This is a genomic window from Methanoculleus nereidis (genome assembly GCF_032944295.1).
Taxonomy (GTDB): domain Archaea; phylum Halobacteriota; class Methanomicrobia; order Methanomicrobiales; family Methanoculleaceae; genus Methanoculleus; species Methanoculleus nereidis.
Genome location: NZ_JABFFQ010000006.1, coordinates 53,946 through 159,399, shown reverse-complemented (window position 1 = coordinate 159,399; position 105,454 = coordinate 53,946). Strand labels below are relative to the sequence as shown.

94 protein-coding genes and 3 tRNA genes (1 of these 97 running past the window's edge) are annotated in these 105,454 nt (G+C 60.7%); 44 read left to right on the top strand and 53 right to left on the bottom strand.

What is annotated here, in order from left to right:
- Window positions 1-123 precede the first annotated feature (123 nt).
- A complete protein-coding gene (locus HL657_RS09205) occupies window positions 124-1,584 on the bottom strand; it encodes a sensor histidine kinase (RefSeq protein WP_317296525.1) in 1,461 nt (486 codons plus the stop codon).
- Window positions 1,585-1,982: 398 nt separating this feature from the next.
- Between HL657_RS09205 and HL657_RS09200 the strand changes: the two genes are divergently transcribed.
- Window positions 1,983-2,687: a DUF432 domain-containing protein gene (locus HL657_RS09200; RefSeq protein WP_317296524.1), complete on the top strand. Its 705-nt coding sequence runs from the start codon at window positions 1,983-1,985 to the stop codon at window positions 2,685-2,687.
- Entirely contained in the window at window positions 2,684-3,535 is an 852-nt protein-coding gene (locus tag HL657_RS09195; protein WP_317296523.1) for a mechanosensitive ion channel family protein, read from the top strand. Before HL657_RS09200 ends, HL657_RS09195 begins: the two co-directional genes overlap by 4 nt.
- A 6-nt stretch (window positions 3,536-3,541) precedes the next feature.
- Here HL657_RS09195 and HL657_RS09190 read toward each other — a convergent pair whose 3' ends face one another.
- From HL657_RS09190 to HL657_RS09170, 5 genes are all read right to left on the bottom strand, one after another.
- On the bottom strand, window positions 3,542-4,207 hold the full coding sequence (locus HL657_RS09190) for an MBL fold metallo-hydrolase (RefSeq protein WP_317296522.1): 666 nt from the start codon (window positions 4,205-4,207) through the stop codon (window positions 3,542-3,544).
- 127 nt (window positions 4,208-4,334) lie between these two features.
- Entirely contained in the window at window positions 4,335-5,072 is a 738-nt protein-coding gene (locus HL657_RS09185) for an SIMPL domain-containing protein (RefSeq protein ID WP_317296521.1), read from the bottom strand.
- A 119-nt stretch (window positions 5,073-5,191) separates the two neighbouring features.
- Entirely contained in the window at window positions 5,192-5,872 is a 681-nt protein-coding gene (locus HL657_RS09180; RefSeq protein WP_317296520.1) for a potassium channel family protein, read from the bottom strand.
- Entirely contained in the window at window positions 5,869-7,158 is a 1,290-nt protein-coding gene (locus tag HL657_RS09175; protein ID WP_317296519.1) for a serine/threonine-protein kinase, read from the bottom strand. The genes HL657_RS09180 and HL657_RS09175 overlap by 4 nt, the downstream gene beginning before the upstream one ends.
- Window positions 7,148-7,948 (bottom strand): FHA domain-containing protein, encoded by an 801-nt coding sequence (locus tag HL657_RS09170; RefSeq protein ID WP_317296518.1) that lies wholly within the window; start codon window positions 7,946-7,948, stop codon window positions 7,148-7,150. The genes HL657_RS09175 and HL657_RS09170 overlap by 11 nt, the downstream gene beginning before the upstream one ends.
- A 207-nt stretch (window positions 7,949-8,155) precedes the next feature.
- Here HL657_RS09170 and HL657_RS09165 point away from each other — a divergent pair, with 207 nt between their 5' ends.
- Together HL657_RS09165 and HL657_RS09160 are read left to right on the top strand one after the other, a co-directional pair.
- Entirely contained in the window at window positions 8,156-8,440 is a 285-nt protein-coding gene (locus tag HL657_RS09165; protein WP_317296517.1) for a hypothetical protein, read from the top strand.
- A 90-nt stretch (window positions 8,441-8,530) separates the two neighbouring features.
- Window positions 8,531-8,797 (top strand): hypothetical protein, encoded by a 267-nt coding sequence (locus HL657_RS09160; RefSeq protein WP_317296516.1) that lies wholly within the window; start codon window positions 8,531-8,533, stop codon window positions 8,795-8,797.
- Window positions 8,798-8,803: 6 nt separating this feature from the next.
- Here HL657_RS09160 and HL657_RS09155 read toward each other — a convergent pair whose 3' ends face one another.
- The 3 genes from HL657_RS09155 to HL657_RS09145 form a co-directional block, all read right to left on the bottom strand.
- Window positions 8,804-9,250 (bottom strand): hypothetical protein, encoded by a 447-nt coding sequence (locus HL657_RS09155; protein WP_317296515.1) that lies wholly within the window; start codon window positions 9,248-9,250, stop codon window positions 8,804-8,806.
- Between the two features lie 89 nt (window positions 9,251-9,339).
- Complete coding sequence (locus HL657_RS09150; protein ID WP_317296514.1) at window positions 9,340-10,929, bottom strand: aldehyde dehydrogenase family protein; 1,590 nt, start codon at window positions 10,927-10,929, stop codon at window positions 9,340-9,342.
- Between the two features lie 4 nt (window positions 10,930-10,933).
- Window positions 10,934-11,491, bottom strand: coding sequence for an aminotransferase class III-fold pyridoxal phosphate-dependent enzyme (locus HL657_RS09145; protein WP_317296513.1), 558 nt, complete (start codon window positions 11,489-11,491; stop codon window positions 10,934-10,936).
- A gap of 94 nt (window positions 11,492-11,585) precedes the next feature.
- Between HL657_RS09145 and HL657_RS09140 the strand changes: the two genes are divergently transcribed.
- Window positions 11,586-13,325 carry an ATP-dependent DNA ligase gene (locus HL657_RS09140; RefSeq protein WP_317296512.1) on the top strand — a complete coding sequence of 580 codons (1,740 nt, stop codon included), beginning with the start codon at window positions 11,586-11,588 and terminating at the stop codon, window positions 13,323-13,325.
- 2 nt (window positions 13,326-13,327) lie between these two features.
- Window positions 13,328-15,058, top strand: coding sequence for a DNA polymerase/3'-5' exonuclease PolX (polX, locus tag HL657_RS09135; RefSeq protein WP_317296511.1), 1,731 nt, complete (start codon window positions 13,328-13,330; stop codon window positions 15,056-15,058).
- 3 nt (window positions 15,059-15,061) lie between these two features.
- On the opposite strand, the gene HL657_RS09130 is transcribed toward polX, so the two are convergent.
- Entirely contained in the window at window positions 15,062-15,517 is a 456-nt protein-coding gene (locus HL657_RS09130) for an FKBP-type peptidyl-prolyl cis-trans isomerase (RefSeq protein ID WP_317296510.1), read from the bottom strand.
- Between the two features lie 147 nt (window positions 15,518-15,664).
- The gene (locus tag HL657_RS09125) at window positions 15,665-16,306 is read right to left on the bottom strand and encodes an FkbM family methyltransferase (RefSeq protein WP_317296509.1); all 642 of its coding nucleotides are present in this window, start codon (window positions 16,304-16,306) and stop codon (window positions 15,665-15,667) included.
- 320 nt (window positions 16,307-16,626) lie between these two features.
- Here HL657_RS09125 and HL657_RS09120 point away from each other — a divergent pair, with 320 nt between their 5' ends.
- Window positions 16,627-17,886 carry a glycosyltransferase gene (locus HL657_RS09120; protein WP_317296508.1) on the top strand — a complete coding sequence of 420 codons (1,260 nt, stop codon included), beginning with the start codon at window positions 16,627-16,629 and terminating at the stop codon, window positions 17,884-17,886.
- A gap of 578 nt (window positions 17,887-18,464) precedes the next feature.
- Here HL657_RS09120 and HL657_RS09115 read toward each other — a convergent pair.
- The gene (locus tag HL657_RS09115; RefSeq protein WP_317296507.1) at window positions 18,465-20,063 is read right to left on the bottom strand and encodes a DEAD/DEAH box helicase; all 1,599 of its coding nucleotides are present in this window, start codon (window positions 20,061-20,063) and stop codon (window positions 18,465-18,467) included.
- 102 nt (window positions 20,064-20,165) lie between these two features.
- Between HL657_RS09115 and HL657_RS09110 the strand changes: the two genes are divergently transcribed.
- Window positions 20,166-20,900, top strand: coding sequence for a uracil-DNA glycosylase family protein (locus tag HL657_RS09110; RefSeq protein ID WP_317296506.1), 735 nt, complete (start codon window positions 20,166-20,168; stop codon window positions 20,898-20,900).
- 8 nt (window positions 20,901-20,908) lie between these two features.
- On the opposite strand, the gene HL657_RS09105 is transcribed toward HL657_RS09110, so the two are convergent.
- From HL657_RS09105 to HL657_RS09090, 4 genes are all read right to left on the bottom strand, one after another.
- Window positions 20,909-21,589: an Hsp20/alpha crystallin family protein gene (locus HL657_RS09105; RefSeq protein WP_317296505.1), complete on the bottom strand. Its 681-nt coding sequence runs from the start codon at window positions 21,587-21,589 to the stop codon at window positions 20,909-20,911.
- 106 nt (window positions 21,590-21,695) lie between these two features.
- Window positions 21,696-22,250, bottom strand: a complete 555-nt coding sequence (locus tag HL657_RS09100; protein WP_317296504.1) for a GNAT family N-acetyltransferase — start codon at window positions 22,248-22,250, stop codon at window positions 21,696-21,698.
- Between the two features lie 41 nt (window positions 22,251-22,291).
- A complete protein-coding gene (locus HL657_RS09095; protein WP_317296503.1) occupies window positions 22,292-22,684 on the bottom strand; it encodes a hypothetical protein in 393 nt (130 codons plus the stop codon).
- 145 nt (window positions 22,685-22,829) lie between these two features.
- Window positions 22,830-23,588 carry a winged helix-turn-helix transcriptional regulator gene (locus HL657_RS09090; protein WP_317296502.1) on the bottom strand — a complete coding sequence of 253 codons (759 nt, stop codon included), beginning with the start codon at window positions 23,586-23,588 and terminating at the stop codon, window positions 22,830-22,832.
- A gap of 239 nt (window positions 23,589-23,827) precedes the next feature.
- On the opposite strand from HL657_RS09090, the gene HL657_RS09085 reads away from it, so the two are divergent.
- From HL657_RS09085 to ilvB, 7 genes are all read left to right on the top strand, one after another.
- Window positions 23,828-24,553 carry a hypothetical protein gene (locus tag HL657_RS09085; RefSeq protein ID WP_317296501.1) on the top strand — a complete coding sequence of 242 codons (726 nt, stop codon included), beginning with the start codon at window positions 23,828-23,830 and terminating at the stop codon, window positions 24,551-24,553.
- Between the two features lie 126 nt (window positions 24,554-24,679).
- Window positions 24,680-26,305 carry a hypothetical protein gene (locus HL657_RS09080; protein WP_317296500.1) on the top strand — a complete coding sequence of 542 codons (1,626 nt, stop codon included), beginning with the start codon at window positions 24,680-24,682 and terminating at the stop codon, window positions 26,303-26,305.
- Entirely contained in the window at window positions 26,302-26,844 is a 543-nt protein-coding gene (locus HL657_RS09075) for a hypothetical protein (protein WP_317296499.1), read from the top strand. Before HL657_RS09080 ends, HL657_RS09075 begins: the two co-directional genes overlap by 4 nt.
- A complete protein-coding gene (locus HL657_RS09070; RefSeq protein WP_317296498.1) occupies window positions 26,841-27,932 on the top strand; it encodes an outer membrane lipoprotein-sorting protein in 1,092 nt (363 codons plus the stop codon). The genes HL657_RS09075 and HL657_RS09070 overlap by 4 nt, the downstream gene beginning before the upstream one ends.
- Window positions 27,933-28,169: 237 nt before the next feature.
- The gene (locus tag HL657_RS09065; protein WP_317296497.1) at window positions 28,170-29,048 is read left to right on the top strand and encodes a DUF3307 domain-containing protein; all 879 of its coding nucleotides are present in this window, start codon (window positions 28,170-28,172) and stop codon (window positions 29,046-29,048) included.
- 178 nt (window positions 29,049-29,226) lie between these two features.
- The gene (locus HL657_RS09060) at window positions 29,227-29,910 is read left to right on the top strand and encodes a hypothetical protein (RefSeq protein WP_317296496.1); all 684 of its coding nucleotides are present in this window, start codon (window positions 29,227-29,229) and stop codon (window positions 29,908-29,910) included.
- 431 nt (window positions 29,911-30,341) lie between these two features.
- Complete coding sequence (ilvB, locus tag HL657_RS09055; protein WP_317296527.1) at window positions 30,342-32,003, top strand: biosynthetic-type acetolactate synthase large subunit; 1,662 nt, start codon at window positions 30,342-30,344, stop codon at window positions 32,001-32,003.
- 174 nt (window positions 32,004-32,177) lie between these two features.
- Here ilvB and HL657_RS09050 read toward each other — a convergent pair whose 3' ends face one another.
- Window positions 32,178-32,459: an SHOCT domain-containing protein gene (locus HL657_RS09050; RefSeq protein ID WP_317296495.1), complete on the bottom strand. Its 282-nt coding sequence runs from the start codon at window positions 32,457-32,459 to the stop codon at window positions 32,178-32,180.
- Window positions 32,460-32,496: 37 nt separating this feature from the next.
- Here HL657_RS09050 and HL657_RS09045 point away from each other — a divergent pair, with 37 nt between their 5' ends.
- From HL657_RS09045 to HL657_RS09035, 3 genes are all read left to right on the top strand, one after another.
- Window positions 32,497-32,646 carry a hypothetical protein gene (locus HL657_RS09045; RefSeq protein ID WP_317296494.1) on the top strand — a complete coding sequence of 50 codons (150 nt, stop codon included), beginning with the start codon at window positions 32,497-32,499 and terminating at the stop codon, window positions 32,644-32,646.
- 268 nt (window positions 32,647-32,914) lie between these two features.
- On the top strand, window positions 32,915-33,817 hold the full coding sequence (locus tag HL657_RS09040) for an HdeD family acid-resistance protein (RefSeq protein WP_317296493.1): 903 nt from the start codon (window positions 32,915-32,917) through the stop codon (window positions 33,815-33,817).
- 371 nt (window positions 33,818-34,188) lie between these two features.
- Complete coding sequence (locus tag HL657_RS09035; protein ID WP_317296492.1) at window positions 34,189-38,391, top strand: PAS domain S-box protein; 4,203 nt, start codon at window positions 34,189-34,191, stop codon at window positions 38,389-38,391.
- 72 nt (window positions 38,392-38,463) lie between these two features.
- Here HL657_RS09035 and HL657_RS09030 read toward each other — a convergent pair whose 3' ends face one another.
- Window positions 38,464-41,511 carry a PAS domain S-box protein gene (locus HL657_RS09030; RefSeq protein ID WP_317296491.1) on the bottom strand — a complete coding sequence of 1,016 codons (3,048 nt, stop codon included), beginning with the start codon at window positions 41,509-41,511 and terminating at the stop codon, window positions 38,464-38,466.
- 1,212 nt (window positions 41,512-42,723) lie between these two features.
- On the opposite strand from HL657_RS09030, the gene HL657_RS09025 reads away from it, so the two are divergent.
- Together HL657_RS09025 and HL657_RS09020 are read left to right on the top strand one after the other, a co-directional pair.
- The gene (locus tag HL657_RS09025; RefSeq protein WP_317296490.1) at window positions 42,724-43,344 is read left to right on the top strand and encodes a sensor histidine kinase; all 621 of its coding nucleotides are present in this window, start codon (window positions 42,724-42,726) and stop codon (window positions 43,342-43,344) included.
- 169 nt (window positions 43,345-43,513) lie between these two features.
- Window positions 43,514-46,945 (top strand): UvrD-helicase domain-containing protein, encoded by a 3,432-nt coding sequence (locus HL657_RS09020; protein ID WP_317296489.1) that lies wholly within the window; start codon window positions 43,514-43,516, stop codon window positions 46,943-46,945.
- A gap of 211 nt (window positions 46,946-47,156) precedes the next feature.
- Here the strand turns inward: HL657_RS09020 and HL657_RS09015 are convergent, their stop codons facing one another.
- From HL657_RS09015 to HL657_RS09005, 3 genes are all read right to left on the bottom strand, one after another.
- On the bottom strand, window positions 47,157-47,492 hold the full coding sequence (locus tag HL657_RS09015; protein WP_317296488.1) for a DUF3467 domain-containing protein: 336 nt from the start codon (window positions 47,490-47,492) through the stop codon (window positions 47,157-47,159).
- Between the two features lie 2 nt (window positions 47,493-47,494).
- Window positions 47,495-47,995 (bottom strand): hypothetical protein, encoded by a 501-nt coding sequence (locus tag HL657_RS09010; protein WP_317296487.1) that lies wholly within the window; start codon window positions 47,993-47,995, stop codon window positions 47,495-47,497.
- Between the two features lie 107 nt (window positions 47,996-48,102).
- On the bottom strand, window positions 48,103-48,249 hold the full coding sequence (locus HL657_RS09005; protein WP_317296486.1) for a hypothetical protein: 147 nt from the start codon (window positions 48,247-48,249) through the stop codon (window positions 48,103-48,105).
- Between the two features lie 993 nt (window positions 48,250-49,242).
- Between HL657_RS09005 and HL657_RS09000 the strand changes: the two genes are divergently transcribed.
- The 4 genes from HL657_RS09000 to HL657_RS08985 all read left to right on the top strand — a co-directional run bounded on the left by HL657_RS09000 (window position 49,243) and on the right by HL657_RS08985 (window position 55,530).
- Window positions 49,243-49,824, top strand: coding sequence for a GrpB family protein (locus tag HL657_RS09000; RefSeq protein ID WP_317296485.1), 582 nt, complete (start codon window positions 49,243-49,245; stop codon window positions 49,822-49,824).
- 540 nt (window positions 49,825-50,364) lie between these two features.
- A complete protein-coding gene (locus HL657_RS08995; protein WP_317296484.1) occupies window positions 50,365-51,309 on the top strand; it encodes a DNA adenine methylase in 945 nt (314 codons plus the stop codon).
- Window positions 51,309-52,619 (top strand): type II restriction enzyme, encoded by a 1,311-nt coding sequence (locus HL657_RS08990; RefSeq protein WP_317296483.1) that lies wholly within the window; start codon window positions 51,309-51,311, stop codon window positions 52,617-52,619. Before HL657_RS08995 ends, HL657_RS08990 begins: the two co-directional genes overlap by 1 nt.
- A 463-nt stretch (window positions 52,620-53,082) precedes the next feature.
- Complete coding sequence (locus HL657_RS08985; RefSeq protein ID WP_317296482.1) at window positions 53,083-55,530, top strand: AAA family ATPase; 2,448 nt, start codon at window positions 53,083-53,085, stop codon at window positions 55,528-55,530.
- A gap of 427 nt (window positions 55,531-55,957) precedes the next feature.
- On the opposite strand, the gene HL657_RS08980 is transcribed toward HL657_RS08985, so the two are convergent.
- The 7 genes from HL657_RS08980 to cfbA form a co-directional block, all read right to left on the bottom strand.
- Window positions 55,958-56,030: transfer RNA gene (locus HL657_RS08980), tRNA-Glu, on the bottom strand.
- A 152-nt stretch (window positions 56,031-56,182) separates the two neighbouring features.
- Entirely contained in the window at window positions 56,183-57,376 is a 1,194-nt protein-coding gene (locus HL657_RS08975; protein WP_317296481.1) for a nitrogenase component 1, read from the bottom strand.
- 128 nt (window positions 57,377-57,504) lie between these two features.
- On the bottom strand, window positions 57,505-58,374 hold the full coding sequence (ilvE, locus tag HL657_RS08970) for a branched-chain-amino-acid transaminase (RefSeq protein WP_317296480.1): 870 nt from the start codon (window positions 58,372-58,374) through the stop codon (window positions 57,505-57,507).
- A gap of 132 nt (window positions 58,375-58,506) precedes the next feature.
- A complete protein-coding gene (cfbB, locus tag HL657_RS08965; protein WP_317296479.1) occupies window positions 58,507-59,871 on the bottom strand; it encodes a Ni-sirohydrochlorin a,c-diamide synthase in 1,365 nt (454 codons plus the stop codon).
- Window positions 59,868-60,932 carry a Ni-sirohydrochlorin a,c-diamide reductive cyclase catalytic subunit gene (cfbD, locus tag HL657_RS08960; protein ID WP_317296478.1) on the bottom strand — a complete coding sequence of 355 codons (1,065 nt, stop codon included), beginning with the start codon at window positions 60,930-60,932 and terminating at the stop codon, window positions 59,868-59,870. Before cfbD ends, cfbB begins: the two co-directional genes overlap by 4 nt.
- A gap of 2 nt (window positions 60,933-60,934) precedes the next feature.
- Window positions 60,935-62,077, bottom strand: a complete 1,143-nt coding sequence (cfbE, locus tag HL657_RS08955) for a coenzyme F430 synthase (protein ID WP_317296477.1) — start codon at window positions 62,075-62,077, stop codon at window positions 60,935-60,937.
- Between the two features lie 17 nt (window positions 62,078-62,094).
- Entirely contained in the window at window positions 62,095-62,502 is a 408-nt protein-coding gene (gene cfbA / locus HL657_RS08950; protein ID WP_317296476.1) for a sirohydrochlorin nickelochelatase, read from the bottom strand.
- A 75-nt stretch (window positions 62,503-62,577) separates the two neighbouring features.
- On the opposite strand from cfbA, the gene HL657_RS08945 reads away from it, so the two are divergent.
- The 8 genes from HL657_RS08945 (at window position 62,578) to HL657_RS08910 (ending at window position 67,757) form a co-directional block, all read left to right on the top strand.
- Window positions 62,578-63,060: a PDDEXK family nuclease gene (locus HL657_RS08945; RefSeq protein ID WP_317296475.1), complete on the top strand. Its 483-nt coding sequence runs from the start codon at window positions 62,578-62,580 to the stop codon at window positions 63,058-63,060.
- Window positions 63,061-63,070: 10 nt separating this feature from the next.
- Window positions 63,071-64,210: a methanogenesis marker 9 domain-containing protein gene (locus tag HL657_RS08940; RefSeq protein ID WP_317296474.1), complete on the top strand. Its 1,140-nt coding sequence runs from the start codon at window positions 63,071-63,073 to the stop codon at window positions 64,208-64,210.
- Window positions 64,179-65,003, top strand: a complete 825-nt coding sequence (locus HL657_RS08935; RefSeq protein WP_317296473.1) for a triphosphoribosyl-dephospho-CoA synthase — start codon at window positions 64,179-64,181, stop codon at window positions 65,001-65,003. The genes HL657_RS08940 and HL657_RS08935 overlap by 32 nt, the downstream gene beginning before the upstream one ends.
- Entirely contained in the window at window positions 64,991-65,560 is a 570-nt protein-coding gene (locus tag HL657_RS08930; RefSeq protein WP_317296472.1) for a DUF447 domain-containing protein, read from the top strand. Before HL657_RS08935 ends, HL657_RS08930 begins: the two co-directional genes overlap by 13 nt.
- 159 nt (window positions 65,561-65,719) lie before the next feature.
- A complete protein-coding gene (locus HL657_RS08925) occupies window positions 65,720-66,160 on the top strand; it encodes a fasciclin domain-containing protein (protein WP_317296471.1) in 441 nt (146 codons plus the stop codon).
- Window positions 66,161-66,271: 111 nt separating this feature from the next.
- On the top strand, window positions 66,272-66,700 hold the full coding sequence (locus HL657_RS08920) for a fasciclin domain-containing protein (protein ID WP_317296470.1): 429 nt from the start codon (window positions 66,272-66,274) through the stop codon (window positions 66,698-66,700).
- Window positions 66,701-66,855: 155 nt separating this feature from the next.
- Window positions 66,856-67,281, top strand: coding sequence for a fasciclin domain-containing protein (locus HL657_RS08915; RefSeq protein ID WP_317296469.1), 426 nt, complete (start codon window positions 66,856-66,858; stop codon window positions 67,279-67,281).
- A 50-nt stretch (window positions 67,282-67,331) separates the two neighbouring features.
- A complete protein-coding gene (locus tag HL657_RS08910; protein WP_317296468.1) occupies window positions 67,332-67,757 on the top strand; it encodes a fasciclin domain-containing protein in 426 nt (141 codons plus the stop codon).
- A 5-nt stretch (window positions 67,758-67,762) separates the two neighbouring features.
- Here HL657_RS08910 and uvsE read toward each other — a convergent pair whose 3' ends face one another.
- The 10 genes from uvsE to HL657_RS08860 form a co-directional block, all read right to left on the bottom strand.
- Complete coding sequence (gene uvsE, locus HL657_RS08905) at window positions 67,763-68,668, bottom strand: UV DNA damage repair endonuclease UvsE (RefSeq protein WP_317296467.1); 906 nt, start codon at window positions 68,666-68,668, stop codon at window positions 67,763-67,765.
- 33 nt (window positions 68,669-68,701) lie between these two features.
- Window positions 68,702-69,586 (bottom strand): HhH-GPD family protein, encoded by an 885-nt coding sequence (locus tag HL657_RS08900; protein ID WP_317296466.1) that lies wholly within the window; start codon window positions 69,584-69,586, stop codon window positions 68,702-68,704.
- Window positions 69,587-70,045: 459 nt separating this feature from the next.
- Window positions 70,046-73,825: a bifunctional RecB family nuclease/DEAD/DEAH box helicase gene (locus HL657_RS08895; protein ID WP_317296465.1), complete on the bottom strand. Its 3,780-nt coding sequence runs from the start codon at window positions 73,823-73,825 to the stop codon at window positions 70,046-70,048.
- 161 nt (window positions 73,826-73,986) lie between these two features.
- The gene (locus HL657_RS08890) at window positions 73,987-74,403 is read right to left on the bottom strand and encodes a HEPN domain-containing protein (protein WP_317296464.1); all 417 of its coding nucleotides are present in this window, start codon (window positions 74,401-74,403) and stop codon (window positions 73,987-73,989) included.
- Window positions 74,390-74,950 (bottom strand): nucleotidyltransferase domain-containing protein, encoded by a 561-nt coding sequence (locus HL657_RS08885; RefSeq protein WP_317296463.1) that lies wholly within the window; start codon window positions 74,948-74,950, stop codon window positions 74,390-74,392. Before HL657_RS08885 ends, HL657_RS08890 begins: the two co-directional genes overlap by 14 nt.
- Before the next feature lie 68 nt (window positions 74,951-75,018).
- Window positions 75,019-75,612, bottom strand: a complete 594-nt coding sequence (locus HL657_RS08880) for a fasciclin domain-containing protein (RefSeq protein WP_317296462.1) — start codon at window positions 75,610-75,612, stop codon at window positions 75,019-75,021.
- 94 nt (window positions 75,613-75,706) lie between these two features.
- Window positions 75,707-77,164 (bottom strand): thioredoxin-like domain-containing protein, encoded by a 1,458-nt coding sequence (locus HL657_RS08875; protein WP_317296461.1) that lies wholly within the window; start codon window positions 77,162-77,164, stop codon window positions 75,707-75,709.
- A gap of 57 nt (window positions 77,165-77,221) precedes the next feature.
- Entirely contained in the window at window positions 77,222-78,127 is a 906-nt protein-coding gene (locus HL657_RS08870) for a hypothetical protein (RefSeq protein ID WP_317296460.1), read from the bottom strand.
- Between the two features lie 93 nt (window positions 78,128-78,220).
- Window positions 78,221-78,457 (bottom strand): hypothetical protein, encoded by a 237-nt coding sequence (locus tag HL657_RS08865; protein WP_317296459.1) that lies wholly within the window; start codon window positions 78,455-78,457, stop codon window positions 78,221-78,223.
- A 154-nt stretch (window positions 78,458-78,611) separates the two neighbouring features.
- Entirely contained in the window at window positions 78,612-79,442 is an 831-nt protein-coding gene (locus tag HL657_RS08860; protein ID WP_317296458.1) for a helix-turn-helix transcriptional regulator, read from the bottom strand.
- Window positions 79,443-79,570: 128 nt separating this feature from the next.
- Between HL657_RS08860 and HL657_RS08855 the strand changes: the two genes are divergently transcribed.
- From HL657_RS08855 to HL657_RS08835, 5 genes are all read left to right on the top strand, one after another.
- On the top strand, window positions 79,571-80,836 hold the full coding sequence (locus tag HL657_RS08855; protein WP_317296457.1) for an MBL fold metallo-hydrolase: 1,266 nt from the start codon (window positions 79,571-79,573) through the stop codon (window positions 80,834-80,836).
- A 2-nt stretch (window positions 80,837-80,838) separates the two neighbouring features.
- On the top strand, window positions 80,839-81,078 hold the full coding sequence (locus HL657_RS08850; protein ID WP_317296456.1) for a DUF3006 domain-containing protein: 240 nt from the start codon (window positions 80,839-80,841) through the stop codon (window positions 81,076-81,078).
- 73 nt (window positions 81,079-81,151) lie between these two features.
- On the top strand, window positions 81,152-82,234 hold the full coding sequence (locus tag HL657_RS08845; RefSeq protein ID WP_317296455.1) for an NAD(P)/FAD-dependent oxidoreductase: 1,083 nt from the start codon (window positions 81,152-81,154) through the stop codon (window positions 82,232-82,234).
- A 97-nt stretch (window positions 82,235-82,331) separates the two neighbouring features.
- Window positions 82,332-82,619 carry an ATP cone domain-containing protein gene (locus HL657_RS08840; RefSeq protein ID WP_317296454.1) on the top strand — a complete coding sequence of 96 codons (288 nt, stop codon included), beginning with the start codon at window positions 82,332-82,334 and terminating at the stop codon, window positions 82,617-82,619.
- A gap of 386 nt (window positions 82,620-83,005) precedes the next feature.
- Window positions 83,006-84,421, top strand: a complete 1,416-nt coding sequence (locus HL657_RS08835; protein WP_317296453.1) for an MATE family efflux transporter — start codon at window positions 83,006-83,008, stop codon at window positions 84,419-84,421.
- A gap of 5 nt (window positions 84,422-84,426) precedes the next feature.
- Here HL657_RS08835 and HL657_RS08830 read toward each other — a convergent pair whose 3' ends face one another.
- The 3 genes from HL657_RS08830 to HL657_RS08820 form a co-directional block, all read right to left on the bottom strand.
- Window positions 84,427-86,037, bottom strand: coding sequence for a sensor histidine kinase (locus HL657_RS08830; protein ID WP_317296452.1), 1,611 nt, complete (start codon window positions 86,035-86,037; stop codon window positions 84,427-84,429).
- Between the two features lie 254 nt (window positions 86,038-86,291).
- Window positions 86,292-87,740: a heterodisulfide reductase-related iron-sulfur binding cluster gene (locus HL657_RS08825; protein ID WP_317296451.1), complete on the bottom strand. Its 1,449-nt coding sequence runs from the start codon at window positions 87,738-87,740 to the stop codon at window positions 86,292-86,294.
- A 363-nt stretch (window positions 87,741-88,103) separates the two neighbouring features.
- Window positions 88,104-88,736, bottom strand: a complete 633-nt coding sequence (locus tag HL657_RS08820) for a superoxide dismutase (protein WP_317296450.1) — start codon at window positions 88,734-88,736, stop codon at window positions 88,104-88,106.
- Window positions 88,737-89,123: 387 nt separating this feature from the next.
- Here HL657_RS08820 and HL657_RS08815 point away from each other — a divergent pair, with 387 nt between their 5' ends.
- Window positions 89,124-90,674, top strand: coding sequence for a glycosyltransferase family 2 protein (locus HL657_RS08815; protein WP_317296449.1), 1,551 nt, complete (start codon window positions 89,124-89,126; stop codon window positions 90,672-90,674).
- A 68-nt stretch (window positions 90,675-90,742) separates the two neighbouring features.
- Here HL657_RS08815 and HL657_RS08810 read toward each other — a convergent pair whose 3' ends face one another.
- The 4 genes from HL657_RS08810 to HL657_RS08795 all read right to left on the bottom strand — a co-directional run bounded on the left by HL657_RS08810 (window position 90,743) and on the right by HL657_RS08795 (window position 95,158).
- Window positions 90,743-92,785 carry an acetate--CoA ligase family protein gene (locus tag HL657_RS08810; RefSeq protein ID WP_317296448.1) on the bottom strand — a complete coding sequence of 681 codons (2,043 nt, stop codon included), beginning with the start codon at window positions 92,783-92,785 and terminating at the stop codon, window positions 90,743-90,745.
- Between the two features lie 793 nt (window positions 92,786-93,578).
- Complete coding sequence (locus tag HL657_RS08805; protein ID WP_317296447.1) at window positions 93,579-93,815, bottom strand: hypothetical protein; 237 nt, start codon at window positions 93,813-93,815, stop codon at window positions 93,579-93,581.
- 1 nt (window position 93,816) lies between these two features.
- Complete coding sequence (locus HL657_RS08800; RefSeq protein WP_317296446.1) at window positions 93,817-95,025, bottom strand: Bcr/CflA family efflux MFS transporter; 1,209 nt, start codon at window positions 95,023-95,025, stop codon at window positions 93,817-93,819.
- Between the two features lie 58 nt (window positions 95,026-95,083).
- Window positions 95,084-95,158 (bottom strand) — tRNA-Glu (locus HL657_RS08795).
- Between the two features lie 188 nt (window positions 95,159-95,346).
- Here HL657_RS08795 and HL657_RS08790 point away from each other — a divergent pair.
- Entirely contained in the window at window positions 95,347-96,462 is a 1,116-nt protein-coding gene (locus HL657_RS08790; RefSeq protein ID WP_317296445.1) for an OBG GTPase family GTP-binding protein, read from the top strand.
- On the opposite strand, the gene HL657_RS08785 is transcribed toward HL657_RS08790, so the two are convergent.
- Entirely contained in the window at window positions 96,449-97,564 is a 1,116-nt protein-coding gene (locus HL657_RS08785; protein ID WP_317296444.1) for a tRNA (guanine(10)-N(2))-dimethyltransferase, read from the bottom strand. The genes HL657_RS08790 and HL657_RS08785 overlap by 14 nt on opposite strands.
- A gap of 69 nt (window positions 97,565-97,633) precedes the next feature.
- Between HL657_RS08785 and HL657_RS08780 the strand changes: the two genes are divergently transcribed.
- From HL657_RS08780 to HL657_RS08770, 3 genes are all read left to right on the top strand, one after another.
- Window positions 97,634-97,708: transfer RNA gene (locus tag HL657_RS08780), tRNA-Arg, on the top strand.
- 72 nt (window positions 97,709-97,780) lie between these two features.
- Window positions 97,781-98,620, top strand: coding sequence for a geranylgeranylglycerol-phosphate geranylgeranyltransferase (locus HL657_RS08775; RefSeq protein WP_317296443.1), 840 nt, complete (start codon window positions 97,781-97,783; stop codon window positions 98,618-98,620).
- Between the two features lie 230 nt (window positions 98,621-98,850).
- Window positions 98,851-99,198: a polymer-forming cytoskeletal protein gene (locus HL657_RS08770; RefSeq protein ID WP_317296442.1), complete on the top strand. Its 348-nt coding sequence runs from the start codon at window positions 98,851-98,853 to the stop codon at window positions 99,196-99,198.
- Here HL657_RS08770 and HL657_RS08765 read toward each other — a convergent pair.
- From HL657_RS08765 to HL657_RS08750, 4 genes are read right to left on the bottom strand one after another with little or no spacing between them, the layout of a single operon-like run.
- The gene (locus tag HL657_RS08765; protein ID WP_317296441.1) at window positions 99,163-99,867 is read right to left on the bottom strand and encodes a DUF116 domain-containing protein; all 705 of its coding nucleotides are present in this window, start codon (window positions 99,865-99,867) and stop codon (window positions 99,163-99,165) included. The two genes, HL657_RS08770 and HL657_RS08765, sit on opposite strands and share 36 nt — an antisense overlap.
- A 2-nt stretch (window positions 99,868-99,869) precedes the next feature.
- Complete coding sequence (gene mtnA / locus HL657_RS08760; RefSeq protein ID WP_317296440.1) at window positions 99,870-100,925, bottom strand: S-methyl-5-thioribose-1-phosphate isomerase; 1,056 nt, start codon at window positions 100,923-100,925, stop codon at window positions 99,870-99,872.
- Window positions 100,926-100,927: 2 nt separating this feature from the next.
- On the bottom strand, window positions 100,928-102,202 hold the full coding sequence (locus HL657_RS08755) for a CoB--CoM heterodisulfide reductase iron-sulfur subunit A family protein (protein WP_317296439.1): 1,275 nt from the start codon (window positions 102,200-102,202) through the stop codon (window positions 100,928-100,930).
- Entirely contained in the window at window positions 102,195-102,686 is a 492-nt protein-coding gene (locus tag HL657_RS08750) for a gamma carbonic anhydrase family protein (protein ID WP_317296438.1), read from the bottom strand. Before HL657_RS08750 ends, HL657_RS08755 begins: the two co-directional genes overlap by 8 nt.
- Before the next feature lie 234 nt (window positions 102,687-102,920).
- Between HL657_RS08750 and HL657_RS08745 the strand changes: the two genes are divergently transcribed.
- Entirely contained in the window at window positions 102,921-103,379 is a 459-nt protein-coding gene (locus tag HL657_RS08745) for a phosphopantetheine adenylyltransferase (protein ID WP_317296437.1), read from the top strand.
- Here HL657_RS08745 and pyrI read toward each other — a convergent pair.
- Entirely contained in the window at window positions 103,372-103,839 is a 468-nt protein-coding gene (gene pyrI / locus HL657_RS08740; protein WP_317296436.1) for an aspartate carbamoyltransferase regulatory subunit, read from the bottom strand. The genes HL657_RS08745 and pyrI overlap by 8 nt on opposite strands.
- On the bottom strand, window positions 103,836-104,732 hold the full coding sequence (pyrB, locus tag HL657_RS08735; RefSeq protein WP_317296435.1) for an aspartate carbamoyltransferase: 897 nt from the start codon (window positions 104,730-104,732) through the stop codon (window positions 103,836-103,838). Before pyrB ends, pyrI begins: the two co-directional genes overlap by 4 nt.
- 186 nt (window positions 104,733-104,918) lie before the next feature.
- On the opposite strand from pyrB, the gene HL657_RS08730 reads away from it, so the two are divergent.
- Complete coding sequence (locus HL657_RS08730; protein ID WP_317296434.1) at window positions 104,919-105,107, top strand: hypothetical protein; 189 nt, start codon at window positions 104,919-104,921, stop codon at window positions 105,105-105,107.
- Between the two features lie 3 nt (window positions 105,108-105,110).
- On the opposite strand, the gene HL657_RS08725 is transcribed toward HL657_RS08730, so the two are convergent.
- Window positions 105,111-105,454: the 3' end of a methyltransferase domain-containing protein gene (locus tag HL657_RS08725; protein WP_317296433.1), read on the bottom strand. Its footprint extends 382 nt past the window's final position; the window shows 344 of its 726 coding nt (coding positions 383-726); its start codon lies off the right edge, out of view — the gene reads right to left on this strand; it ends in the stop codon at window positions 105,111-105,113.

Below are 105,454 nucleotides of genomic sequence, written 5' to 3'. Positions count from 1 at the left end.
CCTGGAACCGAAGCCGAAATCAGGCCCAGAAAGGCGTGGATTGGCAGTTTACCACAACCGATGCGAGGAGGAAACTCAAGCGGCTCTACCCGATGATATTAGAGAATTAGGAGACAATGAGCACTAGCACTTCTGCAGGATCACCTTTATTGCAGCCCCTTCTTCCGGTTTCCCGGGCACCCGATCGGCCGCCCAGACGCGTCCGCCGTACTGGTTGACGAGGGTCTTGACGATGTGAAGCCCGAGCCCCCTGCTTCCGGATGCGGTTTTGCTCCCCTCGCGGCTGAAGCGGTCGAATATGTTGAGCTTTAAGTGATCCGGTATGCCGATGCCGGTGTCGGCGACGGTGAGCGTCACGGTATCCGCAGTCTCCATGACGGATATCTCGATCCGGACTTTCATGCCGCCAAACTTGATGCTGTTGCTGATCAGGTTGGATAAGATATGTTCGAGGAGGGGGTTTGCCCAGACGGTGTAACTCCCCGGCTCATACCGGATTTCGATGCCTGAATACCGCTGTATCTGGCCGCGGATGATGCTGTTGAGGTCGGTCGGCTCCAGGCGGATACGGTGCTTGTTGAGCGCGGTTAACAGTTCGACGTTCTTGATGACGTTGATCCCCTGTTCGACCGTATTTTTGACCCGTTGAGCGAGTTCCGCCTCCTCGCCGGAGAGCCGTTCCCGGAGCATCTCGATGATCGTTGCCGCGACCATGCTGGTGTTGTAGATGTCGGTGCCGAGCAGGTCGAGGTAGAGGCTGGAGAGCTGGCTGGTCCGTTCGCAGACGAGGTCCCTGGTGATATCACGGCCGACCCCGGTTGCGGCGACGGCCTTCCCGGAGGCGTTGTGCAGGGGGTGAATGGTGATCTGGAACGACCGCACCTCATCGCGCCATGAAAACGATCGGGTCTCTGAGACTGCCTCTCCTGTCTCGATGACCCAATGCGCAGCCCCGGCCAGAAAGTCCGCCTCCTCTGCCGGGAACAGGGCATGGGGAGTCTTGCCTGCGATCGTCTCCGGGTCTATTCCCTGATTCCGGGCACCGGTCCAGTAGAACTGGGTGAAGATGCCGTCGCGGTTGAGCGTGAATATCATGTCAGGGAGCGTTTTCGCCAGGATCTGCACCTGCTCTTCCGACGCCCCGCGAGAATCTTCGACCGTTCTCTCTTCCGGAGCATCACGGATGGTCTCGACGGCACCGATCTGCCTGCCGGTGGTGTCGTAGAGAGGAGCGGCCATACAGACAACCTCTCTGCCGGATGCCGGAGGGATGCACGACCTGGCGAGCAACTCTTCACCTTCATGGGACAGCAGACGATAATGGTCGTTCCCGGCATCGCTGTGAGTCAGGATGGAGTTCGCCAGTGTGGGGCATATCTCGCCGAACAATGCCTTCCCATGGATGTAATCGCCTTTTCCTACGATCTCCTCTGCAGAAACACCGGTATACCGTTCCATGCCGTCGTTCCAGACTACCACCCGCCCCTCGCAGTCGAGAACGAGTGCCGGTTGCTGGATGTGATCGAAGATACTCACGGGTATCTGGCTGCGATTCATGGACTCCCTGACTCTTTTCTGTTTCATCTTCACGCACATCACCCGGGAACAACTTCCATCCCCACAGAGCCGCGAGAGGGCCCCCTCACCCGGATCTCGGGGTGAGTCCTCTGTGCCGGCTGATACGGCGCCCCCTGGTTATTACCGTTTGGGACAAACGCGCTGGAAAAGTGTCTGGGACAGTCGCTTAAAAGGGTGTCCATATATCTTCTGCAAAATATACTGTCGAGCGAATTTATTATATATATGTTTTCAGATCGCTTCCCCTCAAATAAGCGCGATTTACCGCTATAGGTACATTTAATTTGAGCACCTGTATAAGTGACCGCTCATATCCGTCCTTCTGGATTGGGTACGGGAACGCGGAGCCGGTGGTTCACTTCTTTCGCGTAGGTTAATATTTGAGTATTTGCAGATCATAGTTGATGTTCGGGCGTTATAGGGGCACTTTTCGCCGTGAATGCGGCGATATTCTGGTGGAGGCGGAGACTGTCGACGGTCTCCTGACCTACCGGCGCAGGTGCGAAGGCCAGACGTTCGAGCGGATCCTGGTCTCGAATACGGGCGAGGTGGTCATCAATCCGGTCGAGCCGGTCAACCTCCCCAGGGAGATCACGGACTTCCTGCTGGTGGAGTTCTCCCCGATGATGATCGAGCCCGGTGCCTCCCGGACGGTTTACCTGAAGTTTCCCGTCGAGATCGGTGTTTTCGTGGAGTCTGCGCGGGATATCGAGGTGCTGGACGTCTTTGCTTTCGGCACCCAGAAGTACACGCTCTACGGTTCGCCGACGAACGGGGTCATCGCGCGCTGGTACCGGAGCGCGGTCTACCCTGAGATCCCTCAGGTCGATCCCTTCCGCGAGGGGGTGATGGAACTCTCCATCCAGAATACATGCCGTGAGTGGGTAGAGGTGTCCCGGGTTGTCTTTGAGAGTACCGATATGAAGATCTACTACGGTGACTTCGTGGCGGCCACCGCCACGATGAAACTTCTCACCAGGACTATGGCGGAGACGGATTTCGTCGACGCGCCGCTCCGGCCCGGGATGGTGAAGTCCGTCGAGCTGTATACGGCCCGCAAGATCCCGGCTATCGACCGCGGATACCTGATGGAGTGGGGTTTCTCATGACGTTCAACGTGACGGAGGTCCTGGAGATACCCATCGGCGTTGGCGATATCACCGTAGAGCGCCTCCTGTACTTCGTCTTTATTCTCGCGCTCGGCGTTGCAGTCGCGAAGGTCGTCTCGATAAACGTTCGACGAGCTCTCGCGGAACGGTTGCCCGTGAACGAGCGCGAACTGCTCGCGAAACTGGTCTACTACGGTATCATCGTCTGGGCGTTCGTCGTCGCTCTCCCGCAGCTCGAATTCGACCTCTCCGGTCTCCTGGTGGCCGGGGGAATCGCCGGTCTCGTCATCGGTTTTGCGAGCCAGAGTGTCGTCTCGAACCTGATCTCCGGGCTCTTCCTGATGTTCGAACACCCGATCCGGATCGGCGACAACATCAACGTCGCCGATGTCAGCGGGAGTGTCGAGGATATCCGTGTCCTCTCGACCGTCATCAAGACCTACGACGGGATCTACATCCGGATCCCGAACGAGAAGGTCTTCACCTCGAATATCACCAACTACGTCCATAACCCGGCCCGGAGGTTCACGTACGAGATCCGCATCCGGTATGCGGACGACGCCAATGCAGCGATCCGGATTGCGAAGGAGGTCATCGAGACCCACCCCTTCGCGCTCAAGAACCCGGCGCCGTCGGTCTTCGTCGATAACCTGGGGGACAACAGCGTCAACCTGACCGCCTACATCTGGGCGCCGGCCCGGAACTGGTGGGATGTCCGGACGGACCTTCTCTGGAAGATCAAAGTTGCGCTCGAAGAGAACGGCATCGAGATTCCCTTCCCGCAGCGCACCGTCCGGTTTGCGGACGGTCTCGAGGTGAAGGGGCGGCCTGGCGAAAAGAACGAATAACTTTTTTCAGCCTATCCTGTGCACCTTCCCGACGCCCCCCGGCCGGAAGGAGCCCGGGTAGCGCTCCTGGAGTTCCCCGATCTTATCGGTGCAGTGCGATGCCGAGATGTACTCCACTCCGGCAAGGGCGTCGATATCCTCGCCGGAGACGGTATGGAACCCGCCGATAACGCCCCAAACCGCGCCTTCCCGGGATACCCTCTCGACGATCCGGCCGATGTGGGGATGTGCGCACCCGGTGACGATCAGGTAGCCGTCCGGCACGGCGACCGCGAGCGACTGCTCCCGGATGCCGGTCCCGAGCGGGCCGGTCACGGCAATCCCGTCCGTGATCTCCGTCCATTCCCCGATAATCCGCGGTTCGGCATAACTCCGGATCAGGCCGAGCGTCTTCTCCGAGAAGGCGTCGTGGACAAATACTTTCATCGACGGACTTGCGGCAAGAACCGCTTCGAGGCCGCCGATATGATCCCAGTGGTCGTGGGAGAGCACCAGGTACCGGATACCTGCAGGGTCGATGCCGAGCACCTGCATGTTCGAGAGCAGCACGTCTCCTTTTGCTCCGGTATCAAAAAGCAGCCCCGCCTCCTCTATCAGGCAGGAGAACCCCCAGTCCGTCGTGAGCCCTTCCCGGCAGGGGATGTTGTTGTAGACTTCGGTTATCGTAAGCATGAGAGACTCCGGTATTCCGGTCTCTCTTTCCCGAAGATTATGCTTCCCGATGAGGCAGACCGGGAGATGATGGTCCGGGGTTCGGAGCGCCCCGGGTGTGCAGACGAAAAAGATGGTAGAGGTGTGGTTACGAGATGATGTACGAGATGGAGACGGTGGCGGTCACGTCGATCTCGCCGACCTCGAGGGGTGTCGGGGCCGCTCCGCCGGCTGCCTTCTCCATGCCCATGAGGCGGCTGTCGTAGACCAGCGGGATGTAGTTGTTCCCTACGTTGACTTCTTTGACGTCGACGATGGTCTTGCCGATGGCTGCGGCGACGGCATCAGCGTCGCCCCGTGCCTGCGCTACCGCGGCGGTCAGCGCCTGCGACCGGAACTCCTGCTGCCTTGCGTCGCTTAAGGTGAACGAGAACCGGTTGACCTTGTTTGCCCCGCTCTCGACCGCGAGGTCGATGATCTCGCCAGCGCGGTTCACGTCGTTTAACGTGACTTCGAGGGTGTTGATCACCCGGTAGTACTTGACCTTCGAAATTGTCAGGCCCCTGTTGTCGTTCTCAGTCACCGGGAAGATGTTGTAGGCGGCGGTCCTGATGTCCTTCTCCGGGATGCCGGCGTTCTTTAAGGCGTTGACCACGGCATCCATCCTCTCTGCGTTCTGCTGCTGTGCTGTCTTGACATCGGCGTTCTCGGTCTCGACGGCGAAGACGATGACGGCCTGGTCGGGCGTTGTCGTCACTTTGCCCGTCCCGGATACGTGGATCAGTTTGTCCCTGGATTCCTCCGGCAACTGTGCGGTGACGTTGCCAATCACCGCGGCGCAGAGGACCATCAGGGCGATCCCCAGAAGTGCTGCTTTTCCTCGCATTGGTATCAATCAACTCTTGATTTGGCAAAATAAATATCTTGCTTTAACAACGAGAATTTTCGTAGTTTTAATCGTGCAAATCATGAAAAGAGTGCTTTTACTCCATTTTCCGGATCCCCTTATTCCCGGCCGGTCCGGGGCATCCATCCTGCCGCCGCCACCAGGCGGGCGATCAGGACGGCGATGTAGAGTGTCCCGCTCACCATCTCGAGGACGGCAAGCGACCGGGCCTGGTCGGTGACCGGCGTGATGTCGCCGTAGCCGAGCGTCGTAAGCGTGACGAAACTGAAGTAGATGAACGTGGGAAAGGTGAAGGCACTCTCCCCCGACCCGGCCGAGAACGACCCGGGGCTGACGCTTTCGATGAGGCCGTAGGCGTTTGCCCATGTCAGGCCCATGAGCAGGTAGACGGATACCGCCCCGTAAATGGTGTCGGTGGTGATCTGGCGCTCCCTGAGCACCTGCAGAAGGCCGATGAGCGCGGTGAAGGCGTAGAAGAGGAGCGTGAATATGCTCTCGGCAGCGCCGAGTGCCGGATTCCCGGTGATGATGTGGAGCCAACCGAGGCCGAAGGCGGGGATCGCAAGGAGGCCGGCGATTGCGACCTGTCTTCGGCGGTTGCTCACGGCGTAGACCCCGGTGATCAGGACAAACGACGAGAACACCTTCAGGGCGGCCGAGCCGTTCGGCCCTGCACTCACGTACGGGTAGACGGCGAGCAGGAGGACAAGCGATGCGAGCAGATAGTGGAACCGCATCGCCCTGGCACGGGCGAGGTACCGGGCGAGAAGGCCTTTCACGTTCTTTCATCCCCTGCGCCGCCCATCACGGCCCTGATCGCATCGAGCACCTCTCCGGCGGACCGGTAGCGGTCTGCAGGGTCTTTTGCAAGGCACCGGAGGATGATCTGGTCGAGTCCTGCGAAGTCCGGGTTGATCTCCGACGGGGGGACGGGCTGCTTCTGAAGGATCGCTTCGGCCAGCCCGGCGAGGTTTTCGCGGGAAAATGGGGCTTTCCCCGTTGCCATTTCGTAGAAGACGGCACCGAGCTGGTAGATGTCGGTCCGTGCATCGGTCCGGCCGAACCGTTCCGGGGCGATCTGCTCCGGGGCCGCATACGCGAGGGTGAACCCGGTGATGCTGGTATCCCGGCTCGCCGCCAGCGTCGTGCTCATGCCCCAGTCGGTGATCTTCGGTGTCAGGTCGTCGGCGAGGAGGATGTTTCTCGGCTTGATGTCCCGGTGGATCACGCCCCGTTCGTGGGCGTAGGCAAGCCCGGCGGCAATGCCGGCAGCGATGCGGGCGGCGGTCTCCACCGGAAGGGGTTTTTCCAGCAGTTCCAGGGTTCGGGGCAGAAACTCCATCTCGACGAACGGCACCGGGAGGATGTTAACCGAGTAAACCGCCACGATGTTTTCGTGGGCAAGGTCTTCCCAGAACCGCATCTCCTTCATGAAGGTCTTTCCCGTTGCCTCGTCGTAGACGACCGGGATCTTCACCGCTACGGTTCGACGGTCATCGCGCCTGACCGCCGAGAAGACCTGCCCGAGCCCCCCTCTCCCGACGAAGGCGACCCGGTCGTAGCGCTCGGCAAGTTCGGGCGGAAATCCTGGCGGGCGGGAGAGCACGGTCCGGTGTGCACCGGAAAGGATGGTTGCGGCGGACCCTGTCTCCTCCTCGGGCGGTCTCTTCAGGTACCGGGCACCGAGCACGGTGGCGGCGACGATCAGGAGGAGGGCCAGGAGAGTGAACCCGACGAACCAGTCGGGGGCGGCCCCCTGCCTGCCCGGGTTGGGGTTGTTGCCGGCGGCGGCATCCGTTGTTGTCGCCTCCGGCGTCGCCACTGTTGGGGTGTCGGCAGGCGTAACGGTCTCTTCGGGCGATGGCAGAGGGGTTGGCGTCTCTTCCGGTGTATCCCTGCCCTTATTCTCGTTCGGTGCCTTGCTGGCGGACTCGATGCCCTGGGGAGAAGCGTTCGCGTGGTCTGGGGGTCCTCCCGCGCCTGAGACGGCGGGGCAGAGGATGGCGAAGAGCAGGGCGGTGATGAGGATCAGGGCGGCCGCACGTCCGGCCCGTTCAGGCGGCATCCGGTACCGGCACCCCCCCGGGGACAACGAAGACGAGGGTTGCCCCCTGCGCGCCTTTCGCGAGTTCGACGAGATCCCCATCGTGGAGTTCCCGCCGCGTGCCCCGGTCAAGCGGCGTGCCGTTCAGGAAGGTGCCCCCCGTGCTGCCGCAGTCTTCGACGACCCAGGCCCCGTCCCGGCGGCGGGTGAGCCGGGCGTGTGGCCTTGAGACACGGGTGACCGCCGCATACTCTTCGCTGAGGATGATCGCCTGCCCGGACCGGCCGGGTGCGTCCGGGTCTGCCCGCCCTATGTCGATGCTGTCGTGCCCGAGCGGGAAGACGTTGCCGTCCTCCGCCCCACCGAGGAGGATGACGACCGGGAGCTGCCCGGCAAACTCTCCCGAGAATGTCTCCCGGACACCGGCGAGTTTCTTTGCGAGCACGGCGTCCGTGAGTGTCAGTCTCAGGTTCGAGAAGAGCCCGAGGCTCCTCGTGATCGCCTCAAGCCCCCCGGGCACAAGCGAGTATTTCCAGACGGGGTGAATCCCTTTTGCGGTCGGGCGCGAGAGGCCGGCCTCTTTGCGCACGACCCCGATACTCAGCAATTTGTCGAGATGCTTCTTTGTGTTCTCGTAACTCGTCTCGATCTCGTACGAGATCTCCCGGACGTCTTTTGGTTTTCGTTCGATGACCTTCAGGATCTTCAAGCGTGTGCTGCTGCTCAGCACGTCCAGGTATTCGGAGAGTTCCTGCAGATCGTCGGTGTCGATATCGAGGATCAGCGTCCTTGAGTCATCGTCGTCAGTCATAGGCTTTCGTGCGGGACTCCGTTGCAGTATGTTTTCACGAGCTCGCTGATGAAGGTTATGCATATCATCAGCCGCCCGCCTTGCCGGCATGGCCCTGCGGCCACGATGCCCGGACTGTTACCCCCGGATGGCACCGTAAAATATGCGGTTACTATCCGGATCCGGCCCCGGATCATGTTTTATACGAGGTGGCCGATCGGGGGTGGCATGCTTGAAGAGATCGAGACCCTGCAGCAGCGGGCTGTGATGGTGGAGATCGAGGAGTTGATCCAGTCGACGCCCGACTATGCCGATATCCGTGACGCGCTCCGGTCGCTAAACTTCATACCGGAGCAGGACGATGCCGATGTCGCGATCTGGGTGCATCCTGCTCTCAGGATCTTCGTCCTCCTGCAGATGAACCTCGGGGGCGGATATGCGGGGTACAGAGTGGCCGCCTACGATGACCTGGAACGCCGCGAGGGAGAGTCCGCCGTATACAACGCCCGGTAGCGCTTTCCTCCGCGCAGTCCACGAAACCCCCTCTTCTCAACCGTCCGTGCCGGGTCAGGTTTATCTGGGCGTATGCGGTATGGTTCTCGCATGCCCAGACGAATAGAGATTAACCGGGAGGAGCAGGAGGCCATGAGGGCCCGGGTCCGGGAACTGATCGCCACAAACACCACCTACAACGGGATCCGTGCGGGCCTTGAGGGCCTCGGGTTCCGGGCGAAAGAGGATAAACCGGCCCTCGCTCTCTGGGAGAGCGGCGAACACGAACTCTTTGTCATGGTCCACATGGACCCGAAGACCGGCAGTCTGCAGGATTGCGAGGTAAAGACATTCGAGGAGACGGAAGGGTTTGAATAATCCCGCTCAATCCCGGCCCGGCGACGGATCGGCAAAGAGCGCGACGTATCCCCCGATGAGCGCGACAATGAAGACGAGTATGTAGACCGGAAGCGCAAACGCCCTCTCAAAGAGGGCAAAGACTTCGACGCCGGTGATCTCGCCGACGAGCAAGAAGAGCCGGAAGAGGAACATGACCAGGAATACGGCACCGACGGCGCCGAAGACCGGGCCCGGCAGGTTCAGGGGGGACGCAAGGGCGCCGAAGAGGTCGCCGATGAGGAAGATTGCCGATATCAGGATGAGGAGGCCTAGATTGGCGTTGAGGAACGCGACGATCTGGAGGAAGATAGGATACTGGACGTAGGTGCCCGAGAGGATGTTTAAGATAGCGAGCACGATCAGGAAGATAACAATCCCGATGATCCTTGAAATGAGCACTTCGCCTATCGATTCCTTCTTGCGCTCACCCATGCGATCCCTCCAATAGACGGAAGCGCACTCCATCCTTATGGAACTACCGGCGGCGGTCAGGTCCTTATCACAACGGTGGATGAGGATCCTCATCCACCGCCCGCTCGCTCCGTCACCTGCGTCTGCGCCTGCTCGCGGACGAACGAGAGGAGGTAGTATGGGCCTCCTACCCCCCTCCCGGTCGACCCGCTCGCCTTCCAGCCTCCGAAGGGCTGGGCGCCGGGCCAGGCCCCGGTCGTCGCTCCCCCGCGCCGGTTGGCGTAGACGACCCCGAACCGGATCCGGTCGAAGAAATATCCGATCTCTGCCGGGTCCTCCGTAAATATCCCGGCTGTCAGGCCGTAATCCGTCGCGTTCGCAAGATTGAGCGCCTCATCCAGGCTATTGAACGTGCCGACGGCGAGGATCGGGACGAAGAGTTCCTCCTTAAAGAGGGGGTGGCCGTGCGCAAGATCGGCGATGACCGTAGGCCTGACATAGACCCCCCGGCCGTATATACCGTCATCGAGCACCTCTCCGCCGGCAATGAGCCTGCCGCCGTCCCGGATCGCCTCCTCGACCGCCTTCTGGAAGGTCAACCGTGCGTCGTCGTCGATCAGGGGGCCGAACGCGGTCTCACGCCGCCGCGGGTCGCCGACCTCCATCCGGTCCGCCCGGTCGCGGAGCGCCTGCAAGAACCGTTCTGCAACCGAGGAATGGACGTAGACCCGGGAGGTGGCGCTGCACTTCTGTCCCGCAAACCCGAAGGCCGCCCGGGCCACGCCCTCGACCGCCTTCTCGATATCAGCGCTCGCGGTGACAATCGTCGGGTTCTTGCTCCCCAGCTCCGCCACCACCGGCTTACGATAGGGCTGCACCGTGGCGAACTGCTGCTCCAGCCACGTTCCCACCGCCTTTGAACCGGTGAACGCGATCCCGGCAACGTCCGGGTGGGCAACCACGACCTCGCCGAAGGGGTCCCCGTGTCCGGTCACCAGGTTGATCGCACCAGCAGGGACCCCGCCCTCCACGAAGAGCCGATAGAGGTTCACTCCCGAAAGCGGCGTCTTGCTCGTCGGTTTGAAGACAACTGTGTTCCCGGTGAGCAACGCCCCGGTGACCATGCCCGCGGCAAGCGCGACGGGGAAGTTGAACGGGGAGATGACCGCCCAGACACCGTGCGGGCGCATGACGCTCCGGACCTCCTCGCCGGGTGCCGGGGAGCGCATGGGAAATATGTAGCCGTTGTTCTGCTCATAGACCCTGCAGTAATACCGGAGCATATCGACCGCCTCGCTGACCTCCGCCAGCGCCTCGTAGCGGGTCTTTCCCGCCTCATAGGTCAGGAGGGCCGCGAGCAAAAAGAGCCGGTCCTCCATTGCGTCGGCCGTCTTCCTGACGATCGCGACCCGTTCCCGCCAGTCCCGGCAGCTCCAATCGCGGAACGCCTCGTTCGCCGCGGCGATACCCTTCCGGGCATGCTCCTCTCCCCCCTCGGGAAAGGTCCCGAGCAGGATGCCCGGGTCGATGGGAGACCTCGCCTCGAATTCCCGGGGAGCGGTGACCTCACGTCCGCCGATGTACATCGGATAGCGCTCCCCGAACTCCTGCTCGATCGCGAGCAGGGCGCCCTCATACTCGCCGTGAAAACTCTCATCGGTTTCGAGCGAAACATAGGTGACTTTTCCTGACTCCTGCATATCATCAATCTCCTTTTAGAACCTCTCCATGGCCCGGTCCTGTATATCGACATCCTCCATGATCAGGGGCGGGCTCGCCCGGATCACCGATTCTCCCGCGGGGAGGACGACGAAGGCACGCTTGAACGCGTGTCAGAGAATCGTCCCCCACCCGGCCTGTGTGGTACCGGGCGAGTTTCATCGCCGCCTCGACGCTCTCCGCTCCGGAGTTGGAGAAGTAAACCCGGTCGAGCCCTTCCGGGAGGAACCCGGCCAGTTCTTCGCCGCACTGTACGGGGCGTTCGGAGCAGAAGTCCCGGAACGCCCCGTGCGAGAGGTACTCTGCCTGATCTCTGATCGCGGAGACGACCTGCGGGTGGTCCCAGCCAACGTTCATCACGGCGATCCCGGGCGCAAAGTCCAGGTAGCGGTTGGCGTCGACATCCCGGAGGTTCACGCCGCTCGCCTTCTGGAGCACGAGGGGATACTGCCGCATGGTCGATGGGGAGATGATTGCCGCGTCCCGGTGGAGCACCTCGCGGGCTTTCTCGCCCGGAGGTTCGACCCGTATCAGGGGTTCCATGCACCTACCACATCGCCGCCGATGATAAATCCAACCCCGGGGACGCATACCGCAACGTTCAAGTAGCCCCCGGCAGTGAACAAACCGTGTAATCGTGAAATTTGCAACCCTCGCCTCCTGTTTCGAGAGGCTTGAGGCGACATCGTCCCGGAACGAGATGATCGCGCTTCTCGCCCGGCTGCTGGCCGGGGTGCCGCCGGACGAGATCGGGATCGTCTGCTACTTTGTGCTCGGGGAGATCGGGCCCGGGTACAGCGAGGTGAACCTGGGCATCGGGGACCGGACTGCGGCGGCAGCGATCGCCCTTGCGGCCGGCACCGACCCCGCGTCGGTCGAGGCGGCGGCACGGGAACTCGGCGATTACGGCGACGTCGCCACCCGGCTGATCGCGGCTCCGGGCGAAGAACCGCTCTCGGTTGCTGGCGTCCACCGGACCCTCTCCGAGATCGCCGGTGCGTCCGGCCCGGGTTCGGCCGACAGGAAGGTGAACCTCCTTGCCCGGCTGCTCGCCGCCGCCACGCCCCGACAACGGCGCTACATCTCGCGCCTCGCCGCCGGGGAGATGCGGCTCGGCGTCGGGGATATGACCCTACTCGATGCGCTGGCGGAGGCGTTCCTGGGCTCGAAAGCACAGCGCCCGCCCCTCGAGCACGCCTACAACGTATCCTCCGATATCGGCCGCGTGGCCCGGACGCTCCGGGTGGAGGGCCTTTTTGGGGTGCAGGCGATCACCGTTACCCTTCATAAGCCCATCCGGCCGATGCTCACCCAGCGGGTCGCCCGGATATCAGAGATCCTCGAGCGGATCGGCTCTCCCGTCGTCGCCGTCGAGGAGAAGTACGACGGCGAACGGATCCAGGCGCACAAGGACGGCGACGACGTCACTCTCTTCTCGCGGCGGCTGACCGACGTCACCCACCAGTATCCCGACATCGCCCGCCACGTCCGGCAGTCTGTCAGGGCTGATGCGGCGATCCTCGATGGCGAGGCGGTCGCGTTCGACCACGAGACCGGCACCTACCGGCCCTTCCAGACGCTGATGCGGCGGCGCCGGAAGCACCGTGTCAGTGAGGTCGCCGGCGAGATCCCCGCAACCTACCGGGCCTTCGACCTTCTCTACCTGAACGGCGAGTCCTATCTCTACCGGAGTTACCCCGAGCGACGGGCAAGGCTCGAGGAGGTCCTCGCCCGGGATAACTACATCTCTCCTGCCGACCGTATCGTAACGAGCGATACCGACGGGATCACGGCGTTCTATCTCTCCTGCATCGAGCGGGGGCTGGAAGGAGTCGTCTGCAAATCGTGCGCGGACGACTCGTTCTACCGGGCGGGGGCGCGCGAGTGGCAGTGGATCAAGTGGAAGAGCGATTATGCTCCCGGGATCTCCGATACGCTCGATCTGGTCATCGTCGGGGCCAACGCCGGTCGGGGGAAGCGGGCGGGGACCTATGGTTCGGTCCTCTGCGCCGCCTATAACCCCGAGGAGGACCTCTTTCAGACGGTCTGCGGCATGGGGACGGGGTTCTCAGACGTTGACCTCGCAGACCTGCCCCGTCGGCTTGCCGCGGCAAAGGTGGACCGGCAGCCGGTGCGGGTGATGGTGAACCCGCAGGCGGGGCCTGACTTCTGGTTCGCGCCGCGTCGTGTCGTCGAGGTTCTCGGGATCGAGATCACCGAGAGCCCGATCCATACCTGCAACTGGGACCCGGAGCGGCGGCGGGGACTCGCCCTCCGGTTCCCGCGGTTCGTACGGTGGCGGGACGAAAAAAGCCCGGAGCAGGCGACGACGGCCGCTGAGGTCGCGGCGATGTTTCGCCGGCAGCGTGAGGTGTGACGATGGAGACGCTTTTACGAGTGACAAACATTGAGGTCGCGGCAGTCCTCTACGAGGTCGCTGATCTCCTCGAGATCAAGGGTGTCCGGTTCAAGCCGCAGGCATACCGGCGGGCGGCGCAGGCGATCGAGACCCTGCCGGAGGATATCGCCGACGTTGCACGGGAAGGAGACCTCAACGCGATCCCGGGGGTGGGTAAGAGCATCGCCAAAAAGATCCGCGAGATCGTCGAGACCGGCAACCTCAGGTACCTTACCTCCCTCCGCGAAGAACTCCCGGAGGGCGTGCAGTACCTGACCCGGCTTGAGGGGATCGGGCCGAAGAAGGCGATCGCCCTCTCCCGGGATCTTGGCATCCGGACCGTCGACGACCTGGAGGCGGCTGCGAAGGCCGGCCGGATCCGCGACCTCCCCGGCTTTGCGGAGAAGACGGAAGCGAACATCCTCGCGAGCATCCAGGTGAGCCGGACGGCAAAAGAGCGCCGTCTCCTCGGCTACATCCTGCCCGTCGCCCGGGACATCGAGCGGCGGCTTGCAGCGCTTCCCACCGTCGGGCAGGTGAGTCTCGCCGGATCGATACGCCGGAGAAAAGAGACGATCGGGGACGTCGATATCCTCGCGACCTCTTCGCACCCGGAGGAGGTGATGGAGGTCTTTGCCACCCTCCCCGGGGTCGAGCGGGTCCTCGTCCGGGGGACGACGAAGACCTCGGTGGTGCTTTCGACCGGCATCCAGGTCGACCTCCGGGTGGTGGAGGACGAGCACTTCGGGGCTGCGCTCCAGTACTTCACGGGTTCAAAGGAGCATAACATTGCTCTGCGGAAGCTCGCGATCGCGAGGAACTGGCGGCTGAGCGAGTACGGTCTCGTGGACCTTGCAACCGGCCGGACGGTCGCGGGAAAAGACGAAGCGGGGATCTACCGAGCCCTCGGTCTTGCCTGGACCGAGCCGGAACTCCGGGAGGACCGGGGCGAGCTTGAGGCCGCCCGGACCGGGACCCTGCCCGACCTCGTCGGCTACGATGCGATCAGGGGGGATCTCCACGTCCACACCCGCTGGAGCGAGGGCGCCCATTCCATCGAGGAGATGGCGGAGGCGGCGCGGGCGCTCGGCTACGAGTACATCGCCATCTGCGACCACGCAGAGACGCTCCATATCGCCCACGGCCTCTCTCCCGGGCGCCTGGCCGACCAGGTGCGCGAGATCGAGCGGATCAACCGTCAAAGCGACGATTTCATCATCCTCTCCGGCACCGAGTGCAACATCGGCATGGACGGCAGGGTCGACCTCCCGGACAGCGTCCTCGCCGACCTCGACGTGGTGGTGGCGAGCGTCCACTCGGGGTTCAAGCAGTCCGAGGAAGAGATGACCGGACGGGTGCTCACGGCGATGCACAACGATCACGTCGACATCATCGGCCACCCGACGGGAAGGGTTCTCCTCTCCCGTGAGCCCTACCGGATAGATCTCGCCGCGGTCTTCGATGCCGCAGCAGCGCTCGGGGTCATGATGGAGATCAACGCGTTCCCGGGCAGGCTGGACCTCTCTGACGTCAACGCCCGCTGGGCCCGCGAGGTAGGCGTCCGGTTCTCGCTCGGTTCGGATGCGCATCGCCGGGAGAACCTCCGGTACATGGAGTTCGGCATCGCGACCGCCCGGCGGGGGTGGCTCTCGGCGGACGATATCGTCAACACCCGCCCGCTTTCGGAATTAAAAAAGTTACTGAGGTCTTAGGGATTACCCGGTTGCCTGCTCCTGCGCAGCGCCGACGATGTCCACGAGCCGGATCTCGAATGTCAGGGGCTGTCCGGCCAGCGGGTGGTTCGCGTCCAGGGTCACGGTCGATGCCGAGACGTCGCTGACGGTGACGATAGCCGCCCTGCCGTCTGGCTGCTGGACCTGGAGTTGCTGGCCCGGTTCGGGGCTGATATCCTCGGGGAACTGCTCCCGTTCCACCGTGAGCGTCATGTCCTCACGGTGGGGACCATATGCCTCTTCGGGGGGGATCGTGGCGGTTTTTGCCTCTCCCGGTTCCATGCCGATCACGGCCAGTTCGAACCCCGGGATGATCTGCCCGCTGCCGATGGTGAATTCCAACGGGGCTCGTTCTTCTGAACTGTCAAAGACCGTTCCATCTTCCAGTTTACCTGTGTAATGCACCTTGACGGTGTCGCCTTCCTTTGCCTGTACCATGCGATCTCACCACCCGGAGCGTTGTCGTGGGTTCCTATTTATGCATGCCGGTGGGTCGTGATCCGCCTGTTCTCAACGTATCTATGGGTATTTTTATCCAGTGGGGGTGACTCTCCTCTTCCCTGTCCCACGAAGGCTGCCGGAAGTTTACCCGCCGTTCTTCCGGACGGCGTGCAGTACTCCCAGCACGCCCCTCACATCGTAGCCGGGTTTCCGCTCGATCTCAAAATTGTAATGCTTCCCGATGTAATCGAGGAGCGCCCTGTTCATCGGCCCCCCGATCGGCGGCATGTGGAGTTCCATCTCGATGCGGCGCACCCCGTCGAGGTCTTCGGGCCGGATTGACCACTCCGCTCCCTCGCAGTCGCACTTCAGGAAGTCGCATCCCCCGACCATGGCGGCAAATTCCTCGAGGGTCCGGGTCGCCACGGTGAGTGTCCTCTCACCCCAGGTGATCCGAACCCTCTCCCCCGTACCGAGCGCACCGTCGACCACCGTAACTGCGGCGTTGTTTCTCCCGACATTCTCCCGGAGAGCCTCAGCAAGGACAGGTTCGACGGCCAGGACGTGCGGCGATCGCCGGGCGGCCCGGATGCAGAAAGCGCCCACATTGGCCCCGAGATCCAGGACAATATCGTCCGGCCGGATATCGTCGATGCGGTACTCGCCGACGACGTAGACGGCGTCTGCCCCCGGCGGCATCCTCCTGAAGGTTACGCCGTCGAAGGTGGTGAGCAGAGGCGTGGGCCCGGGTTCGCTGCCGCCGTTCCCGGTGTGGTTTCGATACATCGCACCGCATAATGGTAGGATTCCGGTTTATATGGGCGTTTCTCCCCGGGCTTTAGATGGTCCGTCACGTGAACGGAGCCCCCGCGCTCCCCCTGGATGCGCCACCCAGAGAGGTCAGAATTCTGTCACTTTATTAACCTTTTTCGTCTTGCACTTCATGGTATTGCGATTCGCAAATCCTTATTTGATACATATAAATTGCCTGATAGGTAAAAATCTGGATTAGAAGAATTATTTTTACATGCATATATTTATTAATTCGTGGGTACAGATGCTCTGTGTAGTAAGTCGCTACAGTGTCTCTGAGGGGGAGATTTGCAATGGCCTACATGGATGGAATAACCTGCATCTGCGACAACGGCCGGACGCTTGAGGACCACCGGCCCATCGTCGGCGACGATGTTATCTCTGAGATCTACCGCAAGGCAGTGGGACTTCAGGGGAAGCGGGTCCTTCACGTGAACTCGACGTACCAGAGCGGCGGCGTAGCGGAGATGATCCTCTCGCTGGTTCCGCTTATGAATGATGTCGGAATCAGGACGCAGTGGAACATCTTGAACGGCGAGGGTGATTTCTTCGCCATCACCAAGAACTTCCACAACGCGCTCCAGGGGCAGACGATCGCGTTCTCTGACACGGAGAAAGGGCTCTACCTTAAGACTAACGAGTGCTTCTCCGGGCAGATGAGGATCGACCACGACCTGGTGGTCATCCACGACCCTCAGCCCCTGCCCCTGATCCGGTTCTACCAGAAGACCCAGCCCTGGGTCTGGCGGTGCCATGTCGACCTCTCGAACCCGAACACGGACCTCTGGGAGTTCCTCAAGGACTTCGTCCTGGATTACGACCGGATGGTCATCTCGCACGAGGAATACCGGCGCCGCGGGATGGAGATGGAGCAGTGGATCTGCCGGCCGGCGATCGATCCCCTGTCGGAGAAGAACCGCGACCTCACTGAAGCGGAGATTGCTGCCCTCCTCGAGAAGTACGGCGTCCCGATCGACAAGCCGCTGATCACCCAGATCTCGCGGTTCGACAAGTGGAAAGACCCTGAGGGCGTCGTCGACGTCTTTGCCCGGGTCCGCGAGCACGTCGACTGCAGGCTGATCCTGTGCGGAAGCATGGCTCCCGATGACCCCGAGGGCTGGGCCATCTACCGGCGGGTTGAGGAGAAGGCCAGGGAGTTCATCGAGGCCGGCGACGTCATCCTGATCACCGCCGAGGACCACCTGCTGGTCAACGCCCTGCAGCGGGTCTCGTGCGTCATCCTTCAGAAGTCGCTCCGTGAGGGATTCGGCCTGACCGTCACCGAAGGGCTCTGGAAGGGGCGCCCGGTCATTGCATCCCGCGTGGGGGGCATTCCCCTCCAGATCGAGGACGGCGAGACCGGTTTCCTCCTCGAACCGACCGACACCGACGGGTTCGCCTGGAGGATTCGGCAGGTTCTCGAGAACCCGGAACTCGGGGAGCGCCTCGGGCGGGCCGGCAAAGAGCACGTCCGAAAGCACTTCCTGATCACCCGCCTCCTCTCCGACTACCTGGATATGCTGAACACGGAACTCACCGTTCAGAATACCTGAATGGCAGAACGTGCACAAAAAAAGAAAATATCCTCAATAACGATCGGCAGTCTGTGTGGAATTCCGGCTTTTCTGGAGGGGGGACGCTTCGGGTCGGGTTGCCCCGTCGCGTCCCCTGATGCAGGGCAGATAGCAGAGGTGGCTGGTCAAACCCGGGCAGGGAGTTTTGCAGCGCACCTTCTCACGGATATACTATCGTCAATATGCGGGTTACAGGGCAGATACTTCTCAATATTTTCGATGGCGATGAGACTCCGGAAGATTCAGAGATTGCATCTATACTAATTGACGCGACCACCCCCCGACGGTGAAGAATATGCACCAAGGTATATAGTCGTTTCTCCCGGCGGAGACCCGGGCCGCTACCCCGGCGAATCCCGCCGCACTCCCGGGTTGCCGTATGGCATTCCCGCTGGTTCGCACCCGGGGAAACCCCGATTTCTGCAAAAGTATTTTGAATTGGTGACTGTTTTGTTCTGCGGTCTTCCCGGCGTGATTCGCGTCTCCGGGCACGTTGTACCTGACCCGTAAGAATGGATCTTGAGAGCCGGCTTCACTCAATGCCAGCCCGTATGCCCTTACCGGTCGCCCGGCGCTCCGACGATCTCGATCGGCCGGGTCAGCCTGACCCTGGCGATGGTCTTTCCTTTCATTCCCTCGATGACCTGTTCCGCTGCATCGATGGGCACGTCGACGGTGGAGTAGGTGTCATAGATGTTGATCGCGCCGATGGCGCTGCCGGGAATCCCTGTCTCGCCCGCGAGCGCTCCGACGATATCCTTCGGCCTAATCTGGTGCTCTTTCCCGACCGGGATCCGCAGAAGCGCCTGCCCCTGGGCCGGCCTGATGTCCTGCGGGAGACCCTGGCCCCTGTCGGCAGGCCCGGTTCCGCCGAGTTCCAGTTTCAGGAGGGCGGCGGCAACCTCAAGCGAGGTGTAATCCTCGGATATGATCCGCTCAATGAGATTCACGTAACGCTCGAGGCTGCCCTCATCTATGGTCTGCTGCACCCGGTCGATGAGCTTGCGTGTCCGGCTCTCCTCGACGTCTCCCTGTGTCGGGAGCGGGATCCGGGCGATCTTAATCTTGGTGTAGTTCTGGATCGTCCGGAGTTTGAAGTACTCCTTCGGCCCCACGAACGTGACAGCCCGCCCGGTGCGTCCGGCCCGTGCCGTGCGGCCGATGCGGTGGATGTAATAGTCGATATCCTGCGGGACATCGTAGTTGATGACCAGGTCGACGTCCTCGACGTCGATACCCCGTGCGGCGACGTCGGTCGCGACCAGGATGTCGATGCTCCCTGCACGGAACTTCGCCATCACCCGGTCCCGCAGGGTCTGCTTCATGTCCCCGTGGAGGCCTTCGGCAAAGTAGCCGCGGGCCTGGAGGTGGGTGGTCAGGTCGTCGACACCCCTTTTGGTGTTCGAGAAGATCAGGGTCAGTTCCGGGTCGTACATATCGAGCAGCCGGGTGAGAATCTCGAGCCTGTCCCTGCTCCGCACCTCGAGGTAGAGCTGCTCGATCTGCGGGACGGTCACTTCCTTGCGTGCGACCGATATGAACTCGGGGTTCTTCTGGAACTTCTTCGAGATCTCGAGGATGGGTTTTGGCAGGGTGGCCGAGAAGAGGACCGTCTGGCGGTCCCGCGGGGTCTCGTCGAGGATCTTCTCGATGTCTTCCCGAAAGCCCATATCCAGCATCTGGTCGGCCTCATCGAGAACGGCCAGTTTCACCCCGGCAAACGAGAGGGTCCCGCGGTCGAGGTGATCGAGCACCCTCCCCGGGGTCCCGACGACGATCTGGACACCGCGTTGCAGTGCCCGGAACTGCCGGTCTATCGGCTGGCCACCGTAGATTGGGAGGATGTTGATGCCCCGGTGGTGTTTTGCCAGGCGGGCGAACTCCTCGGCGGTCTGGATGGCGAGTTCCCGGGTGGGAGAGAGGACGAGAATCTGCGTCTCCCGGCTCTCGGGGTCGACACGCTCGATCGCCGGAACGCCGAACGCTGCCGTCTTCCCGGTCCCGGTCTGGGCCTGACCGGTCACGTCGCGTCCGTCGAGTATCGTCGGTATCGTGCTGACCTGGATGGGCGTGGGTTCTTCAAAGCCCATATCTTCTATTGCCTGGAGCGTCTTTGGTGAGATATTGAATTCCTGGAAGGTGATATTGTTCTCCATTCACCACTTCTTGGTGTTGCTACCTCTTTATATGTCGCATTCCCCGCCGGGATCGGTCCGGCGCCCGGTAACGATATCCATGTTGCAGGCGAAGATACAGCGATGGATCTTCGGCATTCCCTGCCGGTGAGCGCCGCGGCGATGCGTAAGGCCTACCTCCGCTACGCGCACGAACGCCCGGATCTGTGCGGCATCCTCCTGCCCTCCCTCCTGCCCCACGACGCCTGCGATGCCGCATCCCGGAGACCTGGCAGCGTGACGGTGCTTTTCGTCGCCGAGTCCCCGCCCTGGGCCGCCGGACGGCGCGAGGTCGCGGAACCGGCCGACTGCCGGAGCCCCGGCTACCCCTACTTCTGGAACGACCACTACGACGCACCGTGCCGTCCCGGCGCCTCGCCCCTCTCCCGCGGGCTTGCGGAGAACCTCTTTTCGCTGCTCGGGCTCGATGGGGAATCGCGCCGGGAGAACCTGGAACTCTTCACCGCGGGGGGTTTCTTCCTCGTCGATACGGTCCGGTGCGTCTTTCGGAAGAACCGCAAGCCGGCCATCCCGGCAGATCTCATCCGAATGAGCGCCCGCGAGACCCTCGCCCCGGAGATCGCCGGCCTTGCACCTGAATACGTCGTCGCCCTCGGGAATACGGCGCTTTTGGGCCTTCGCCATACCGAGCCCTACGCAAGTGCTCTTTCCGGTGCCGGGACGATCACCGGGCTATCCCGGGAGGCGATCTTCGAGGAGAGCCGGCTTCTCTGTCTGCCGTATCCGGGCGGGCGCAACCGGCGTTACCTGGATACGATCGAGTCGGGGTTCGAGATCCTCCGGGATCTCACGGGATGACGCGCTTTTTACCCCGCGAGTTTTCTCTTCCCCTCCTCGTACAGCTCTTCCTTCTGCCTGCGGAGCCTTGCGGCCGTCTCCTTCTCCTCAGGGGTTCCCCGCTCCTCGAGTTCGATCCCCTTTGCTCGTTCCATCACGTCCCGGGAACGCAGGTACCCGGACGGCTCCACCGTTTCCCGTGCCTCCCGGTACTCTTCCTCCACCTGCTCTCTGTGCTGCTCCGCGGCCTGCCTGGCCTCTGCGCCCACCGGGATCTCTTTACCGCGAGCCTCGGCGACCTTCTTCAGCCGCACCTCAAGGACGCCGTTCTTGAACGTGGCGGTCGCCCCCTCGTCCCTGACGTCGGTGGGGAGGGAGACCGTCCGGGAGACCGCGCCGATCCTCCGCTCCCGCATGTGATACCCCGCCTGTCTCTCCTCTTTCGCCTCCTCCCGCCGGGCGGTGATCCTGAGCGTCCTCGGGTCGAGAAGCCGGACGGATACACCCTCTCTCGCCACCCCCGGGAGGTCGGCAACGACCACGACATCTGTATCGTGTTCCAGGACATCGACAACCGCACCGGCTCCGCCGGGCACCTGCTGTGCGGCTCCCGAGACGCGCTCCATCACCTCGCCAAACTGTTTCTGCATACTCCCAAGCATCTCGTCGAATTCGCTCCAGAGATCGCGCGACGACCTTCTCCATGCCATGGTTACCACTTCCTGCCTCACTCTTCTGTCAGTATCGGCAGGCTCACAGGGTGCGAGCACTTCATATATGTTCCTGTGCGGGACGGTGGCTACGCTCTCTCTACCTTCAGAGAGATGCGCCGGGCTTTTCCAGCACGTAGGCGACGGTTCCTTCTTCGAACCCTGCGCCGGCGGGGCCCTCGCCGGCACAGGTAAACCCGTTCTTCTCCAGCACCCGGATGGACCCGACGAGGTCCGGGTAGGTCGTCGCCACGATTCGCCGGATGCCGGGGAGGGCGAAGGCTGCGGCGACGATATGCCGCACCGCCTCGGTCGCATACCCCCGGCGCTGGAACTCCTCGAGCACCGAGTAGCCGATGAGCACCGTGCCGGGAACAGGCGCCGAGGCGGTCCCCCCGCTGCCGACGAGGACCCGGCTGCCTTCGGCTGAATCGTCCCGCACCCAGTACCAGGTGATGAAGAATGGGTCGGCGTTCTCCGCTGTCATCCTGATGAACTCCCCGAGTGTCTCTTCGTCGAGCAGCGGCGGCGGCCATGATCCCGGGACGGCGGCGGAGAGGAGGCGGGCGAGTTTTTGATGATCGTCCCGGTCGGCCTCAAGGATCTCGAGCGTGGCAGGGATCAGGTCGAGGCGGTCGGTGCGGATGTGGAAGGGGTTCATTTAGTTCACCTGGATGATTGGCCGATAACTTTACTACCTCATCATCGAGGCGCTCTGAAGGGTAGCCGGTCACTTCCCCGCTGGACCGCCTCGACCTCAAACCGGTGTCCGCATTTCGGGCATACGGCTTTGACGCCTGCCGTGCTTTCCCCGTTGATCCTGCAGTAAAGTTCCTGCAGATACGCGAGATCGGGTGCAAACAGGTTCTCGATGACCCGGGCATTGACACTCTCGATCCTGCCGAGTTTTGTCACCACCCGCGAGAGCAGGATGACGGTCAGGTATGCCGGGTTTGCCTGTACCCTCGGGTCTTTCATCGGGAGGATCTCGTCGGCAGCCGTGGCGAGGCGCATGACTCCCTCCCGGTGGAGGTTCCCGTCGGGATCGAGATACCCCCGGGGCAGCGCGAAAGGAAATTCCGTCTGGAATGGCATAATGTACCTTACTTTACCTGGATCCTTGTGAATCCTTCGTGCACGATTTCCCGTTGCTCGATTGCCCTCTCGTTCCCCTTAACGCTGAAGTCCGATAGATGCTCCTTATCCGTTCTGGATCTCTAGAGGTATCCGGGGCCTGCACTCAGGATCCCTGTCGCGGCGATCCATGGAGCCTGCTGCCCACCCGCTCCCCGACAAACGCCATCAACTCGCTGGATAGAGAATATCTGACGTCTCCTCTCTCCCGGAACACGATCCCGTCGTTCTTCAGCCGTCGCAGGTGCCATGAGACCGACGAGGCGGTGATCCCGAGCCGTTCCGCAAGCTCCCGCCGTGATGCCCCGGGGCTCTCCAGCAGGATGGCGAGGATCTCCCGCGTGTTCGGGTTTCTAAGGTGGATGAGCACCTTCTCTTCGAGAAGGGAATACTTCTGCCGGTTCTCGAAGTATCCCGTCCGTCCTCCGACGGTGCCGGTGGCGATCATCCCGAACTCCTGCAGTCTCCCGAGGTGGTACCTTAAGGTCCCCCGGTTTATCCCGAGGTCCTGAGCGAGGGTGCCGAGGCGGATGCCCGGGTGGGCGCGAACGTGGTCGTATATCGCCGTCCGGGTCTCGTGTTCGAGTGCGGCGCGTTTTGCAATCCGGCGGTAGCCGAAGAAGAGCCAGACGTTTAAGAGAAGCAGGATGTTGACGACGACCAGGAGTTCCGGGGAGGTTCCGATGAGCATACCGGATATCAGAACCTGGGGTGGGACCTGCCACCACTCGATGGGCGTCAGATCCTGTGGCGGGCGGTCGGGTACGTAGTCGCCGGCCGGCATGACCGTGTACCCGGCGGCCGCGCAGGAGGGGAGGGCAGAGAGAAGAATGATCAGGAGTACAACAGCCGTCCGGCGTCGCATACTACAGCAATCGGAGTGCGGAACCTTGACCTTTGCGTTTTGTCGGCGGCCTTTCCTGCCCGGCTTCAGGGAAACCGGGGCTCGCGAGTAGACGGTCGGCACAGAAATCGTATATAATCTCGCGTCCCAGCTCCCACTATGGTAGAGGAGCAACCGTCTGTAACAGGACGGCGGCAAATCGTCGCTGTCTCTATCAGCACGGCGGACGGCGGCTACCTCATTGCCAGGAGCGTCGCCGCATGAGAGACCGGTGGCTCGCGCTCGGCATTGTTATCGTGGTGGTCTTCGTCCTCTGGCGAGCCTCCTATGTCCCGCCCGGCTACGAGACGATACACTACGAGACCGTCCCCGTCCTCCCGGTGGAACAATACAATCCCCCGTTCATCGAGATCTGGGAGGCGATGGAAGAGCAGATCCCGTTCGATAACCGGACGGCGAAGTCGTCGCTGCTTGTCATGGATTTCGATGCGAACGGCTCGTTCACCTATATCCAGTTCGGTTTTTTTGCCGATATGGAGGATGAACCCTGGGTCCACTCCGCCTTTGTCCTTCAGAACGGGAGCACCTACCTCTCGTCCCAGCGGCTCGATTACCGCCCTCCCCACGCCCACCCGCTGGGAAACCTCGCCGCTGCCGATGACGTCCCGTTCGACGAGATCTCCTACGGCAAAAAGGGAATGAGCCTGAAGGTCTTCTACCACGAGCAGAACCGGACCTATGACGACACCTACAAAAACATCTACGCCGTCGAGAACGGCACTCTCCGGCCGCTGAAGTTCATCTCCTTTGCCACCACGGAGGTCTGGAACACCATCGAGATCTACCCGAGGGACCCGCCGGACGGAAACCGGACGCCGACCACCATCGACGAAGACCCCCGGGCGCTGATCATCTTTGCCCCGCGGGAGATCGCCCTGGCGGAGAGGGTTGTGTACAAAACGACTGCCGTCCCGGCAGGAGTTTGAGCACCGAAGGTGTGAGATGCGACTGCCGTCCCGGCCAGAGCAGGAGCACCGAAGGTGCGACAGAGACGATCGGCACAGAAAAGATATAAATCCCCCTCCCCAATCGCTCATTTAAGGAGTCGAGCGATGAGACGAAACTTTTTGGTTATCCTTTGCATTCTCGCCCTGATCTCGGTTGCAGCCCCGGCGGCTGCCGAAACTCCCCGCCCGGCCGAAAGCCCGGTGGAGGCCCCCGTCGACCGGCTTGAGATCGATGACGCGGTAAAGCAGGCGTCGCCCCACTACGTCATGCTCGTCGGAACCGATGACGAGCGGGAGAACCTGCTCGGCTACATCGACCGCTCCCCCCGCTCCGCCGAAGAGAAGGAGGCGATGAAGGAGTCCCTCTGCGAGATCTGGGAAAAATACCCGGTGGTGCACGAGACCGGGGGTGCGGTGACCCGGATCGCGTTCGACCCGGCGGCGGGGGAGAACCCGGTCCTGACCGATGAGGAAAACGCCGTCCTCGCTGATATCTCCCGGGCCATGGCGGAGGCGTTTGCCACCACGCCCACGGGCGCGCAAGCCACCTGGTACGACCTCTCCATCTGGCTGGTCAAGACGGACGGGCAGGGGAACGAGGCCTGGAACCGGACCTACCCCGGCGGGGATAGTGCGGACGTCGCGTCGGTGCTCCAGATGGATGATGGGGGATACCTGATTGCGGCAAACACAGGGTTCCGGGACGCCCTGCTGCTCAGGACGGACGCCGACGGCAACGAGGTCTGGAGGAAGACCTACGGCGGGCCGGACTGGGATACCGCGCGTGCCGTGGTCGTGACCGGTGATGGAAACTACGTCGTCGCCGGGAGCACCGGCTGGACGCCGGAGAAGGATACGCGGAGCGCCTGGCTCTTCAAGGTCGCGCCGGACGGCCGGGAGGTCTGGAGCCGGACATTTCCGGGGGACGGACTCTTCACGACGGTCGATCTGACCGGCGACGGCGGGTTCATCCTCGGCGGGAATACCGGGACCGATGATGCATGGCTGGTCAGGGTCGACCGGGAGGGATTCGAGAAGTGGAACCGGTTCATCGGCGGTAACGGTTCCGGGATCGTGGACAGCGTCATATCGACCCCGATCGACGGGGGCTACCTCGCCGCGGTGAGGAACCCCTGGGAAGCGGCACGTTCCGGGACCGCCGCGCCGGTTCGGGTGTTCAAGACCGATTCGACGGGGGAGGTTCTCTGGACGAAGACGCTTGATGAGATGGACGGCGGCACCGGCGCGGTTCTTCTCGAAGTGCCCGGCGGAGGTGCCGTCGGTTACCTCGTCGCCGGCGGGGCGTTCCGCCCTGAGAACGACCTCCCCGGCCCCTGCCTCATCAAGGTCGGCGGAGCCGGGAATGTCGCCTGGATCGTGACGCCGGAGATTCCCGGCGGCGCCCTGCTGGTCACGTCGGCGGTTGCACCGTCGCCGGGGCAGTATGCCTTCACCGGCACGGTCTACGCCGGCGGGCCGCACGACGGGTGGCTGGTGCTCCTGGACCATACGGGGAACGTTACCTCTTCGCATTCGTTCGGCGGCGATGCGACCGACGGTATCTCGGCCCTTGCTGCGACGGCCGACGGCGGCTATATCCTTGCCGGCACCACCCGGTCGTTCGGGGAGAACGGGTGGGCGGCGCCCGCCCGCGCCCCGGGATTCGGGGCTTTCGCGGCGACGGCCGCCTGCGGTATCGCGCTCCTGCGCCGTGGGGTGAGGCGGGGATGAAGACCGGCCCGCTCATCGCCGCGAGCGCGGTCTTCTTCTTCCTCTGGGGAGTCATGCCGGTGACGCTCGCATCCCATGGCTCCATCGGTACCGGGAGTGTGATCATCCTGCTCTCGCTCGTCTCGCTCGCCGGGTCGGTTCAGTTCCTGCGGGCGATGCGGCACGAGTCGCCCCGGTGGTTCTGGGGCATCCCGTTTGCGGCCGTCTGCACCGCTCTTGCGCTCTGGACGGGAATCACCCGGTGGGTCGTAACGGTTCCCGATATCGCGAACCATGTATTCCTATTCCTGCTTCCTCCGGCGGCAGCATTGTTCTTCTACTCTTTCCCGGATGACTGCCGGAACGGGGTGCGGATGCCGATCGCTATCTCCGCCCTTGTCAGCGTCCTGTCCCTCATCCTGGCCGCTAACGCGTTCTGCACCCTTGTTCCTGGGACACCTGTGCCGGGTTTCGTGGCGGTTGCCGCGGTCTTGTATACTCTCCTCCTCATGCCGCTCATCGGGCTGCTCCTTATCGTGACGGGGGTGGCCTGCCGATGAAGTATGTAGCAATCGGGATCCTCCTCGTCATCGCCTGCACCGCCGGGTGCCTCGGCACCGCCGCGGACCCGCCGTCGGCGGACGAGATCGCCGCCCGGTTCATCTCGGCGGAGGAGCAGGCGACGGACTTCTCCGCCACCGTAGCGATAACGGCCGGCTCCGAGAACGTCACCGTCAGGCTGTTCCAGAAAGACTCCGAGAACTACCGGCTGGAGTTCCTGAAACCCGCGGACCTCGCGGGGACGGTCGTCGTCTCGAACGGCACCCGGAAGTGGCGCTACGACCCGGCGACGCAGACGGCGCTGACGGTCGCGGGGCCGTATATTATGGCCGCCTTCTCCGGGCCGCCCTACCCCGGCTGGGCGGAGGAAGTCCGGGGATATGCCGAAATGGTCGTGGAGTCGCTTGCTGAGCAGAACGCTTCGTACCGGGGCAGCGAGACCATAGGCGGCCGGACCGCCTATATCCTTGAGGTCACGGATGACGCGAAACTCTTTGAGGCGCCCACCCGCTACCGGGAGGCGGTGTACCGCTACAGGGCATGGATCGACGGCGAAACCTGGCTCTTCCTCGGCCTGGAGATGTACGGCAAAGACGGGAACCTGATCCTCTCTGCCGAATACACCGATCCCTCGGCGAACACCGCGCTCCCGGATAACCTCTTCGCCTTCGACCCGCCGGCAGGCGTCGAGGTCCGGCCGATGCCGACGGCTGCGATCACGCCGCTCTTCTTATCGAGCATCGACGGCGCCCGGCGCTGTGGTGCGGAGATGCCGTCTTATCTCCCGGAGGGGTACGCCTTCGCTGACGGGGTACATCTCCCCGGCGGCTATACGGTGCTCCGGTTCACTGATGGCAGCAATGACCTGGAGGTAGATGAACGGCTGCACGACCCCTACCGGGAGGAAGCGGTGCTCGCCGGCACGCCCGAGCCGGTTCTCCTCGCCGACGGCCGGGAGGCCGAATACGTCTCCGCCGACGGGAAGGACCAGCTCCGCTGGCTTGACGCTGGATACTCGTACCGGATCACGGGCGGCATGCTCGGCAAAGATGAACTCGTACGGGTGGCGGAATCGGTGGGGGTATAGCGGTTCGGGGGACCCCGTGGAAATACTGGTGGTCTGCGGCACTCCCCGGGAATGACGAGCCCTTTCCGGCACTCACTTCCCGGCGCGTTCCTCATCATGAGCAACCGTCCCCTGGATTTCGGATGAATGGGTTTCCCGGGAGATTCAATAGTAATAACTTCTTAAATAAGTTCGTCTCCCTCCAGAACGAATGAAAGAAGTAGTGTAGGAGTTTAGAAGAATAATTACCCGACTCCAATGGAAATCTCCTACGGCATCGAACTGTTCCTGCGTCTATTTCTCGCATACCTGGTGGTGGAGTTTGTTCTGCGGCCCGCATCTCCGGCAAAGGATTGGTCCGGGAACGGCTGGCGTTCCGGGCGTCTGGCGTACCATGCTTTCACGGCCGGATTGCTGACGTTTCTCCTTGCCGGCCTCTGGAGCATCATAGTCGTCCTGAGATATCCGTCGTCTCTTCCGGGGCTTCTTCCCGGGTTCCAGGACGTCTTCCTGTACGCTTTTGTCCTTGTTGCGGCCGCGCACCTCGTCATCGACGGCGTGTTGCCCGGCCTGGTGACGGGCCTGCGAGAGAGGGCGAACCGTGGGGGAGATCCTGAAAAAGAATCCTTCCGGATGTTTTTTATTAATTTCGCGGCCCACACGGCGATCCTGTTCATCGTCCTGTTGCTGCTCTCGCTGGAAACCCCGGTCCCCTGCCCGTTCGGCAATCCTGTTGAGATGATCAGGATCTGGGTCGTCGTTATCGCATTCCTTCTGGTCCTCCGGCCCGGTGGGATGCTGGTCGGCAGCGTCATCCGGTCCTGGCGAAAGGATATGGATTCTTCGGAAGAGGACGGATTGGATCACGCCGGCCGTTTGATTGGATATGTCGAGCGGGTCCTGATCGTGACGTTCATCCTGGTGAACGAGTACACGGCGATCGGATTCCTCATAGCAGCAAAGGGGCTTTTCCGGATCAACGACACGAAGAGGTCGGAGTACATCATCGTGGGAACAATGATGAGCTTCGCGGTTGCGGTCCTTATCGGAGCGGCTGCCGGTTACCTGGTATGCCAGGGCGGGATTGAGCAGTTTATTCAGTATCTGTCGGAGTTCCTTCAACCATCCAGGATGTGAATTGTCCGGTCCAACCCTGGTCGTGGGGTCGCCGGGCGCGGATGCCTGTGCGCCATTATATGAGTAAATGCCCTCATGTTCATGAATTATAGGTATAATTGCTCATTTATTTTGAATATGAGGAAATATATTCATATAAGATCGCCGACAACGTTGAAGGAAAGACGGCGATGGCGCCATGACAAAGAGAAACGTTTACGCAGTCCTCACGGGGGATCTGGTCCGCTCCCGCGACATCAAAGATGCATACGGTGACGTGTGCATACGCCGCCTGAAGGATACGCTGGCAGAGATCGGGAAGGATTACACGGCGCCGTTCTCGATATTCCGCGGGGACAGTTTTCAGGGTGTCTCTTCAAACCCGGAGGAGGCGCTCGAGGATGCGGTCCTCCTGCGCCTCAAGCTCATCGCCGGGTTCAATCGCGACAACAGCGCTCTCCGGCTGGACGCACGGATTGCAGTCGGGATTGGAACCATCCGCTACCTGCCGGCTGACGGTTCGGCCGGCGAAGGGGATGGCGAGGCATTCCGGCTCTCCGGCCTCGAGCTGGATGCTATGAAGAAAGCCGGGCGCGGTATCATCGTAACAACCCCCTGGGAGGACCTCAACACGGCGCTGTCGATCTTCTGTGACGTCCTGGATAGGATGATCGACGGCTATACGAAGAGGCAGACCGAAGCCGTGATGCTGACGCTCGAGGGGCTCACACAGACGGAGATCGGGGACCGGATCGGCACCAGCCAGTCTGCGGTATCCTATCGCCTCAAGGGGACGGGTTACGATGTCATTTTGAAGATCATCGCATGGTATCGGTTGCAGGTCCGGGAACGGATCGAACACGCAAATGAGGCATACACCTGATTTGAGGTGCTACAGCCTGCAACTCTGGGCATGGGAGGTGCGATCGGAGCCTGGCTATTCAGCGGGACAGCGTGCCGGGGTGCCGGGGATTGCCTCCTTCCTCGCACCGGGCGGCATACGGCCGCAGGTACCGGCCGGCTCTCAATGTCAGAACCCTGACGGCATTTCAGCGCCTGCGGCCCCGCTCCAGATTCATTTATATCCCTGGAAAAACATACAGTCCGGTGTGGTGGACAACCATGACGGATCGTTTTGTACAGCCGCTGTATTACAGCGGAATGGATTTGTGAACAGTCTGACTCTGTTCCTGTGAAGTGTTCTAACGACAATTTCGCGGCTCTCTACACATTCCTGTCTTTTGGCTACGGACGTCTCCGGAGCGGTCTCGCCGGCTCGCCAGGACCCGGCATCATCTCCCGGGTGATCACATGCTGAAGACCGGTGCAGGCATCCTGCTTGACGGCCTCGGCGAGCAGGGGGTGACAACCATCTTTGGCTATCCCGGCGCCGCGGTCCTCCCCATCTACGACGAACTTGACGGTCCGGGAATCCGGCACGAACAGGCGGCGGCGCACGCGGCCGACGGCTACGCCCGTGCGAGCGGGAAGACCGGGGTCTGCCTCGCGACGTCCGGTCCGGGGGCCTGCAACCTCGTCACGGGCATCGCGACCGCGTACATGGACTCGGTGCCCATGGTTGCGCTGACCGGTCAGGTTCCGACGACGTCGCTCGGCAACGACGCCTTCCAGGAGGCGGACATCACCGGGATCACGGCTCCCGTCACCAGGCAGAACTACCTCGTCAAACGGACGGAGGACCTCGCCGGGATCGTTCGCGAAGCATTCTCCATCAGCCGGACGGGGAGGTGCGGGCCGGTCCTCGTCGACCTGCCGCGGGACGTTCTCGAAACCCGGATAGAGCATGACGGCCGGCACCCGGAACCGGCCGTACGAAAGGGTTGCCGCCCGATCCTCCGCGGACACCGGCGCCAGATCGAGAAAGCCGTCGCGGCACTGAGGGCGGCCGAACGGCTGGTCATCTACGCAGGCGGCGGGGTCGTGGCCTCGGAGGCCGCCGCGGAGGCCGTCGCGCTCGCGGAGACCCTGCTGATCCCGGTCACGACGACCCTGATGAGGCTCGGTCTCATCCCCGGCGACCACCCGCTCAACCTCGGTATACCCGGGATGCACGGGACCCGGTGCGCAAATACCGCGCTCACCGAGTGCGACCTCCTCTTCGCGGTCGGCGTGCGGTTCGATGACCGGGTGACGGGCCGGATCGAGACCTTCGCACCCGGTGCCGCCGTCGTGCATCTCGACATCGATCCGGCCGAGATCGGGAAGAACAAGCCGGTCGATATCCCCATCGTCGGCGACGCGAAGGCCGTGCTGGCGGAGATGCTCGGACTTCTGCAGAAGGGGAGGGAACGCGACGCCTGGCTTTCGAGGATCACGCGGGTGAAGGCGGGGCATCCCCTCCGCTGCCCGGAGGACAGCGGCCTCCGCCCGCAACGGATCGTCAGGGACCTCTGCTCGCTCCTGGACGGCGCCGGCATCATCGCAAGCGAGGTCGGCCAGAACCAGATGTGGACGGCGCAGCACTACTGTTTCCGGCGGCCCCGGTCGTGGATATCGTCGGGCGGGCTCGGGACGATGGGCTACGGCCTTCCGGCGGCGATGGGGGCGCACTTCGCCCGCCCGGACGAGCCGGTCTGTCTCGTCGCGGGGGACGGCAGTCTCCAGATGAACATCCAGGAACTCGGGACGATCGCCCAGTACGCCATCCCTATAAAGATCCTGGTCCTGAACAACCGGTACCTCGGGATGGTGCGCCAGTGGCAGGAGCTCTTCTACGACCGCCGGTATGCCTTCACCGACCTGCCTCCCATGGATTTCGTCGGGATTGCCCGGGCCTACGGCATCGAGGCCGAGACGGTCGAGGCCGGCGAGGATGTGAGGGGCGCGCTCTCGAACGCACTCGAGCACTCCGGCCCCTATCTCGTCGATTTCAGGATCGAGCGGGAGGAGAACGTCTTTCCCATGGTTCCCCCGGGGGCAGCGATCGACGCGATGATCGATCCTGGTGCGGGGTGAGGCCATCGCTCTTTTTTTCAGCGGCGGGTCCTGATGTGCCCATAGTCCTGCCGGAGTCACCGTGCAGACACTACGGTCCTGCAATTGCGGCGTGGCCTGAATTCTGCCGATAGACGGCTCCTTGCGTTGCGCCGGCCGGTTCGGGAGCCTCAAAGATGGTGGAGTCCGGCGTTCCTACCGGGCAAGGATCTTCTGCTTCTCCTGCTGGAACTCCTCCTCCGTCAGGCCCCCCATCTGCTTCAACTCCGCGAGTTCCCTGAGCTGGGCCATCTTCTCCTCCCGGGTTATGCCTGGCAGGGCCGGTGCGGGGGGTGCTGCCTGCTGCCCCTGCGCCACCTTCTTCATCTCTCTCTCCTGCATCTTCTTATCGACAGCGCGGGTAGTCACGGTGGCTGTTCCCGCGACCACCGCGGTACGGGCCACGGTGCCGATAAGGCCGGGTCTTCCGCCTCTCATGGTGCTACCTCCAGTGCTTCCTGCTCTTCGGGCCTCCATGCCAGCGCGGCATCCACCAACTCTTTCGGGATGGGTTCTCAGTATCGTCTTCGGGTTCCCCCTCCTCGCCCCCCCGCTGATGATCGTGACAACCTTCGCAGTCGTAGGAGGTATCGCGGCGATCATCCCGGCATTCCGGCTACGGTGACGGTAAGGGGCGATTGTCCGGGACCTCGTCTATTATCCCTATGTTCATCTGTGAACAGCAGGAGCGCTGCAGGGCAAGCGCTTCCACGAAAATGCGCTAAATTCATACCCGCCAGACGCGTTATTATTCATATCCATCTCCGATCGGGTTCTCCCGGCGGCAGATGCAGGAATTCGTTATAAATTGCCTGGCTGCCAATCCTGCACGGAGACAACCTGAGCCGTGTCGGAGAATTCTGAGGATGAAACAATCGTGAGGAGGAGAATAGTTGAGCACACTTGAGTCGTATCTCGATGCGCTGCACCAGGGGGTCTTTCAGGTCGTCGTCCCGAAGGCCCTGGTAACCGAGCCGCTCGAGCCGGACTGGAAACGCTCGCCCATCAACGTGCCGAGCGCTGGCACCATCGCGAGTTACCGGCGGGGACAGTACCATGCTCACGAGACGGTATCTGAGTACTGTGTCCACATGGACCGGTACGATCCCGAGAAGAACCCTCTCATGCACCTGATCGACGATGCCTCCCTGGTGCTCATGATCCACGAGACGATGGAGACCATCCTCGTAACGGCGAAAGATGCAACCCGGAAAGACCCTCTGCAGCGCCTTCTCGATCAGCATACGAGCTGGAGGCTCCGGATGGGTTTTGGAGCGGTCCTGTGGGCGATAGCCACGATCCTTCTCTTTCTGGCGATCTCTGATGTTACGCCCTTTTTCACCGTAATCCTGCCCTCCCTTGTTCTTTTTCTTGGCCTCCTCACGATTGTCAGGGGCATCCGGCAGAGGAAGAGGCAGGAGCATGCGAACAAGGACATAATCCGGGGAAGCCTCGTGGCAGGTGCAGGGATCGCTCTGTTTGTCTTCTGGAAGCTGTACCTCGTCCTCATCCTGCTGGTTCTCGTGATCTGGTTCTTTTCCAGCGCCGTTGTCACGCTGCTCCGGGCGTTTCGGGAGCGAGGGAATTTGCCGAACGGCTTCTGGTATACTTCCGGGCTGGGCGTAAGTTCGCTGGTTCTCGGGGTTCTCGCCGTTACCCTGCCAGAGGGGCTGGTCGATCTCCTCGTCTTCCTGCTCGCCGGGATCGTGTTCACGGCAGGTGCGTTTCTGGTTCTGGATGCGTATGGATTGAGGAATGCCGCCCGTCTGATGGAAGAGGGCGGCTTTGGCTCGTGACCCTCTCCTCCGGCAGGCGAGTCCCGGGGTGCTCCGCCGGAGTCCCGGTAAGGAGTGGCGGCATGTACATTCATACCTCCCTATGGTCGGGGATGCCGGAACAAGAACAGTTCTCTGCGGTTCGAATAGATCCACTTCAGTACCGGAGCGGAAGCCGCTCTCGATCGTCCTTCAGGCACAGCGCTCAAAATTCCATGAAATTTTGTCTGATACTCTAAATAAACTCGTGTAACTGTAATGAAATTATTATATAAGTGAATGCAGAAATACCTGCATTCGGCTTCTGGGCGGAATGCGGGGACTGGTACCGGGAGTTCTCCTGGTATATGCCATCCCGCGGGTCGACCAGAGGGTTGAGGGGAGAAACATTCTTGATATCGGTTCTGTACGTTGATGACGAGCCCGGTCTCCTTGAGCTGGCCCGCCTCTTTCTGGAAAGGGCAGGAGGATTCCAGATCGCAACCTCGACATCGGCACAGGATGCGCTGGCCAGCCCTGCAATCCGGTCGTATGATGCTATCATCTCTGACTATCAGATGCCGGGCATGGACGGGATCGCGTTTTTAAAGGTCGTCAGGGAGCAGTTCGGCGATCTCCCCTTTATCCTGTTCACCGGCAAAGGGCGCGAGGAGGTCGTGATCGAGGCCATCAACAACGGTGCTGACTTCTACGTGCAGAAAGGCGGGGACCCGAAGGCCCAGTTCGCCGAGCTCGCGCACAAGGTCCGGCAGGCGGTGAGGAGGAAGCGGGCGGAGATAACCCTCGCGGAGCAGGAACAGCGCTACTATGATCTCCAGAACGCGAGTGACCTGATTATGAGTGTGGCTCCCGACGGGCATTTTCTGTTTGTCAACAAAAAATGGCTGGACACGCTCGGGTACCAAAAGGACGACCTCGATAATCTCAGGATATTTGATATCATCCATGACGAGAGCCTGGAGCGCTTTAAGGAATACGTTTCCCGCGCACTCTCCGGTGAAAACGCAGGTATCATAGACGTGGTGTTCCGGACCCGTGGCGGGAGCAAGGTGTATGCCGAAGGCCTTGCCACAGGCAATACCTTGAACGGGAAACCGCAGTATATCCGTGCGATCTTCAAGGACATCACCGAACGCAAAGAACTGGAAGCGGCACTCGCTGAGAGCCACGATTTCCTCCAGCGGATTTATGCCTCTGCCCAGGGAGGGATCGTCATCATCGATGCTGAAACGCACGAGATCATCGATCTCAACCCCGCTGCAGCGAGGATGATAGGGGCTCCCGGAGAGCAGATCGCAGGCAAAATCTGCCACCAGTATATCTGCACGGCAGAATCGGGCAGGTGTCCGATAACGGATCTGCACCAGAATGTTGACAATGCCGAACACATGCTGCTGACCGCGGACGGAAGAATGGTCGATATCATTAAGCACGTCGTCCCGTTCAACTTCCACGGAAGGGAGTGCCTGCTGGAGACCTTTATCGACAACACAGAGCGGAAGAAGGCAGCGGACGAACTGCACGCGGCCTACGCGAAGGTCACTGCTGCCGAAGAAGAACTCCGCGAGAATTACGACCTCCTCTGCCGGCAGGAGCAGGCGTTGCGCGAGAGTACCGAGACGCTCCGGGCGGTCGTGGAGCAGTCAAACGAGGGTATCGTCATCACCGATCCGGCCGGAAAGATCCTGTATGCCAATCGCAGGGCGGCCGATATCGTTGAGAGCGCAACCGACCTGGATGCGGCAGGCGGGAGCAACGTGCTGGATTTTGTTGCACCTGACTTGCGGGAGCGTGCGATCGGCCTGTTCAGGGGGGATGTCCAGGAGTATGACCGGCGTCCGGCTGATTGCAGGATTGTCACCGCGGAAAATCGAGAGAAGTGGCTTGAGTGCGCCAGGAGGAGGATCTCGTTCAAAGGTTCGCCGGCCATGCTCATTTCGTTTCGGGACGTCACCGAACGCAGGCAGGCGGAGAAGAGGCTGCGTGACTCGGAGTATAAGTTTGCCACGCTTTTCAAGAGTAATCCGGTCCCGCTGACGCTGACGTCGGCAGCCGACGGTATATTTATCGATGTCAACGATGCATTTCTCCATAACTCCGGGTATACCCGGGCGGAAGTGATCGGAAAAACAGTAAAGGAACTGGGGCTATTTGCTGGTGGTGACGATCTCTCCCGGTTTGTCTCGACGCTCCAGGAGAAGCATTCCGTGCAGGGCATGGAACTGCAGTGCCGCAGCAAGGCCGGAGAGATCCGGACCTGCCGGTTCTCTTCGAGCACCATTCTGATCGACGACAGGCCGCACATCCTTTCGACGATCGAAGATATAACGGAACACAAACGAGCACAAGAGGCGATACGGGAGACTGGAGAGCGCTACCGCCTGATCCTGGAGAATGCAAGCGATGGCATACTGGTCAACGAACTCACGCCGCGGGGTCCGGGAAAGTTCATCGATGCCAATGAATCGGCCTGCCGGATCCTTGGCATGATCCGTGAGGAACTGCAGGGCGTAAGCCTCATCGATCTCGATACCCCGGAAATGCAAAAACGAGCCCCTGAACTTATTCAGAAACTCCTGCAAACCAAACGCGTAGTTTTCCAGACCGGTTACGTGGCAAAAGACAACCGTGAAAAGATCCTTGATGTGACTACCAGTCTCTTCGACCTCAACGGGCAGCCGACCATGCTGACGGTCGTCCGTGACGTCACTGAGATCAAGGCTGCGGAGTCGGCGCTGAACGCCCTCGTCGCCGGCATGGTGGGAGCGACCGGCAGGGAATCCCTGGATCGAATAACGGAGAGTATCAATACCTGGCTTGGGGCCGACTGCGTCATGATCGGTGAGATCACGCCGGACCATGAACGCGTCCGGGTGCTCTCCATGCTCCTCGACGGGGAGAAGATCCCGGAATACTCCTATCCTCTGAAAGGGACGCCCTGCGAAGATGCCGCCAAAAATGGGTTCTGTAACCATCCTGATAGTGCAGCCTGGCTCTTTCCGGAAAGCCCGGACCTTTGTGTCTCCGACATCCGCGGGTATGCCGGAACCGTGCTCCACAATCCGGAAGGGCAGGCCGTAGGGTTCCTTTGCATATTCAGCCGGACCCCGCTCGACCTGCCGCCTTCCGCCCGGGAGATCATCGATATCATCGCCGCCAAAGCGGCCGCCGAGATCGGGCGGCTGCATGCCCTTAGTGCCCTGTCGGAGAGCGAGGAGAAGTATCGGAACCTCGTCGAGAACAGCATCGATGCGGTCCTCTTTGCGGCCCCCGACGGAACGATCTTCTCTGCCAACCCCGAGGCCTGCCGGATCTTCGGGATGACCGAGGAGGAACTGCTCGGTGCGGGATGGGACGGTATCGTTGACTACACGGATCCGCGTCTTGCACCCGCCCTCGAGGAGCGGGCCCGCACCGGGCGGTTCAAAGGAGAACTCAGGTTCCGGCGGCGAGACGGGACTACCTTCCCCGCAGAGATATCGTCTGCGCTCTTTGCGGACAGAAACGGGTGCATCCGGGTGACGACGATCATCCGGGACGTCACCGAACGGGTGGCGGCCGCGGAGGCGTTGCGGCAGAGTGAGGAGCTGCTCGCGCTGGTTATGGACGGCGTCCCGACCCTCCTCTCATACCTGGACACGGAGTTGCGGTTTGTCTATATTAATAAAGCGCATGCGGTATGGTACGGGCGCACGAAAGACGAACTGATCGGGCGGAGTATCCGGGATCTGTTGCCGAAGGATGTGTTCCGGCGGGCTGCCTCAAAGTACGAGGCCGTTTTAGAGGGACAGGAGGTCGCCTTCGAGAGTCTCAACCGGGACCTTGACGGCCGGGAACATATCTTTGCGGTACACCTGGTTCCGCACATCCAGGACGGGAAGGTCATCGGCATCTTCTCGGCACTGCACGACATCACCCGGCGCAAGCGTGCGGAGGAGGCCCTCAAGCAGGCGAACAAGAAACTCAACCTCCTCTCGGGCATCACGCGGCATGACATCAACAACCAGCTCCAGATACTGGAGGGGTATCTCGAATTATTGCGCGAGAGAAACTCCGATCCCGTAAGTGACGACTACCTGTCCCGTATTTCTATAGCAAGCAGCCGGATCTCGTCGATGATCCAGTTCATGAAGGAGTACGAGGAGATCGGGGTGGGTCTTCCTGTCTGGCAGGGTATCCGGTCCCTCGTGGATGATGCGGGCCGGAGCGCCAGCCTCAGCCGGATCACCCTGGAGAACGCTATCCCTGCTGACCTGGAGGTCTTTGCCGATCCGCTCATCAGCAAGGTGTTCTTCAACCTGATTGACAACGCCCTGCGTTACGGGGGGAAGGCCACACGGGTCCGGTTCATGTCTGAGGTTCGAGATGGTAGTTGTATCATTGTCTGCGAGGATGATGGCGACGGTGTTCCGGTGAACGAGAAGGAGAAGATCTTCGCCCGGGGGGTCGGGAAGAACACGGGGTTCGGACTGTCTCTATCGCGTGAGATCCTTGACATCACCGGGATCGCGATCCGGGAGACCGGCGAGGCGGGCAGGGGTGCACGGTTCGAGATCGTAATACCGAAGGGGCAGTTCCGTGTCGATCCGGCATAGAAACTGCAGATAGGGAGCCGGCCTGGGGTCGTCGGCTTCTCTGCACCCGGCAGAGGCCCGGTGACCGTTCCCTCACGTGTAGTGCTTCTTCAGGAACGCCTTCACTTTCCTTGAGATCAGCCATCCCTGGTCGAGCCGGTCGATGATCGCGTTGATGACCCAGGCCTGCTCGATGATCTTTCTGTCGATATCCGTATCCCCTATCTCCGCAAGGCCGATGATGACGGTGAGGGGGTTGCGGATGGAGTCGTTCAGGACGGCAAGCTGCTCGATGTTCTCCTCGATCTGGAGGAAGGCTCCCTTTTTGAGGTTCTCCAGCTGCCGCCGCTCCGAGGTGTCGCGGGCGCTCGCGAGCACCAGTTGCCGGCCGTCGATCGTCACCAGGAATGCCGTTATCTCTACGGCGACCCGGGTGCTGTCCCTGCGGACGGAGAAAAACTCAGTCGGGCCGGCAGCGGTCCCGGCCGCGAGCCGGCCGAGCATCTCTTCCACCTTGAAGAATTCCTCCGGCGGGACGAATCCGGCTTCGACGATGCTCTTGCCGATGAACTCCTCCTTCTGGCCGCCCGCCAGCTGCTCAGCCGCCCGATTTGCGTCGATCAGGATCCCGTTTATGTCAGCAAGGAAGAAAGCGTCCGGGGCGCAATCGAAGAGGATCTTCAGGCGCTCCTCCGAGTTCTTCAACGCTTCGTCGGCCTGTTTCCGGTCGGTCACATCCACCAGGTTGCCGATGACCGCCGGCTGGCCCTCGAAGAGGAGGCGGGTTGCAAAATTCTCGAGGCATATGGTCCGCCCGTCCCGGTGTACTCCGCAGAACTCATAGTGCTCCGATTCGGTATCGCCGGAAAGGAGGGCCTGCAGCCGCCGATACATATCATCCCGATCATCCGGGGCGACCAGAGCGAGGTGTGTGCCGGGCTTGTGGAGCTCGTCGCGTGTGTAGCCGAAGATCTTGGCAAACCGCGGGTTGACGTATTTCAGACGATCGTCCTGAAACAGGTAGACTCCCACCGGCGAGTGCTCCACCGGGTTCCGGAAGACCTCTTCATTCATCGTCCGGAGGATGGCGGCGCCGATGATGCTTGCCGCGGCCTGGAGCGCGTCGATCTCCGCCGGCGACCAGGTGCGCTCCTTTCGGTTCTCGTCGAACCCGATGAAGCCCCACCACTGTTCATTGACGGAGATCGGGACGACCGCGATGGAGTGGACTCCCTGAGGCTCAAGATACGCCCGCTCGTCCGGGGGGAACGCCCGCACCGGCCCGACGATCACTCTCCCGGCTGCGAGTTCCTGGTGCCACCGGGGTATCTCCTTGTAGGGGACGTTCTGGAGATCCGGGTTGCCGATCTCGGCAGTGACGCCCTTCGCCGTCCACTCCCACCGCTGGCTGCAAACGAGTTCGCCGGTCGCAGGATCCGTGCCGTTCTCGAAGATATAGACTCTGCTGACGTCGGTGGCCCTGCCGAACCGTTCGAGAACCTCGCGCATCTGTCTCTTCCAGTCTGTTTCCTTGAGGAACCGGTCCGCCGCGAAGTTCACCGCGCTCATGATGGCATCGTGCCGGCGGAGAGCCTCGGATGCCTTCTTCCGCCCGGTGATATCCTCAAAGAGGTAGAGCCTCGCGAAGTACCGGTCGTCAGCGTCGCGGATCTGGGTGGAGAACCGCCTGGTATGCCGGCCGTCGGTGAACTCGAGCTCGTCCTCGAGCACCGAGCGGTCCTCTTCATCCTGGAGCGTTGCGCTGGACAGGGCAAGCACTCCCGCGTCCTCGATGAGCGGGGTGCAGAGGGGGATGATATCCCTGTTCTTGAGATTCCCTGCCCGCATCTCGTCTTCCAGGTGCGAGAGCCCCCACATCTCGCAGAATCTGCTGTTGAAGTAGAGGATGTCGTCGGTCCGGTTGTCGACGACGAGGTAGGCGATCGGGGAGGCCTGGGCCATCCGGGAGAGGAGGGCTTCGTTCCATCGGAGCCTCTCCTCCACCTGCCGCTCCCCGGTCACGTCGCGGCCGCACCCCACGGTCCCGATCATCCGGCCGTTCTCATCCCGGAACGGGGCCTTGATAACGTCGAGGAAGAGAAACTCTCCCCTGACGTTCCCGAACTCGTCGAACCGCGCCGCTTCGCCGCTCTCCATGACAATCGCGTCGGAGTCCCGGCAGATCTCACCGAAGGTATGCCATGCCGGGTCGTCGGGACGGCGACGGCGCTCGCGTTCGGCAAAGAAGAGGTCTGTTTTGCCCACCGGCTCGTCGGTGTCTGCCGCGTTCAGAAGTTTCTCGCAGAGGCCCCTGTTCGCGAAGAGATACCGCCGTTCCATATCTTTTGCCCAGATGAGGTCGGGGACGTTGTCGCACATCATCCGGACCAGGCGATAGAGGTCCCGGAACTGCTGGTTGGTCCGGGCGAGTTCGCCCTCCACGCTCTTCCTTTCGGTGATGTCTCGGAGGGTGACGAGGTTTCCTTCCTGTCCGTTGAAGGGCACCCTCGCACCAAGCCCCTCGACCCACTTCTCGTTTCCGTGAAGGTCCCGCATCAGGTAGTGGGCGAGGTAGCCGTCGTGCCCGGACTGCACGTTCGCGAGGTCCCTGGCGATGGCCTGCGCGTAATCGGGGTGGACGAACTCCATCGCGTTCCGGCCGATGAGATCGGCCGGTGAGGAGAGGCCGACGAGCGTTGCGGCTGCGGTGTTGGCATACAGGGCCGTGCCGTTCCAGTCGAGGATGAGGACGGCGTCGGGCATGGAGTTGAAGATCTGCAGGTGCTCTTCCTCTTCGCGGGGGCGAAAAGAGACAATGCAGGTGATGTCCGTGTTGGGGAAGGTGGATGCGGCAATCGTCACCGGGAGGAGTGTGCCGTCATGGCGGGCGAGAATGGCGGGATAGTCCGCGACGGCGTTCTGGCCGTCGAGCAGCCGGCAGAACCGGTCTCGTTCTGCCTCGTCAGGCCATATGCTGGAGAGCGTGAGAGAGGCGAGGTCCTCCGGCAGGTAGCCGAGCATGCCGGCGAAAGTCTCGGTGAGCCAGGAGATGCTGAATGTTTGCAGGTTGAAGGTGAATGTTCCTGCCGCTCTGTCCCGCCGGCATTCGGGCAGATCGGGCGTCCGGGTACCCTTGCTCATCGCATTCAAAAATCTATTTGGCTTCCTTCTTTATACTCATGCCTATTTTCGAATCGATAACTGATCGGGGTTTGGCCCGGACGTTGCGGGTTTCGAGCAGGGTGTTCCCCCTCCGGATTGCACGGCCCCCTCTCCGGGCGTGCTGGAGAGGGCGTATCCGTGGGTGCCTCCCTCTGCGGGGTACCATCGGAGTCAGGCGTTTAGAGGGTTCGTGGCTGATTGCATATGCCTGCCGTCGTTCGTCCATATGCGGGTGCCCCACGGAGACGATACTGCTCCGTTATGTCCCCACGGCGCATCCGGAGATCGCTGAGCCGGAAATCCGCTGCCATTTTGTTTCACGCCTGATTTGGTGAAACGGGTCATTTCAGCATCTCCTGTTGTTCAAAAGAGCATCATTTGATACGACTCAGCTGAAGTTTGGGGAACTGTTGCTTCGGGGCAGTTGGACGAAAGTATGTGGGGTATCAACCGCTCCCAATTGCTCAAAATTGTTTGTCGTTATATGTAATTGAGTCAATCGGGAAGCAATTTCAACCCCACATATATGTGTCCATCTCACCTATTTGAGGTTTGGCACCCCATTACGTGTGACAAATACGCCGAACTCTTTAGCACTTCGTTTTACTGACGGGAGGTATTTTAGTTTAATTATATTTGTGAATACAATATTTGCTCGGCTTTACTATATGAAAACTTTTAAATAGACTTGCCTCAATACGTTCTACCTGTCGTTATATGTAATTGGGTGGCTTGATGGGCCATTATAGATAATCGGATCGTACATTAACCCGCGCTTACAACAGCATCTCCAGATCCTGGACAGCCACATCTGTGATCCCGCTCATGTAGTGCATGGTGCATCAGGAATCACGTAGTTTACACACCACAAGCACGTGCGAAGCACACATCCATCACCAGATGCCATGGCTGGCTGACGCAGTCGAACTCTCCAGGCGACCGGCTCATCCCTGTCCCGATACGTATAGCAGCAGGAATATTCGACGTTTGCGAGGCGGTGAATATGATATGCAATGCTATGTAATTGGTGGGCTTCACGGTAATACCGGCTATGATACGTTCAAGGCACAGGTGAATGGCGAGCACCATGATGCTCAAACACCTCCCGTGCAGGGAGGGCCTTTTAGCAAGAGTGTGCCGAAGGGACGGCCGGCCGAAGATCTGGCGTGCACAACGAGAAAGATCAGGCTGATGCTGAGCATTGTCCGGCACGATATCCTGAACGCGATCTCGGTGATCCACGGCTACAACGATCTCCTTTCAGATCAGATGCCAAAAGATCCTGAGTTCCGGCGAAACTATACTAACATGATGAAGGCGATCAACTGCATCGAAACGCAGGTAAACTTCACCATGGATTATCTCGATGCCTGCGGCCCGCATTCGAACTGGTACAACCTTGAGTCTACTATACGGGATGCGCTATCCGGCTACGCAATCACCAACATTCTGATCTCGATCGATGTCGGCAACGCCGAGATCCTTGCCGATCCCCTGATGACGAAGGTCTTTGCGAACCTCATCGACAATGCAGTCCGGCATGGAGGCAACGTTACCGAGATCCGGATTACGTTCGCTGTGAGTGAGAACCATGGGCTCATCACCATCGAAGACGACGGTATCGGCGTTCCGCTGGAGGAGAAGGGCAGAATATTCTCACCGGGGTACGGCCGTAACACCGGGATGGGCCTTTACCTGACACGGATGATCCTTGCGACACTCGAGTTTTCGGTACAGGAAGCTGGCCGCGAAGGATATGGGGCCCGGTTTGAGATCCGGGTGCCACCCGGCCGCTACCGGATCGCAGGTTGATCGCTACGGCCGGCCCTCCCACCTCTCACACCTTCGATCCGGTTGATCCTGATCCGCAGCTCTCTACCTTTGGAGATCCATACAACCTTTCGTAACAGGGCATTTTGAAATCGGGTGTTTTATATGCAGTCAAAAAAGATACCCTTCCAATCAGGTGGCGATCCGTCGTATGGGGCTCCGAATTTTTCGAGGAAGGCGTGGGGAACACGGGCATGAGCACCGGCAGTTAAAAGAGATCGTTAAACTGCTCAGGGACGAGTACGAAGACGAAACGGTGTTTGTGCTCACCAATGTGCGGGTCCCTCACGGGGAGCTTGATTGTGTGGTGCTTGTTCCCGCCGGTCCGGTCATCCTCGAACTCAAGGCATACCGGGGGGAGATCACCGGTTCCGAGAACGGGTCCTGGGAGGTCAGGACCGCCGAAGGTGCGGTCGTCCCGCTCAAGAAGAACCTGTTTGAACAGCTCGAAAGAGAGCGGTTCAGTTTCCTCGACAAACTACTGCCGATCCGGGCAAAATGCTTTCCGGAGATTGATGAGAAGTACGTCCGAAGGGTGGGCGCCTGGGGCTATTTCGAGGCCGGGAGCAGGTATCCCGACGGCCAGATCAATGCCCCTGCTTACCCCTGGTTTGCTGTCGTTACCGCCGAGACCCTCCTTGAGAGGCTCAGGTTTCTCAACACCGGCTACACCCTTCTGCCGGTCGATATGGAGGCGATTGTCCTGGAACTCAGGCTGGAAGAGTACGACCTGGAGACCGACAGGGCAATTCCGGCCGAACAGCCCGTCAGTCCGGTTATACCGGTAACGACGGCGCCACCGCCCGCGAGACCCGCCCCCTCCCCGGTGCGGCTGCCCCGGCCGGCGCCTCCCCAACCGTGCATTGCAGGCCCGCTGCCGGAGGAGCTGGTTCTCGACAGCCCGAGACCCCTCTCACCGAGCCAGCGAGCAGCAGTCCGGTCCCGGAATGCCCGCATCCGGGTTATCGCAGGGGCCGGCGCCGGGAAGACCGAAACCCTGACCCGGAAGATCGTCCATCTCCTCCTCGTCGAGCAGGTTGACCCCGCCTCGATCGTCGCGTTCACCTTCACGAAGAAAGCGGCCCAGAGTATGAAGACCCGGATCTATGACCGGGTCGCGCATCTCGGCGGCGAGGAGGCGTGTTCCCGCCTGGGGGAGATGTATGTCGGGACGATCCACGCCTACTGCCTCTCGCTCCTGCGGGACTACTGCGGATACGGCAACTGGGGCGAGCTCGACGAGAACCAGGAGATGGCGTTTCTGCTCCGGGTCGGGTGGGACTGTCACTTCCCGGATGGGGGCAATTATCCCCGGAAGTGCGAGGCGTTTCTCCGAAATCTCAACGTCTTCTATGCGGAGATGCTCGACCGCTCCGTCCTCCGCGAGCAGGCTCCTGAATTCATCGCCTCCTTTGAAGTATACGAGGATGCTCTCGAACGCCACCGGCTTCTCACTTTTAACCGCATGATCCAGGTTGCCGTTGAAGAGCTGGAGCGTCATCCCGGGCTTGCGGCGAACATAAAATACCTCATCGTGGACGAGTACCAGGATATCAACCGGGCACAGGAGCGGCTGATACGGCTGCTCGGGAAGAATGCCCGGACCTTTGTCGTGGGCGATCCCCGGCAGACGATCTACCAGTGGCGCGGCTCCGATGAGCGCTGTTTTGAACAGTTCGCCGAAGGCCTGGATCCTGAAGAGGTCACGATCGCGGAGAACCGGCGGAGTGGAACGGTGATCCTTGACGTGGCAAACGCTGTGGCGGGGGGGTTCGTCGGCAGGTACGACCCCCTGACCGGGGTCCGGGATGTTCCCGGGGGTGCATACGTTGTCGGGTGCAGCTCCGATGTTGGTGAGGCTCAATGGATCGCCGACCAGATCGAGCGGTATGTCGATGCGGGGAAGTGCAGGTACAGCGATATCGGGATTCTCCTCCGCAGCGTCACCACTTCTGCACCGGTCTTCATCGATGAGTTCCGGAAACGGGGTATCCCTTTCGTCGTGGGAGGAAAGGTCGGGCTGTTCCGCCGGCCCGAGGTTTTGTGCGTCGCGAAGCTCTTCATGTGGGTCCCGAAAGGCGGCTACTTCCAGAAATCCCGGTATAACTTCAACGAACTCTACATCGATGACGACCTCCTCTATTCGGGGTGCCGGGACTGGAAGGCGGTGATTCCGGGGGGTATCCTTCCCGATGATCTGGTGGAGCGGCTCTCTCTGTGGAAGGCCGCGGCGGCGGATGAGGCCTACCCCGACCTCATCTCGATGTATTACGACCTCCTGAATACGCTTGGATACCAGCAGCTCAACCCCCAGGATCCTCACGATGCAATTGCGCTGGCGAACCTGGGCCGGTTTGCAAAACTCCTCACTGACTTTGAGTCGGTCAACCGGTTCGGGGGCGCACCGAGGGAGTGGGACCAGTTGCTTGCGTGGCTCTGTGAGTATATCAACGCATACGCAACCTCGGCCTACGACGAGCAGTCGCCCGACGATATCCGGGGTATCGAGGCGGTGCAGATCATGACCGTCCACCAGGCAAAAGGGCTTGAGTGGCCGGTGGTCTTTGTGCCGGCGCTTGTGGACGGCCGTTTTCCTTCGGGGATGGCAGGAAAACCACAGGAATGGCTCATCCCCCGGGAGCTCTTTGATGTGGAGAAGTACGAGGGGGACCTGGAGAGCGAACGGAAACTCTTCTACGTTGCGATAACCCGTGCAAAGGATCTCCTGGTCGCGAGTTGCTTTACGTCGCAGAACGGGAGACCGAAGGGGATGAGCGTGTTTGCGCAGGATTTCGCCGGCGCTGAGGAGGTGACGTTCCTCGGGGAGAGCGATGCGCTCCCGTTCCATGCCATCCCCGCCGTTGGGGAGGGGGATGAGCTCCAGACCTACACGGCCGGGGAGCTGATCACCTACGGCAAATGCCCTCACCTCTACCGCTTACGGCAGATCTGGGGCTATGAACCGCCGCTCTCGGACCTGATCGGGTATGGAAAGGCGCTCCACGCCTGTATGGGGGAGGCCGCAGCGATGATCCGGGACGGTGACAACCCGATCACCGCCGTCGCACGGGCGGTGGACCAGCATTTCTTCATGCCCTACGTGGACGGGGCGAGGCTCGAGAAACTCAAGGCGGACGCGAGAGCGAAACTCCTGAAGTTCAGCTCCGACCATACGGAGGACCTGAGGGGGATCCGGGAGGTGGAGGCAAGGGTTGAGTTCCCCATGGAGCACGCTACGGTCGCCGGGCGTGTCGACCTCGTCCTCCAGCAGGGCGATGGGCTTGAGGTGCGGGACTACAAGACCTCCGGCAAGGTCGTCACGCCCGACGAGGCTGCGTTGCAGATCCGGCTCTACGCGCTCGGTCTCCAGTCCTGCGGCAAGAAGGTGGGATCGGCGTCGCTCGCGTTCCTCCAGGACTCCTCGGTGGTCCCCGTCAACGTCGAGGCGGACCGGCTCGATGCCGCGAGAGCGACGGCCCAGAACTACATCCAGGGGATCAACAGCCGGGATTTCCCCGCAAAGCCGGGGCCGTTCTGCTCCCGGTGCGATTATGGGGTGATCTGCTGCTGGAAGGCGCGGTAGGGGGACATACACCCTGGGAAGATAATGTGCGCTGTTCTGCTCACTTCGCTATGTCGGCTATGGATGGCAGCCCGGTGCTGACGCTCAAGGCTCTCTGGCGGGTGTCTGCCCTTGGAGGCCGGGAGATCCCGTTGTAAACGCAATCGATCGGCAGCGCACAGGAACTCTACACAAGCCGGTCTTCTTGCTTCCGTTCAACTTCTGTTGAGGATCATCTCCTCTCCAGACCCCCGGGAACGTACTTCTCCATGCCTTCCTCGTTATGCACTCTCTCAAGAATCCCGCTGAGCGCTTCAGCGAGTTTCTGTGCGGCGGCGTGCGACATGTAGACGCGTGTCCCGTTTACCAGCGCTCTGCCCTCCTGGCGGACGCCGGGCATCTCCAGAAAGTCGATACAGACATCCCTGTGTGTTACCTGCACATACGCAAGGTTTGAGTAGGAACTGTGCGTGATATCCAGTTGCAGCTCCTCCGGCTCGAACCGATAGAGTTTGCGGAGATCGACGGCGGCTGCTCTGTCTGTTATCTCGTTCTGCTTCTCGTCCATGATTATGCCCCCATGGAGAAGATCGAATATCCTGACTCTGCTTCCCGTGCAGAGCAATCTTCTCCGGTTGTCCATTCGCCGGCATAGTTTGTCGCGACCGCAAGCGGTTCTGCCTTTGCCCTGAGCGACCTGTTGTAGTAATCCAGGATCGCTGTGTTCATGCAGTCCGTCCCGTCCCGGTCGTCGATCACGGCATAGGCCAGCAGGGAGAGCGCAATGAACTTCTTCGACTCGACGACGACCTGATAGACCGGATGCTGGACATCACCGGACACGTTCTCGATCAGTCCGAGTTTGACGAGCACCCTGAGTGCCTCTCTGATACTGGGGGCTGTTTTGCCCGTCATCTCCTCAAGGTACCCGGGCCGATAGTCCATCGTCGGATCGGCGACGATCTCTTCGACGACCTGAGCGAGAACCGTATTCCCGAACAGGCCGCCATATGGTTTGTCCAGGAACTCTTCGAGTTCTTCAGGAAGCTCCGGCAGTTTTTTCTCCGACATAGTCACCTCTCCTGTGCACCCACAGCACCCGTGCTCCTATCACGAGCGCTGTGGGTGCTCCACCTGGTGGTAAGCAGTAATAGTAAAAAAATGTTCTGAAATAGAAACTATTCTTTCAGTTTGGTCCAGTGCCGGTGATGGGGCACTTCGAGGTCGTAGTATGTCATCCACTGGTCCGCCCACACGAGTTTTTCAAGTTTGATGACTTTGTCCCCCCTGCCGGTGCGATACAGGCGAATGTAATCCTGTCCCATCGTATCGACAAATTCTTTCGCCTCAAAGCCGTTCTCCCGACACTTTCGCTGACAGTCCTGTACCTACCTCATGCCGCCGCGTTTCTTTAACCATCCAAGAAAAATAGCTCCCTTCACCTCTGGGTCAGGGCCATCTGGCGTAGGGAGGTTGCGTTCTCTCACCGGGCGTCACCGCATGGGATATTGAGTTTATGGTTTTATCAATGTTTTATTTTGCTTCTTATCTTGAATCTGGCTCAAAGCAGGTATGAGTCAACCAGCGCTGGCCGAATCCACCCCCTGGCCCGAGTAGCCGGGCGATCTCGCGGACGTAGTAGCGTCGTGGTAGTGCTTGCCCGGGCACCGGAGCAACGTGAACAGGGTGCTCCCGGGTATCGGTGGGTACAAGACGATGGATGGAGTGCTCAAGAGTAACGATGCATCCCCTTGCCCGGATCCGGCAGAACCTTCGCGTCATCCGGGGGCGCTCCGGCGTGGCCCGTATCGGCATCTCCGGGTCTGTGGGAGATGCCGGCGAGCGACGTCCTGGCGAAGTTCCGGGAAGGGGACCTTCTACTCGAAGCCTGATGGCTTCTTACGCTCCGCACTGCACCTGTCCTTTGTGCTTTGCCCGGATCGACCGTTCGATACTCTCTGTAGCTGAAGGGCCGCGGCTGTTTGAGGTGCTGAATGATGTTGTCGTGCCTGAGGGGCGGGGGTCATGTGCCGGGGTTGCGGCGGTACCGGTTTTCGGCATAGGGGCCCGAAAAAGTACAGAAGTACGGCCGGGAATGTGGGACAACCTCATGCGTTGATGCTGAGAAGTGCCTCAAAGTCGTATAAATCCCGAAAGCAGCGGGAGAAAGACGGGATTGGACTCGTGGAGAAGCAGAGCAAAGCAGTCCGGATTGATTTAACGAAACGTTTTTCCGACATTGTCGGGAAAAACTACCGTAAGCACAGATTCCATGGTGCCTTACCGCGTATGCCTCGTTAGATTGCAATACTCGGGTGATGAACTTGGTAAAACCGCTGAATGAAATGAGTCTTGAAGAACTGGGACGACTTTTCCCTATCATCCTGTCGGAGTATAACCCTGACTGGCCGGCGATCTATTCCGCTGAAAAGGAACTTATCGAACACGCTGTCGGCAGGCACCACATCAAACGGATCTCGCATTACGGCAGCACCTCCATCCCCGGGATCATCGCAAAGCCGACAATCGATATCCTGCTTGAAGTGAGCGACGATTGCGACAATGAGGAGCTGATTCGCAATTTGGTGGGCATCGGGTACCTCTACGACCCCCAGCCACGCGATCCGCCGCCTCACATGATGTTCATGAAGGGGTATACGCCGGAAGGGTTTGTGGGACAGGCCTACCATATCCACGTCCGCTATGGCGGCGACTGGGATGAGCTGTATTTCCGGGATTATCTTATTTTCCATCCTGATGTTGCGGAGGAATATAGCAAACTGAAACGCCGTCTCAAAGAAGAGTATCCGTTCGACCGCGAGGCCTATACACGGGGAAAGACGGCATTCATACGGTCCGTTGTAAAGAAGGCCCGGGGGGAGCCGGGCAGGATTGAGTGATTGCTCGGCCCGGTGCTGAAGGGCCTTGTCGGCGGCGGGCTTGTAGCGAGGAAGATTGCCAGGTTCGAGAATAAATTGAAGATGTTTTACAAGCCGACCGGTCTGGGGCTGCGGCTGTTTGAGGTGCTAGACGATGTCGCCATTCCAAAGGGGCGGGCGCCTCCGGAGCCGCGGGCAGGGGTTGCGGCGGTGCCGGCTGTCGGCGCAGGGGTAGAAGAGGATACAAGTATTGGCGGGGAATATGTGAGCCAACCGAAGAGACTAACATTGAGAAATGCTGTAAATGTGTGTAGACCCTGGAGAACACCGAGAGGTATACGAAATAGAGCACCTATAGCGGCACACTGCGCATATTCTTTGAGACGGAATAATCAGGTTAGGAGGCGGGGCTAGACGAAAATACGGAACTCCCGTTATATCAGTGCATTCACTGTGGGGTATTCGCATTCTTTTTTGCTTCAGAACACGTAAATTACACTCAAATACTTCTATTGATCATACTCAGTATGAGACACCAGGGTTGCTAAGAGGTTCAACAGGATGAAGGTTAAGAATGCCAAGCCGTTTTTGAAGTGGGCTGGTGGAAAAGGCCAGTTGTTAAAGGAATTTGAGACTCTGTTTCCCCCGGAAGCGAAAGAGGGCCTTTTAGATACGTATGTTGAGCCGTTTGTAGGTGGAGGGGCTGTCTACTTCTATATAAACAACTATTACACCTTTGACGAATGTCACATTTTTGATGTAAACGAAGAACTCGTGCTGGCTTATACCGTTGTCAAGAATGATGTCGAGGAACTTATTGAAATACTGAAAGATATGGAAACTGCGTATCTACAGTTAGATCCTGAAAAGAGACGAGAGTTATTTTACGAAATTCGTGACAAGTTCAACGAATTTAAGACCTCTATCCAGTGGCAGAAATACAGTAAAGCGTGGGTTCAGAGGGCGGCAGATCTCATATTCCTTAATAAAACTTGCTTCAACGGATTATTCCGGGTCAATTCGAAAGGTGAGTTCAATGTGCCTTTCGGTCGGTACAAAAACCCCAAAATATTGCATAAAGAAGTGCTCCAAAGCGATTCGGCTCTCCTCGAGAATACAAGCATACATCTTGGTGACTTCGCGAAATGTGCTCAGTACGTCGGCGGGGGCACGTTCGTTTACTTTGACCCACCATACAGGCCTTTGAACCAGACTTCGAGTTTCACCTCCTACTCCAAGGATGGCTTTGGAGATGATGACCAGAGGCGCCTTGCTGAGTTCTTCCATACCTTGGATTCAAAAGGAGCGAAGCTGATGTTGAGCAACTCAGATCCTAAAAATGAAGATCCTGCTGATCACTTCTTCGAAGACCTGTATTCTGACTACTATATCGATCGGGTCCCTGCTCGTCGCGCAATTAATTGTAATGGGAAGAGCCGGGGCGAAATCAATGAGTTGATAATAACTAATTACAAAACTGGAAGAAACAATCTTTCGGTGTTTTGATGGGGAAAAACGACGACGCATGGCAAAACGTCTTTAACAATCTCAATCTTCTGGAAAAGATCAATAATAATGGGTTTGTCTACGTTACCGCTGATGAACTCAAAGAGAATAGTGGCAATCATCGTGAACCACGCCTGATGGCAAAGCAGGATACTCTGAATTCACGGCCTACCATCTTCAGAAAGCATAACCTCTCTATTTTCCCTGTCGATAACGGCAGGTACATCATCTTTAAAGACGACACCCAGCAGAGTTACTACTCATATAGCGCGTCGCTGGATAGTACCCTAATCACGGAATACATCCCCAGAGCTGATATTCAGAATTTCAAGACGCTTCGATTAAGTACGGTAACAAGCGAGTCACAAGCAATCGATTATGCCTATCTTATATCTCTTCTAAGGACGTTCACGAATGAGTCCGATCTCTTTCTGACTATCCGTGGAAGATTACGTTCCACAAAATTCGACTTTAGTCTCCCTGACTGTGATCATCGTGTCAACGTATCGGGGGTTCAGATTGAAGTGGATGCCGGCTTTGAGAGTCGGGATAGAATATACGTTCTGGAGGCCAAAATCGGGAAACGAGATGACTTCCATATCCGGCAACTCTACTATCCGTATCGCGACTGGTCTATCCGGACGGATAAAGAGGTTGTCCCGATATTCGTCATATACACCAATGGAATCTTTTATCTGACCGAGTTCAAGTTTGGGGACAGGTTTGGGGAGTTAGAAGTTGTTCGGTCTCAGGGATTCGTAGTTAATGAGCCTGTCAGGCAGAGCATCAATCTCGGTGAGCTTATTAAAACAGTCCCGGTCGTGAGCGAAGAGCCTCAAGGTGTTCCTTATCCTCAGGCAAACGACCTTGATAAGGTCATAGATCTTGTGACCAACTTTGAAGAGGATCCCCTCAATACAAAGGAGTTAATCTCCACTTTCTTTGACTTTGATGAAAGGCAGGGGGACTATTACGCAAATGCAGCCATTTATCTTGGGTTCGTGAAACGTGACGATGACAGGAGAAACACATTCGAACTCACTCCCCTTGGCGAAACATTACGACATTACAACAACCGGAATCAGAGGAATTTGCTATTACTGAAGCAAATTCTGGCAAAGCCCACCTTCAATACTTTAATCCACGAGCTTATCCGATTGGATTGTAATCTTGATAGATTGAGCATCGCTCACATGGCAGATGTTATAGAGGCGAACACTACGCTATCGGGAGACACGCTACGTAGAAGGGCTTCAACTGTTAAACGATGGCTCCAGTGGATCTGTGAGAACATCGAGCTTCAAACTTGACGGTGGCTCATTTAGTGAGCATTTTCTATCACCACCGTAATTTTCCGGCATAAAGACTGTTGTGAACTATAGTTCTAATTTGCGTGTCAAATATACCTTGTCCTACATTCTTCAAGGAATTTCTTACCACATAAACTGCAAATTGAAGCACGATGGACGGTCATCTACAAATTAAAAACGAAATGCATATCTACTGCATTCTGTAATGCCCTATTAAGCGCCCCTCAAAGGGTTGAGTTCTCCGCCTTGGGTTAGAATGAAACGGTTGTGAAGGTATGGTGAAGAGACATTACCCTAGATCTATTATCGACCAGATTTACGAAAAGATGGTCGAGAAAATTAAGTCGTCTGATTGCTGCGATAGTTCTTTTTCCTCAGCACTAGCTAAAGTGATTTTGGAGAACGAGTTGACGAATAAAGAACGAATGATTGATTTAATGTCCCTCCCTCCCGGTGATGTGGAATGAAGTTAATCGCTCTCACTATCGACAACATAAGGGGCATACCTCACATTGAGATTAAACCCAATGAGGAAAATTTCATAATTTTTGGACCAAATGGAACTGGAAAAAGTGGGATCATTGATGCATTGGATTTCCTACTTACCGGGAATATATCCAGATTTAAAGGAGAAGGAAGTGGTGAGATCAACCTCGCCAAGCATGGAACTCACATTGAGCACGAACCTTCTGAGGCTATAGTCAAAGCTACATTCAAACTTGGAGATGACTCTAGGAAAGTGTCTCTTGCCCGCACAATGTCTAAGTCTAGCATCGTTGAGGGAAATAAACCAGCAGTCCAACCGCTGATTGAACTGGCATCTAAGGGTCAGCATGTTCTTACCAGAAAGGAACTGCTAAATTTCATCACCTCACAACCAAAAACCCGTGCTGAAACAATACAGACACTACTTAATATAAATGAAATTGAGAAAGTTCGAACAACGTTACAAAGTGTAAAAAATGAGTTAAAAAGGAGGTATGAGGCGGCACAGCACACTCATGCAAAAGAATCTGCAGAGATTGCAGCTTTTATCAAAAATCCAAAATTCACTGAAGATTCAGTCTTTACGTTCATCAATCAAGTTAGAGGACAATTGGGTGCGCCTCCGATTGATAAAGTCGATATAGAAAGCGTAAAGCAAAACGTACATCCGCCAACAGTCGTTGAAAAAAACGCAAAAGGTGTACTACCTCCATTAAGGGGTTATATCGAAAATCTCAGGAATATCAATGATCACGAAGAAAGCACTGGAATATTAGATTGTGATCAAGAATTACGCAGTTTATTTAGAAAAATAAGGGAACAACCCAGTGGGATACCTGCATTATCACAGTATGAACTCGTAAAAAAAGGTATAGATTTGATAAACGAATCTGGAAACTGTCCTCTTTGTGACAGCTATTTTCCACCGGGAGAGTTACGTGTTTTACTTCAAAGCAAGTTGTCACTTGCAAGAGAGACAAAAGATCTACTAGATCACGTTGATCAATTGAGGGAGCGATTGGCTAAACACGGTCAGTATATCGATGCTAATCTTCGACATATCCTGGATTATTTGGTAGCATCTGAAATACAAAATGAATATTCTGAGCTCTCTGCTTGGCAAACAAGCCTTCAAAAATTTCTTAAAACGATCAACTTGCCTCTTGAATCTTTAATTGATTTACCACTTGAAGAAATAATAATTGCTCCTCTGTTCGCATACGGTGATTTTTTGAAGGATCTCAACAAGATTGAGAAACACTTAGGTGAGAATGTTCCAAAAATAACTCCTGAACAAGAAGCTTGGGACAATTTGACAATCATCGAACAAGACCTGCGACGATATATTCAAGCAAAGGAGCAATTACACTCATCGGAACTGCACTATCACCGTGCAGAAATGGTATATAACTCGTTTATAGCCGCTAGAGATGAAGTTCTGACAAGACTTTATGAAGATATTAGTAGCCGCTTCGTTGAATTATATAAGAAAATTCACGAATCAGATGAAGACTCATTTGATGCCAACCTTCGCCCATCAGGTGCAGGCCTAAAGTTTGAGGTCAACTTTTTAGATTATGGTTTCTTTCCCCCACATGCCCTTCATAGCGAAGGTCATCAGGATAGCATGGGCCTTTGCATCTTTCTAGCGTTATATGAACAATTGAACAAGGGTTTAATTGATTTCGTCATATTAGATGATGTTGTAATGTCCATTGATGCAAACCATAGACGGGCGGTATCTGGGATTCTTGCACGGGAGTTTCCAGGAGTTCAATTTATTATCACAACTCACGATAAAACGTGGAAAAACCAACTGAAAGCGGACGGTGTTGTGAAAAGCAAAAACATTTTAGAGTTGTATAAATGGTCGATCAACGAAGGTCCTGCTGTCAATACAATTACCGATATTTGGGAACGGATAGATGCAGCTCTTGAGAAAGGAGATGTACCTTCAGCAGCTGCTACATTAAGGCGAGGGTTAGAAGAATTTTTCACCGAAGTTAGTGAAAGGATAGAGGCCAAAGTGCCACTCAAAACAAATGCACAATGGGATTTTGGTGAAGTCGTAAACGCTTCCATGGGAAAGTATAAAACGTTGATAAAAACAGCACGCACTTCTGCAGATTCGTGGGACCGAAAAGACTTAGTTACGAAGTTTGCCCAAATTGAGCAGTATCGAAAGAAAATTGTCTCCGATACGAAATCTGAAGAGTGGGCAATAAACCCCAATGTCCATTACAATAAATGGGCAAATTTTACTCCTGATGATTTCGTTCCTGTTGTAAAGGCGTTCCAAAATCTTCAGAAGTTGTTTATCTGTGATCAGTGTGGGTCGACAATTTTTGTCGAAAAAAGTGACTTTAAGGAAACTGCAGTTCGATGTCAGTGTAATGACTTAAATTGGAATTTGCTGAAGAGATAAATCTAAAGTTAATGTGAGGAGTTCAATTCAGATTGAAGTTTTACGAAACTTGATTCATCAGGTTAAAGCTGAGGGTGCCCTGTAATTATCTGCGATACTGAGGTCGTCCCAAATTTGTAGGGGTTTTTAGATTATGCTCGGGAATATGGCTTCCGGGGGGTCGACGGCGACCTCTTGGGGGAATTTATGGAAAATGCCTCCTCCAACGAAGCCGCACATCGGTTGGTCCTGGTGTGACTCTGCAGGCTGTTCAATGGTATCCTGTGTGTCCAATCTGATGCATTTGGCACAATGTATTGTCAAAATGCACTGCTAATGTCTCTGCTGATGTCATTGGACGCAAACCTGTCGAAGTATGAGACTCGGCCAAGACAGTCCAAACCAACAAATGGGCTCACTTGGCATAACCTCTATTTTCAAAACAGTATGCTGCTATGGGGATTCGAACCCCAGTCGTCGGCGTGAAAGGCCGACATGATTGGCCCCTACACTATAGCAGCTGGTCTATGCACCGAAGTGCTATACAACTTGGGCGTGAGCGGATAAAAAAGTTATGCCGGAGAATCCCGGCCGGCCCGCCCGGCGGCCCGGCTTTCCCCGTTCTCCGGGGCGGCACGCGCCCCCGCCGGCCGTGGCCATGCCGCCGTCCCGTCTACCCGCACCCGCCGCCCCGGCGGGGCTTCTGCCGCTCAAGCGCCTTAATAAGATGCTCTGCGCCGGCAAACCCGAGCGTCCTCTGGCTGCCGTGCATCATGTCCACGAGCTCGATCCCAAGCGATGCGGCGAGGGGCTTCTCGAGCATCCCGCCGAAGACCAGGTCGATCCGGCAGGCCTCGAGCTTCTCCCGGATCTCCTCCTGTTCGGGTTCGATCAGGATCTCACACTCCGGGCCGGCCAGGTCCTTCAGCCTTTTGAGGGTATCCGAGTCGAAGTCCACGACGATGAGAGACGGCGCAAGGCCGAGATCTGCGAGGAAGAGGGTCATGGAGATCGCCCGCGTCGGCCCGCTGACGATCGCCACCCGCCGGCCGGCGAGGACCTCGCGGCAGGCACCGTCGGTGTCGGGCTCATGCCCCGTGTAGGGCGGAAGCCCGAGGGATTCGGTGATCCGGTCGAGGAACCGGACGGTAGCGGCGTGCCCGACGGGGATGTCGGCGACGATGAACGGGGTGCCGCAGGTCCGCTCGAGCGCCTCGGCGGCCTCCTCCCCCGCCGGTTCGCAGACGACGATATTGAGCGCCGCAGAACCCAGGCGCTTGAGGTCTTCGAGCGTTGCGTCGGCGGTAAGCGCCGCGTTGACCCGGATGCCGGCGAGGTCGAGGATGCGCACGAGCTCCCGCAGGTCCGGCCCGCCCCGGAGAAGGCCTATCAGGTTGACGGACCGCTCCTCGACAACGCAGGGTCCCCGGATGAACTCCTCGACGAGCCTGCGAAGGGTCTCGCTGTAGCCCGTCCGGAAATCGCCCTCAAAACCCCCTGCTTCAATCCCGACGACCCGTGCACCGGTCGAGGCGGCATTCACCGCGGCGGCGATGTCCTCGCCGATGATGCTTGAGACGCAGCAAGAGAGAACCGCGATAAGGTCGGGGTGCAGTTTCGTATCGAGTTCTTCTATGGCTTCTCTGAGTTTCTCCTCAGCGCCGAAGATGACGTCGTGCTCGTCAAGGCACGTCGAGTAGATCTCGGACGGGCGATCGCCCCGCATCCCGAGGATGTAGTTGATATGGTAGACGCAGCCCTTCGGCCCGTGCACGAGCACGACGCACCGTTTGATGGTCGCGAGCGCCTTTATCGCGCCGAAGAGCTTGCACGTCGCCCGGGGGATCTTCACTGCTCTGGCAGTCATCGTGAGGTATCCCTGGCTCCGGCCTCGCACGGGGCGGGAGCATTCACCCCGATCTTGCCCTGCATACTACTTATACGTCTGCAAAGGACCGGAAAAATGGTCGGAAAAAAAGGGATCTGCCGGATTTCTCACCCGTCGATCGGACTTCCTTCCTTCTGGGTGATGGTCTTGAAGGCCGCCATCAGCTGCCGGGTGACGGGGCCGGGCTTGCCGTTCCCGATGACTCTACCGTCGATCTCGCGGATCGGGCCGACCTCTGCCGCCGTCCCGGTGACGAAGACCTCGTCGGCCGTATAAAGGTCGAAGTAGCCGAGGTTCCGCTCGAGGAGGGTGATGCCCATCGACTCCGCGATCTCGAGCACGACCGCCCGGGTGATGCCGCGCAGGTTGTTTAAGGTCGGCGGGGTGATGATGGCGCCGTCCTTGACGACGAAGAGGTTGTCTCCTGAGCCCTCCGCGATGTAGCCCTTGGTGTCGAAGAAGATCGCCTCGTCGACGCCGCGGTAGTTCGCCTCGATCTTCGCGAGGATGTTATTCAGGTAGTTGAGGCTCTTGACGTTCGGCGGCATCGACTCCGGCGGGGTGCGCCTGACCGAGACGCAGACGGCCCGCAGCCCCATCTCATAGAGGTCGCCGTACATCGCGCCCCAGGAGACGGCGATGACGATGACGGTCGGCTTTTCGCACTTCCGGGGGTCGAGACCGAGGTCGCCGACGCCCCTCGTCACGATCGGGCGGATGTAGGCGTCCCGCAGGTTATTCTTCCGGAGCGTCTCCTTGATCGCCTCGGCCATCTCCTCCTTCGTGATCGGGACGGCAAGGTCGATCGCCTTCGCCGAGTCGTAGAGCCGTGCGATGTGCTCGTCGAGACGGAAGACCCTGCCGTTGTAGGCCCGTATCCCCTCGAAAACGCCGTCGCCGTAGAGGAGGCCGTGGTCGAAGACTGAAACCTTCGCCTCCTCCTCCGGGACGAATCTGCCGTCAAGGTAAATTATCATGGGAGTAGTGTGGTATCGATTTGTTTGTATGTTTTGCGTTTCGTGCACCGTCCGGGTCTCTCTCGAAGGCGGGGTTCGTAGCGTTCCAGGACACGATCCCGGGGTTCCCAAAAAAACGTGCAGCCCGGGGTTTCAGCCCCGGCAGCAGTCCACGAAGTGCGCGAGCATCCCTCTGCTCGCCACCGGGTGGAGGTGCGTGTAGCTCCCGATCGTCCGGTCCCGGACCGCACCGTCGAGCCCGTCCCGGATCCCGCTCCCTCGGCTCAGCCGGTAGGCGAAGCGGGTCTCCGGTGCGAGGCGGACGCTGCTGTAGTGGAACTCGTGCCCCTTGAACGCCGCCTCGCCCATGGGACTTCCCGGCGCGCTCGTACCCACGACGTAGCCGAGCATCCGCCGGCCCGGCATCCGGGTCTCGCCCGCAAAGATCCCGGCGAGGTCGTAGGTTGCCTCTCCCGGACCCGCGAACCCCGGGGCGAGCACCATCCGGTCGGTGAGGTAGATCAGCCCCCCGCACTCCGCGTAGATCGGGGTGCCGTTCCGGGAGACCTCCCTGAGGGCCTCCCGCATCGCGGTGTTTGCCTCGAGTTCCGCGCCGAAGAGTTCCGGGTAGCCGCCGCCGAGGATGTAGCCGTCGGCCTCCGGCAGCCGGCCGTGGGTCGGGGAGAACGGGACCACCTCCGCCCCGCAGGACGCGAGGACGTCGAAGAGGTCGGCGTAATAGAAGTTGAACGCCTCATCGAGCGCGACACCGATCCGGACGTCCGGATCGGCCGCCGCGTAAACAGAACCTTCCTCCGCCGGGTGCTCAGATTCCCGGGCGAGGGAGAGCAGGGCGTCCGCGTCGACGTGATCGGCGATCTTCTTCTTGACGAGGTCGATACGTGCGAGGAATTCCCCGTGCTCCTGCCCTTCCCGGTAGGGGACGAGGCCGAGGTGGCGCATCGCGAGTTCCATCTCCGCCGTCCGGGGGATGACACCGACGACCGGGATACCGCAGTAGTGCTCGATCGCGCGGACCGCCTTCTCCTGGTGCCGGGTCCCGGTGACGTTGTTCAAGATCACCCCCCGGATATCGACATCCGGGTCAAAGGCCAAAAAGCCCTTCACGATCGCCGCCGCGCTCCGGGTGATGCTCCGGGCGTTGATGACCAGAACGACCGGCAGGTCGAGCTGCTTTGCGATCGCGGCGGTGCTCCCGAGGTCGGTGAGCGCCTCCGCACCCTCAAAGAGACCCCTGACTCCTTCGACGACGGCGACATCCGCTCCCCGGCAGCCGTGCGCATAGACCGCCCGGACCTCGCCCGGGCTCATCACGTAGCCGTCCAGATTCCGGCAGGGCCGCCCGGTCACCCCGGCGAGGTAGGAGGGGTCGATGTAGTCCATCCCCACCTTGAAGGTCTGGACGGTCCGGGTTGCCGAGAGGAGGGCCGAGAGCGCGAGGGTGATGCTCGTCTTCCCGCTCCCGGAGCGGTCGCCGGCGACGAGGAAGGACTTCATCGCATGCTCCGGAGGACTTCCCCGAACTCGCTTGCGACGATATCCCTGACGCCGAGGGTCTTCGGGTGCAGGTCGATCTCGACCATGACGTGCCGGTGCCCCATCTCCCGGAGCGGCTCCACCTGCCGGGGGCCGTTCGTGATCGAGAAGACCTCGATCCCTTCCGTATACTCCGGGGGGACGGCGTGCGGAACCCCGACCATGAGGGCGAAGTCGGGTTCGAGTTCCCGGACCCGCTCCCCGATCGCGGGGCCGTTTGCTCCGTACTCGTCGAGCGCCCCGACCAGGACGGGGTCGACTCCCTTCTCCCGCATCCCGGCGAGGATCCGCCCGGCGTCCTCCCGGACCTTCGGGAGGCCACGGTCTTCGAGGTTCGCGATATAGGTGACCGCGGCGTCCGGGCAGGCGTCGTGGAGCGCGAGGAGTTCGTCGGCGAACATGTAGGCGGTCTCTTTCTTCGCGTTCATGACCGCAATCCCGGCCGCACTGGAGTCGGCGAGTTCCACGAGACGTTCCGCCGCGACGTGCTTGAGGTCGCCGCGGGAGGGCTCGATGTAGGTCCGCGAGGCCGCTCCCCGCAGCCGCTCCACCTCGTTTGCCTTCGCTAAAAGGTAGCGCTGGCGTTTCAGTTCGTCGCCGCTGATCCAGCCGGCATCGGCCGCGGGCTCGAGCGTCGCAAGCACCCCGTCGATGTTCTCCCGGAACCCGGCGTGGATGTCCACAGCGATCGCCGGGGTCTCAATCCCTGCGTCCTGGATCGCGGACTGGAGGTCTTCTCCGATGATCATCGAAACACACGTCCCGACGACCGCCATCCGGCGGGGCGAAAATGTCTCCTCCGCGTAGCGGAGCACCCGCATGAGGGGGTCGTGCCCGCCGAAGATGAACTCGTTGTCAGCGAGCGACGTCGTCAGCACCCGCATGCCGTCCTCTTCGAGGAGACGGGCGTGCTTGAACGAGCAGCCCGACGGGCCGTGGAGGACCGCCACGTCCACCCCCAGGTCGCGGGCGGTATAAAGCGCCGCGACGATAGAACTCGGTCTCGGTTGAATGTAATCCATAGTTATCTCCACGTCTTTACTGCAAGGACGATCGCGCCTGCCGGGGTGATCACTCTGGCGGCATCGAGCCCCGCATCGATGGTCGCCGCGGGATGCCCCTCCCCGACGTAGACGACGCCCGCCGGCCTGACGGCCGCCACCGTCCGCCGGACGTCCTCCGGACAGAACCCCTCGCAGACGGCCCGCGCCTCCTCGCCGATGACCAGGGTCAGGGGCGCGTTGCCCGAGAGTTCCCTCGCGTAGCGGGCGGCCTCAACGGTGGTCATCATGTTCGTCCCGCTGTTCGCGTTGTCGATGATCAGGACACCTCCCTCCCACCGGGCCGCCATCCGGCCGGGCAGGGCGGCAAACCGCCCGAGGGGGGCGGGATCGATCCCGAGCACGCAGGCGGTCGCTGCCGCAAGCATGAGGGGGATGCGGTAGCCCGCAAGGAGAGAGAGCGGGTTTTCAAACGACCCGCTGACCCCGTTCCCGGAGTAGCGGCAGATCTCCCCCTCGAAGGAGACCACCCCGTCGGCCGCGACCCCTCCCGCAAGGCCGATTCCCGGCGGGAGGACGGCCGCCGGCGCCCAGGCGAGCAGCCGGCACTTCTCCGCGATCGCGCGCTTCTTGCCCGCCGCGATCGGGTAATCCTCCGCCGATGTCAGCACCGCCACGTCCCCGGCGCCGGTGACGCCGAGCGACTCTTCGGCGACCAGCCAGCCGCCGATCCGTTCTGCCTCGCGCACCGCCGGGATAAGGGACGCGGGCGTGATGCTCCGCTTCCAGAGCAGTTCCCGCTCCGGGTAGCGGTAGGTCCCGGTCGAGGTGTGCAGGATACCCGGGCCCGGCAGGAGCGTTGCAAGAGCGTGGGCGGTGGTGGTCTTTCCCCGTGCCCCGGTGATCTCGATGAACGGATGTGGCAGCCGGCCGCCGAGGATCCATTGCACCATCTCGTGGTGGGAGACCGCGGAACCGTGGCGTCGCAGAAGCAGGTGATCGGGATCGAGGTGGACCGGTGCGGTGACCCGGTTGTAGGTGCGGACGAGCGCCTCCTCGATGGGGATGCCGGCCTTGCCGCGGTAGACGTCCACCTCGTCCACCTGGTGGCCGGCACCACGGAGCGCCCCGGCGAGCTCGGCACCGCCGTGGATAGTATCCAGCACCAGGATTCGCATATCCTTCAGGGTTTCAGTTCGGTGATCGCGTCGGACGCGTTCTTCAGCATCAGTTCGGCAAGAAGCGGGTCGCTGCCGATGGGGTTCGCGTAGACGAGCGGCACCGTCTTCCCGTTCAGCTGGAACGTGCCGTGCCGCTGTCCTTCAGGAAGGCCGAGGATCTCCGGGATATCCTGGTTGATGTGGACGCCCTTTGCGAGAAAGAGCGGGACGACGACCAGCATCTCGATATCTTCGCTCCGGAACGCCTCGAGCTGCTCCACCACCGTAGGGGTGTTGAGGCTCATGAAGCCGGGTTTGACGATGTAATCATCCGTCTTCTGGGCGATGAGATCTGCGGTGGTCTCGATGAGTTCCTTATTGTACGGGAGCTTGCTCCCGTGTCCAACCAGTAACATTCCTTTAAGTGCCATATGTTACAAGGTACTACGGCAGCATATTAAAATAATTACCGATTGTTCTCAAGGGCCCGGTTCGAGAACTCTGTGATGGCAAACTTCGAACGGGGGATCACCCGTTGTATCAACCGATTCTTCACGCACCGGCAGACTCACGGATTTGCCTGCCGGCTCAAACAGAGCAAATTCAATACCCGGTACGTCGACGTCCTTGTGAACTCTCTCGACCCCCGCTACTACCCGGCCATCGAGTGCAAGTCGATATCGGGCAAGAAACCCTACTTCTCCCAGCACTTCCACTCCGACAAAAACAACGTCCGCCAGATCGACGCGATCACTGACTTCATCAGGAGGACCGGACGACGCGGCTTCCTTGCCGTCGAGTTCCGGTTCGGTGCGGGGATGGTGAAGGAGGCATACCTCATGCCCGGGATACGGTTCTTGGCTACTACGGGAACGCCCCCGGCATCTCGATCGACGATTTCCGGCTTTGCTGTGCGCTCACCCGCTCCGGTGAGGAGTACGATCTGCCGGGCCTGGATACAAATCAATATCCTTTCCCACCACCAATAGATGGAGAAGTATGATGGAAGCATATGATCGTTTTGAACTCCTCATAAACGATCGGATTGTAAAAACACCGATAGCAATCGCATCCATGGCCGGGATCGTGGATGCGGCATACGTTCTTGAGCGGGCGGCTCATGTCGGAGCCGCCTTCATCGGCGGCTACTCCATCGACGGCCCCACTCTTGACGCAAGCCGGCGGATGGCAGAGGCGGGTCGGAAGGAGTTTTTATATGATGATCCCCTGGAGGCGCTGGAAAAAGAGGTCAATGCCCTGAAACAGAGCGACGTTGTGACGGGCATCAACCTCCGCGGGAGCACGCCTGCCGCCTACGGCGAGATAGCAGGCGCGTTCGAGGATCGTGTGGTCTACGAGGTCGACGCCCACTGCAGGCAGCCGCCGATGCTTGAAGCCGGGTGCGGCGAGTATCTTCTCCGCCATCCGGCAAAACTCGTCGAGATCATCCGGGCCCTCAAAGCGGCGGATGTGACCGTCTCGGTGAAGGTCCGGGCAGGTGTCGCGGCGAACGACCAGGATCTCGCCCGCACCGTCTGGAAGGCGGGGGCGGATATCCTTCACGTCGACCTGATGGACTTCGGGCACAACAAGGTCCGCCAGCTCAGAAACGCCTCGCCTCTGATGCTGATCGCAAACAACTCCATGACCACCTTCGATAAGGCGATGGACGCCTTCTCCCACGGGGCGGACCTCGTCTCGCTTGCCCGGCAGTCCGATCCCTGGACGCTTGCCGGCCTCGATGCCGCCATCACCCGGTCCGCCGACGAAGGAGGGTGGTACAACGCCCCGAAACAGCTCTGCCGTGGCGGCGATATCCGGGCGCTCACCTTCTGCTGTATGCCGGTGAAGGCCTGCCCGCTCATCCCGACCCTGGAGAAGATCGGACTCTCCCGGGACGAGTACCTGAAACTCAAACAGGAGGCGGTGAAGGGGACGCCGCTCGAAGACGGGAAGAACACCTGTTTCGGCAGCCTTGCCTGGTGCTGCAAGATCAGTTCTCCCTGCATGTTCCGGAACATGACGCTTGAGAAGATGGGGCTCTCTGCGCGGGATTACATGCGGTGCAAGCACCGCCTCTCAGAGAAGATCATGCACAGGGTTTTTGATGGAGAAGAAGCCGCTGATGAATCGGGCTGAACGTGCGCAGATGGCAATGATGCTCGAGGTCTCTGCCTACCCAAAACCCGGGAACGTGGACCGGTGCCATGACTGTCCGGACACCCGTCTCGAGCACTTCCTCGCTTCGACGATCCTCGCGAGACCCGCCTTCGATGCGGCCGAGAGGACCGGCGGCCGGGTCGGGAGCCTGATCCGGAAGGCGGTTCAGCTCACAAACGGTCATTCCGGTGGGAACACCCACTTCGGGGCGTTTATCCTGCTCATCCCGCTCGTCCTCGGGGGAGACACCGAGGGGGCGCGGAAGGTCGTTGCCGCGACCGATGTCGAGGACGCGGTCGAGTTCTATGCAGCGTTCGGCCTTACGAGTGTTCGGATGGGGGAGAGCGAGGACCTGGACGTGAACGATCCGGCCTCGGTCGCCGCCATCCGGGAGCGGGGCATGACCCTTGCCGACATCATGGCCTACTCGGCTCCCCGTGATATGGTTGCCCGCGAGTGGACGAACGGATTTGCCCTGACCCGCCGATGCGCGGACCTGCTGCATGCGCATGGGTGCGGGCGTGAAGCGATCGTCGCGGCGTTCCTCGACCTCCTTGCATCGGAGCCGGACACCTTCATCGCGAAGAAGCACGGGATGGAGACGGCAGAGAGGACGATGCGGTGTGCGGCCGAAGTGCTCAACGGGGCGCGCGATCTCCGCGACTTCGACGCCGAGTGTGTCTCCGCTGGCATCAACCCGGGCTCGATCGCCGACATCACTATCGCCGGGATATACGTGGCGCTCGGGGAGGGATGGCAGTGGGACTGCTGACCGAGGGAATCAACGAGGTTATCGCGACCACAGACTACAACGCCGCCCCCATGGGGATCATCAACCGGAGCGGCTCCCTGCACATGGTCCTCTTCCGGGGGAGCCATACCGCGAGGAACATCGCCCGGGACCGCTGGGTGGTCGCGAACTTCGTCTTCGATCCCGTTATCTACGTCCGGACCGCGTTTGACGACCTGCCGAAAGAAACCTTTGTCCGGGAAGAGATCAACGGGATGGTCGTCTGCCGTCTTCGCGACGCGGAGGCCTGGGCCGCGTTTGCCGCCGACGTGGAGCGGTCGAGCGACGAGGCGCTCGTCGTCCGGCTCGTCCCCTTCCACGAGGAGGTGCTTGATCTCAGGCTGCACCCGGTGAACCGGGGCTTTGCGAGCATCGTAGAGGCTACGGTCCATGCCACCCGCTACGTCAGGAACCGCGATCCATGGCTCCGTCGGCTTATCGAGCACCACACCGGCCTTGCCCGGAAGTGCGGCGGCTCCCGGGAGTGGGAGGCGCTCGAACTCCTTGAGGAGTATATCGCCGACCTGATTCGCGAATGACGGTTTTGCCGTTCCCAGGTCCGATCCCTGAAATGATCTGATCCGCCCGGCCCGCAGACAGAGGCGCGTATTCCCACTCCTGTTTTAATTGTATTGGAAATATAATAATCCATATATATGATGGCATACCACGAACCGCCCCGCAGGGAGGTACCTGGTATGGCGAAGATCTTTGAGACGTTACAGAACGATGGAAGGTTCAGCAGACTCGTCGAGATCATCCGGACCCTCGGCGAGGAGAAGATGCTGCAGGGTGAAGGGCCGATGACGTTCTTTGCTCCGGTCGATTCAGCATGGGATGCGATCCCCGAGCCGAACCGGGCGATGATCTTAAACGACAAACAGATGCTCTCGCACCTGATTGACTTCTTCACGATCGGAAATCATAAGTGCACGCTCGATGCGTTGCTAGAAAAGAACGTCGTGCAGACCGTTGAAGGGAACCCCATTATGGTCCGGAAGACCGAGCAGGGCACGCAGGTGGACGAGGCCGTCGTGCTCGAGGGGAACATGGAGGCGGACAACGGTATCATCCACGTCCTTGATGGCATCCCCTTTGTGACGCTCTCGCAGGCCTTTGAGGCCTACGCAGCGAAGTGAGCAGGACCACGGGCGGACAGGACTTCACGGTCCGACCAGAAATCGCTTTTTTCTCCCACTGTATCAACATATCCGCAATTATATATATGTGGCTGAATGACTCCGATGGCCATGAAGAGTATCTTTGAGACTGCCCGGGAAGACAGCCGGTTGAGCACTTCTGTTGCGATGCTGCAGGCCGGCGGGCTGGCAGAGGCCCTCAGCGGGGGGGGCGAGTACACGGCGTTGTTTCCGACAAATGAGGCATATTCCACGTTTCCAGAGGAAGTGCTGGATGCTGTCATGGACGACCGGGAGCGGATCGAGGGCATGGTCCTGTATCACGTGATCCAGGGCAAACTTACTACGCGGGAACTGGCACGGATGGAGGCGATCAGGACCTTGCAGGGCGACCACCTGGATATTTCGGGCTCTCCGGAAACGATGCGGCTGAACGATGCTGCAGTCATTCAGCCCGATGTCGAGTGCACGAACGGCATCTATCATGTCATCGACAGGGTGCTCCTGCCGCGGGCTGTCGAGGCACGAGTCAGGAGATAGGCCTGAGTCCGCATAGGTGCGTATGCACCGGACATATTCGCCGGCGGGATTGTGAGATGCCGGATACCAGCCTCCAATCGGCTCCGGAGCCATGCAGAACCACCCGCAATTATATATACTTCCGTCCCTCCATCACCCGCCGGGAGTTGGTTCGCATGAAGAGTATCATCGCGACTCTGCGGGAATCGGAATCGTTTACCACGTTTCTTGACCTTGTACGGGCAGCCGATATGGAAGAGCGGCTGAGCAGTGAAGGCCCCTATACGATCTTCGTCCCGGATGACGATGCGTTCCGAGAGATACCCGGCCCGGAACTTGACGGGATTCGCCGGGACACCGACCGGCTCACCGTAGTCCTGAACTATCATATCGTCCCGGGGGTACACTCCATGATAGACCTCCTGGGCATCCGGACCCTGCGGTCGCTCCAGGGAGAAGACCTGACCATAGAGGTTGCATCGAAAGGGGTGCTGGTCAACAACGTCCCGGTCGTCGAGGCCGACGCGTGGTGTACCAACGGGATCTGCCACGCGGTCTCTACGCTGCTCCTGCCTCCAATTGCGAGGGCCGTTGAGGGGTAGCCGAACGTATAAATAATTCGGCACATAGTGGTGCGATTGGAGAGAGCAGCATGAAGAACATCATCGAAACCCTGGAAGACTCCAACACCCTCACCGTATTTCTCGAACTGATCAGAATCGCGGGCATGGAGCCGATGCTCCGTGAGAGGGGGCCGTTCACGGTCTTCGTCCCGACGGACGAGGCATTTTCGAGGGTTCCAGAGGGGCGGATGAACGAACTCCGGCAGGACGCGGACAAACTCCTTCTCATCACGAGTTACCACGTCGTGCCGGGCCAGTTGACCTCGGAGGACCTCCGGAGCATCACCGCCGTCAGGTCGAGCCTCGGGACTGACCTTGTCATACGGTCGTCTGATCGGGGCATCACCGTCAACAGTGTCCCCATCGTCGAGGCCGATGCGTTCTGCACGAACGGCATCTGCCACGCCATCAGCGCGGCGCTCGTCCCGCCGACGATAGAGATTGTTACGCCCTGATCGGGCTACCGCTCTGCCGGCAGGAGGAACCGCCCGTCCCGGTGGGCGATCCCGATGGCGGCAAGAGCGCTCTTCTCTTTATCCTTGATCTCGAGCATGATGTCCATATCTGTCGGCGCGGTCTCGGCGAGGAACCGCTCGAAGTCGGCATTATCAAGGCTCTCCGCATGCCGCCCCTTCCGTCCGCCGGGCATCGGGGTGCTGTAGTCGATCATCAGGATGCCGTCGTCGGGACGCCAGGTCGCGCCGGACTGTTCGACCGCTTCGGCAACCCCGGCGCCGGAGGGGTTGACAGTGTGGTGGAAGACGTCGAAGAGCACCGGGATGCCGGTCTCCTCGTGGATGCGGAGGCAGTCGGCCAGGGTGTAGCGTGTATCATCGTTCTCGACGACCAGCCGGCGGAGGATGCTCTCATCGAGCCGGGAATATACGCTCACGAACCGTTCCATGGCAGCATCCCGGTCGCCGTAGACCCCGCCGACGTGGATCTGGACTTTCGCGGTTTCATCGAGGTGCATGGCGTCGAGAAGAGCGGTGTGGTAGCGGAGTTCCGCGACGCTCCGTGCGACAATATCGGGATCTTTCGCGTTGATGACGACGAACTGGTCGGGGTGCATGGAGATTCGCATCCCGTGCTCGTGGACGAACCGGCCGACCTCCCCAAACTCCCTCGCGAAGGTCTCCTCCCATGCGGCGGTGCAGACCGGGTGCGATGCAAACGGCACGAGGCCGGAGCCGATCCGGAAGAAGAGGATGCACTCTTTGAGATTGAAACGGAGGATCTCACCAAGACAGCGGAGGTTCTCCCGGACGGTCTCCTCCAGCCGTTCGTCGGAGTAGGAGGAGAGCCGGAACGTGCGGCCCGAGGAGCAGCCGATGCGCCGGTTGATGCACGGGTAGCCGATCTTCATCCTCTCTGGGATGGCGCCCGTCCGGCATCAACCTTACTTACAGGTGTACGCACCCTCGCTCTCGGCGACGAACCCCTCCCGTGCGAGGTCCCCGAGGATCCGCTTCACCCGCCCGGGCTCTTCGCAGAGCCGGAGGATCACCTCCTTCTCCATGACCGTTCCCTCCTCGAGGACGAGCGCGAGGATCCGCCCCCTGATCTGCCGGTCGGACCCCTCGAACCGGCTCTGCCGGGAGTAGGACGCGCTCCTCCGGTTCGGGTTCGCCGTCCGCTTCTTCAGGACCGTACCGTAGTCCATCAGCGCGCTATACCACTCCCGCGGGTTCTCGCGGTAAAGGGCCCATTCGACGAGCGGGAGAATCTCGTCGTCCCGGACGCCCTCCCGGTCCTGGAAGAAGAAGTGGATGAAGATCCGCCGGATGTTCGTCTCGACATAAACGACCGGCATGTTGAACGCGTACGCAACAATCGCCGCCGCGGTCGCCTTCCCGATGCCGGGGAAGGTTGCAAGCATCTCGACGTCGGCAGGAAGGTCACCGCCGTATTCCTCCACGACGCGCCGTGCGGTCTCCTGGAGCGCGATTGCCCGGCGGTTGTATCCCATGCCCTGCCAGGCGAGGAGCACCTCGCTTCTCGGCGCACGGGCGAGGCTCGCGAAGTCGGGGAACCGGTCGAGGAACTCACGGTATCTCACGACGACCCGCTCGACCTGCGTCTGCTGGAGCATGATCTCGGAGACCAGGATTCGGTAGGGATCGGCGGTATGCCGCCAGGGGAGGTCGCGGCCGTGGGCCCGGAAGTACGAGAGGATGAGATCCCGGAAGAGGTCGATGGTCTCCGGCGTCGCCCCCTCCGCCCGGATAGCGTCGAGGAGCCGGCGTTCGCGCTCGTTTTGTTCGGGGTCGAGGCTGCCGATCACGGTATGTTATCTGTCTGGTAGGGGGAAAATAGGTTGGGCACCCGGGGGCAGGTGTCCTCAAACTCGATGAGAATCAAGATCTGGCAAGATACAGGCGTGCTCCCGGACGTTGTGAGTCTGTGGCAAACCCATACACGGCTTTCCATCCGGTATCGCCACGCACTGCCCCCGCCCCTCGGGGCGGGGGAGGAGCGCGAAGCGCGGGCGGGGTGGGGGTGAAGGGAAGAGTAACTTAACCCGATCCAAAGCACCTGAGATGGGCGTTGGAGACAGGGGAGGGGAGATGCTCCCCCCTCCCCGTCAGCCCCACCCCCAGTCGCGATATCCAGTGGAAAGCCGTGCACGAGTTCTAGCTATCTCGAAGATCTACTGGCTATTGAGCAGGAGTGGGGTACTGTCGGGTGTGGTCAACGACGTTCTAAAAATAGAGCGCAATCGCTTCCGTCTCCGCTCCCCCCTTCACCCCTCCCGCGCCCGCATCACCGTGAGCCGGACATCCGCCTCGCCGTCAAGGTCGAACGTCCACTCCTCCCCGTGGGCCCGGCAGAACTCCTGGAGGTCGAGCATGTGCCGGAGCCCCTCCGCCGCCTTCTCGTTCTGCACCAGTTCAAGCGGCGGCTCCAGGAGCGGCCGGGGCAGGAAGACCACGCACTTCGCCCGGCTCCGGGTCAGCGATACGTTCAGGCGGTTCCTGCTGTAGATGAACTCGGCCTCGCGAAGGGCGGTCTCGACGTCGCTCACGCCGTAACTGACGATAACCGCCTCCGCCTCCTGCCCCTGCATCTTGTCGACGGTGTCCACGAACGGCGGATACTTCCAGTCCCGCATACCGGCGAGACTGTTCTTGATGGCGCCTATCTGTGCGTGGTGCGGGCTGACGATGAAGAGCCCGTGCCGCCAGAAGCGGTAATCTCCGTCCTCCGTCGCCGGATACCGCTCCCCTGAGCCGGGGTCGACGACCCTCTCCCGGAGCGTCCCGGCCAGCCGGGCGACCAGCGCCGCCTCGACCCGATTCTCCACCGTCGTCCGGACGCCCTCGAGCACACAGAGCACGAGCGGGTATGCCGGATCGAGGATCCACTCAATCCACTCCTCGCCCGGCGAACCGGGGGCGAGGGCGCTCCGCTGCGCTGCAATCTCGCCGGTCGCGGGAGCATACCCGGTGCCGTAGAGCGTCTCCGCCGCGAACTCCGAGAGGGTGCGGTTCATCCGCCAGTTCTCCTGGAGCTGGCAGGTGTAGACGGGGCGGCCGGGGTCGTCGCGGTGCCGGATGTAGGCGAAGACGGAGTCCTCGAGCCCGGGGAGACCGTCAACCGGCGCCGGATACGCCCCCTGGACGACGGGAGGGAGCTGGAGGTCGTCGCCCGCGAGGACGAGCCGTCCGTCCTGCCTGAGCATCGGGAGCACCATCGCGAGTTCCGCCGGCCTCATCTGCGACGCTTCGTCGACGATCAGGAGATCGAGCGACGGAAGGGACTTTTCGAGTTTTACGAAACTGTGCACCGTCCCGCCGAGGAGGAGGGCCGGGTAGCCGACGACGGTCTCGGCCCGGTCGTAGGGCAGCACCTCGAGGCTCCGCTCCCCGCCGGGTGTCCGGACATCCCTCAGTTTGTAGATCGGAAGGCCGGCGGCAAGGCCGAACGCGTCGACCGAGCCCTGCACCTTGACGAGAAGGTTCTCGACGGCCGCGTGGGTGAACGCCGCGACCCCCACCCGGATCCTCTCCCCGTGCGCCCGCCGGGCTTTGACGAGCGAGAGGATCGCCATCGCGAGGAAATGCGTCTTCCCGGTTCCGGGCGGCCCCCAGACCAGGGTCAGGCGGTTCTCCGTCACGTGGGAAAACGCCCGGGCCTGGCTTTTCGTGAACCCGGCATCGCGGGCGAGCCGTTCGGCGTCGGCGACGACCTCTCCGGACTCGGGGATCGGCGCGGCGAACCCCCGCGGGTCGCGGAGGAGGCGGATAAAGGCGTTCTCCGGCTGCTCGTCGAGAGCAAGGAGGCGGTCGACGTAGCGCGGGGCGGTGAAATCGGTGAACCGGGGGTGCAGCACCGCGAGGTCGCCCTCGGCAAAAGGTGCGTGATCGCGGGGGTAGGTCACCTCCAGCACAAGCCCCCTGACCTCTCCGGCCGTCCGGTCGACGATGGTGTCGCGGACCCTCGCAAAGCAGACCCCGCTGTTTCCGGGATTCGGGCTGCTCCGGTAGCGGAGGTCGTCGAACGCCCGCTCCGCCTCCTCGCCCGCCTCGCCGCCCGGCACGAGGAGGTAACTGAACGCCCGCGACTGCTCGAAGAGCGAGAGATCCAGCGGTGTGAGCACCTTCCAGAAGTTCCCCTCGCTCTTTTTGAGGGGGATGCTGACGGCGTCCCGGACCCTTGCCTCCCGCGGCCTGCTCCGCAGTTCCTGCACCCGACGGGCGCCCATGGTCGACTCGTACTCCGCGATGAAGAGAAGGCGGGATATCTCGGGCGTCGCGGCGTCCCACGAACCCGGGAACCGGAACTTCTCCGCCCACCGCACGAGTTTCTCCTTCGTCCGTTCGCGGAGTCCGTCGAGGACGCTCCCCGCGGCGAGCAGGCGGCGCGAGACCTCCTGCCGGATCCAGTCCGTAGCCTCCGGTCGTCTCCCGTGCCAGGCCATCATGATGGCGTCGCTCTTGATGGCGTTGCCGTGCTCGTTCCAGAAGAGGGAGCCCGGGTCGAGGCGGTACGCAAACCGGGAGGAGGGGATCGCCGCGAGAACTTCAGGCAGGCGGAGCGTGAACGGGACGGGAAGTGCGAGCAGTCGCCGGATCTCCCGTGTCAGGACGACGGCCGGGAAGGGGACGGAAGTGCTCGGGTGGCTTGACCCGAGAGCGATGCCGGGATCCTGGTAGTAGAACCGCAGCCTGAGAGCGTCCTCGGCGATCACAGGATCCTCGAGCGCCTCTTCGAGCAGCCGGGTGAAGAGTTCCTCCTCGTAGGCGTCGTAGACGTAGGTCTGCACCGACTCCTGTTCGGCCCAGTCGCGGCCCCGGTTGTACCCGTCGACAGCCTCGAGTTCCGCGGCGAGCGCCCGGATGAACTCCCGGCGCACCCGGGCGCAGTCGCCGGGATCCGCCGCGACGAAGATTGCTTCGTGCGAGGGCGTCCCGTAGACGGCTTTGCCCCTGCTCCGCCGGAACCCGAGGGCGTATATCCGGCCGGATACGGGATCCTTCTGGATGGTCAGGACGACGGCGATATCCTCGTAGACGGGGAGCGCGAGCGAGGTCGCGTCGAGCGAAACGACTTCCCCCGTGGTGAGCGCCCGGACGGTCGCCCGCAGGCGGTCGCCCTGGCCGGCAAGCGACCCGCAGTTGTCGAGGCAGCCATCGCTCTCCGGGTCACGGAGGAACGCCTCCAGGTCGGAGAGCGCATTGATCGAGAGCCCGCCGTCCCACGGCGCCTCCCGCAGGTAGCGCCGCCCGATGGGCGAGAGCCCCGGAATCTGCGAGACCGAGGAGGAGGCCTCCGCCTCGGCGCGGCAGTGGGGGTAGAACTCGCAGGACTCGCACCGCGAGGTGAGGTGCCAGGGCACGTCCCCCGGCGGGCCGGCAAGGATACCCGGGAGGCGGTGGCGGAAGAAGTCCTCGATCACCCGTATGTTGAGGTGCAGGTCGAAGGGTTTCGGTTCGTCCTCCCCGTAAAGCCAGATTCCCGCCCGGTTCCGGTCGACCCGGAGATCGAGCCCGAGCAGGTCCAGTGCGTGCTCGAGGATCAGGGCATACAACGTCGCCTGGATCCGGTGACTGACGCTGAGTTCTTCGCTTGCCTTGATGTCGATGATCTGCAGGCGTCCTTCTTCATCGACCCTGACGAGATCCGGGCGGCAGGGGGAGAAGCGGTGCATCCCGGGATCAAGATCGTAGTTCTGCAGGAAGTGGACCGAGACTGGGATGGTCGTCTGGTAGATTGCCTCGCCCCGGGAGAGCCGGGGGAGGAGGTCGAAACTCTCCTCGATGGAGAACGACCGCCCGGAGATCGGCCCCGCCCCGTCCGGGAGCCGTACCCTGCCCGCGAGTTTCGTCCGGATCACCTCCTCCTCCCACCTGATGCCGGCATCGAGGAGGGCCCGCGTCACCGGACGCGTGTCGATCGCGGCCGCCGGGATGCCGGCTTTGACGCGCTCCTGCTCCGGGGTCGCGTGGTAGCGGAGGTGGCGTTCGCAGTCGTGGTAGAAAAACCGGCCGATGAGCGACGGGCTGAGGTTAAAGCGGGGCATGGACAAACTCTGGGATGACTCTCTTTGCGGTTCTCTGTTTGTGTGGGCGCAGGAAAACAGTTGTTATTCGTGGTTCCTTTTGAGATCTATTTGATATAATCAAACCGGTCTGCGGGCCCACATAAGCAGCCTACCTGATGCAGGAGGCGGATGAGCACCCCTTAATGGAGGAGGTTCTCAATGATGCCGAAGAACATCTCAGCACGAGAAACGGCGTTTTCTGCCTCCAGATCCGAGACGGTACCTGCCATGTCATAGACCACGACATGCCGCCGCCTCCGCATGCGCTCAAGGGGGGCCACTGTTTCAGTGCCGAGGATCTGTTCTGCAAACCGGACAACGGTGATGTGCTGATTGTTCCCCGAAGGGCGGTAACCCTTCGAGAACATAAGCGCCCTTGCGGCCTGCAACATGGCGTTGTAGGCGATTGTATATGCCCAGTCGCGGTTGCCGGCGAGAACGGTGCTCGCGACAGTTATATCCCTCCGTGCCAGACCGATGGCGTTCTCCACCGCCTTCGGATCCAGGGGGAGTTTCCTGATCAGCCCTTGCTGTTCCAGATCCTCAATCGTTACCAATCAGCATCACCCTTGGCTCCCGGAGTACGTTCGTAACAAACGGATCGCTCTCTGCAATCCTTCGCTCCATCTCCTCTTTTCGGAAGTGGACATAATTTATCTCCCTTCCCAGTTCCTCTTCTGTCTTTCGGACAGCGGTCATCAGGAGGATTTCATCAACCTCCCCGACGACGAAGAGGTCGATATCGCTCGCGGCACCGGCCTCTCCACTGGCGAAGGAACCGAAGATGAACACGGAGTCGATCTTCCCGAGCCCGGCAAGGTGCTCCTTTACGACCTTTGCCACCCCTTCCGTCTTGAGGATGATTGCGGTCAATTCTTTATATATAGGAAAAGTTGTGTTTACAGCGTAGTAACGAGCATTACCCCGGCGGGTACTTTTCAGGAGCCCAAAATCCTCAAGGTTTGTGAGTTCCCGCCTGACTGCGTTGAGGTTCTCACCGGTCAGTCGCTGGGCTTCCCGCAGGTAGATCTCACGCCCGGGGTTCAGCAGGAAGAGGGTGAGGAGTTTCACCCGTGTTTTTGAAGGGATGAGCCTCTCCAGCATGAATACAAATTGTATACTTGTGTATATATAATGTATACGATCTATCGCGCCCTGTGATGTTACCCCCCTCAACCGGTCGTGTTCGCCGTCACGTTCTCGACGGTCTCGTTTGCCGGCGGAAGGATTACGTCCGGCGGGATCATCACCGCATCGATGGCATGGATGACGCCGTTTGCGGCCGGAATATCTGCCCGGGTCACCCGTGCACCGTTCACCGCCACATTCCCGCCGGCGGCATCAACGCTGACCGGATTGCCCTGAACGGTTGGAACGGTATCGTTTGCGGCGATCTCGGCTGCCGCATATCTCCCCGGAGCCATGTGGTAGAGCAGGGTCTCGGCGAGGTTGCCCTTCGGGTCGTCGAAGAGTTCTTCCGTCACAGTCTCTGAGAGTCGGTTGAAAGCCTCGTCCGTGGGCGCAAAGATGGTGTAGGGCCCCGCTCCGGCGAGCGTTCCCTTGAGTCCGGCGGTATCGAGCGCGTGGATGAACACCGAGAAGTTGCCGTCCCGGGCCAGCACCTCGTCGGCCGTCAGATTCTCGACGGCCGGCGTTTCGTTCGTCCGGTTCTGGTCGCCGTCTCCCGGCAGGCCCATGCAGCCGCAGATGAGAACCGTCGCCCCGATAGCCAGAACGGTTATGATCAGCACGTAATTCGTTTGCATGGTCCCTCCCGGAGACTGTATGCTCCGACCCTCCTCTCTCGCTGCCTCTAGATAAAGTATTGGTCCTGCGCCCGGCGATAGGCTCTGGAGCACCCTACTTCCAGAGGTTCAGGGTCGAGACCACGTGACGGGCCGGATCGTATACCCTGACGGCATCGTTGCCGGTATCGGCGATGTACCAGAGCCCCGCGAAGTTGACCAGACCGTTCGGCTCGTTCAGCCTCGCATCCCCCGACAGCCCGTCCCGGTCGCCGCGGTCGCCGCTCCCGACCGTGGTGAGAACCCAGTCGGTCTCCGGGTCGAACTGCTTGATCTTATGGTTGTGGGTGTCGGCGATGTAGAGCGACCCCTGCCGGTAGGCGATGCCCATCGGGTGATGGATGCGGGCCATCCTGGCGATGGTGTCGAGGTCGCCGAAGTCCTCCGGCGAGTGTCCAATACGGGTCTCGACCATTCCCCGCTTTATACGGCGAATTGCCGAAGCCCCGCTGTCGACCACGTAGAGCGCTTCGCCGTCGGTGACGATGCCGGTGGGTCCCGCGAAGGCGGCTTTTTCAAGTGGCCCGTCGACCAGGGCCTCCCGGCCCGACCCGGCGTATGGCTCTATCTCGTGGGTGGCGAGATCCATCCGCCAGACCTGGTTCGCCCCGGCCATCGCGATGTAGAGGTAGCCGCCCAGCAGTTCGAGGTCCCACGGCGTGTTCAGCGCGACCTCGGTGCCCGGTCCGGCAACGCCTGCCGACGGGGCAGCAAGACCCGTCCCGGCGATCGTCTCAACCTTCCAGTCGGACCAGGAGACCATCCGGATCATATGGTTTGCGGCATCCGCGACGTAGAGGATGCCCTCCTCTTCGTCGAAGACGAGTCCCTGGGGCTGGTAGAACGCGGCTTCATCGAACGGCCCATCGGTGCTCCCGGCAGCCCCGGAGCCGATCGTCTCAACGATCTTTCCGCTCACGTCGGTGATGATTATCCGGTGGTGGCCGGAATCGCTGATAAACAGCCGTATCCCCGCATTGTCCGCCGCAACCTTGCCGGGACGGTACAGGCTTCCTTCCCGTGCCGTCTCCGGAGCGGTCCCGGACTGCAGCCTTCCCTTCTCCAGCAGGCCGCGTTGTTCGAACTCCGTTGTCATGTGGTCGATTCTCGGGTGGAGCCGCCCGTAGAGCCCCTCCCCGGCGGTCTTCCCGACCACGTTTCCTCCCGGGTCGATGAGGACGAAGGTCGGCCAGTCACGGACCCCGAAGGCCTGCCAGAGCAGGCGGTCGCGGTCGATGGCGACGGGGTGATCCGCTCCGGCACGGCGGACAGCCTCCCGGAAATTTCCGGCAACGGATTCGAATCCGGGCGAATGGACCTCGATGATCACCAGGTTCGGGTACGTCTCCTTGAGTTGCCGTATCTCCGGTGCCAGCCGCATGCAGTTTGCGCAGGTGAACGTCACAAAGGAGAGCAGCACTATCCTGCCGGAGAGGTTGCGGACGGAGAGGGGGCGGTCGATGTTGAGCCACTCGAGACCCGGTGGGAAATCAGGCGCGGCCATCGGTTTCATGCGGCACCCTCTGGTGGTTCAGGGTTATGAATGTTGGCGAGGATCCGCCCCGGCTCATCACGCCGGGGGTTCTGCATACGCCACCCGCGGCGCGGCGAGCATCTCTTCACAGAAGGCGATCGCCTCGGGAACCCTGCTCTTCTGGTAGACCACGGGTTTGATGAGGGGTCTCCCAGGAAGGCTGCCGATCAGCGGAAATACCTGCGGCCAGGGTACCTCGTCGGACACCGACGGTGGGTGAAGGTCGCTATGGATGTGAAAGGCCCGCAGGGCGTCGGGCGGGATCTCGCCGAGCGCTCTGGAGAAGTCCTCTCTCGCGGTGGCGTGGAGGTGCCAGGGGTCGAGCGCTATCCCGGCAAGCCCGGCCATCTCGGGATGGATTTTTTTGAGCGCTGTCCAGAACGCCTTTATCTGGCTCCCCGTGGAGACGCCCTGGTCCCTGTGGTGTTCGAGCAGCACCAGGGGTTCCACCTCGAAGGCGTTCCAGTGGGCGGTGATCAGGGTGTGTATCGCCGTGACGATATCGGCATGAGTGTTCTTCCGGCCGCCGGGGTGAATCTCGATGACCTCCGGAGGGATGCCCAGGAAGTCTTCGATCTCCAGAAGCATATCCCCGAAAGTGACTACCCAGTCCGGGTCGCGCCACCGCAGCTTCGCCGTCACCTGCCGGCCGTACAGGTCCTTTCGTGGGATGGCCGGCTCAGAGTGCAGGACATACCTCAGGGAGCCCGGGAGGGCTGTATCCTGTTCGTAAAGGTGTTCGATGGACGCCCGGGTGAGCATGGACCCGATCTCCTGCCCGGTCCGCTCCACCTCCGTTCTGTTCTTGACGAAATCGGCGGGGATCTCGATATACGCGCACCCGAGCGGCTCGGCGAGGCGCCAGCGTTCGAGGAGCCCGCCTCGCCGGGCTACTTCCGTGACGTTCGGGTAGATATAGTCTGCACCTGCCATGGCGATCATCTGGCTACGCCATGACCGGGTGGTACAAAAAGGTTGGGGCGGGAATGTAAGAAGTGTCTATGGGACTTGTGCCTGCGCCGGGAGACCCTGGCATTACTTGTGGTTATCGAGGGTTTGCGGGCAGACGAAGAGGATTGCTATAGGTGTATGGATGTAGGTGCAGTAGGCGCATTCGGGGTCGTAGTGCGTGCAGGAGGCGCACCCCCATTGCTCCTGTTTCGTCCCGCTCTGTTGCATCACCGCCGCAAGACCTCCGTCCCGGTCCGGCGTTTCAGGAGGGAGAATGCTGGTGTCCTTCTCCTGCAGGTCAACACGTTTCTGTAGGCTCATGACACGTGTAAAGGTTTTACCTGACTGATAGACATTAATTGCGTACATGAATATTCATCGGACTGATGAATACGGGCCCCCGTGACACTCTGGGGGCGGCATCCGTTTCCTGCCCGGTCCTTGCAGGGGAACTGCCCTGAGTGTCTGAAAATAGTTATTTTGGTGGTATCCGGAGTGGCTCAGCGTCCGCCCGGTAGTACTCAAAGACCCGTTCGCCCCAGGCGACCGCCGCCGGGTCGATGCTGACGAGGTCCGATGCGGTGTCATAGATCCCCGTATCGCGCCGGTACAGGCCGAGCGAGAGGCAGGTATCGGTCACCGTCATCCCCAGGCGAAAGGGTGAGGGGGAGACATATATGCCGGAGCGGGTGTACTCGCTCAGTGATGCGAGGATACTCCGGTACGGCTCTTCAATCAGCTTTCCGGCGAGTTCGGGAGAGACGACGAGTTCGACCGGCCTACCGTCCATGACCACCGGCGCGATCACGTCGACGTGGACCGGGCTCATGATCGAGGATACGCCGTGGATCCGCGAGGCTTTCCTGATGATATCTGCAAACGTTGCGTGCACCGCGTAGACGTCCTCTTCGACGTCTCGCACCACCACAGCGTTGTAGAGGTCCGGCAGTTCGCCCAGGAATCTATCGGGTATGCTGTCGAGCTCGTGGTCGACCCAGAACTCCCGGTGCCGGCCGAGCACTCCCATGAGCGTCACCAGCCGCTCGATCTCCGGTTCGACGAGCCTCCCGATGGGGGTGAGCGTGTAATCGCCCCGCACCTGCTCGACGTACTGCAGGGCCTCGAGCTGCCGGATCTTCGGGATGAGAGCCTGCGACGAACTCCCCGTGACATCGCGGAGGGTCGAAAGCGACCTGCTCCCGCTCCCGAGTGCGATCAGGATCTGTGTTAAGAGCCTTGAGCGGAAGATCGCCTGGATCTCCTCGTGGAACTCATCATAGATCTCAAGAGGGGAAGCGCCCGTCATTGTCCTTAACAGTTAAGGATGCCGTTCGGCGCATATGACCCTTTCCATTTGTGCGTTTCCCCGCCGTCGGCCTGTCCTTCCCGATCCGAGCGCATTTATAGCCGGCGCCCGATACCTCTTGAGGCAGCATGTCGTTCATACCCCGATACCTGGTCAGCACCGCACTCTGTGCATGCATCATAGCCTGCTTAATCATCGCAGGTTGCTCCGCCCCCACCGGGCAGCCGGAGATAGGCTCCGATCTCTCCGGCGATCTCGTCGTCCACTTCATCGACGTCGGGCAGGGCGATTCGATCCTGATCGAGTTCCGCGATAAGACCATGCTCATCGACGCCGGCGAGCGCGGGATGGGAGAGCGCGTCATCGCGTATCTCGAGGAGAGGAACGTCGAGCAGCTCGACGTGGTCGTGGCGACTCACGCGCACTCCGATCACATCGGCGGCCTTGCTGACGTCATCTCCGCCTACCCGGTTGGCCGGTTCGTTGACGCCGCGCAGCCGCACCCTACGGCGACCTATGAGAACCTGCTCGTTCTGGTCGAAGACCTGGAGATACCGTATACGGCAGCGGAGCGCGGGCAGACGGTTGCCCTCGATCCCGACCTCGAGATCCTGATCTTAAACCCGGCCTCACAGCCGCTCGGTGACGTAAACGAGGACTCCGTCATCCTGAAGATGACGTACGGGGAGATATCGTACCTCCTTACGGGCGATGCCGGGACTCCGGCGGAGGAGAGTATGATAGAGGCCGGCCTCGATCTCGACGCCGACGTCCTGAAGGTCGGCCACCACGCGAGCCGGTATGCATCCTCGGCGGAGTTCCTCTCCGCGGTCAGCCCCGCGATCAGCGTTATCCCGGTCGGTGAGGGGAACGACTACGGCCACCCCCACGAGGAAGCGGTCGAACGCCTCGAGGCGACCGGGTCGCGCATCTACCGGACCGATCTTGACGGGACGGTTATTGTTGCCACCGACGGTCAGGTGCTTACCGTTGCGGCCGGCGAGGCACCTGCCGCCACCGTGACGGCCGGGGCAACAACCGCGGCCGCAACGGCGACCCCAACGCCCGCACCGACGACGACGCCCGCCCCCTCATCCGGCGTGTACATCGCCGGCCTCGACCTCCAGGAGGAGTGGATCGCCGTCGCGAACGCGGATGAGACGGCGGTCAATCTCACCGACTGGACGATCACCGATGAAGGGACGCGCAACACCTACACCTTCCCGATCTTTACGCTCGATCCGGGCGCAGATGTCACTGTCCACTCCGGGGAGGGCAACGACACCGCGACCGACCTCTACTGGAATCGGGGAAGCCCGGTCTGGAACAACGACGGCGACCTTGCCACGCTCGCCGACGCGAACGGTACGGTCGTCAGCACCATGGAGCGGTGATTATGCAGAATGAATCGGCCTTCCGGGCAAGCCTCGATCGGGTGGAGGAGGGCCTCGCCGTCCTCCTCCTCCGCGAGGACGAGTCGGTCCGCTTCACGATCCCCCGCTCCCTCCTCCCCCCGGATGCCCGGGAGGGCGATACCCTCGAGATCGTGATTCGCCGGGACGTCGCGGCGACAGAGGAGGCGAGACGACGGGTAGCCGAGAGGATCGCGCGGCTGCGGGCGAAGGGCGGAGACTGACTTCCCCCTTCGTAACGTTGTTCCGCCTGTCACCATACTCTTTTATCACTTCTGGTTCCTCACAGAAGCACTGATGCCGAATCGGTGCGACGTGGTCGTCGTCGGTGCGGGCCCCGCCGGGAGCACCGCCGCACGTTACGCGGCACAGGAGGGGCTTGACGTCCTCCTGATCGATAAACGGAAGATGATCGGCGTCCCCGTCTGTTGCGGGGAGTTTAACGCGTCACCGGAGGTCCTCGCGAGTGCGCTCCCGAACGCCCCCGGGCTCGATGAACTCTTCCCCGTCGACCCCGCCCTCGTCCGGCAGAGGATCCGGGAGGCCGTCGCCGTCTCCCCCGGCGGCCGGGAGTACGAGTTCGATCTTGGCGGCTACACCGTCGATAGGGATGCGTTCGACCGGCACCTTGCGGATGCGGCCGTCCGTGCGGGTGCCGTGCTCTCGCCGGATACGAAGTTCCTCGGCCGGGAAGGACGGCGGGTCAGGACCAGCCGGGGCGACGTCGAGGCCGGCGTCGTGGTCGCCGCGGACGGCCCGCTCTCCCCGGTCTGCCGCTCGGCCGGGATGGCGAGGAGCGCCGTGCTCGCCCCCGCGATCACCTGCCGGGTCGATGGGGAGTTCGGCGACCGCCTGAGGTTCTTCTTCGGAAACCGCATTGCCCCGGGAGGGTATGCCTGGATCTTCCCAAAACAGGGATGCGCAAACGTCGGGCTCGGTGTGCAGAAGAAAGACACCCCGGTTCCCGTTCTCCTGCGGGCGTTCCTTGCGCAACACGGCTTTACCGCCCGGGACGTCCAGGCGGGGTTCGTGCCCGTCTCCGGCCCCATCGGCGAGACCGTCCGCGAGAACGTCCTCGCCGTCGGCGATGCCGCGGGCCACGTCGTCTCCTCCAACGGGGGCGGGATTGCACCTGCAATGATCTGCGGGAGGCTCGCCGGGATTGCGGCGGAACGCCACCTGCTGCACGGCGAGCCCCTCGCGGCCTACGAGCGGGAGTGGCGCTCGGCGATAGGCCGGGAACTCCTTGCTGCCGCAAGAACGAAGAGGATGGCCGACCGGGTTCTCGGCTCCGATTTCTTGGTCGAACATGCCATGAGTCTGCTCGGCGGCCCCGGTATTCGGAGCATCATTGTGTTTGGCGGCCTCCGGGGGCGCTGACGGGTGCCGGGCCGCGCTTGAGGTTATGCGTTTCTCCGGGAACGGGGACCGAAACTCTTATCTTTCCCGGGTGAACTCTCACACCAATCGGAAGGTGATGAAATTGGTCGATGTGGTCAAACTTGACGGCAGGAGGGAGCCGTTCATGCGGGAGAAGGTGACCGTGAGCGCGCTCAAATCGGGAGCGCCGCCACAAGAGGCCAGAGCGATCGGGGAAGCCATCGAACGGGTCGCCTACGACGGGATACCTTCCGGCGAGATCCGGCGGCGGGTGCTCGAGCAGCTCCGCGACCGGAACCCGGAGTGGGAGGAGAACTGGCTCATGTACGACCGTGCCGTGAAGAAACGCGGGGTAGAGACGACTGCTAGAATTCCCGTCCGCTGACCTCGTCTCTTTTTTCGATCAGGATTTAGTGCCTCGGTTTTCATCGGTTCGGCATGAGGCGGCGCCTTCTCTACCTGCCAAGGATCCGGATACCCGCCGATTGGAGGGAAAGCCGCCGTAACAGGACGGTCGGCCGCCCGCTTCCATCCCCCCGGTGCGAAGGTATATCTACTGATCCGCGCCCATACTAGTCTTGTATTGCCATATTGGGTCCAGAAATCAAAGAATTGGAACGGTCATAACATGGCCGCTTTCGGTTCTGCCATATAACCCGGACCCGTTCGGCAATCAAAATCAGCAGATTGGCACGATGTTCCACCCGCCTTTGAACCGGTTCCCGATTGATTCGGGAGCCCGCGGCGTGGGCACGCCAGCAGGCGATATGTATGCCGACAAGTGATTCAGAAGACGATACACCCTCAAGTAGTAACCAAACAGAAGGAACAAAGATACTCCTCGCCGATCCGAAGACCGCGATCCTCCGGCTCTCCCTGCCGATGATGGTCGCCATGACCCTCATGACCCTCTACAACGTCGTCGACGCGTTCTGGGTCTCAGGTCTCGGTGCAGACGCTCTCGCCGCCGTCGGGTTCTCATTCCCGCTCTTCATCATAACCATCGGGTTAGCGAGCGGGCTCGGCACCGGTGGCGAAGCGGCGCTCTCGCGGATGATCGGCGCCCGCGACCGGGCCGGCGCGAGCAGTGTTGCGATGCACACCATCCTCCTGATGACCGTGCTCGCCGTCGCCGTCACCGTCCCGCTCTTCCTCTTCGCCGGGGACCTCTTCGTCCTCATGGGAGCAGGCGACGCCGTCGGTCTTGCCACCGAGTATGCGCGGATCCTCTTTATGGGGACGTTCGCCCTCCTCTTCGGGGAGGTCGCCTACGCGCTCATGCACGGCGAAGGAGACGCAAAGCGGACCATGTACGCCATGGCGGCAGGAGCGGTCGCAAACATCATCCTCGACCCGGTCCTGATCTACACGCTCGATATGGGGATCGCCGGCGCAGCCTGGGCGACCATCCTCGCTGAGGTCATCGCCGCCGTCCCGATGGTCTACTGGCTCTTCGTGAAGCGAGACACCTACATCTCCCTCTGCTTCCGGGAGTTCTCGCCCGACCCCGCAGTCGTACGGAACGTCCTGCAGGTCGGTCTCCCCGCCGCGGCCGAGCAGCTGGCCCTCGCACTGATGGCCCTGGCCTTGAACGGCGTCATCATCCTGATATCGAGCACCGATGCCGTTGCGGTCTACTCGGTCGGGTGGCGGGTCGTGAGCATCGGTTTAACACCGATCCTCGCCATATCGTCGGCGGTGGTCGCGGTGACCGGCGCCACCTACGGGGCCCGGGCGTACAGTAAGATGGAGTCCGCGCTCAGGTTCGCTGCGAGACTCGGGCTCGGCATCGGGCTCGGGCTCGCCGCGGCCACGTTCATCTTTGCTCCCCGGATCGCCGCAATCTTCACGGCATCGGGCGATGCTGCCGGGATCGTCCCGGAGTTGACGACGTACCTCCAGGTCATGAGCCTCGTCTACCCCATGGTCGGGTTCGGGCTCTTCTCGGCGTCGTTCTTCCAGGGAACGGGCCTGGGCGCACGCTCCCTGACCATCACGGTCCTGCAGAACGTCGTTCTTTCGATCCTCTTAGCCTGGGTATTTGCCATCGACCTCGGGCTCGGCCTCTCCGGTGTTTGGTGGGGGGTTGCTGCAGGGAACGCGATCGGCGCGGTGCTCGGGTATGCCTGGGCGCGCCGGTACTCGGCAGGGCTCATCGTCAGGCAGGCGGCTGCAGCGGCGGTGTGAGGATATCAATCCTCATATCCGTCGGCCGTTGTGTGCACCACTTCACGCAGCGTAAACTTTAACGATGCTCCGAGGTCCGGCCTCCCCTCCACCCGATCCTCGACCCAGATCCTGCCTCCGTAACGCTCGATGAGCATCCCGACGATATACAGGCCGAGTCCTTCGCCGCACCCCTGTTCCCTGCCCTGCTTGAAGCGATCGAAAACTGTCTCTTTCATCTCGTCGGGGATTCCGGGGCCGGTATCCTCCACGGTCACCACCACCGTGTGGTCCTCTTCGAGATCATCCTCGACCCGGATCGTTATTTCGCCATCCGGCCCCCCGAACTTGACGGCGTTCCCGATGAGGTTTGTGAAGATCTCGGGCAGCAGGTCGTCGGCCCAGATCTCCGCCGACGCATCCTCAAACGAGACGCCCGCTTCCGGGGTACGGGCGAGCGACGCCCTGATCACGTGGCTGAGGTGGACCGGTTTCAGGTCGGGCGGCTCCTGGTGTATGCGGCGGATGGTCGAGACGTTCTGGAGGATACCGGTGCTCTTCCGAACACATTCCTTGAGTTTCCTTGCATACTGCGCGGCGTCTCCCTTCAGCATATCGAGCAGAAGGTCGCAATAGAGGTTCGCAACGTTCTCCGCGTTCTTGATGTCGTGGGTCATGACGTCCAGGTAGAGGTTCGTCTCGCGGTGGGCCGCTTCCAGCCGCTTGTGGAGCACGCTCCGGAGAACGCCTGAGCCGATCTCCTTCCCGATTGCTTCAAGAAGACGGCATTCCTCGTCCCGAAGCCCCTCCTTCGTTCTGCTCCCGAGGAAGAGCGCACCGACCACGACCGATTCTGCGAGGATCGGGATGCAGGCAAGCGTGGAGACCCCGAGTGACGAGAGGATCTCTTCCTCGATGGTGCCCCCTTCCCCCCCTCGCTCGAGGTAGCGCGGCTGTCCGGCCACGAAGACAAAATTCCAGGGCCAGTGATGGACTTTTATAGCCCTGTTGCGGGCAAGGTAAGTCTTCGGGACAGCGTGGTGGTAGCGCGTGAGTGCCAGTGTCCGCTCCGGGTTTAAGAGGTAGGTCAGTCCCAGGTCGAAGTCGAGCAGCTCCAGTGTCTTTGAGAGCGATGCTTCAAGCAGTTCGTCGAGCGAGAGGGACGACGCGGATACTCCCATGATCTGGTTAAGGACCAGAAGTTGTCTGTTCGAGGAGAGCAGCCCTTCGTCCGTCGGCCTCCGTTCGGTGACGTCGCGCATACACAGCACCCACATCCCTGCGAACGGCTCCTGCCGTATCTTCCGGCTGGAGTAGACGAATCGCCGTTCTTCTCCCCGGGCGTTCTGCACCAGAAGTTCGAGACCGGGTATCTCACTCCCGTCACGCACGGTGGCGAGGAGTCGCCCGGCATCCTCCCTTCTTCCTTGCAGGAGCGGCACCAGGTGCGTATCGAAAACCTGCCCGGCATCCGATCCCAGGATCTCTTCTTCGCGCGCTGAGAGGATATCCATCGCGTACGTGTTTGCCCAGGCCACCTGCATATCCTGGTCGAGCACGATGGTGCCTACTCCGGGCTCGTCAAGGATCTGAAAAGTCTCTCTTGGTCGGGTAAATCTCGAACCTGCTCTACTCATATGAGTTTCTTGCCCCCTTGATGTTTTTATCCTGTAAAAATTATATAAGTGATTCATATCCCGGGTAATAAGTGATTTGCGGTGACAGCCCGGCTTCAGCTGGATTGCCTGCAGTATCTACGGCTGCTCAAACACCCCTATGGACATGTTAAAAGCCACTCCCAGCCTTTTGGATCGTCCTCTCTCGCACTCACCACACCCGCCCTGCCGTGGAGGGGAGCGCGCGCCTTTGTGCCTCACCTCCTGTAGGTCGCTTAAAGAAGCCCTATGCGGGTGAGTATAGGTGAGAGCGACGTCATGTGGCCCTGGATGTAGACTGTCTCGCGCGGGTCGGCGCCCATCGCGAGCGCCAGAAGCTCGGTGATATGAAGTACCGGCACCCCCATGTGGTCGTACACCAGCTCGCATCCCGGGCAGTCGACGACCATCACATCCAGGCGGTGCTGCATAAAGTCCTGGTAAACGAGCCGGTTCAGTGCGGAGAGTTCGCGGGGCCGGCCTTTCTGGTGCCGGTCGAAGAGGTTCTTGACCCCGCCGCAGCAGTACTGCTCCATCACGCTCCGGGTGACCCGCGCCCCGGTGACTGCCGTGAGGTTCTGCAGCCCCGGCGGGATGGCGAGGGTGCCGTTCATCTTCCGGTAATGGCAGCTGACATGCACCCCGACGCGCAGTCCCGAGAGCCGCGTCTCAATGAGCTTTCTCAATTCATCGAGATAGAGGGGGTAGAGGTCGAGGACGTTCGCCACGGAAAACAGCGCTGGATCGCTCACTTCCCGCCTGATCCTGCCCAGCGCCTCGTTCACCGCTGCCCGGTTTTCGTGCCCGGAGAGCAGTTCCAGTGCGGCCACATACGAGTCGCTGCAGGTTGGGCAGATCCCGGTGACGGGGATACCTTCGCCGGGTCCGCACGCGTCCTGGATGACGCTGAGGTTCCGGGCGGTGAGGAGCAGCCGGTCCGCAAAGCCGGCGCCGCCCATGTAGTGCGGGGCACCCCCGCAGCAGGTCTGCAACTTCGAGGTTGTATACCGGATGCCGAGCGCGGTAAGGATCTTCTTCTGCGAGAGGTCCGCTCCGGGGTAGTTGAAGGCGCAGCAGGATTTGAGGTGAAAGACCCGGTCCGGTCGGGTGAGCGGCCGTTTTGGTGCAGGATGTCCGGGTGGGGAGAAGACCGACGCCTTGAGGGGGTGGAGCAGCAACCTCCGGACTTCGTCAACCGCTCTGGCATCTGCTGGAGATGGATGCCGGATAATTTTTGCAACGAACTTTCCGAACCGGCCGCTGCTGACGTAGACCGGGAGAAAGGCCTGGGGGGGAAGCCCTCCCCGGTCGAGGAGCATCTTTCGAAAGACTGGCTGTAGATGCTCAGTCTCGTATACGGCATTGATGATCCCGCCGATGCTGACGGATCTCGGGCAGACCGTCTCGCAGGAGTAGCACTGGACGCATTCGGAGAGGTTGAGCTCCGGACGCCTGCCTGCCTGGAGGGCCGCGGTCACCTTCCGTGCAAGGTATCCCTGGTTTCCGTTTGCTCCGGGATCGTTGATCCGTGCGGGGCAGTGCGGCGTGCAGGAGCCGCATGCGTTGCAGAGCTGGAAGTTCTGGAATCTCGGATCCTCTTCGTGCAGCAGCCGGTGGACGACCCCCTCCGTGATCGCGTGCCGGATTACCGCCTGGTCCGTCTCCGGGAGCCCTCTACCAAGCATAACCGATCCCTATGCCGGCCGGATACACGTGCAGTTTGCCCGGAGGGCGGTACGACCGGCAGCATGCTCCTTCGAGAGTCATCCCCCCGTACATACGGGAGAACGGGGTCCGCTCTTCCCCGGGAGAGCAGGCACAGCTAAAACTAAGAGTGTGACACCTTTGGTATCGATCCATTCCTTCCCCCTTCCTGATAACGTTGTCTGGACAACCCTCTTGTGGTGACTACATAAGTGTTTGGATGCGGGGGAATCCGCGTGGCCCTGGCGGCTAAACCTTTCCCGGGCTATCGGAAGATGAAGGCTGAGGCGCACTCCGGGACCAGAATGCGCTTATCCGCTGCGTCCTCCCGGAGGAAAAAAGAGTTAAAGGTTTTCCAGCCGCTTGTTCACCATATCCCAGTTCACGACGTTCCAGAATGCGTCGATGAACTGGCCCCGGTTGTTCTTGTGATCGATATAATAGGCGTGCTCCCAGACATCGAGCACCATCAGGATGCGAAACGTCGGGTAGACATGGTTGTTGTGCTTCTCGATCTGCATGATCATGGGGCGGTCCGTCATGGTGCAGTACGCCAGTGCCGCCCACCCGGACCCCTCGACGCTTGCGGCTGTCTTCGTGAACTCAGCCTTGAACCGGTCAAAGGAGCCCCATTCCTGGTCGATCCGGTCTGCAAGGGCGCCACCCGGAGTCCCGCCGCCACCCTTACCGGCCGGCGCCATGGTCGGCCAGAAGAGGTCATGCAGGACGTGGCCGCCGATGTTGAACGAGAGTTCCTTTAGGAGCGCTTTCATGTCAACTTCGGTGCCTTCCTGCCGCGCCTTCTCCAGTTTCTCAAGGTCGGTGTTCGCCCCGGTTACGTAACCCTGGTGGTGCTTGTCGTGGTGCAGGGAGAGTTGCTCCTTTGAGATATACGGTTCGAGAGCGTCGGGTGCATAAGGCAGAGGCGGCAGCTCATACTTCTTCAACGGTGCAGTTGTCATCTTCTGTACAGCCATAAGTACCAAACATCAGAAGGAAAGTGATCTATTTCATAGTGTCGGTTGCCGGAGGCTGTGCGGCGTGCCGGTCCTCCGCGCCCTCAACCATCCTGATCTGTCCGGATGCCAGGGTCCGGGTCTATCCGGCCGTGCCTGCATGCAGGGCTTCTTGATAGGGTAAAAGGCGGGTACTTCCTTGCACGTCCGGGAATATCAGTATGGGGCGTATCGGGGTTCTGGAGGGATTGCGTTGCAGGCCGTATCCGCAACCTTTAAGTAAGCCAGTATGATGGATGGTATCCCAACTGCCTCGCACGTTCCGTTGCTCCCGGTACCGGGTCGCGGTCCCGTCATACATTCACGAGGCTTCTCTGCACGATAGCATCCAGACGGCGGTGGACCCTCATGAAGACTGCAGCACGTATCTCACTCTTTACCGCCACGCTCATGGTGCTGCTCATGTTCGTCCTCTTCCGGGACCTCTCCCTCATATTCACCGGCGAGGAATGGAGCCTTTTTGCGAGAATCCTCTCCCTTTTCCTCGTTGCCGTCACTGCGTTCGGGGTGATCCAGTTCATGAGTTATGCTGATCACCTTCTGCGGTCGCTCTACGCCTATACGGAACGCCTTATACCGACGCAAAAGATAGGTGCGGCCCCCTGCCACGTTGCGGTCTTCATCCCGGTCTACAACGAGGACCCCGGTGTGGTCGAGTCCTGCGTTCGGGCGTGCACGGGGATTTCTTATCCGGATGTGCGTATCTTCCTTCTCGACGACTCTACAGATGCGCGAAAACGCACGGCAATGCAGGATATGTGCTACCGGTATAACCTCCACTATGTCCACCGCGACCACAGAAGCGGTTTTAAAGCCGGAGCGATTAACCATGCCCTCTCGTTTCTCGATGGCGATACACCGTATCTCCTGGTCATCGACGCCGACCAGAAGGTGAAGCCGGCGATCCTCACCGACCTCATCCCGATCCTTGAGGCCGACCCCGCTATATCTTTCGTCCAGACGCCCCAGTTCTTCCGTTCGGAACCCCACGACCCGATAAGCGTCACGTTCTCCTATCAGCAGCATATCTACAACAAGCACGTCTGCCGGGGTCTTTCCGTCAACCGTACCGCCATGTTGACCGGCTCAAACTGCGTCTTCCGGGTGAGCCATCTTGCCGCCATCGGGGGAATGGACGAGGAGTGCATCGCCGAAGACATCGCCACCTCTTTTACGTTTCATCTCCGGGGATGCCGGGGGATCTTTCTCGATACAGTGTATGCCGAGGGTGTTGCGCCGCCGAACCTCGCTGCGTACTTCACGCAGCAGTTCCGCTGGGCATACGGAAACACCCAGCTCCTCGGGACCATCCTCCGGCAACTTGTGGTGCAACCGGGAAGCATGACCTCGCTACATTGGCTTGAGTTCGTCGTTACGGTCTCGATCTATCTGCTTGGTGGGGTGAACGTGGTGCTCTTCCTCCTCCCCGTCGCCACGCTGATCTTCGGTGTCCCGATCCTCCCCGTATGGCTCCCTCCGGTCTTTGCCGTGGTGCTCGCGGTGGTGATCGCGATCCAGGTCATCATCAGCATCCGGGAGCGGCAGTACTCCCTGCGCGACCTCGCATTCTCGCAGGCGATCTTCAACACGCTTGCGTTTGTATACGCCCGGGCTATCTGGTATGCCGTCTCTGGAAAACGCCTGCCGTTTGTGGTGACGCCGAAGGTGCTTTCAGGGTCTGCCGGCGGGTCCCGGGTCCGGATAGCACCGGTCCTTCTTGTAATTGCAGCCGTTCTGGTATCGATGGCTGTTGGCATTGTGCGGTTCGTCTCGGAGGGACCGGATTCCGGTGCTGCAATCCCGCTCTTCTGGGCCTGCTATACGCTGACTGTTCTCTCTTCGTTCCTGGTGGTCTGGCATAAGGACAGCAGGCGGGTGTCCGGAGACGGTGTTGACTGACCGTCCTGGTATTCCGGGATACGGGCGGCCGGAGAGCATCAAAAAGAGTAATTGTTCTGAGAGAGGCCTTACCTGAACCTCTGCCAGAGAATTCTTCCCATCACCCGGAAGGTGAAGTCGAGTTCCTCAAAGAGCGGGATGTCGTTTTCCTTGAGGATCTTGCGGCCCCGCTCCATGGAGCCGCCGCCGAGCAGCGTCGCGACGATCATGTTCTCGGTCTTCTCCGAGAACCTGATGATCTGGTTTGCCAGCTGCTCTGAGCCGATGACGAGGTTCGGGAACCCGACCACGAACGCGATGTCCCAGCAGTCCTGGTGCTTGGCGAGCACGCTGAATACCTGTTCGAACCGCTTTTCGTTGGCGTCGCCGAGAAGGTCGATCGGGTTGTTCTTGTTCCAGAAATCAGGCAGGAGGTCGTTGAGTTCCTTGAGGACCTTCGGCGGCAGGCTGATCAGGTCGATGCCGTAGCGTTCGGCGTAGTCGGAGGAGAGAACGGCGAAACCACCGGCGTTCGTGATCACGACTGCCCGCTTGCCGCGGGGGTAGCCCTTCGGGCTCGACAGCATCTCCGCAACCTGGAACGTGCCGGTCAGGGTGTGGACGGGGATCACGCCGGATTCACGGAAGGCTTCCATGTAGACGTCGTACGACCCTGAAAGCGAACCCGTGTGGGACGAGGCCGCCTGCTGCCCTTTCACCGACGAACCGGACTTGATCGCCACAACGGGTTTGGTCTTCGAGACCTCGTTGACCACCTTCATGAATGTCTTGCCGTCCTGGATCTCCTCGATGTAGAGAATGATGCCTTTGGTCTTGGGGTCACGCTCCACGAACCTGAGGTAGTCGATGAAGTTGAGGTCTGCCTGGTTGCCCACCGAGACGACGGCGGAGAACCCGATGTCCTGCCGGATGCTCCAGTCGACCACCGTGTTGACGATAGCCCCGCTCTGGGAGATGAAGGCGATGTTGCCGGGTTTGGGGGACTCGTGAACGTAGGTGGTGTCGATGCCCTTTGGGGGGATGATCAGCCCGAGGCAGTTCGGGCCCACGATCCGCGTGCCGTAACCCTTTGCGATCTGGAGGACGCGGTCTTCAAGCGCCTTTCCACCCTCTCCGGTCTCCTTGAACCCGGCCGTGATGATGACCGCCATGGAGACGCCCTTCTGCCCGCACTCCTCGATCACGCTCGGGACGTGCTTTGCCGGGACGGTGATGACCGCCATATCGACGGGATTCGGGATATCGAGGATAGAAGCATACGCTTTGAGCCCCTGCACTTCCGGACGCTTGTTGTTCACCGGGTAGAGCTGCCCCGGGAAGTGGAGGAGGTTATGCATGATGGCGTAGCCCATCTTCTTGGGTTCGGACGATGCGCCGATGACCGCTATCGACCGGGGGGTGAAGTATTCGATCGGCACGAAGGGCCGCTCTTTTGCCACCTTCTCGACTGCCTCATCATCGACGAAGATACGGGCGTCGACGATGCAGGCTCCTGACTCGTACAGCCGGATCGGGTTGATGTCGAACTCCACGATGTTGGTGTTCTCGGCGAAAAAACAGTTGATCGCCCACATCACCTGAACGAGCGTCTCCTCGTCTCGTGGTTTCGTCCCCCGGTAACCCTGGATTATGGGGTAGCCGTGGATCTCCCTGACCATGTCCCGGATGATCTCCTCGGTGACCGGCAGGATCCGCAGGGTGACGTCCTTCATCAGCTCGACGAGGGTGCCGCCCATACCGAAGGTGAGCACTTTCCCGAACGCCGGGTCGGTCTTCCCGCCGATGATCAGTTCAAGCCCCGGCGCCGCCTGCTGCTCGACAATAACGCCCTTGATCTCGGCTTCGGGGTTATACGCCTTCGCATTTGCGACGATCTTCGTGAACGCCTCTTCCGCAGCCTGCTTTGAGGATATACTGATGATAACGCCCCCTGCATCGCTTTTGTGAACGATCTGGGGCGAGTGGATCTTCATGACGACCGGAAAACCGATCTTCTCTGCCACCTTGCTTGCTTCTGCAGCAGTCTTGACGATCGCGTGTTCGGGCACCGGTACGCCGTACTGTTTCAGGAGATCGTACGATTCGAACTCGCTCAGCATTCTTTTTGCCATGGTTGTCTCCTCACGTTTTGAGTATCTTTACTCGAACATCACTATGATCTTGCAGTTCGTGTTCCCTGACAGATGAACCGTCTCCCGGAAAACTAACCCGATAGGTCAGTATGAACCTTACAGCGTGTTACTAGATTGGCTTTATAGGTTTTGTAATGATTCTACATGACAAATTCCCCGCGGAGTTTCTGTAGTCATCCCAACTCCATGAATCCACCTCTCAATTGCTATAAACACAATGCAAAAGGATCATTTACAATTGCATGAGGAAGGCGGCACGGGGGTGCGAGACCGGAACCTTCGCCGGAGATCACCATTCGAAGGCCGGTATAGGGGCTCTTTCGCCCGGCGGCCGCCGGAGAGATGACCTCCGGGAGGCTTTGCGGAGAGTCGCGGTTGGGCATCTCCCGGGCGCTCCGTGAACTAGAAACCTCGGGGTAGATACACCTATCGAGATTATAATAGTAGCATTATTTTGGGTGCTGCTACGATCCTCTTTCAGGAAAGGGGGTGCCGCACCCTCTCGGCTATCCCATATAAATACGTTTCGAACCGATCTTTCTCTTCCCCCGGAGCGCAGGAATCCGCCATCTGAGATCGCCTGACCTAACGGCTATTCTGAAGAATGAATGGTATAATCTCCGAAACGTTCCATTATCTACGGATACCTTCTGGCAAAGGATATATATCAGTTCAAGCCCCGGTTTAGATCCCGTTTTTGGTATATACCCTGATCGTTATGTGAGATGCGCTCTGCAGCCAGTCCAGACGAAAAATCGTTCGATAGATATCTTTAAATACCGGTGAGTCCCCCGGGGGGATGCGGGGCCGGAATCGGGCCCATCCTGAAACCGGCAAGCTCAAAGAAGGCCTCGCAATGATAGTCGGCATCGAAGTCGACTTTTCGCATCGAAGCCTTTCGCATCTCGCGCGAGGTTTCCGCAACCGAATCGGCCAGCGCGGGGTTCGGCCCGAACTCTTTGAGGATCTCCGAGTGTTTCTTCTTTTGCGGGGTGTACTTCAGGATCATTTCAGAACGTCACCAGCCCCCGCTTCCCGATCGCCGCCCACCCTAAAAGACACGCAACCCCGGCCACCACGTTGATCGCCCCGAGGCCGAAGACGAGGCTCTCCCCGAAGAGGAAGACGAGAACCATCCCGGCGCTGCCGAAGACAAGGCCAGCGCAGTTGATCAGGGCGGATGCTGAGCCGGTATCCTCCTTCTGCTGGTCGAGCATCAGAAACGCACCCGCCGGCCGCACGGCACTCCCCATCAGCGAGGCCGGGAAGAGGGCAAGGGCAAAGGCCAGGGGGCCAAGGCCCCCGAAGAGGCAGACCAGCGCCCCGGCACCGATCACGACGACGAACCCCGACGCGACGATCGAGCGGCGGCTCGCGTGCCGGGAGAGCCAGAGGTAGAGGAACGGGCCCGTTATCAGGCCGACGGCGTTGAGGGCGAAGTAGAAACTGTACCACTGCTCCGAGAGGCCGAACCCGTCCTGGTAGATGTACGACGAGGCGGAGACGAACGCTAAGGAAGCGGTGCTCACGAGCGAGAAGACGACGAGAAGCGAGGCGAAACCGGGGTTTTTGAGCACGGCCCCGAGCCGGCGGACGGACTGCGCCACGGTGCCGGTATACCGCGAGGGTATGGTCTCCCGGAGGAGGAGGCCGCCGGCCATTGAGACGACGCCGATGAGGGCGAGCGCCACAAAGAGGCCCCGCCAAGATGTGTAGGGGAGCATGAACGCCCCGAGGACCGGGGCGACGGCGGGCGAGACGACGACCATGGACTGGACGAGCGCGAGCACTGACTCCCTCTTTCTCCCGTCGTAGACGTCTTTGACCATCGCCATCGCGACTGCGGAGGCGGCGCTGCCCCCTACGGCCTGGAGGATGCGGAAGGCGATCAGGATCCAGATATCCCACGATAGAGCGCAACCGGCGCTTGCGGCGATGTAGAGGGCGAGCCCGGCCAGGAGAACGGGCCGGCGCCCGTACCGATCAGAGAGCGGCCCCCAGAAGAGCAGCCCGAGGCTGAAGAAGAGAAAGAAGAGGATCAGCGTCAGGTTGGTGAGGCCGGCGGAGACGCCGAAGTAGTCGCCCATCCGGGGAAGGGCGGGGAGGTAGAGGTCGGTCGAGAGCGGGACGAAGGCGGAGAGGAGCGCGATGAGGACGATGAGGCCCCGATCCCCGAGGTATTTCTGGGTCGGCCGGTCACTGTCGGGAGAGTAGTGCATGGAATCGTCTCTTTCTCGGGGAGCGGTGCAGAAGTGGGCGTTTGCCCTTAGAACAGTATGCTGCTATGGGGATTCGAACCCCAGTCGCAGGAGTGAGAGTCCTGCATGATTGGCCGGTCTACACTATAGCAGCGCATTGCACCAACGTGCTCTAAATTATTGGCCTTTATCCTATTTAAACCTGTCTCGCGCTCTGCCGTCTCTGATCATGTCGGCAGCCAGACAATCTAAACCCTGTACGGGCCGGAATTTTCCCTTCGCTTCGTGATTTTCATCACAGACACCCATAAGTAGCTTCCCAACATACGTGTATCGGCAGCAATGAGCAGTGTCGAAGAGCAGATACGGGAGATCGAGGACGAACTTAAAAATACCCCGTACAACAAGGCGACCTCCAAGCACATCGGCCGCCTCAAGGCGAAACTCGCGAAAATTCGCGACGAAGCAGTAGCCCGGGCCATGGCCTCCGCGGGAGGGGGGGAGGGCTACTCCGTGAAGAAGTCGGGGGACGCCACTGTTGTCCTGGTCGGCTTCCCGTCCGTCGGAAAGAGCACGCTGCTCAACAGGCTCACCGGCTCGGAACTCAGCGAGACGGCGTCCTATGCCTTCACGACCGTCTCCGTCATTCCGGGTTCGATGGAGCACCGGGGCGCGAAGATCCAGATCCTGGATATCCCCGGCCTGATCGCCGGCGCCGCCATGGGCAAAGGCCGAGGGAAAGAGGTGATCGCCGTTGTCCGGAGCGCCGACCTGATCCTTGTTTTAGTCGACGTCTTCAACGAGAAGCATACGGACGTCCTTCTCCGCGAGCTCCAAGACGCCGGTATCCGGATCAACCGTCCTAAACCCGATATCACCATCAAGAAGGCCGGGAACGGAGGTATCCGGCTGAACACCGTCGGCGCCGTCGACCTCGATGTCGAGGAGATCCGCTCTATCCTCGCGGAGAACAGGATCGTCAACGCGGACGTCCTGATAAGGAACGAAGTCAGCCAGGACGACTTCATCGACGCGATGATCGGGAACCGTGTCTACGTCCCGGCGTTCATCGCGGTCAACAAGGTCGACCTGGTCGACGAAAAGACAGGAGCGGCGATAGAGGAAGAACTGACCGAACGGTTCGGCGAGCCCCCCATCATGGTCTCGGCGCACAGCGGCTACCGGGTCGAAGACCTCAAGGATGCCATATTCGAGAACCTGGGATTCATGCGGGTCTACTTAAAGCCGGTCGGCGGCCCCGCGGATATGGACGAGCCGCTGATCATCCGGAGCCCGGCTACGGTCGAGGACGTCTGCAACCGCCTCCACCGGGACTTCGCAGACAAGTTCCGCTACGCAAAGGTCTGGGGCGAATCGGCCAAGCACGACGCGCAGCGTGTCGGCCTCAACCACAAACTCGCGGACGGGGACGTCCTCACCGTCGTCACCCGCCGCTGATCACCTTTTCGAGAACAGGAAGCGGCGCATCGGTCTTTATCGCCGTTCCCGAGTAGTGTGCACGGCTCGCCCGGTAGCCGAGGGCCTGTAGCTGCTCGATGACCGTCCCGATACCGCCGGGGGAGACCCGCAGGTGTTTTGCAATGACGTGGTAGTCGTAGTGGCTCGACGTATCCAGTTCCTGCCGGCAGGTCGCGAGCAGCCGTCCGATCCGCGCCCCGGTTCCGACCGTGACCGCAGGAAGCGCCTCCTGCATCGCGGCAAGCGTCGCATCGTCGTTGATCCTCCCCGTCCAGAGGGGGCCGACCGGCACCAGGTCCGCACTGCAGAGCGGGCACTCCTCCGGTTCGGGGAGCATCCCGGCCTGTTCCGAGCGGTAAAGGCACTGCGGGCACTGCATCACATAGCCAAGCCGCGCAAGTGCCCGGTCGGCTGCCGCCGCCCCGTAGCGGAGCCGGAGATGCAGGCGGTGGAAGTGCTCGTGCGCGTAGCAGAAGAGCGGTTCCACCCCGCGGTCATACTTGATCACCTCGCGCACGACAAACCCCATCAGCGTCCGGAGACCTACCTCGGCGTGGTACTCGGTGTTCCGGGGGCGGGAGAAGTAGCGGCGCATGCCTGCCTTCAGGTGCGCTCCGCAGAGCGGCGCGGTGTCGGTGGCGGTGACGAAGAGGTAGTTTCCGGCGCTTCGTGCCGCAGAGTCGACGAACGGTGCCGGCGTCCCGAAAGGGTCGAGGTCGACGGCATCGAACGTTCTCCCGCTCATCAGCACATTCGCGTCCTCGCGGGTGACCTCGGCGGCGAGACCCAGTGCCTCCACGTTCTGCTGGATAAGATCGACCGCCTTTGTGTTCCAGTCGTTGATCGTCACCGGTATCCCGTCCTCGTGCGCCACCCTTAGCCCCCGGACACCGGACGCGCCCATGGCGTCAAGGTAACTCCCCGGGCGCAGGACGGAGAGCAGGAGGACGGTGGTATCCCTGTTCAGCTCCATGCGCGAGTTATAAAAGACCGGGCCGCTTCCCGGCGGGAACTGGAGATGAGGATCCTGCCTGGGCACAAAAAACCGGGTTTTCCCCTCAGTAACCTCAACAACATCCATGCTTCCGAAAAAGGTGGATGCTCGATACCCTTATACCTTCTCATGAGTAATACTTCTACTCCAGCGTATGGGCTTGTGGCCTAGCCAGGACATGGCGTCAGCCTCCTAAGCTGAATGCCGGGGGTTCAAATCCCCCCAAGCCCGTCCTTTTTCCCGATACCGTTCCAGAGGACCTCTGGTTATTTATCTTCCGCCCGAGAACCTAACTCTTCGAGAATGAGCGCTTCCGCCTTTATCGGGATTACCCGTCCGCACAACGCCGTCGTTGCCGGCCTTACCGCGCTCATCGGGTACCTTATCGCCACCGGGACGCTCACCCCACCGTCGCTCCTGCTGGGCGTGGTCGTCGCGCTCATCACCGCCGGCGGGAACGTCATCAACGACGTCTTTGACGTTGAGATAGACCGGATCAACCGGCCCGATCGTCCCATACCGGCGGGAGAGATCAGCCTTGCCGGAGCAAAGGCATACACGGTGACGCTCTTTGCCGGCGGGCTTGCCCTCGCCACCCTGACGACGCCACTCTGCTTTGCGATTGCCCTCGCAAACACGGTCGTCCTCGTGGCATACGCCGTCCGGCTGAAGAAGACCCCGTTCCTCGGCAACGTGGCCGTCGCTTACCTGACCGCGAGCGTCTTCCTCTTCGGCGGCGCGTTTGCGGGCATCGAGGGGCTCGTCCGGAACCTCTCGCTCGCAGCAATCACCTTCCTTGCGACCATTGCGCGGGAAGTTTTGAAGGATGCAGAAGACGTGGACGGCGATGCGGCAGGAGGCGCACACACCCTTCCGATGGTCGTCGGCATCCGAAGGGCAGGGGTATTCGCGTTCGCCTGTGCCTGCGGCGCCGTTGCGGTAAGCCTTCTCCCCTTCGGTGACTGGTGGGGTCTTTTCTATCTCGCCTGCATCATGGTCGTGGATTTCGTCATCCTCTTCGGGGCCTTCCGGGGTCTAAGATGTACGACACCGGGCTGTGTCCGGGAGTCCCGGGCGACCTCGATCCTGCGGGCAGGAATGTTCGCCGCGCTCGCGGTCTTTGCGGTTGCCGCGGTGATATGACCATAAGCAAGGTTCCCGGAGCACTCGAACACCCCTCTTAAAGGGCCCGTGTTTGCCGCATTATCCTCATCAGCCGGGACAAACGCCAGGAACGACCTCTCGTTGGTCAGAATCACCACTGATAATTTTATCTGGTTACGGGCCGAGCTGTTATCCAGGAGATCTTCATGAAAGTTTACCGGCACGGGGACACGTATATAGCACCGAAAGGTTCCTTTTTTGACGGAAACGTGAAGATAGATGGCAATTTCATCACCCCTCCGGAGACGCACATCTGGGGCAATATGGTCATTGCCGGCCGCCTCGAGCTCGGGCCGGGCTCGACGGTCGGCGGTTCCATCGAGGCAAGGAGCATTGTCGTCGGTCATGACGTCAAGATAAAAGGGCCGCTCCAGGTCCAGGAGACCGCCACCATCTGCGACAATGCATGCCTCCATTCGATCGAGGCGGGAGGAAACATCACCCTCCGGCCGGGCGTCAGGGTTGGTGATGTGAACAGTACCGAGACGATCTTTGTCTACGGCAAGGTCACGAGCGAGCGCTTATTCGGCAGGGCCGTGAAAGTCTACGGCATCTGACGGGGGTTTGAGGCCGAGCAGGGCGGCATCTCTCACCGCGGCCCAGTCCGCTATCGTCTCCACGCACCCATCTTTTAAGTTCACGACACCGATGGCGACGAGCCCTATCCGGTCGGACATCTCGATCCCGTCTTTTATCTCCATGAGGCACCCGACGCCGATGATCGCCTGCGGATGATATTTCTTGACCATCCGTTTGATGAACGTCGAGCCCGGGACGATGAAAACCCGATATCCGATACTCTCCAGCCACACTACGTTCTTTCCGACCGAGCAGCGGCCGCAGTTGCGGCATTTCAGGCCTTCCGGCGTCAGGTTCGCCGGACACTGAGCTGACCGCAGGCATTGGGGCAGGAAGATCGCCCGCTGCTCCACAGGAGTCTCGGAGAAGGCCTTTGTGTTCATGGTGTTTCGAAGCGTTATGAAGAACGTGACGAGGTCCTTGTCGTCCAGCCCGAGGAGTTTGCAGAACGCCTTCACGAGCCCTTCGAGGAGAACCATGCCGGGTATCAGGATCCGTGGGAGATAGAACTTCCCCCGGGTGATCGAGGCGGCAGCGATGATCGCGAGGGCTACCGCGGCAAGCAGCATCCCGAGGATGAAGAAGAGCGTCACCTCCCCGATGAGGATCATCAGCTGGATCCAGATCCCGGAATAGAAAAAGCTCATGGTCAGGCCTCCCTCCCTTTCCCGACGAGCCGGAAAGATTTTGCATACGGGGGTCGGAGCACTCCGATCTCGGTGACGATGGCGTCGACGAGGTCGAGCGGGGTGGCGTCGAAGGCGTAGTTGAGCACCTTCACGTCGTCGGGCACGAGTTGCACGTCGCCGCAGTATGCGAGTTCGGATCGGTCCCGCTCCTCGACGGTGATCTCCTCCTCTGTCCGGGCGAGGTCGAACGTGGAGACCGGCGCCGCAACGTAGAACGGGATCTTATGATGATGAGCGGCAACGGCGTGCATGTAGGTTCCTATCTTGTTGAAGACCGCGTCCTTCGTGATCCGATCGGCGCCGACGACAACAAGGTCGATCATCCCCTTCCGCATCAGGTATGCCGCCGACGAGTCGGGGATGAGGGTCACGTCGACCCCGTCCCGGGAAAGTTCCCAGCAGGTGAGCCGGGACCCCTGGTTCAGCGGCCGGGTTTCGCAGGCAATCACCCGCACACTCTTTCCGGCGTCAATCGCCGACCGGATCACCCCGAGCGCCGTCCCCCGGCACCGGCAGGCGAGCGCTCCCGCGTTGCAGTGGGTGAGCACCGTGCACCTCTCCGGGAAGAGTTCTTCGCCGAACCCGCCGAGCCTCCGGCAGGTCAGTTCGTCCTCCTCTGCGACGGCGTTCGCCTCGGCGACCGCTATGGTCTTCGCCTCGGCGACCGATGCGGCCAGCGTCATCTTCCGTTGCACGCGGTCGATCCCCCATGCGAGGTTCACCGCGGTCGGCCGGGTGCTCCGTAGAAGGTCTCCTGCCCGGCCGACCTCGTCGAGGAACCGCTTGAGATCCGTCTCGGTGCTCCGGACGGCCGCGAGCGCCACGCCCATCGCACCGGCGATCCCGAGCGCCGGCGCTCCCCGGATCTCGAGCCTCCCGATCGCCCGGGCGAGGTCGTCGACGGTCGCGCACCGCATCTGCTCGTACCGGCCGGGAAGAAGGGTCTGGTCAATGTAGAGGATGCACTCGTTCTCTGCATCCCATGCGATGGTGTAGGGTTCCTCTCTTTCCGGCATGCTCACCCCGCCCGGATCGCGTCGATATACGCCCGCATCGCCGCCGCGCCCCCCATGGCAACCGAATCGGGGATGTCCCTCGGCGCGGTGGCGGTTCCCGCCACGTAGATCCCGGGTTTCACCGTGAGCACGGGGCCGACTTTCTGGTCGGCGACCCCGAAGAACCCGGACTCGTCTCGCGGGATGCCGAGCATCCGGGCCACCTCATCCGCCCCTCCGGCCGGTTCGAGCCCGACGGAGAGCACCACCAGGTCCGGGTGGAACGTCTCCACCTCGCCGGTCTCGGTGTTCTCAGCGGTCATCATCAGGCTGCCGTTCTCCTGGAGCACCTCGCCGGGGAACCCGCGGACGAACCGGACCCCGAGACTCTTCGCCCGCTCGTAATATTCCTCGTACCCCTTGCCGTATGCCCGGATATCGTTGTAGAAGACGGTGACCTCGACGTCGGGGTTCTTCTCCCTGATGAGCATGGCGTTCTTCATCGCATACATGCAGCAGACCCCGGAGCAGTAGGGGCGGCCGATGGAGATGTCGCGGGAGCCGACGCACTGGACGAACGCTATACTCCGGGGCGCCTTACCGTTCGAGAGGCGTTTCAGTTTGCCCCCTGTCGGGCCGCTTGCGTTGATCATCCGCTCGAACTCCAGGCTCGTGATGACGTCGGGGATAATGAGGTAGCGGAATTGCGCTTTGTTTCTGGCATCGAACGTCGCATAGCCGGTTGCGACGACGATGCTTGCAGCCTCAATCTCAAGCAGGCGCTCTTCGTCCTCGCGAAGGATTGCCTCTTTTCCGCAAACGTCGTAGCAGAGGCCGCACTCGATGCAGTGCTCCTGGTCTTTGACGACGATGTCGGGCACCGCCTGGGCGTGGGGCTTGTAGATTGCTTTCCGGACCCCGATGCCGGCGTCGAACCGGTTGTAGACCTCCACCGGGCAGATCTGGATGCAGTCGCCGCACCCGTTGCACTCGTCCTCGATGATGTAGCGGGGATGCTTTCGGACCCTGATGAGGAAGTTCCCCACCTCTCCCTCGACCGACTCGACCTCGGAGCAGGTGTGGATGGTGACGTTTGGGTGCCGGGCCACCTCGACCATTTTCGGAGAGAGGATGCACATCGAGCAGTCGTTGGTGGGGAACGTCTTGTCGAGCTGGGCCATGTGTCCGCCGATGGTCGGTTCGCGCTCGATGAGGTGGACGTGGATGTTGTGATCGGCGAGGTCGAGCGCCGCCTGGATGCCCGCGACCCCGGCGCCGATGACGGTGACCTCAGTCATGGCGGTACCTCCCTGCGAGTTTGACATATTCACGAGCGTTATGCACAATACTCTCCTGTTGTTCGGGCGTCGTCTCCCTGACGGCTTTGCCGGGCACGCCGAGGACCAGCGAGTTCGGCGGGATTTCCTTTCCCTCCGTCACCACCGCGCCGGCGCCGATGATGGATCCTTCCCCCACCACCGCGCCGTTCAGGACGACGGCACCCATCCCGATGAGCACACGGTCCTGGATGGTGCAGCCGTGCAGGATGGCGCCGTGGCCCACAGAGACCTCCGCCCCGATCGTGACCGGGAAGTTGGGTGTAGTGTGGACGACGGCGTTATCCTGGATGTTTGAACCCGCTCCGACCGTGATCGTAGCCCGATCGCCCCGGACCACGGCACCGAACCATACACTCACGTCGTCGGCGAGCGTCACATCACCGATGACTGTTGCGTTCTCCGCAATAAAGACACGGTTCCCCACAACCGATCCACTCTCCATAATGAGTCTACTATTGGTTGCGGCGATACAAAATGTTCTCCCTCGAGGGTAAGGGAGGGGCGGGTGGGTTTGGAGAGGGGCGGTGAGGTGAGCCGGTGATGAGGGCAGGTAACGAGGTCTTACGCGGGAACTCACGAAGTGCGAGCGGGAGCGAGCTTGAGGCGCCAGAGGTGGGATGCTCTTTTCCCACCACCAATCACTACCCATAAAACCCCTCGCGGCAAACGCCTCTGGATGAGAGTGATGGTCGGGGGGACGTTCGATCCCCTGCATGCCGGGCACCGGAAACTCCTTGCCCGTTCCTTCGAACTCGCGGGGCCTGATGGAGAGGTGACCGTCGGGCTGACGACCGACGAGTTTGCCGGCGCAAAGGTGCACCCCGTCCACACGTACCGGGAACGGCTGGAAACCATCACGTCGTTTATCCGGGAGCGCGGCTACACCGCCGCGTGGAAGGTCGAACCGCTCGCCGACCGCTACGGCAGCGCCCTCGATGCGGACTTCGATATTCTCGTCGTCTCCGAGGAGACCTTCCCGGTTGCTGTGAAGATCAACGAGCTCCGGCGGGAGCGTGGGAAAAAGAAGGTGGACCTTCACGAGATCTCGTGCGTCCTCGCCGAAGACGGCCGGCGGATCTCGAGCACCCGGATCTGCCGGGGGGAGATCGACCGGCATGGGCGCCTGATTAGATGATGTGGTTCGCGATATCGTCCTTGATCAGCCAGTCGCAGTAGAGGCAGTGCAGCCCTTTGTCGAGCACCTCAAACGTGCTCGCGACAGGCTCGTTCGTGTTCGTGATGCAGCCGGGGTTCGGGCACCTGACCACGCCTTTGAGAATCTCCGGGATCTCCACGCCCTTCTTCTCCACGACCTGGTAGTCCCGAATGATGTTGATCTTCGCCTGCGGCGCAAGCAGGGCGATCCGGTCGACCTCTTCCGTGCGGAGTTCCCGGTTCTCTATCTTGACGATATCCTTCTTCCCCATCCGTTTGCTCTTGACGTTCGTGGCGATGCTCAGGCATTCCGGGGTCGACCCGGTGATACCGAGGATCCGCAGAACGTTCAGCGCCTCGCCGGCCGTGATATGGTCGATGACGGTGCCGTTCCTGATAGGGCTGATGACCAGCCCTCCCGATGGGTCTTTCCTGGTCACTTCATCACCTCATGGAGGAGCGCCATCCTGATGGGCACACCGTTCTTTGCCTGCTCGAAGTAGCGCGCATACGGTGTGCGGTCCACCGCTGAGTCGATCTCCCCGGCGCGCGGAAGGGGATGGAGGATCATCAGGCGGTCTTTCACCCCGGTGAGCAGGTCGGGCGCGATCCGGTAACTGGACGCGACGTTGTAATACGACGCCGAGTCCGGGAACCGTTCGCGCTGGATTCTCGTGACGTAGAGGACGTCGAGGTCCTTGATCGCCTCCTCGACGTTCGGGTGCTCGACGACCTCCATGCCGCGCTCCCGGAGTTCGAGGGCTATATTCGCCGGCATCTCGAGCCCCCTGGGTGCGATTGTGTGCAGCGTGACACCGTAGAGGGAGAGGGCGAGCGCGAGGGAGTGCGCGGTCCTGCCGTAGCGGAGGTCCCCGAGAAGCCCGACATCGATCCCGTCGATCGGCATCGACTGCCTGATGGTATAGAGGTCGAGCAGCGTCTGGCTCGGGTGCTGCCCCGCGCCGTCGCCGGCGTTGATGACCGGCACCGAGGCGAACTCGCTTGCGAGCCGTGCTGCCCCTTCTTTCGGGTGGCGGAGCACAATGGCGTCCGCGTAACCGCTCACCACCCGGATGGTGTCTGCGAGCGTCTCTCCTTTAACGATGGAACTCGCCTCCACGGAATCGACGCTGATCGACCGCCCGCCGAGCCGTGCCATGGCCGTCGCAAACGACATCCGTGTTCTGGTGCTGGGCTCAAAGAAGAGAAGGGCTACGAGTTTATCGTCAAGCATTCCGGACCGGTATTTGCCGGTATCAAACTCCGCTGCCCGGTCAAGCAGGTAATCAAGATCGCTCCTTTCAAAATCGCGGATAGAGATAATGTGGTACATCGTGCGGCTACCTTCCGGGGCTTTTCATCCGGCGTATGGGTGCCTGGATTATTCCGCCCTTCTTCTCTCCTGAATAATGATTCATCCCGAACCCACTAAATACCTTTTTTTCCGGGTGCGTGCCTGACCCCCATGACAACCTTTGTCACCTCCGCCTCCCTACCACTTATTCCTGGAGAAGATCGTATGACCGAACAACAGGAAGAGTATGCCCCTGAGGTCTGCTGTCACTGCGAGGGGGCCGGGTGCATGTACTGCAACAAAAAGGGAACCGTGATGGTGCTGCAGCCTTCGCAGAAGTGCAGGCACTGCGGCGGGGACTGCTGCATCTACTGCGGCTACACCGGGTGGGAACGCCCGCTGAAGGAGTATTAACCCCTATTTTCGCGCGATCGTGATGTAGCCGCTGTGGGCGACCCGGGTCGACGGGCGGGTTCCCCGGGCGGAGCGCGTCAGTTCCCGCTCCATGCACTCGTAGCAGTGGACGTCGCGGAAGAGCGGCGTTGCGGCATCGAGCGCGACGAACGTGTGCTCGAGGAACGGCGTGTAGCAGGAGAGATACCCGCCGGGCGAGAGGAGCGAGAAGGCGTGCTCCACGTGCGCCGGCGTTATCGTGAGGTCGAGATGAACGACGTCGAACTCGCCGGTCGCTTCGAGCATATCGGCCGCGATCACCTCGACGTTTTCGAGGCGGGCGTTTTTGATGTTCTTCTCGGCGAGCC

What these genes read in the sequence shown, in the direction of transcription:
- HL657_RS08855 (WP_317296457.1), top strand. Translation starts at nt 79,571, where the DNA reads ATGTCGTTCATACCCCGATACCTGGTCAGCACCGCACTCTGTGCATGC.
- HL657_RS08845 (WP_317296455.1), top strand. Translation starts at nt 81,152, where the DNA reads ATGCCGAATCGGTGCGACGTGGTCGTCGTCGGTGCGGGCCCCGCCGGG.
- HL657_RS09150 (WP_317296514.1), bottom strand. Translation starts at nt 10,929, where the DNA reads ATGCAGGAGTCAGGAAAAGTCACCTATGTTTCGCTCGAAACCGATGAG.
- HL657_RS09065 (WP_317296497.1), top strand. Translation starts at nt 28,170, where the DNA reads ATGGAAATCTCCTACGGCATCGAACTGTTCCTGCGTCTATTTCTCGCA.
- HL657_RS09190 (WP_317296522.1), bottom strand. Translation starts at nt 4,207, where the DNA reads ATGCTTACGATAACCGAAGTCTACAACAACATCCCCTGCCGGGAAGGG.
- HL657_RS08730 (WP_317296434.1), top strand. Translation starts at nt 104,919, where the DNA reads ATGACCGAACAACAGGAAGAGTATGCCCCTGAGGTCTGCTGTCACTGC.
- HL657_RS08925 (WP_317296471.1), top strand. Translation starts at nt 65,720, where the DNA reads ATGGCGAAGATCTTTGAGACGTTACAGAACGATGGAAGGTTCAGCAGA.
- HL657_RS09000 (WP_317296485.1), top strand. Translation starts at nt 49,243, where the DNA reads ATGAACTTGGTAAAACCGCTGAATGAAATGAGTCTTGAAGAACTGGGA.
- cfbA (WP_317296476.1), bottom strand. Translation starts at nt 62,502, where the DNA reads ATGGCACTTAAAGGAATGTTACTGGTTGGACACGGGAGCAAGCTCCCG.
- HL657_RS09090 (WP_317296502.1), bottom strand. Translation starts at nt 23,588, where the DNA reads ATGCGACGCCGGACGGCTGTTGTACTCCTGATCATTCTTCTCTCTGCC.
- HL657_RS08990 (WP_317296483.1), top strand. Translation starts at nt 51,309, where the DNA reads ATGGGGAAAAACGACGACGCATGGCAAAACGTCTTTAACAATCTCAAT.
- pyrB (WP_317296435.1), bottom strand. Translation starts at nt 104,732, where the DNA reads ATGTACCACATTATCTCTATCCGCGATTTTGAAAGGAGCGATCTTGAT.
- ilvE (WP_317296480.1), bottom strand. Translation starts at nt 58,374, where the DNA reads ATGATAATTTACCTTGACGGCAGATTCGTCCCGGAGGAGGAGGCGAAG.
- HL657_RS08870 (WP_317296460.1), bottom strand. Translation starts at nt 78,127, where the DNA reads ATGATCGCCATGGCAGGTGCAGACTATATCTACCCGAACGTCACGGAA.
- HL657_RS08885 (WP_317296463.1), bottom strand. Translation starts at nt 74,950, where the DNA reads ATGCTGGAGAGGCTCATCCCTTCAAAAACACGGGTGAAACTCCTCACC.
- HL657_RS09175 (WP_317296519.1), bottom strand. Translation starts at nt 7,158, where the DNA reads ATGCCGCCTGAACGGGCCGGACGTGCGGCCGCCCTGATCCTCATCACC.
- HL657_RS09010 (WP_317296487.1), bottom strand. Translation starts at nt 47,995, where the DNA reads ATGTCGGAGAAAAAACTGCCGGAGCTTCCTGAAGAACTCGAAGAGTTC.
- HL657_RS09060 (WP_317296496.1), top strand. Translation starts at nt 29,227, where the DNA reads ATGACAAAGAGAAACGTTTACGCAGTCCTCACGGGGGATCTGGTCCGC.
- HL657_RS08850 (WP_317296456.1), top strand. Translation starts at nt 80,839, where the DNA reads ATGCAGAATGAATCGGCCTTCCGGGCAAGCCTCGATCGGGTGGAGGAG.
- HL657_RS08865 (WP_317296459.1), bottom strand. Translation starts at nt 78,457, where the DNA reads ATGAGCCTACAGAAACGTGTTGACCTGCAGGAGAAGGACACCAGCATT.
- HL657_RS09145 (WP_317296513.1), bottom strand. Translation starts at nt 11,491, where the DNA reads ATGGAACCCCTGATACGGGTCGAACCTCCGGGCGAGAAAGCCCGCGAG.
- HL657_RS09155 (WP_317296515.1), bottom strand. Translation starts at nt 9,250, where the DNA reads ATGGGTGAGCGCAAGAAGGAATCGATAGGCGAAGTGCTCATTTCAAGG.
- HL657_RS08985 (WP_317296482.1), top strand. Translation starts at nt 53,083, where the DNA reads ATGAAGTTAATCGCTCTCACTATCGACAACATAAGGGGCATACCTCAC.
- HL657_RS08995 (WP_317296484.1), top strand. Translation starts at nt 50,365, where the DNA reads ATGAAGGTTAAGAATGCCAAGCCGTTTTTGAAGTGGGCTGGTGGAAAA.
- HL657_RS08840 (WP_317296454.1), top strand. Translation starts at nt 82,332, where the DNA reads ATGAAATTGGTCGATGTGGTCAAACTTGACGGCAGGAGGGAGCCGTTC.
- HL657_RS08940 (WP_317296474.1), top strand. Translation starts at nt 63,071, where the DNA reads ATGATGGAAGCATATGATCGTTTTGAACTCCTCATAAACGATCGGATT.
- HL657_RS08920 (WP_317296470.1), top strand. Translation starts at nt 66,272, where the DNA reads ATGAAGAGTATCTTTGAGACTGCCCGGGAAGACAGCCGGTTGAGCACT.
- HL657_RS08935 (WP_317296473.1), top strand. Translation starts at nt 64,179, where the DNA reads ATGGAGAAGAAGCCGCTGATGAATCGGGCTGAACGTGCGCAGATGGCA.
- HL657_RS08830 (WP_317296452.1), bottom strand. Translation starts at nt 86,037, where the DNA reads ATGAGTAGAGCAGGTTCGAGATTTACCCGACCAAGAGAGACTTTTCAG.
- HL657_RS08805 (WP_317296447.1), bottom strand. Translation starts at nt 93,815, where the DNA reads ATGATCCTGAAGTACACCCCGCAAAAGAAGAAACACTCGGAGATCCTC.
- HL657_RS09125 (WP_317296509.1), bottom strand. Translation starts at nt 16,306, where the DNA reads ATGTATCGAAACCACACCGGGAACGGCGGCAGCGAACCCGGGCCCACG.
- HL657_RS08975 (WP_317296481.1), bottom strand. Translation starts at nt 57,376, where the DNA reads ATGACTGCCAGAGCAGTGAAGATCCCCCGGGCGACGTGCAAGCTCTTC.
- HL657_RS09080 (WP_317296500.1), top strand. Translation starts at nt 24,680, where the DNA reads ATGAGACGAAACTTTTTGGTTATCCTTTGCATTCTCGCCCTGATCTCG.
- HL657_RS08875 (WP_317296461.1), bottom strand. Translation starts at nt 77,164, where the DNA reads ATGAAACCGATGGCCGCGCCTGATTTCCCACCGGGTCTCGAGTGGCTC.
- HL657_RS09015 (WP_317296488.1), bottom strand. Translation starts at nt 47,492, where the DNA reads ATGGACGAGAAGCAGAACGAGATAACAGACAGAGCAGCCGCCGTCGAT.
- HL657_RS09120 (WP_317296508.1), top strand. Translation starts at nt 16,627, where the DNA reads ATGGCCTACATGGATGGAATAACCTGCATCTGCGACAACGGCCGGACG.
- HL657_RS09205 (WP_317296525.1), bottom strand. Translation starts at nt 1,584, where the DNA reads ATGAAACAGAAAAGAGTCAGGGAGTCCATGAATCGCAGCCAGATACCC.
- HL657_RS09110 (WP_317296506.1), top strand. Translation starts at nt 20,166, where the DNA reads ATGGATCTTCGGCATTCCCTGCCGGTGAGCGCCGCGGCGATGCGTAAG.
- HL657_RS08775 (WP_317296443.1), top strand. Translation starts at nt 97,781, where the DNA reads ATGAGCGCTTCCGCCTTTATCGGGATTACCCGTCCGCACAACGCCGTC.
- polX (WP_317296511.1), top strand. Translation starts at nt 13,328, where the DNA reads ATGGAGACGCTTTTACGAGTGACAAACATTGAGGTCGCGGCAGTCCTC.
- HL657_RS08910 (WP_317296468.1), top strand. Translation starts at nt 67,332, where the DNA reads ATGAAGAACATCATCGAAACCCTGGAAGACTCCAACACCCTCACCGTA.
- mtnA (WP_317296440.1), bottom strand. Translation starts at nt 100,925, where the DNA reads ATGCCGGAAAGAGAGGAACCCTACACCATCGCATGGGATGCAGAGAAC.
- HL657_RS09050 (WP_317296495.1), bottom strand. Translation starts at nt 32,459, where the DNA reads ATGAGAGGCGGAAGACCCGGCCTTATCGGCACCGTGGCCCGTACCGCG.
- HL657_RS08750 (WP_317296438.1), bottom strand. Translation starts at nt 102,686, where the DNA reads ATGGAGAGTGGATCGGTTGTGGGGAACCGTGTCTTTATTGCGGAGAAC.
- HL657_RS09115 (WP_317296507.1), bottom strand. Translation starts at nt 20,063, where the DNA reads ATGGAGAACAATATCACCTTCCAGGAATTCAATATCTCACCAAAGACG.
- HL657_RS09070 (WP_317296498.1), top strand. Translation starts at nt 26,841, where the DNA reads ATGAAGTATGTAGCAATCGGGATCCTCCTCGTCATCGCCTGCACCGCC.
- HL657_RS08945 (WP_317296475.1), top strand. Translation starts at nt 62,578, where the DNA reads ATGGCAAACTTCGAACGGGGGATCACCCGTTGTATCAACCGATTCTTC.
- HL657_RS08810 (WP_317296448.1), bottom strand. Translation starts at nt 92,785, where the DNA reads ATGGCAAAAAGAATGCTGAGCGAGTTCGAATCGTACGATCTCCTGAAA.
- HL657_RS09165 (WP_317296517.1), top strand. Translation starts at nt 8,156, where the DNA reads ATGCTTGAAGAGATCGAGACCCTGCAGCAGCGGGCTGTGATGGTGGAG.
- HL657_RS08790 (WP_317296445.1), top strand. Translation starts at nt 95,347, where the DNA reads ATGAGCAGTGTCGAAGAGCAGATACGGGAGATCGAGGACGAACTTAAA.
- HL657_RS09025 (WP_317296490.1), top strand. Translation starts at nt 42,724, where the DNA reads ATGCTGAGCATTGTCCGGCACGATATCCTGAACGCGATCTCGGTGATC.
- HL657_RS09200 (WP_317296524.1), top strand. Translation starts at nt 1,983, where the DNA reads ATGTTCGGGCGTTATAGGGGCACTTTTCGCCGTGAATGCGGCGATATT.
- HL657_RS09100 (WP_317296504.1), bottom strand. Translation starts at nt 22,250, where the DNA reads ATGAACCCCTTCCACATCCGCACCGACCGCCTCGACCTGATCCCTGCC.
- HL657_RS09160 (WP_317296516.1), top strand. Translation starts at nt 8,531, where the DNA reads ATGCCCAGACGAATAGAGATTAACCGGGAGGAGCAGGAGGCCATGAGG.
- HL657_RS09085 (WP_317296501.1), top strand. Translation starts at nt 23,828, where the DNA reads ATGAGAGACCGGTGGCTCGCGCTCGGCATTGTTATCGTGGTGGTCTTC.
- HL657_RS08915 (WP_317296469.1), top strand. Translation starts at nt 66,856, where the DNA reads ATGAAGAGTATCATCGCGACTCTGCGGGAATCGGAATCGTTTACCACG.
- HL657_RS08815 (WP_317296449.1), top strand. Translation starts at nt 89,124, where the DNA reads ATGAAGACTGCAGCACGTATCTCACTCTTTACCGCCACGCTCATGGTG.
- HL657_RS08860 (WP_317296458.1), bottom strand. Translation starts at nt 79,442, where the DNA reads ATGACGGGCGCTTCCCCTCTTGAGATCTATGATGAGTTCCACGAGGAG.
- HL657_RS09075 (WP_317296499.1), top strand. Translation starts at nt 26,302, where the DNA reads ATGAAGACCGGCCCGCTCATCGCCGCGAGCGCGGTCTTCTTCTTCCTC.
- HL657_RS08880 (WP_317296462.1), bottom strand. Translation starts at nt 75,612, where the DNA reads ATGCAAACGAATTACGTGCTGATCATAACCGTTCTGGCTATCGGGGCG.
- HL657_RS08820 (WP_317296450.1), bottom strand. Translation starts at nt 88,736, where the DNA reads ATGGCTGTACAGAAGATGACAACTGCACCGTTGAAGAAGTATGAGCTG.
- uvsE (WP_317296467.1), bottom strand. Translation starts at nt 68,668, where the DNA reads ATGAAGATCGGCTACCCGTGCATCAACCGGCGCATCGGCTGCTCCTCG.
- HL657_RS08800 (WP_317296446.1), bottom strand. Translation starts at nt 95,025, where the DNA reads ATGCACTACTCTCCCGACAGTGACCGGCCGACCCAGAAATACCTCGGG.
- HL657_RS09045 (WP_317296494.1), top strand. Translation starts at nt 32,497, where the DNA reads ATGCCAGCGCGGCATCCACCAACTCTTTCGGGATGGGTTCTCAGTATC.
- HL657_RS09185 (WP_317296521.1), bottom strand. Translation starts at nt 5,072, where the DNA reads ATGCGAGGAAAAGCAGCACTTCTGGGGATCGCCCTGATGGTCCTCTGC.
- HL657_RS09170 (WP_317296518.1), bottom strand. Translation starts at nt 7,948, where the DNA reads ATGACTGACGACGATGACTCAAGGACGCTGATCCTCGATATCGACACC.
- HL657_RS09005 (WP_317296486.1), bottom strand. Translation starts at nt 48,249, where the DNA reads ATGGGACAGGATTACATTCGCCTGTATCGCACCGGCAGGGGGGACAAA.
- HL657_RS08895 (WP_317296465.1), bottom strand. Translation starts at nt 73,825, where the DNA reads ATGCCCCGCTTTAACCTCAGCCCGTCGCTCATCGGCCGGTTTTTCTAC.
- HL657_RS08835 (WP_317296453.1), top strand. Translation starts at nt 83,006, where the DNA reads ATGCCGACAAGTGATTCAGAAGACGATACACCCTCAAGTAGTAACCAA.
- HL657_RS08755 (WP_317296439.1), bottom strand. Translation starts at nt 102,202, where the DNA reads ATGACTGAGGTCACCGTCATCGGCGCCGGGGTCGCGGGCATCCAGGCG.
- HL657_RS08825 (WP_317296451.1), bottom strand. Translation starts at nt 87,740, where the DNA reads ATGCTTGGTAGAGGGCTCCCGGAGACGGACCAGGCGGTAATCCGGCAC.
- cfbD (WP_317296478.1), bottom strand. Translation starts at nt 60,932, where the DNA reads ATGGATTACATTCAACCGAGACCGAGTTCTATCGTCGCGGCGCTTTAT.
- HL657_RS08745 (WP_317296437.1), top strand. Translation starts at nt 102,921, where the DNA reads ATGAGAGTGATGGTCGGGGGGACGTTCGATCCCCTGCATGCCGGGCAC.
- cfbB (WP_317296479.1), bottom strand. Translation starts at nt 59,871, where the DNA reads ATGAAGTCCTTCCTCGTCGCCGGCGACCGCTCCGGGAGCGGGAAGACG.
- HL657_RS09130 (WP_317296510.1), bottom strand. Translation starts at nt 15,517, where the DNA reads ATGGTACAGGCAAAGGAAGGCGACACCGTCAAGGTGCATTACACAGGT.
- HL657_RS08785 (WP_317296444.1), bottom strand. Translation starts at nt 97,564, where the DNA reads ATGGATGTTGTTGAGGTTACTGAGGGGAAAACCCGGTTTTTTGTGCCC.
- HL657_RS09020 (WP_317296489.1), top strand. Translation starts at nt 43,514, where the DNA reads ATGGGGCTCCGAATTTTTCGAGGAAGGCGTGGGGAACACGGGCATGAG.
- HL657_RS09195 (WP_317296523.1), top strand. Translation starts at nt 2,684, where the DNA reads ATGACGTTCAACGTGACGGAGGTCCTGGAGATACCCATCGGCGTTGGC.
- HL657_RS09095 (WP_317296503.1), bottom strand. Translation starts at nt 22,684, where the DNA reads ATGCCATTCCAGACGGAATTTCCTTTCGCGCTGCCCCGGGGGTATCTC.
- HL657_RS09105 (WP_317296505.1), bottom strand. Translation starts at nt 21,589, where the DNA reads ATGGCATGGAGAAGGTCGTCGCGCGATCTCTGGAGCGAATTCGACGAG.
- HL657_RS09030 (WP_317296491.1), bottom strand. Translation starts at nt 41,511, where the DNA reads ATGAGCAAGGGTACCCGGACGCCCGATCTGCCCGAATGCCGGCGGGAC.
- HL657_RS08765 (WP_317296441.1), bottom strand. Translation starts at nt 99,867, where the DNA reads ATGAGCTTTTTCTATTCCGGGATCTGGATCCAGCTGATGATCCTCATC.